This is a genomic window from Bradyrhizobium jicamae (assembly GCF_018130695.1).
GTDB lineage: Bacteria > Pseudomonadota > Alphaproteobacteria > Rhizobiales > Xanthobacteraceae > Bradyrhizobium > Bradyrhizobium jicamae_B.
Window position 1 is genome coordinate 1 of sequence record NZ_JAFCJX010000030.1, and the last position, 109396, is coordinate 109396.

A 109396-nucleotide genomic window follows, 5' to 3' on the forward strand; every position below is an offset into this window, starting at 1 on the left:
TATAAGCCGTAAAGCCATCGCGCAGGGAAGGCCGGCGTGCCTCCGCTGCATTTGTATGCCCGTGTGCGCCACTTTCTACTCATGGCACATGGGACCGCGGGTGCAGCGTGCACCCGGTCTTCCCTGCGCCCTCTAATTCATAGAGAGGGCGGAACGAGATGCAAAACTCGGACAAATCATGTCGCGAGAATGCGAAGCCGTATCCGCCTATTCACTGTCATCGCCCGCCATGTGCGCGATTGCGCACTGGGGCGGGCGACCCAGTACGCCGCGGCCCATCGGTTCAATCGCTGGTGTCTCTGGAATACTGGATCACCCGCGTGCGCGGGTGATGACACCACTTAGGGCTGTTTTACGCCAGGCTGTTTGAAATCTGAATCCGAACCCGCGCGCCTTACGCCCGCAGCGCCTGCAGGCCCTTGAAGGTCAACCGCTTGGGGTCGCGCACGCCGGCGAGATAGAGCTTGCGGATGAAGGCGGTGACCGCGTCGCGGTCGCAATCGGTCAGCGCGACCACGGCGTCGACGGCGATTCTCTGGGCTTCCATGGCAGTTTCCTCTGCTACAGCCTCGAAACCGCAGCCTATCAGCCGCCGGTTAATCCGGCGTTAACCCTTTGCCCACAATCGCCGATTCGAGGCGACCCGCGTATACGCAAAACAACGCATGGGACAATTGGACGCCGATACTGGGAGGAGCCCGAGCCGCTCCCGCGCATGGCCAGACCGCGGCGGTGCGGCCACCGGCCGCGCCCCCCGACCATCAGAACGGCAATTGATCGGGCCGGCAGATCAAACTACCATAGGTAGTTATACTAAATCCATTTCCTGATTGGTTGTTGAGGCTGTCATGAGCGAGACCAGCACTGCGCCGGAGCCCGCCAAACCTGCCCCCGTCCTCGACCCTGCCCCGCCGCGGGTGATCCTGATCATGGGACTGTGGCTGCTGTTCTTCGCGGCGCTGTTCCTCTATCTGCTGATCGCAACCTGGCCGGTCCTCGAATTCAACAACACGGCGTTCAGGCCGGTCAACATCTTCGGCTTCTCCCATAGCTGGGCGCCGGAGCGGCACATGATGTTCACCGTCATGATGGCGGGTGCCATCGGCGGGCTGACGCACACGCTGGCTTCGTTCTCCGACTATGTCGGCAACCGGCGGCTGGGCTTGAGCTGGATCTGGTTCATGGTGTTGCGGATCCCGGTCGGCATTGCGGTCGCGCTGCTGTTCTATTTCGTGATCCGCGGCGGCATCCTGATCCCGACCGTCCAGGTTCATCCCGAGCCGAACGAGATGCAGACGGCGCTGAAGATCAATCCCTACGCCATCGCCGGCTTTTCGGCGCTGGCGGGGATGTTCTCGAAACAGGCGACCGACAAGCTGGCCTCGGTGTTCGACATCGTGTTCGCGATGAAGGAGCCGGTGAAGCGCGCCGACAAGCTCGGCGCCAACAAGCCGCAGCCGGTGATCACCGCAACCGATCCGAAGCAGCTGACGGTCGGAAGCGCAACGCCGCTCACGGTCAACGGCAGCGGCTTTCAGCCCGGCTGCGGCGTAACGGTCAATGGCGGCGAGCGCAAGCCGAGCGGCGTGACGGCCGACAAGCTGGTCGTTCCGATCTTCGCGGGCGACGTCGCCAGCGCGGGCGAGTTGAAGATCGTCGTCAAGAATGCGGACGACAGCGCTTCCCCGGAATTCGTCGTGAAGGTCGCCTGACAAAAAAACACCGGCCTGAGGCCGGTGTTTCGATATCGACGGAATGACCGTTCGCTCAGTAGCGATAGTGGTCCGACTTGTACGGACCTTCCTGCTTGACGCCGATATAGTCGGCCTGGTCCTTGCGCAGCTCGGTCAGCTTGACGCCGATCTTGGCGAGATGCAGGCGGGCGACCTTCTCGTCGAGCGTCTTCGGCAGCACGTAGACTTCCTTCTTGTACTTGCCGTCCTTGTTGTTGGCGAACAGCTCGATCTGCGCCAGCGTCTGGTTGGTGAAGGAGGCCGACATCACGAAGGACGGATGGCCCATCGCATTGCCGAGGTTCACGAGGCGGCCTTCCGACAGCAGGATGATGCGGTGCTTGTCGGGGAATTCGATCTCGTCGACCTGCGGCTTGATGTTGGTCCACTTCAGGTTACGCAGACCCGCGATCTGGATCTCGTTGTCGAAGTGGCCGATGTTGCAGACGATGGCGCGATCCTTCATCGCGCGCATGTGGTCGATGGTGATGATGTCCTTGTTGCCGGTGGCGGTGACGAAGATGTCGGCGCGGGGCGCGGCGTCTTCCATGGTCGTGACCTCGTAGCCTTCCATCGCCGCCTGCAGCGCGCAGATCGGATCGACTTCGGAGACCATCACGCGGCAGCCGGCCTGGCGCAGCGAGGCGGCCGAGCCCTTGCCGACGTCGCCGAAGCCGGCGACCATCGCGGTCTTGCCCGACATCATCACGTCGGTGCCGCGGCGGATGCCGTCGACCAGCGACTCGCGGCAGCCATAGAGGTTGTCGAACTTCGACTTGGTGACGCTGTCGTTGACGTTGATCGCCGGCCACAGCAGCGTGCCGGCCTTCTGCATGTCATAGAGGCGATGCACGCCCGTGGTGGTCTCCTCGGAAACGCCCTTGATGCTCGCTGCAATCCCGGCGAAGTACCCCTTCGGCTTTTCCTTGAGCTGTTTCTTCAACAGCGCGAAGAAGACTTCCTCTTCTTCCGAACCCGGCTTGTCGAGGAAGGCGGCGTCGCCGTTCTCGGCGCGCAGGCCGAGATGGACGTACATGGTGGCATCGCCGCCGTCATCGAGGATCATGTTCGGGTGACCGCCGCCGTGCCAGTCGAACAGTTTCGCGGTGTAGTCCCAATATTCGGTCAGTGTCTCGCCCTTGACCGCGAAGACGGGAATGCCGGCGGCAGCGATCGCGGCGGCGGCGTGGTCCTGCGTCGAATAGATGTTGCAGGAGACCCAGCGGATGTCGGCGCCCAATGCCGCCAGCGTCTCGATCAGCACGCCGGTCTGGATCGTCATGTGCAGGGAGCCTGCGATCCGCGCGCCCTTCAAAGGTTGTTTGGGGCCGTATTCCTCGCGGGTCGCCATCAGGCCGGGCATCTCGGTCTCGGCCAGCGAGAGTTCCTTGCGGCCGAAATCGGCGAGCGAGATGTCCTTGACGATGTAGTCGGTGAAGCCGGGCTTCGTCGGGGCGTTCATGTCTGTTTCCTAATCGGTGGGTCCAGCGTGTCAGTAGCAAAGCGAGCCAAACGCCATGTGACGCGGCCTTCCCCCTCGCCCCGCTCTTGCGGGGAGAGGGTCGGGGTGAGGGGCGCTATCCGCGCACTGAACTCGCGGAGATTCCCCCTCACCCGCCACTTCGTGGCGACCTCTCCCCGCAAGCGGGGCGAGGTGAAAGCATCAGAGCGCGCGCTTCAGCGGCTCGACCAGATCGGTCTTCTCCCAGGAGAAGCCACCTTCATTGTCCGGCGTGCGGCCGAAATGGCCGTAGGCCGAGGTGCGGGCGTAGATCGGACGGTTGAGGTCGAGATGGGTGCGGATGCCGCGCGGGGTCAGGTCCATCGCCTTGGCGACGGCCTTCTCGAGCTGGTCCTCCGGCACCTTACCGGTGCCGTGGGTGTCGATGTAGATCGACAGCGGCCGCGCCACGCCGATCGCGTAGGCGAGCTGCAGCGTGCAGCGGTCGGCAAGACCGGCCGCGACGACGTTCTTGGCGACGTAGCGCGCCGCGTAAGCCGCCGAGCGGTCGACCTTGGTCGGATCCTTGCCGGAGAACGCGCCGCCGCCATGCGGGGCCGCACCGCCATAGGTGTCGACGATGATCTTGCGGCCGGTCAGGCCGGAGTCGCCGTCGGGACCGCCGATGTAGAACTTGCCGGTCGGGTTGATGTGCCAGATGGTCTTGCCGTTGATCCAGTCCTTCGGCAGCGCCTCGCGGACATAGGGCTCGACGATGTCGCGGATCTGCTGGGAGGAGATGTCCTCGACCAGATGCTGGTGCGAGACCACGATCTCGCGGACGCCGACCGGCTTGCCGTTCTCGTACTGCACGGTGACCTGGCTCTTGGAGTCCGGACCCAACACCTTCTCCTTGCCGGAGTGACGGGCCTCCGAGATCAGGCGCAGGATCTTGTGGGCGTAGAAGATCGGCGCCGGCATCAGGTCCGGCGTCTCGTTGGTGGCGTAGCCGAACATGATGCCCTGGTCGCCGGCCCCCTCTTCCTTGACTTCACCCGGCTGCAGCGCATCGACGCCCTGCGCGATGTCGGCCGACTGCGGATGCAGCAGGATCTCGATGTCCGCCTTCTCCCAGTGGAAGCCGTCCTGCTCGTAGCCGATGTCCTTGATCGCACCGCGCACGACGGCTTCGATCTGGTCATTGGTGACCGAGCTCGGACCGCGGGTCTCGCCGGCGATCACGACCTTGTTGGTGGTGGCGAGCGTTTCGCAGGCCGCGCGGATCTGCCAGGGGTCGATGCCGGCCTTCGGCCCTTCCCGGTAGAACAGATCGACGATCTCGTCGGAGATCCGGTCGCACACCTTGTCCGGATGACCTTCCGAGACCGACTCGCTGGTGAAGAGATAGGACGCGCGCATCAAGCAAACCCCTTGTTTCGTCGGACACCGACGTTCGTTCGTGAATGTGACCCCGGGATGTCAGTCTCGACGACGCGAGATGACGTAGGATTCGTCGTAAAACCAAAGCCCGTTGTGCTTGCGCAGCACCTCTCGCGTCGCTTCGAGAGTTCGGGCGTTCTCAGTCATTTCAGTCAGCCGATCGTCTTCAATCTGCGCGACGTACACCGCCGCGTTCCACGCCGCAAAGGCCGTCGAGGTTCCGATCGAGCCGGTAACTTCGTTGGGCAGCGCCTCCATATCATATCGGAAGATCGAGCGGTTGTCCGCATAAGCATTAAAGTTAAGGTCGCGGCCCACCGATCCGAGCTCATATTTCACGGCGCGCAATAGCTCATGGCGGCTGACCGCGAAAGGATTTTCTCCCGGCCAGACCGACTGGATGATTTCGAGGCCCGGATCGTGGCCATGGGAGTGGATTCCAATCAAACGGCCCCCTGCCCGCAGCGCCCGGGCCAGCGGGGCAATGATCCGTTTGGCCCGGAAATTCACCGAGGATTTGGCCCGGTATGGCTGGGATGCGATCACAAGGTCGAAATTGGCCTCGGTTTTGCCGACCCGAGGGATGATCGAATCAAGCAGGAAGCGGTGGTCCTCCCGGTACACGACCAGCGCCACCGGCCGCTCATAGATCGGCATCCCCGTCCGGGGGCTGACCATGGCCCGCCAGTTCTGCTCAAGAAATGGGCCGAGTTCCGCGACCTGGGCCGCGAATTCCCCCGAGGAGCCCCCGCGCAGGGGCACCTCATGCCAGATCATGCTGGCGGCGGCCGCGGTCGCCTGCGGGGTCAGCCAGGGCGCCTCGGCGTAGTACATGTTGGTCAGCACGAACACGGTCGCGGGGTGCTCGAACAGCCGGTCCGCCACCTTGTCGAGGGTCAGGCGGACGTCCTCAAGGCTGAGTTCCTTGCCGGCGATGTAGAACGGCATGTGCGGAAAGCGGCCATGCATCGCCCGCAGCACCCGCGCCAGCACGGTTCCGTCGCCGACGCCGGCGTCGAACACCCGCAGCGCCGGCGGCCGCGGATGGATCGCGGACAGTTCCAGCGCCACCCGGTCGGCGATCACCCGCTTCTCGCTGCAGGTGTGCACGAACAGCAGGTATTTCTGCCGGTTCTCGAAGAAGCGGAAATTGGCCCGGGGATCGCGCTTCTCCGGCGGCACCACGAGGCCGCGCGGCGGCGCGACGCCGCCCGGGGTGGAGGCGGCGATATAGGCGTGGATGCGGTCGAGCGTATCGATGGTGATGCGCTTGCCCTCGCGCAGCCGGTGCACCAGCTTGCCGTCGTTGACCGCGCGGCGGCCAAACGTCGTCTCCGCCATGTCGGAGCGGCGACAGAATGCGGCAATCTGGCTGAGGATCTCGTCGTTCTTCATGGGGCCAGTGGGCGGGCTGCGGGACTTGGGAAAGTGCGGTGGGCAGCGAAACGTCAGATAAATCTCCTAGCACATCCTGCCCACCGATGGAAATGAACCCCAGCCGGGTCGGGAGCCACAAATCGGTGGATGCCGCTCCATGGATGGACCAATGCGCCGCCTGCTCCTGATCCCTGCCGTCTTCGTCGCCGTCCTCTGGTCCGCGCCTTCGCTCGCGCAAGGCAAGCAAACGCTCGCAACGCTCTGCACCACCGACACCTCGCCGGCCGATCAGATGATCGACGCGTGCAGCAAGATCATCGCGCTGAAGGCGTTTTCCGGCGAGAAGCTCGCGACCGTCTATTTCTGGCGCGCGGTCGGCTGGAACAAGAAGGGCAACTATTCGCAGGTGATCGTGGACACGACGGAGTCGATCAAGCTCGTGCCGAACATCCCGTCCTACAACCTGCGCGGCTCCGCCTATTTCGACAAGGGCGAGTACGACATCGCGATCGCCGATTTCAACGACGCGCTGCGGATGGGCCCGACCGGCAGCATCGTGCTGCACAACCGCGGCAACGCCTATCGCCGCAAGGGCGAATACGCCAAGGCCATCGCCGACTACGACGCGTCGATCAAGGCCGGGCCGCCATCGGCGTTCACCTCGCAGAACCGCGGCATCGCCAAGCAGGCGCTCGGCGATCTCGATGGCGCGCTTGACGATATCAACCAGGCGATCCGGATCGAACCGACGCTGGCACAGCCGCTGATCAACCGGGCGGTGATCTGGCGCGCCAAGGGCGATGTCGACCGCGCGATATCGGATACGACCGAGGCGATCCGGCTCGCGAAAGCCAAGCAGCAGCCCACCAACATCATGACGCCGCCCGGCAGCGTGCTGATCTCGGCCTATAGCCAGCGCGGCCTGTCGTATGAGGCCAAGGGCGACGTCGAGCACGCCAAGCAGGATTACGCCACCACGCTGGACATCCAGGGCGCCGACGCCGGCAGCAAGGCGAGCCAGGCCACCGCGAAGGTGCGTCTGGCTCTGCTGCAGGAGGCCGCGACGCAGCCGCAAACCACCAACGACAAGCCCGGAGTAAATTCAGGCGCCGCCGCTGCCCCCGCCGCACCGGCGCCGGCCGCCGCGACCGGCCGCCGTGTCGCGCTGGTGATCGGGAACGGCGCCTATGCCCATGTCAAGGCGCTGCCCAATCCGCCGAACGATGCGCGCGCGATCGCAAAAAGCCTGCGCGACATCGGCTTCACCGTCGCCGAAGGCCTCGATCTCAATCGCGACGCGATGCAGACGACGATCCGCGACTTCCTGCGCGACGCCGCACATGCGCAGGTCGCGATCGTCTACTACGCAGGTCACGGCGTACAGGTCGACGGCCGCAACTATCTCGTGCCCATCGACATCGCGCTCCAGGCCGGCGCCCGCATGACCGACGCGATGGTCGACATGGACACGATCATGGCCGGGCTCGACGACCAGGTGCGCACCAACATCCTGATCCTCGACGCCTGCCGCAACAACCCGATGGCGCCGCAAGTGGCATCGAGCGAACCGAACCGCGGCATCGAGGCCGGCTCGGGCCTCGCAGCACCGACCTCGCTCGGTGCCGGATCGACGCTCGGCGCCGGCACGCTGATCGCGTTCGCGACCGCACCGGGCCAGGTCGCGCTCGACGGCGAAGGCGCCAACAGCCCGTTCTCATCAGCGCTGTCGCGCCATCTCGGCACGCCCGGCCTCGAGGTGCAGCAGATGCTGACGCGGGTCCGCGCCGAGGTCGTCGCCGCCACCAGGAGCAAGCAGGTGCCATGGTCGAACTCGTCGCTGCTCGGCGAGGTCTATCTGGCGGCGAAGTAATCAGGCTGCACTCGCCAGATAGCCCTTTGCGAATTGCGCGATCCGCTCCGCCTCGATCCCGATCTCGCGGAGTTGCCCGGTCGGCGCGGTGATCTGGCCGCAGAAATACAGCCCGGCCGCTGCGGTCGGCCGCCCTGTCACCAGCGGTATGCCGTGGGAGTCGAGCACGCCGCCGACATCGGGCAGCAGGCGCCGAAGGTCCGGCCGGAAACCGGTGGCAAGGATGACCGCATCGAACGCTTCGCTCGCGCCATCAGCGAACACCACGCCCTGCGCGTTGAACGACGCAATGCCGCTGCGGATTTTGATTGATCCATCCCTGATCTTCGCCAGCGTGCCGATATCGATCAGCGGCACCCGGCCGTCCTCCTCGACCATCCGCCGCGGGCCCTTGGCCGAGCGCTTCAGCCCGAGCTTCTCGAAATCCCCGACCGCAAGCCGCAACACGGGCGCGTTGAGTGCGTCCACGAAGCGCGCGGGCAGCCGCTGGTACAGGATCGCCCAGGACAGGATCGGAAGACCGAGCAGGTCCCGCGGGAGAATCTGAACCGGGCCGCGTACCGACAGCGCGGCGTCGACGCCGGCATTGGCGAGATCGAGCGCGATCTCGCCGCCGGAATTGCCGAAGCCGACGACAAGAACACGCTTGCCGGCATAGGGCACAGGATTGCGATATTCGCTGCTGTGGATGATCTCACCGCCAAACGTCGCCATGCCCGGCCAGGACGGACGATACGGAGCATCGGCAATGCCGGTCGCGACCACCACCATCGGCGCGACGATCGCGTCATCGGCGAGTTGCACACGCCACAGCGGGCCCTCGCGTGCGATGCGCGAGACTTCGGTGTTGAAGGAAGGCGCGACCTTGAAGCGCGCGGCGTAGCTTTCGAGATAGTCGACGACCTGCGCGCGCGACGGATAGGCTGGATAGTTCGACGGCATCGCCATCCCGGGCAGTCCGGAATGGCGGCGATCGGTATGCAGATGGAGACGATCATAGTGCAGCCGCCACACGGCGCCGACGCAGTCGGCCTTCTCCAGCACCGTGACGATGAGACCTGCAGCGCGCATCGTCGCCGCACAGGCGAGCCCCGCAGGGCCCGCACCAACAATGATGGCATCAGGGTTTTGTGCCGTCACGACACCCTCCCTGCGCCGGAAAGGGAAGTTACTTCCCCCACACCTCATTGGCGACATCGACGGCGAGCCGCAGCTTGGCCCATTGCTCTTCCTCGGAGAGGATGTTGCCTTCCTCGGTCGAGGCGAAGCCGCATTGCGGCGACACCGCGAGCTGATCGAGCGGAGCGAACTTCGCCGCCTCTTCCAGCCGGCGCTTGATGTCGTCCTTCTTCTCGAGCTCGCCGAACTTCGAGGTGATGACGCCGACCACCACGACCTTGTTGCCCTTCGGCAAATAGCGCAGCGGCTCGAAGCCGCCGGCGCGATCGGAATCATATTCGAGGAAGTAGCCGTCGTAATTGGTGCCGGCGAGCATGGTCTCGGCGACCGGCTCGTAGCCGCCCGAGGAGATCCAGGTCGAACGGAAATTGCCGCGGCAGACATGGGTCGAGATCACCATGTCGGACGGGCGATCGGCAATCGCGTAGTTGATGACGCGGGCGTAGATCTCCTGCAGGCCGTCGGGATTGTCGCCGCGATCGCGCGCCTTCTGCAACTCGTCCTGCGAGCAGAGATAGGCCCAGACCGTGTCGTCGAACTGCAGATAGCGGCAGCCGGCGTCATAGAACGCCTTCACCGCCTTGCGGTAGGTCTTGCCGAGGTCCTGGAAGAATTCTTCCAGATCCGGATAGACCTCCTTGGAGATCAGCTTGCGGCCGCCGCGGAAGTGCAGCACCGCAGGCGACGGGATCGTCATCTTGGCGGTGACATGGGCCTGGTCCGCAACCTTCTTCAGGAAGCGAAAGTGATCCAGCATCGGATGATTGTCGGGGAAGTCGAGCTTGCCGATCACACGCACGGCGTCGTGGCGGGTCTGCACGCCCGCGAACTGGATGCCCATGTCGGGGTGGAACATCTCGCAGCCACCGAGCTTGGCGAGGAAGTCGAAATGCCACCAGGAGCGGCGGAATTCGCCGTCGGTCGCGAGCTTCAGGCCGATCGAGGCCTGCTTGTGCACGACTTTCTCGATCTCGGAATCCTCGATCTTGCGCAGCTCATCGGCCGAAATCTCGCCCTTTTCGAGCCTGGCGCGGGCTTCCTTGATCTTCGGCGGCCGCAACAGGCTGCCGACCTCGTCGGCGCGGAACGGAGGCTTGGTTCGCTGCATGGTCAACTCCCGAGAAAGGTCAGTGCGCTTTGGCCCCGGAGACGCCGAGATGGCGATCGAGGACCGAGGGATCGGCCTTCAGCGCGCTGCTTGCGGCGTCATGGACGATCGTGCCGCGCTCCAATATCACAACCCGGTCGGCCAGCCCCAGAATCTTTTGCGCGTTCTGTTCCACGATGATCGAGCAGATGCCGCCGGACCGGGTGATGGTCCCGATCGCCTTCAAGAGCTCCTCGACGATGATCGGTGCCAGCCCCTCGGTCGGCTCGTCCAAGAGCAGCACCTTCGGGTTCAAGGTCAGCGCCCGGCCGATCGCCAGCATCTGCTGCTCGCCGCCGGAGAGCTGGTTGCCGAAATTGCTGCGCCGCTCTCTCAATCGCGGAAACATTTCATAAACCCTGTCGACGGTCCACGGCCCGGGCTGGGCGACCGCCGTCATGTTCTCCTCGACGGTGAGCGAGCGGAAGATGTTGCGCTCCTGCGGCACCCAGCCGATTCCCGCCCGCGCCCGCTGGTCCGGCCGCATCGTCGTGACGTCATTGCCGCCAAGCGCGACGCTGCCGCCGAAGCGGCGGGTGATGCCGACGACCGAATTGATCAGCGTGGTCTTGCCGGTGCCGTTGCGGCCGAGCAGCGCCAGCACCTGGCCCTCGGCCAGCGACAGCGACATGTTGGGCAGCACCACGGCCTCACCGTAGCCGGCGCGCAGGCCCTGGATGGAGAGAAGATCAGGCATCCGCCGCCTCGCCGAGATAGACCGCCTTCACCTGCGGATCGCGCGCGACCTCGTCGGGCGCACCCTCGGTCAGCAGGCCGCCATTGACCAGCACCGAGATGCGGTCGGCGAAGGAGAACACGAGATCCATGTCATGCTCGATCAGGAGCACCGTGACGTCGCGCGGCAAGGCCGCGACCGCCGCCAGGATGTCATGCCGCTCGCTCTCGGGCACGCCGGCTGCGGGCTCGTCGAGCAGCAGCACGCGCGGCCTGGTTGCGATCGCGACAGCGATCTCGAGCAGACGCTGCTTGCCATAGGGAAGCGTCGAGGTGAGCTCGTTCATGACGTCGAGCAGATGGAAACGGCCGAGGATCTCCGCGATCTCGGTGTTGACGTCCTCACGCGTGCCCATCCGCCGCCACCAGTCGCTGCCGCGGCCCAGCCGTTCCGAGACGGCGAGGCCGATGGTCTCCAGCGGCGTCAGGTCGGGATAGAGCTGGTTGATCTGGAAGGTGCGCGACAACCCGCGCAGCACACGCGTATGCACCGGCAGGTCGGTGATGTCGTTGCCTTCGAGCAGGATGCGGCCGCCATTCGGCTTCAGCACGCCGGTCAGCTGGTTGATGATGGTGGTCTTGCCGGCGCCGTTCGGGCCGATCAGGGCGTGACGGGCGCCCTGCACCACCTTGAGCGAGAGGTCGCGGGTGACGCGGAGCCCGCCGAAGGATTTTTCTAGCCCGCGCGTTTCCAGTGCGATCGTGCTCATGATGCGTCACTCTCTGGAACGGCGACGACGGCCTTGCGTCCGAACAGCTGGCGAATGATCAGGTTCGGCACGAACAGCACCCAGCGATGGATGCGCTCGCGGCCGAGCATCACGATCACGATCAGCACCAGGCCGATCCAGAACAGCCAGTATTGCGGCGTGATGGTCTGGAACAATTCCTGCAGCATCTTGAACACGACGGCGCCGATCAGCCCGCCATAGAGATAGCCGGTGCCGCCGATCACGAGCACAAGCATCAGGTCGGCCGAGCGCTCGAACGCGAATACGTCGAGCGAGGCCAGCGCCGTGGTCTGGGTGAACAGCGCGCCCGCGATACCGGCATAGAAGGCGGCAAGCGTATAGATCGCGATCAGGCGGCGGTTGACGGGGACGCCGATCGCGGCCGCCCGCAGCGGGTTGTTCTTGATCGCGCGCAGTGACAGGCCGAACGGCGAATGCACCACGCGGCGCGCCAGCAGGAACATCAGGAACAGCACGATCAGCGAATAGAAGAAGCCGGTCTTGCCGAACATGTCGAAGGCGAACATGCCGAGGATCGGCTGCATCTCGATGCCCTGAAGACCATCGGTGCCGCCGGTGATGTTGGAGAAACGCTCGGCGAGCGCCTCGAGCAGCAGCGCGATGCCGAGCGTGACCATCAGCCGCGTCAGGTCGACGCCGCGGATCACGAGGAAGCTCGTGAGGAAGCCGAGCACGGTCGCCACCAGGCCGGCGGCGACCAGCGCGATGACCGGCTCGTTGATGATGCCGTGCAGCGCCAGCAAGCCGGCGGAATAGGCGCCGACGCCGAAGAAGGCGGCATGGCCGAGCGAGACGATGCCCGCATAGCCGAGGATCAAATCGAGCGACATCGCAAACAGCGCCAGCCGCAGGATGTCGGTCATGATCAGGTAGCGCGACGGAAACAGGAAGGCGCAGGCCAAAACCAGAATCCAGAACGCGAACTCGCTGGGGCGCCAGCGCGCGCTGGCCATGGCAGAGGTGGAGACGTCGGATGGCGCAGTCATATCGGGCTCAACGCGCGGCGGTGCGGCCGAACAGGCCGTTGGGACGCCAAAGCAGGATCACGATCATGACGGTGTAGATCACGAACGGGCCCATCTTCGGCACGTAATATTTGCCGGCGACGTCGGCGATGCCGAGCAAGAGCGAGGCCAGGAACGGCCCGGTGATGCTCGAGGAGCCGCCGACGGTGACGACGATCAGGAAGTAGATCATGAATTTCAGCGGGAAGTACGGATCGAGCCCGAGGATCTCCGCGCTCAGCGCGCCGCCGAGACCGGCAAGGCCGCAACCAAATGCAAAGGTGAAGGCGAACACCTGCGGCACGTTGATGCCGAGCCCGATCGCGGCGCGGGGATCGTCGACCGCGGCGCGCAGCCGGCTGCCGAACCGGGTCTTGGCCAGGATCAATTGCAGCGCCAGCGTCAGCAGGCCGCAGATCACCACGATCATCAGCCGGTAGCGGCCGATGCCCACGCCGAACAGGTCGATCTGCCCTTCCAGCGCCGCCGGCAGTTTGATGAAGACCCGTGACGATCCCATGATGTAGTCGACGGCTGCGACCGACATGAAGGTCAGGCCGATCGAGAACAGCACCTGGTCGAGATGGCTGCGGGTGTAGAGGTGGCGATAGAGTGTCCGCTCCAGCGCCACGCCGATCACGGCGCTGACCACGAAGGCGAGCGGCAGCGCGGCGAAGAACCCCCAGCCCTGCTGGTTGACCAGCACGGCGCAGATGTAACCGCCGGTCATCGCGAAGGCGCCGTGGGCGAGATTGACGAAGTTCATCAGCCCGAGCGTGACCGCGAGCCCGCAGGCGAGCACGAACAACAGCATGCCGTAGGCGACGCCGTCGAACAGGATGGTGAAGAGCGTGGTCATGGAAGGCGAGATCAGCCAGCGTTAGAGAGTCATATCGATCGGACAATTTCGTCATGGCCGGGCAAAAGCGCGAAGCGCGTCTTCGCGAAGATGTCCCGGCCATCCACGTCTTTCTCGCCGCGGAACGACGTGGATGCCCGGGACAAGCCCGGGCATGACGTGGTGAGAGTGCGGCCTAGGTTACGAGTGACTCGTGGTCACTTCTTGGTCTTGCCGGAGTCCTTGACGGCCTCGAAGGTGGCGAATTCGACGTTGTAGAGCTCGCCGTCGACCTTCTCGACCTTGCGGATGTAGATGTTCTGCACGATGTCGCGGGTATCCGGATCGATCGAGATCGGGCCGCGCGGGCTCTCCCACTTCATGCCCTTCATCGCCTCGATCAGCTTGTCGCCATTCGTATCGCCATTGGTCTTCTTCAAGGCTTCATAGATCAGGTGGATGCCGTCATAGCCGCCGACCGCCATGAAGCCCGGGCGGTTGTTGAAGGCCTTCTTGTAGGCCGTGACGAAATCCTTGTTCATCTGCGAGGGATGCGCCGCCGAATAGAGATGCGCGGTGACGGTGCCGAGCACGGCGTCGCCCATGTTGTTCAGCAGGTCGTCGTCGGTGACGTCGCCCGGCCCGATCACCTTGATGCCGGTCTTGTCGAGACCGCGCTCGGCATACTGCTTCATGAAGTTGCCGCCCTGCCCGGCCGGCACGAACACGAACATTGCGTCCGGCTTGGAGTCCTTCATGCGCTGCAGGAACGGCGCGAAGTCGGGGTTCGCCAGGGGCACCTTGACCTCTTCGACGATCTCGCCGCCGCCGGCAGTGAAGTTCTGCTTGAAGAAGTTCAGCGCGTCATTGCCCGGCGCGTAGTCCGAAGTCAGCGTCGCGACCTTCTTTATGCCGTTCTTGACCGCCCAGTCGGCGATGATGGTGGAGGACTGGGCCAGCGTGAAGCTGGTGCGCACGATATAGGGCGAGCGCTCGGTGATGATCGAGGTGCCCGCGGCCATCACGATCTCGGGGACCTTGCCCTGGGTCGCCAGCGGCGCTGCGGCGAGCGCGGCGGGCGTGACGCCGAAGCCCGCGATGAAGTTGACCTTGTCGTTGACAATCAGTTCCTGCGCGAGGCGCTTGGTGTTATCAGGGACCGCCGCGTCATCCTTCAGGATGACCTCGATCTTCTTGCCGGCGACGGTGTCGCCGTGCTGCTGCATGTAGAGCTTGATCGCGTTGTCGATCTGCTTGCCGGTCGATGCCTGACCGCCGGTCATCGGCACGATCAGGCCGATCTTGACGGTGTCTTCGGCGCGCGCCGGAGCGCCTGCGACGAGCCCCGCCACCACGGCCGTCGATGCGGCCAGCAACATGTTGCGACGATTGAACATGAACGTCCTCTCCCCCTTCCACTCTTCTGAACTTGAGCCGAGTGCCCGGCTCTTGCCCTTCAATTAACCCGCATGTTTGCGGCCGTGCCGCAAGGCGACATGGCGTCTTTCACTGCCCTATTGTCAATCGGACGATGGGCGAGTTTCGCGCGCGATACCGCTTGGCGGTCGACAGTCACCGGTACCAAGATACTAAAGACACATCCCGGGATTCAACCGCTCTTGGTCCTCCATTACTCGCCGTCGAGCCGCCATTTGTACAAATGTACAAATAAACTGGTCTTGTCAACAAAGAAGCCCCTGTTGCGACCGATCGGCGCGCCCTAAATCCATCATCCTTAAAGGTTACGGTCTTAAGCCTCTGCCGATGATGATTCCCGCCCGCCATATCCTCGCCGCCATCTCGCTCGCCCTCACCGCGTGCGGATTGAGCGCCTGCAGCTCGATCAACGGGACGGTCGGCGCCGGGATGGCCGATGTCATGCCGGCCTGGGCCGGCGGCCTGCCCTCGGATGCACCGCCGCGGCCGGGCACGGCCAAATATGACGAGTTCATGCGCGAGCGGGAGCGCAAGCGACTGCTGCCGGCATCCGAACGCGGCGACGACGCGAAGCCGGCGCAAACCACGCAACCTGCACAGGCCCAGAGCACCGCGCATTGACGCGGCGCGCGGTGCCTTAATCCACGAACACCACGGTCTTGCGGCCGTTCAGGATGACGCGGTCGGCGAGATGGTAGCGGATCGCGCGCGCCAGCACGCGACGCTCGATGTCGCGCCCCTTGCGCACCAGATCCTCCGGCGTGTCGCGGTGGCTGATGCGCTCGACGTCCTGGTCGATGATCGGGCCTTCGTCGAGGTCGCGGGTGACGTAATGCGCGGTGGCGCCGATCAGCTTGACGCCGCGCTCATGCGCCTGGTGATAGGGCCTGGCGCCCTTGAAGCCCGGCAGGAACGAGTGATGGATGTTGATGCAGCGGCCGGACAGCCGCGCCGACATCTCGTCCGACAGGATCTGCATGTAGCGCGCCAGCACGACGAGATCGGTCTTGGTGTCCTGGACCAGCTGCCACACCGCGTCTTCCTGCTGGCGCTTGGTCTCCTTGGTGATCGGCATGTAGTGGAACGGGATGTCGCCGAAATCGAGCGCGCCGTAGACCTCGCGCGGATGGTTGGAGACAACAGCGGTCGGGATCATCTCGAGTTCGCCGGTGCGCCAGCGATAGAGCAGATCGACCAGGCAGTGATCCGATTTCGACACCAGCAACATGACACGGCGGCGGTTGGCGCGGTCGCGCATCTGCCACTCCATGCCGAAGCGCTCGGCGATCGCGGCAAAACCGGTCTGCAGCGCCGCCAGTTCGACCGCGAGATCGGCCGCGGTGAACACCACGCGCATGAAGAACTTCTTGGTCTCGATGTCGTCGAACTGCTGGGCGTCGAGGATGTTCTGCCCGTTATGGGCCAGGAAGGTCGACACCGCCGAGACGATGCCCGGGCGATCGGGACAGGACAGGGTCAGGACGAATTGATGGTCGGACATGCAGATTGACCAAGACTTGAGCAGATGCTGTGGAACGATTGACTTTTCGGCCTCCGTCTAACACCGCCGGCGCCCTTGCGCCAATCCCGCCTGCGGGTTCAAATCGAACAAATCGCCACCACCATTGTTAGAGCTTCACCATGGCTGACCGGCTGAACGGCTACCGCATCCTGATCCTGGAAACCCGCGAGGAGGCGCAGTTCTCCCGCCTGCTCACCGAACAGGGCGCCGACGTGCTGCAATGCCCGATGTTCACCATCCACGACGCGCCCGATCCGGCACCGATCGAGGCCTGGATCAGCCGCGCGATCGCGCATCCGTTCGACGATCTTGTGCTGATGACCGGCGAAGGCCTGCGCCGGCTGATGAAGGTGGTGCGGCGACTCGGCGTCGAGACCGAGTTCGTCGCGAGCCTTGCCAAGGCGCGCAAATTCACCCGTGGCCCAAAACCGGGCAAGGCGCTGCGCGAGATCGCCCTGGAGCCGCAGATGACCACGGAGAAGCCGACGTCGGAAGGCGTCGCCGAGATGCTCGGCAAACTCGATCTGAAGGGGCACCGCCTCGGCCTGCAACTCTATCCGGACAAGGATCACGGCGTACTGCTCGGCGCGATCAAGGCGCAGGGGGCCGAGATCGATACCGTGCTGCCTTACGTCTATGACGCGCGGGCCGCCGACGCCAATATCGTCACCGCGATCGACGAGATGGCGCAAGGCCACGTCGATGCGATTGCGCTGACCAATCTCGGCCAGATCCGCCGCCTGATCGAAGTGGCGCGAACGCGCGGCTGCGAGGACAGGCTGCGCCAGGGTCTCGAGCGCACGCCGATTGCCTCGGTCGGGCCGGCGGTCTCGGACGAGCTCAAGTCCCACGGCCTGCGCACCGACATCTATCCGGCCGAGGATGCCTTCTTCATGCGGCCGCTGATCTCGGCGATGGCGGCGGCCCTGGCGAAGAACCCGCCGCGGGCGGCGGCGCGGTAGTCGCCCCACCGTCATTGCAAGGAGCAAAGCGACGACTTGTCCGCCGAAGCCTTGGCGAAGGCGGAACCAATCCATCGCTCCGCAAGCGGTGAGATGGATTGCTTCGCTGCGCTCGCAATGACGATGTGGAGACGTTCGACGCCCTATTCCGCCGCCCGCTTCGTCTCGCTCAGATACGCCTGATAGGCGCGCTTGATGCCGTCTTCGAGCGACGTGCTGGCGCGCCAGCCGAGCTTGGCGAGGCGGCTGACATCGAGCAGCTTGCGCGGCGTGCCGTCGGGCCGCGAGGTGTCGAAACTGATCTCACCACCATAGCCGACCGTCGCCGCGACCACGCGGGCGAATTCGGCGATGGTGATGTCCTCGCCGGTGCCGATGTTGACGAGCTCCGGCGACGAGTAGGTCTTCATCAGATGCACGCAGGCATCGGCGAGATCGTCGACATAGAGAAACTCGCGCCGCGGCGTGCCCGTGCCCCACACCACGACATTCCCAGCGCCCGACACCTTCGCCTCATGGAAACGGCGGATCAGCGCGGCGACGACGTGGCTGTACTCGGGGTGATAGTTGTCGCCGGGACCATAGAGATTGGTCGGCATCACGCTGATGAAATCCGAGCCGTACTGGCTGCGATAGGCCTCGGCCATCTTGATGCCGGCGATCTTGGCGATCGCATACGGCTCGTTGGTCGGCTCCAGCGCGCCGGTCAGCATCGTGTCTTCGCGCAGCGGCTGAGGAGCCAATCGCGGATAGATGCAGGAAGAGCCGAAGAACATCAGCTTCTCGCATCCATTGACATGAGCGGCGTGGATCACATTCGCCGCGATCGCCAGATTGTCGTAGAGGAATTCGGCGCGCAGCGTGTTGTTGGCGACGATGCCGCCGACCTTGGCAGCCGCGAGAAAGACGGCTTGCGGACGCTTGGCGGCAAACCATGCATTCACGGCGGCCTGATCGCGCAGATCGACCTCGTTCCGCGAGATCGTCAGCAGTTGCACATTCTCGCTTGCAAGCCGGCGCACCAGCGCCGCACCGACCATGCCGCGATGGCCGGCGACGAAGACGGTCTTGCCGGCGAGATCAAACGGGGCGCTTGCCATTGGCGACGTCCTGTCGGGCCTCGGCGAGATCGCCGGCGACCATGTCCTTCACCAGTTGCGCGAACGGCGTCTTCGGCTTCCACCCGAGCCTCTCACGCGCCTTGCTGGCATCGCCGACCAGGAGATCGACCTCGGTCGGGCGGAAATAGGCCGGATCGATGCGAACGACGGTCTTGCCGCTCTTCTTGTCGACGCCGGTCTCCTCGACGCCCTGGCCGCGCCATTCGATGCTGCGGCCAACCTCAACAAAGGCAAGCTCGACAAATTCGCGCACCGAACGGGTCTCGCCGGTCGCGAGCACGAAATCATCGGGCGTATCGGCCTGCAGGATCAGGTGCATGCCCTCGACATAGTCGCGCGCATGACCCCAGTCGCGCTTGGCCTCGAGGTTGCCGAGATACAACGTCTCTTCCAGCCCCGCCTCGATCCTCGCGACGCCGCGGGTGATCTTGCGGGTGACAAAGGTTTCGCCGCGGATCGGGCTCTCATGGTTGAACAGGATGCCGTTGCTGGCGAACATCCCGTAGGCCTCGCGATAGTTCACCGTGATCCAGTAGCCATAGAGTTTTGCCACCCCGTAAGGCGAGCGCGGATAGAACGGCGTCGTCTCCTTTTGCGGCACCTCCTGTACGAGGCCGTACAGTTCCGAGGTCGAGGCCTGGTAGAACCGCGTCTCCTTCTCCATGCCGAGGATGCGGATCGCTTCCAGCAGTCGCAGCACACCGATCGCGTCGGCATTCGCCGTATATTCCGGGCTCTCGAACGAGACCTGGACGTGGCTTTGCGCGGCGAGGTTATAGATCTCGGTCGGCCGGATCTGCTGCATCAGGCGGATCAGATTGGTCGAGTCGGTCATATCGCCGTAATGCATCAGGAACGGCACGTTGCCGGCGTGCGGATCCTGGTAGAGATGGTCGACGCGCGCGGTGTTGAACGACGACGAGCGGCGCTTGATGCCGTGCACGGTGTAGCCGAGGCCGAGCAGGTATTCGGCGAGATAGGCGCCGTCCTGCCCGGTGACACCGGTGATCAGCGCAACGCGCCGCTTTGAGTCCTGAGCCGTCATCATGTCTCCAGAGGCGCCACATGCGCCCGCCGGGGTCGGTCTGTAGCACCCACCCTGCGCCAAGTCTAATGTCGGCGTGTCATGCCGAAGCCCCATGAAATCAGGGATTTAGGCCACGACGACGGTCATTCGCCGTAGTTGCGCAGGCGCTCGAGCTCGATGATCGTGACCCCGCCATATTCGAGCCGGAGCAGACCGTCCTTCTCCAGCCGCTTCAGGCACTGGTTGGCATTCTGCCGGGACATGCCCGACAGCGCCCCGATCTCCTCCTGGGTGATCTCCAGATGCGCAGTCGATTCGGGGTAGAGGATCGGGTTGAACAGCGAGGCGATGCTGCGGGCAAGCCGCGAGGTTGCATCCAGCGTGCGGTTGACCTCGAGCATGCCGATGAACTGGCCAAGCCGCTCGTTGAGCTGGCGCACCAGAAAACGATTGAAGCCGACGCTGTTCTCGAACAGCCACATGAAGGCGGAGCGCTCCATCAGGGCGACGCGGCTGTTGCGCAGCGCGACCACGTCATAGCGGCGCGGCTCGTTCTTGAGCACGCTGCCCTCGCCGAACCAGGCCCCCGCCGTCAGCCCGGCAAGGCTTGTCTCCTTGCCATCGCGCGAGACCCCGCCCATGCGGGCAAGGCCGCTCACCACGCCCGCCCAATAGCCGAACGTGTCGCCGCGGATGAAAACGGTCTCGCCGGTGCCGTAGGACCGCTCGGTGATGCCGGCGCGGGCGACCTCGATCTCGCGGTCAGTGAGCTCGCGCGACCACGCGGCAATGCGCTTCAGATGATCCTCTGAAATCATGATCCCGAAGCCAGCCGCACCGTCGTGTCACCCCGTCCATTGCTGCATTGCAGCAAGACCATCGTACCTTCATCCGACCAAAGGTGAAGGCGCTCGCTCGCCCAAAAAACTTTGTCGCCGAATTGTCAGGCACGAGACATTTCAAAATAGCGCTTTCCTCTATTGAGGGCCACCTTGGGCGATGCGGCTTTTGATCCCGTCGGGAACGAGAGCGGCACCAAGCCGGTCGAGACCATTGGCTGCATGGCCTGACCGGCGCGGTCATATTAGGATCGCTTGGGCAAAAGCGGATGAAGAGCGCAGCAAGCGCCATCACCGGGAGGGATTATTTGGTGGCGACCAGTCTTGAAGTGCGCGGCGTGTCGTTGCGATTCGGTGGCGTCCGCGCGCTGACCGAAGTCAGTTTCGGCGTCAACGAGGGCGAGCTGTTCTCGATCATCGGCCCCAACGGCGCCGGCAAGACCTCGATCGTCAACTGCATCTCCGGCCGTTACAAGCCGACCGAAGGCCAGCTGTTCTATCGCGGCAAGGACATCACCGGCCTCAATCCGAACGCGCGGCCGCGGCTCGGCATCGGCCGCACCTTCCAGAATCTGGCGCTGTTCCACCATATGAGCGTGCTCGACAACATCATGGTCGGCCGCCATCACCTCCTGAAGAACAACTTCCTGACCGGATCGCTGTACTGGCTGACCGGCGCGCGGCGCGAGGAGCTCGAGCATCGCCGCAAGGTGGAAGAGATCATCGACTTCCTCGATTTGCAGTCGGTGCGCAAGGCGACCGCCGGCACCCTGCCTTACGGCCTGCGCAAGCGCGTCGAGCTCGCGCGCGCGATGGCGCTGGAGCCGCAGCTGATCCTGCTCGACGAGCCGATGGCCGGCATGAACTTCGAAGAGAAGGAAGACATGGCGCGCTACATCGTCGACCTCAACGAAGAGTTCGGCATGACTGTCATGATGATCGAGCACGACATGGGCGTCGTGATGGACATCTCCCACCGCGTCATGGTGCTGGATTTCGGCCGCAAGATCGCCGAGGGCGATCCGGCCACCGTGCTGGCCGATCCCCACGTCAAGCGCGCCTATCTCGGCGAAGAGGACGAGATCCTCGTCGATCCCGACGACAAGCCGGCGGTGCGGGAGAGCGCGGCATGATGGACTACGCCGCTCGCGTCGCGCAGGCCGACACCTATCCAAAGCTGCTGCGGCTCAACGCCAGGGAACATGGCAGCGAGATCGCGTTGCGCGAGAAGGATTTTGGCCTGTGGCGCGAGTTCACCTGGAACGACTACCAGACCCGCGTCCATGATTTCGCGCTCGGCATGGTCGAGCTCGGGCTCGGCCGCGGCGACGTGATCGGTATCATCGGCGACAACCGGCCGGACTGGGTCGCGGCCGAGATCGCAACGCACGCGATCGGCGCGATGAGCCTCGGACTCTATCGCGACGTGCTGGACGAGGAAGCCGCCTATCTGCTGAGCTACGGCGAGGCGCAGCTCGTGTTCGCCGAGGACGAGGAGCAGGTCGACAAGCTGCTGGCGCTCGCCGATCGCGCGCCGAAGCTGAAGCACATCGTCTATTCCGATCCGCGCGGCATGCGGAAATATGACGATCCGCGGCTGATGGAGGCGAGCAAGCTGGTCGCGATGGGCCGCGACCACGCTACGCGCGAGCCGGGTCTCTATGACAGACTGGTCGATGCGACAAAGGGTGAGGATGTCGCGATCCTCTGCACCACGTCGGGCACCACGGCCAATCCAAAGCTTGCGATGCTCGCCGCCGGCCGCGTGCTGCGGCACTGCGCGACCTATCTCACCTTCGATCCCAAGGGCCCGGACGACGAATACGTCTCGGTGCTGCCGCTGCCCTGGATCATGGAACAGGTCTATGTGCTCGGCAAAGGGCTGCTCTGCCGGATGAAGGTGAACTTCGTCGAAGAGCCCGACACCATGATGAACGACTTCCGCGAGATCGCGCCGACCTTTGTGCTGTTTGCGCCGCGCGTCTGGGAATCGATCGCCGCCGACGTCCGCGCCGGCGTGATGGATGCCTCGCCGTTCAAGCAGAAGCTCTACGACCTCGGCATGAAGACCGGCCTCTCAGCGCTGGCCGACGGCAAGCACTCGCTGTTCGCCGACAAGCTGCTGTTCCGCGCGCTGCGCGACCGGCTTGGCTTCTCCCGGCTGCGCTCGGCCGCGACCGGCGGCGCGGCGCTCGGGCCGGATACCTTCAAGTTCTTCCAGGCGATGGGCGTCCCGCTGCGTACGCTCTACGGCCAGACCGAGTTGCTCGGCGCCTACACGCTGCATCCGCCCGGCAAGGTCGATCCTGACACGACCGGCGTGCCGATGGCCGACGACATCGAGATCAAGGTCGACAACCCCGACGTCAACGGCGTCGGCGAGATCGTGGTGCGGCACCCCAACATGTTCCTCGGCTACTACAAGAACCCCGAGGCGTCGGTGGCCGACATCAAGGACGGCTGGATGCATTCGGGCGATGCCGGTTACTACAACGACAACCAGCAGCTCGTCGTGATCGATCGCATCAAGGATCTCGCCGAAACCTCGCGCGGCGAGCGCTTCTCGCCGCAATATATCGAGAACAAGCTGAAATTCTCGCCCTATGTCGCCGAAGCCGTGGTGCTCGGCGCCGGCCGCGACGCGCTCGCCGCGATGATCTGCATCCGCTACTCCATCATCTCGAAATGGGCGGAGAAGAATCGCATCTCGTTCACGACCTACACCGACCTCTCCTCGCGCCCCGAGGTCTATGCGCTGCTGAAGAAAGAGGTCGAGACCGTCAACGCCACCCTGCCGCCGGCGCAGCGCATCTCGCGCTTCCTGCTGCTCTACAAGGAGCTCGACGCCGACGATGGCGAGCTGACCCGCACGCGAAAAGTGCGCCGCGGCGTCATCAACGAGAAATACGCCGACATCATCGACGGCATCTACGGCGGCAAGCGCGACATCCCCGTCGACACCGTGATCCGCTTCCAGGACGGCACGACGCAGCGCGTGCGGACAACCCTGCAGGTGGTGGACTTGGGCCGCGCCGTCACCGCGGAGGCCGCGGAATGAGGGCGCCAGTCGCCGAGCACACTGCATCCCTTCGCCTCTCCCCGCTTGCGGGGAGAGGCCGGAGCGCGTCAGCGATCCGGGTGAGGGGGAGCCTCCGCAAGCGCGGTGACAATCGTTTCGAGGACACCCGCCAAGTTACCCAAAACGTCATTGTTCCAGAATCGCAAGACACGGTAGTTGTGGTCAGCAAGCCACTTGTCGCGAACGACGTCGCTCTGGCTGTCGGCATGCTGCCCACCGTCCACTTCAATAATGAGGCGGCTTTCGCGACAGATGAAATCGACCGTGTAAGGGCCAACCGGCTCCTGGCGGACGAACTTGTGTCCATTCAGCCGGCGGGCGCGAAGGTTGTACCACAGCGCCCCTTCCGCATCGCTCAGGTTACCTCGCAGGCGTCGCGCTCGATCGGTCTTGGATTCGTTAGCACCGCGCATGCGGAGGCTCCCCCTCACCCGTCGTGCTCCGGACGATGCTTCGCATCGCTCGGCGCACGCCGGCCTCTCCCCGCACGCGGGGAGAGGCGAAAGGTTCAGCATAGCACATGAACACCGCCTTCCTCATCCAGCTGATCGTCAACGGCCTCGTGGTCGGCACGCTCTATGGCGTGGTCGCGATGTCGTTTGTGTTGATCTACAAGGCGACGCAGGTCGTGAACTTTGCGCAGGGCGAGCTGCTGCTGGTCGGCGCCTGGGTGTGCTGGGCGCTGCTGACCAAGTATCAGGTGCCGTTCTGGATCGGCATGCCGATCACCTTAGTCTTCATGTTCATCTTCGGCATTGCGATCCAGGTCGTGATCCTCCGCCCGATGATCGGCGAGCCGATCATCTCCGTGATCATGGTGACGATCGGCCTCTCGACCGTGTTCCAGGCCGCGCTGAAATGGATCTTCGGCGTCAATCCGCAGCCCTTCCCGCGGGTGTTCGAGAGCCAGGCGGTGAACCTGTTCGGCCTGCAGATCCAGACCGTCTATGTCATGAGCCTCGTCGTATCACTCGCGATGATGGTCGGCATGGCCTGGTTCTTCCGCGCCTCGAAATACGGCCTGGCGATGCGCGCCACCGCGTTCAACCAGCAAGTCGCGCAGTCGCTGGGCATCTCCGTGAAGAGCGTGTTCGCGATGGCCTGGGCGATCTCGGCAACGGTCTCGGCGGTGGCCGGTGTCGTCGTCGCCGTGGTCAACGGCGTCTCGTCGGGTCTGTCCGCGTACGGCATCAAGGTCTTTCCGGCGGCGATCCTCGGCGGCCTCGACTCAGTTGGCGGCGCGGTGCTCGGCGGCATCATCATCGGGCTGCTGGAAAACGTCGCCCAATATGTCGACAGCCAGTATCTGCACTGGGGCAATCTCTACGAGATCGCGCCGTTCTACGTGCTGATCATCATCCTGATGATCAAGCCGTACGGCCTGTTCGGCACCAAGGACATTGAACGGGTCTGATCATGGCAACGCGCACGCTCATCCCATCCGGCGACTTCCGCACCACCTACGCGGCCGACACCACGATCTTCCCGACCGTAACCAGCCGCAACTTTGCGATCGCCGGCATCATCATCGCCTGCTTCGCGCCGATGGTGCTCTCCAATTACTGGCTCAGCATCTCCATCCAGATCGGCATCTTCGCGATCGCGGCGCTGGGCCTGAACGTGCTGGTCGGTTTCACCGGCCAGATCTCGATCGGCCATGCCGCCTTCTTCCTGCTCGGCGCCTTCACCTCGGCCTACATCTCCAACAACGCGCCGATCCCGGTGTTCTTCGCAATCCCGCTCGCCGGCGTCGTCACGGCACTGGTCGGGCTGATCTTCGGCGTGCCGGCGGCGCGGCTGAAGGGGCTCTATCTGGTCATCGCGACGCTCGCCGCGCAGTACATCCTGCTCGACTTCTTCTCCCGTGCCGAATGGTTTTCCGGCGGCTCGGTGCCGGCCAGCGCCAATCCGTTCTCGATCTTCGGCTACACCTTCCGCGGCGATAAGCAATATTTCTACGTCGTGCTGGCCTATCTCGTGATCTCCTACCTGCTGGTCACCAATCTGATGCGCACGCGCGACGGTCGCGCATTGATCGCGATCCGCGACCATTATCTCTCTGCCGAGATCATGGGTATCAACCTCACCAAATACCGCACACTGTCGTTCGGCCTCGCCGCGTTCTTTGCCGGCATCGCCGGCGCGCTCTATGCGCACTACCAGCTCGTGATCTCGCAGGAAGGCTTTGGCATCGAGCGCTCGGTGCTGTTCCTCGCCATGGTCATCATCGGCGGCACCGGCTCGGTGATGGGCACGCTGATGGGAACGGCCTTCGTCGTGCTGCTGCCGGAATCGATGGAGTGGCTGAGCCATCAGCTGAAGGGCGGCGCGATCGACAAGGCGCTGCAGCTCAACAACAACATCACGTTCCTGCGCGAGATCGCGATCGGCCTGATCATCATCGGCTTCCTGATGTTCGAGCCCGACGGGCTCGCGCATCGCTGGCGGCAGATCAAGACCTACTGGAAACTCTACCCGTTCTCGCATTGACGCAGGAACGGGACCTGAAAAGACGGCATCAACGAATAACAGGAGGAAACGACCCAATGACGATCAAATCCCTTTTGAGCACGGTCTCCTTGGCGCTGCTGATCGGCGGCGTATCGGCCACGGCGCAGGCGCAGATTCCGATCGGCCATCTGCAGGACCTCTCGGGCGGCACCTCCGACGTCGGCACGCCCTATGGACAGGGCGTGGTGGACACCTTCGCCTGGGTCAACAAGAACGGAGGCGTCGGCGGCAAGCAACTCAGTGTCGACAGCAACGACTATGGCTACCAGGTGCCGCGCGCGATCGCGCTGTACAAGAAGTGGTCGGCGCCGGACGGCAAGGTCGCCGCGATCATGGGCTGGGGCACCGCCGACACCGAGGCGCTGACCGGCTTCCTCGCGCAGGACAAGATCCCCGACATCTCCGGCTCCTACGCCGCCGCGCTCACCGATCCGGAAGGCACCAGCGGCAAGGCCAAGCCCGCGCCGTACAATTTCTTCTACGGTCCGAGCTATTCGGACTCGATGCGCGCGATGCTGACCTGGGCGGCCGAGGACTGGAAGGCCAAGGGCAAGTCGGGCAAGCCGAAGTTCGTCCACATGGGCGCCAACCACCCCTACCCGAACGCGCCGAAGGCCGCCGGTGAAGCGCTCGCCACCGAGCTCGGCTTCGAGGTGCTGCCGCCGCTGGTGTTCGCGCTCGCGCCGGGCGACTACTCCGCGCAGTGCCTGAGCCTGAAGAGCTCCGGCGCCAACTACGCCTATCTCGGCAACACCGCCGCCTCCAACATCTCGGTGCTGAAGGCCTGCAAGACGGCCGGCGTCGACGTCCAGTTCCTCGGCAATGTCTGGGGCATGGACGAGAACGCCGCCAAGACCGCGGGCGATGCCGCCGACGGCGTGATCTTCCCGCTGCGCACCGCGGTGAGCTGGGGCGGCAACGCGCCCGGCATGAAGACTCTGATGGAAATCTCCAAGATGTCGGATCCGTCGGGCAAGGCGTACCGCCCCGTGCACTACATCGCCGCGGTCTGCAGCGCGCTCTATCTGAAGGAAGCCCTCGACTGGGCCGCCAAGAACGGCGGCGCCACCGGCGAGAACGTCGCCAAGGGCTTCTACCAGAAGAAGGACTGGGTGCCCGCGGGCATGGAAGGCGTCTGCAATCCCTCGACCTGGACCGAGAAGGATCATCGCGGCACGCTCAAGGTCGACCTCTATCGCTCCAAGGTATCGGGTGCGACCGATGGCGACATCAACGACCTCATGGGCAAGGGCACCATCAAGCTCGAGAAGGTCAAGACCGTCGAGCTGCCGCGCAAGCCGGAATGGTTTGGGTGGTGAGTGGCGCACCAGTCGCCACCAAACAGGTTGTCATCCCCCGCGCATGCGGGGGATCCAGTACGCCGCGGCCTATCAGATGAGCATCGGCGTCTCTGGAATACTGGGTCACCCGCATGCGCGGGTGACGACAGTGGAGAGTAGTGCGACATGACCCAAACCCTCGAAGCCACCCGCCCCGCGCCGACCGCCGTCCCACCGCCGGCGATCCTCAGCGTCAACAACATCGAGGTCGTCTATGACGACGTCATCCTGGTGTTGCGCGGGCTCAGCCTCGACGTGCCCAAGGGCTCGATCGTCGCCCTGCTCGGCGCCAATGGCGCCGGCAAGTCGACGACGCTGAAGGCGATCTCGGGCCTACTCAAGACCGAGGACGGCGAGGTCACGCGCGGCGAGATCCTGTTCGAGGGTGAGCGCATCAACGGCATCGATCCCGACAAGATCGTCCGCCGCGGCATCTTCCAGGTGATGGAGGGCCGCCGCATCGTCGCCGACATGACGTCGCTGGAGAACCTGCGGCTCGGTGCCTTCACCCGCCGCGACAACGAGGTCTCAGCCGACATCGACATGGTCTTCAAATATTTCCCGCGGCTGAAGGAGCGCACCGGCCTCGCCGGCTATCTCTCCGGCGGCGAGCAGCAGATGCTGGCGATCGGCCGCGCGCTGATGGCGCGCCCGAAGATGATCCTGATGGACGAGCCCTCGATGGGCCTGTCGCCGCTCTTGGTGAAAGAGGTGTTTGCGATCATCAAGGAGATCAACCGCGATCTCGGCGTCACCATCCTGCTGGTCGAGCAGAACGCGCGCGCCGCGCTGTCGGTGGCGAGCCACGGCTACATCATGGAACAGGGCAAGGTCGTGCTCGACGGCTCGGCCGACGAACTGCGCGACAACGAGGACGTCAAGGAATTCTACCTCGGCGGCGCCGGCGACCAGCGCAAGAGCTTCAAGAACCTCAAGAGCTTCAAGCGGCGCAAGCGCTGGCTGTAACTAACTCAAAACCTGTTCAGCTTCGCTGACTGCACAGAGCACATGATAAAACGACGACGCAGGGATGGTCGGGACCAGCGATTTGCCGTCGCGATCGAACTGGTCGTACCAGCCGCCCTTAACCGGATGGTCGAGATAGTGCCGCTCAAGCCGCACCAGCGCGGCGCGGGCTTCGTCCGCGGCACCCGCCTCGCCCGACTCGGCCTGCGCAATCCACGCTTTTGCGATCTCGGTCTGCGGCCACAGCCGCCGCGAGTGGCGGCGGATGTTGCCCTCGGTATCACCCTCGTCGACCAGGCAGCCGGTCGCCGCGTCACGATAGCGCAACGCGGATGCGAGCAGCTCGCCACGCGGCCGCCCCGTCGGGCAGCCGGTGATGCGCTCGAATCCCTTCAGCAGCCAGACCCACTCCGCCTGGTGGCCGGGCTCGACGCTGACCGGATTGATCTTCGACCAGTCCTCCTCGAAATACTCGCCGAGCACGTGCTTCTGCTTGTCGTAGAGATTGGCGAGGAACAGCACGAAGAATTCGCCGGCGCGTTGCTGGAACGACAGGTCCTTGGTCGCATCGAAGCAGGCAATCATCGCCTCGAACAGATGCATCTGCGGGTTCTGCCGGCGCGGCATCGACGGCGGCAGTCCTTCGAGCACGCCGCCATGCGGCGAGCGCAGTTTCGCATCGAGGAACGCCAGCAGCGCATCGATCTCGGCGCGCACCTGCGCGTCCTGGTCGAGGCTGTAGACGGTCGCAAGCGCGAACAGCACGAAGGCGTGGTCGTAGGAGTCGCGCAAGGGATCGAGCACGCCGCCATCAGACGTCAGCCGGTGCACAAAGCCGGGCTTGCCGTCCGGCGCCTTCGCTTTGGCCAGCAGATAGTCGAGCCCCCGCAGCGCAATCGCGCGGCCTTCGGGATACCAGCCCATCTGCGCCGCCTTGGCGTAGCAATAGATCTGACGCGCCTGCACGAAGACGCGGCGCGGCGCATCGCGATCGGCACTGCCGTCCGGATGCAGCCGATCGAAGAAGCCGCCCGCTTCGTCGTCCCAGCCCGCGCTTGCCCACAGCGGCAGCGCCTGCTCGATCATGCGGCCCTTCAATCTTGCCACGACGTCGGCGGCTTCGCCCGCGGCGTTCTCAGCTTCAGCCATTCTTTGTTCCAGACCAATCCCGGTTGCCGCCGTCTGATAGCACGCGCAAGACGCCGCGCAACCCGCGCCAGCCATTGAGGTCCCGCCATGTCCGAGCATTATGACGCCCTGGAAACGCGCGATCCGGCCGAGCGCGAAGCCGCGCTGTTCGCCGGGTTGCCGGAGATCCTGCGCAAGGCCATCCGGGCGCCCGCCTATGCTGAGCGGCTGAACGGGGTCGATCCCGCCTCCATCACCAGCCGGGACGCCTTGGCGCGGCTGCCGGTGCTGCGCAAGTCGGAACTCCCTGCCCTGCATAAGGCTGCCCCGCCATTCGGAGGCCTCGTGGCCGACAAGCCCGGCTCGTTCTCCCGTCTGTTCACTTCGCCAGGCCCGATCTTCGAGCCCGAAGGCACCCACAACGACCCCTGGCGCGGCGCGCGGGCGCTGTTCGCGGCCGGGTTCCGCCCCGGCGACGTCGTGCTGAACACGTTCAGCTATCATCTCACCCCCGGCGGCTTCATCTTCGACGCCTCCGCCCGCGCGCTCGGCTGCGCGGTGATCCCGGCCGGTCCCGGCAATACCGAGCAGCAGTTCGAGCTGATCGAGGCCTATCGCCCGATCGGCTACAGCGGCACACCCGACTTTTTGAAGATCCTGCTCGATGCCGCGGCGACCGCCGGGCGCGACGTCTCCTCGATCAAGCGCGCACTGGTGTCGGGTGCCGCCTTCCCGAAGTCGCTGCAGGAGGAGATGAAGTCGCGCGGCATCGATGCCTATCAGGCGTTCGGCACCGCCGATCTCGGCATGGTCGCGTTCGAGACGCCCTCGCGCGACGGCATGACCGTCAACGAGGACCTGATCATGGAGATCGTCAGGCCCGGCACCGGCGATCCGGTCACGCCTGGCGATGTCGGCGAGATCGTCGTGACCTCGCTCGATCCGCATCACCCCTGGATCCGCCTCGCGCTCGGCGACCTCACCGCCACGCTGCCCGGCAAGAGCCCGTGCGGCCGCACCAACATGCGCATCAAGGGCTGGATGGGCCGCGCCGACCAGACCACCAAGGTCAAGGGCATGTTCGTGCGCCCCGAGCAGATCGCCGAGATCGGCAAGCGCCATCCGTCGCTCGGTCGTCTCCGCCTCGTCGTAAGCCGCGCCGGCGAGACCGACGTGATGACGCTGAAGGCCGAGGCCGCCGCGGCCAGCGAGGCGCTACGCGAAGAGCTCGGCGCAAGTCTTCGCGCGGTGACGAAGCTTGGCGGCAATGTCGAACTGGTCGGCGCCGGTGCGCTGCCCAATGATGGCAAGGTGATCGCGGACGAGCGCTAGAATTTCCGCACGAGCTCGATCACCTCGTCCAGCTGCGCACGGCTGATCTCGGCAAACATCGGCAGCGACAGGATCTGTCCCTGGTCGCGATGCGCATTCGGGAATTTCCCGGTGCGATGGCCGAACCGTTCATAGGCGGCGAGGAACGGCAGCGCGGTCGGATAGTTGATCGCGGTCTGCACGCCGTTGGCGTTGAGATGCGCAGCCAGCGCATCGCGGCGCGGATGCCGGATCGTGTAGAGGTGGTAGACGTGGCTGCGGTCAGGCGCGACCTGCGGCACCGTCACGTCCTCGATCTGGTTGAGGCCGGAATCGTAGACCTCGGCGGCGTCCTGCCGCGCTTTGGTCCAGTCGGCGAGATGCGGCAGCTTGGCCGAGAGGATCGCGGCCTGCATGCCGTCGAGCCGGCTGTTGACGCCTTCGATACGGTGCTGGTGCTTCACCAGGCCACCGTGCCGCGCCAGCATGGTCATGTGCTCCGCGAGTGCGGCATCATTCGTGACGACGGCACCGGCATCACCCATCGCTCCGAGATTCTTGCCCGGATAGAACGAATAGGTCGCGGCCGCGCCGAAGCTGCCGACCATCTTGCCCTTGTAGCGTGCCAGATGCGCCTGCGCGCAATCCTCGATCACCCACAATTTGTGCTTCTTCGCGATCGCCATGATCGCGTCCATGTCGGCGGGCTGGCCGTAGAGATGCACCGGGATGATGCCAACGGTGCGCGGCGTGATCGCCGCCTCGATCGCCGCCGGATCGATCGTGAAGGTCGCGCCGTCGGTGTCGCAAAACACGACGGTGGCGCCCGAATGGGTGATCATCGCAGACGTCGATATCCAGGAATGCGCCGTCGTGATCACCTCGTCGCCCGGCTGCACCTTCAGCGCCTTCAAGGCGAGATAGATGGCGTCGGTGCCGTTGGCGCAGGACACGCAGTGTGCGATCTCGGCAGCAACCGCGAATTCGCGCTCGAAGGCATCAACATAGCTGCCGCGGATGAAGGCGTTGTCGCGGATCACGTTCGCGATCGCCGCGTCGATCTCGCCCTTGATGTTCTGATACTGCAATTGCAGATCGGCAAACGGCACCGCCATCTGTGGTCTCCTAGGGTCCAGTCAACAGCCGGCGCGCCGGATTGCCGGCATAGGTGCCTGATGTGGTGATGTCCTTCGTCACCACCGAACCGGCACCGATCACGACGTCGTCGGCGATCTTGACCGGCATGATGGTGGCGTTGGAGCCGATCGAGACGCGATTGCCGATCTTGGTCTCGCGCCACAGGTCGCGGCGTCCACGCGCCGGGCCGCCGGTCGAGAAGGTGTCGTTGACGAACATCACGCCATGGCCGATGAAGCAATCCTCGCCGATCGTCACCAGTTCGCAGATGAAGGTATGCGACTGCACGCGGGTGCGCGCGCCGACCACCACGCCGGTCTGGATCTCGGTGAAGGGGCCGACGAAGCAGTCGTCGCCGATCTTGCAGCCATAGAGATTGCAGGGCTCGACGATCTTCACGCCGGTGCCGAAGTCGACGTCGCGCACGCCGGCTTGATGAATGTCGGGCTTGTTCACGAGACCATACCCAACCGGCTGAGTCGCGGCGTGAAGCGCAGCGGCACTTCGGCGCCGGTCTCGATCGACTCATACAGCGCCGAGATCAGCTCCAGGCTCTTGCGGCCCTCGAGCCCATCGACCAGCGCCGCGCGCTGATTCTCCAGGCAATCGACTACGTGGTGATAATAGGCCTGATGGCCGAAGCCATAGACATTCGGCGGGTTGACTGAGAACTTCTCGACCACGTCCTTGTCCGACGGCAGTTCGTCGACGAAGCGCCAGTGCCTGATCTGGTTGACCGCGAAGCCGGAGATTTCAACGGTGCCTTTTTCGCCGAGGATCGAGAGCGAGCCCTCGAGATCGGTCGGCCGCGCCGCGGTGGTCGCCTCGATGATGCCGAGCGCGCCGTTGCGGAATTTCAGGGTCGCGACCGCGGTGTCCTCGGTTTCGATCTTCGCCAGCGCCGTCATGCCGCGCGCATGCACGCTGACGACGTCGCCGAAGAACCATTCCAGCATGTCGACGTGGTGGCTCGCCTGGTTGGTCAGCACGCCGCCGTCATAGGCCCAGGTGCCGCGCCAGTCGTCCTGGTCGTAATAGGCCTGATCGCGGCACCAGCGCACGCGCACGGTGCCGAGGATGAGTTTGCCGAAGCGTCCGGCGTCGAGCGCCTCGCGCGCCTTGACCACAGGCACGTTGAAGCGGTTCTGCTTGACGATGAACATCTTGACGCCGGCCTGGTCGCAGGCGCGGATCATGTCGTCGGCATCCTGCAGCCGCAGCGCCATCGGCTTTTCGACCACGACATGTTTGCCCGCCTTGGCGCAGGCGATGACATGCGCCGGATGCAGCCCGCTCGGCGTCAGCACCGCGACCGCGTCGATGTCCTTGCGGGCGAGAAACTCCTCCATGTCGTAGTGGGCGGGAACCGCGAACTTCGCGGCGATCGCGTCGGCGCGCGCGCGAATGGGATCGCAGACCGCAACCAGGCCCGCACCCGCGATGTGATTGCCACCCAACAGATCGGAGTGGCGCTTGGCGATACGCCCGCATCCAAGCAGGCCAAATCTGATCATGCAGAGCCTTTGTCTATCGCTGGTAAGATCGGCTATCGCCGGTGAACGTGGGCAAGGCCGACCGAAGCCAAGGTCGCCCGGCGCCTCGCCGGAATCCCCGCCAAATACTCACAAAGCCCCTCCCAGGGCAAGCAGGCCCCCGTCGCTCCGGCTGGGACTTACGGACTGCACACAACCTTGCGGACCTCAACCGGCGAGGTCAGGACGAAGATGGTCTTCAGACCCCATTTCGCGCCACGGGTGCAGAGGTCGGCGTCCGTCATGTCTCGCGATATCGAGTCAGGGGTATAGGCTGCATACCCGTAGTAGCGTTCCTGGTTGCATTCGGCGCTGACCGGGTTGAGCCCGCGCAGCATCGGCACGCCAAACATGGCGGGAACGAAGAAGGAGATGGCCTTGCAGTTGCGATAGGAGATCCAGTAGGCCGAATTCTCCGGCGGAACGAAAACGGCGGCATCCCGCGTCCGGGTAAGGCCGGCGTCCACCAGGGTCCGCACAGCCTGCGCGCGTTTCAGGCGCCTGACGTCTTTGGCGAAAAGCCTCCGGTTCTCATTGGTCGGGTCGAGCACGGTCAGGACGCGTTGCCAGGGATCCGGATCCGCAATGGTGCCTTCGGCGAGGGCACCGCGGGTGCGCCGCTGCATTTCGGCAAGCTGGTTGCCGAGCACGAAGGGGCTGTTGATCTTCCGATCCGTCTGCAGCACGGCCACCAGGATCGCTGCCAGCACGAACTCGGGCCGGAACAGCCGCGGCGCCCATCGCCAGAGCGGCGCGCCGCCATAGGCGGTGACGAACACGGCAGCCGCGAAGGTCCCGATATTGATGAAGTAATACGCCGACCCGCCGGGAATCGAGAGCAACAGCGCCGGGATCGTTGAAGCCACGGCGATCAACGCGAACATCTCCGCGGATCGCCGCCCCTCAGGCGCACCGAACCACCAGGCGACGGCCGCCGCAACGAGCAGCGTCGCGTTTGCGAGGATGTTCGACCAGGCACCTTCAGGATAGTCGTAGACGAAGCTGAAGGGATCGAAGGTCGAAAACCCGCCGAAATTGCCGTACAGCGTGGCCAGTCCCACGACAGACACCAGAGCCAGGACAGCCGACAGCTTGAGAAATCCGAGCAGCGTCACGGTCCACAGCCGCAACAACACGTAGAAGAAGGCTGCTCCGAACACCGCCCCGACGGAAACCTTGCTGAGCAGCATCAGGACCACCGCGGCGGCGAGCGATACGGTACGAAGATCCAGCGCGCGATGCGGTCTGACGCGCGCCATCTCCGCGAGGACCGGCAACGCCAGCAGGAAAAAGATAAGCGCAAGGGAATAGGATTCGGAGACCAGATACGACGTCCAGCCGTAGATCTCGCTCAGCAGCAGCAACAGCAACGGAAGCAGCAGGATCAACGCACCGTTGCCGAGCCTTCGTGCGGCTGGCCGCACCAGATAGGTCGCAAGCGCAAGGCTGAAGAACAGCAGGGGAATCGCGACGAATTGTCCGCCGACATAGTAGGCGGTGATCGTATCGGTGCCGAGCCACAGGCCGGCGCACCCGAACCAGATGTGCGACAGGACATGATACTCGAGCGGCCCGAAACCATCGAGGCCGATGCTCAGCACGCCGTGCTTGATCAGCATGTTCGCGATGGTCGCGTGGAATAGCGTGTCAAGATTGATAACGCCGATCAGCACCTGTTCCGGCGACAGCACATTGGCCATGCCGAGCGAATTGATCAGCAGGAAATAGCCGACCCCGGCGAGGATCCCGCAGACGATCGCCAGCGCGGTCTGATACAGCGCACGACGCGCCGCCAGGACGACCTGCCGCAGGCCTGCGGCAAACAGAACCAGCAGAATCGGAATCGCGACAAGGTCGGTCGCCCCTCCGAGCAGCCAGGCGAGACACGGCAGGAACAGCGTCAGCATGGTCGCCACCAGCACCTCGGCCAGCGAGCCGCCAAGGCGCTCGACCCGCGCGATCGCCAGGATCGCGGCCGAGACGACGGCGCCGAGCAGCAGAACGGCCTTGAGGAACACCCAGACATGCGGTCCGGGCATCGGCCATCGCACCATGGCTGCCATGAGGGCCATGCTGGCCGACATGACCCAGACGAAAATCGCCGAGAAATGGATCGGCGTGGGCCGGATCGGCGCAGGCAAGAACAACGAGGCCCGCCGGACGGCGGGCACCCAAGGCTCCAGGAACTGTTCAATCGTCTGCAAGCGCGCGAGCCCTGATCCGGGACGTCAACGGTGGTTCCGGCGCAGTCCGCACCCCGCAAGAGCCCCCGTATTCCGGCGCGCTAGCATACAAGGCCACTAAGCGCCACTGCCGTGCAGCTTGCATGATCCTCCCCCCTGCCGTATCTAACGACTCGAAAATGGGGGCGTTTCCGAGCGGCTCGCCACGGGGTTAAGGCATTGTACTCCCTATTATTTTTGGATTCATGACATTGGCAGACACGAGCCACCTCACCATCGCCGAGACCGAGACGATTGAGGAGGCGTTTCGGCGCCTCAATGCCAACAAGCTCGGTATTCTGTTCGCCCGGGACGATGCGGGGCGCATCGTCGGCGCGGTCACCGACGGCGATATCCGCCGGCGGCTCCTGACCGGCATCGCGATCAGCGGCGCGGTTGCCGGCTGCATCAACCGTGACTTTGTCTCAGCGCCCGCCGGCGCGCCGCGCGAACAGATCCTCAAGCTCCTGGACCAACGCGTCCACGTCGTCCCGATCCTCGATCCGGCTGGCCGCCTGGTCGACGTGTTCAGCCGCGACGTGTTCAGCCTCTCCGAGGAGAGTGAAGTGTTCGCACGGGCCCGCTCGCCGGTGCGCATCAGCTTTTCCGGCGGCGGCACCGACCTTACGCATTATTTCGTCGACAATGGCGGTGCGGTGATCAACGCGACGATCGCGATGTACGCGCATGCGACGCTTCGCCGGCGCAACGACAGCCGCATCCGGATCTACTCGCACGATTTCCGCCGCAAGATCGAGGCCGACGATCTTGCTAGCCTTGGCAGTGAGGGCGAACTGGCCTTGATCAAGTCGGTTGTCCGCCTGATCAAGCCGGCCTATGGCTTCGATCTCGACGTGTCGGCGGATTTTCCGGTCGGTTCCGGTCTTGGTGGCTCGGCGGTGGTGTCGTCCGCGATCATTGGCTGCTTCAACGAGTTCCGCAGCGATCAATGGGATCGGCACGAGATGGCCGAGATGGCGTTCCAGGCGGAGCGGTTGATGCTGAACATCCCCGGCGGCTGGCAGGACCAATACGCCACGGTGTTCGGCGGCTTCAATCACATGGAGTTCTCCTCCGAGCAGAACACCATCGTGCCGCTGCGGCTCGATCCCAACATTGTTGCCGAGCTCGAGGAGAGCCTCGTGCTCTGCTATACCGGCTCCAATCACGATTCAGGCTCGGTGCATCGCGACCAGAAGGAACAGCACCAGACCACCGACGCGGTCGCCGCCGCGGCGACCCAGAAGGAACTCACGCGGCAGCTTCGCCATCATCTGCTGCGCGGCCAGTTGCTCGAATGCGGCCATTTGATCGACCAGGCCTGGCACGCCAAGCGTCGCCTGAGCTCGAAGATCAGTTCGACCGAGCTCGACGGCATTTACGATCACGCCAAGGCGCATGGCGCCGTCGGCGGCAAGCTGCTCGGCGCCGGCGGCGGCGGCTACTTCATCTTCTTCGTCCGTCCGTTCGAGCGCTATCCGCTGATCTCGGCGCTGGAGCAGAGGGGCCTGCGCTGCTCCCGTATCGCCTTCGAGGAGAACGGACTGCGCACCTGGAAATCGCGGTTCCCCGCCGCGGTGAGGTCATAGATCGAGCATGTTGATGAATTCGACCACGCAAGCCGCAACGATCACGATCGGCAACCGCACCATCGGCGACGGCCAGCCGTGCTATGTCATCGCGGAGATCGGCAACAATCATAATGGCGACTTTGACCGCGCCATCAAGCTGGTCGACGCCGCGGTCGCGGCCGGTGCCGACTGCGCCAAATTCCAGATGCGCAAGCTCGACGAGGTCTATCGCGCCTCCTCGCTGTCCGGAAAAGACGACGATCTCGCGGTCGAGTACACGCTCGATCTGCTGCGCCGGTTCGAGCTGACAACCGAGCAGCAGCGCCGCATCGCCGACTACTGCGCCTCAAAGAACATCCAGTATCTCTGCACGCCCTGGGACGCTGCGAGCGTCGCGGTGCTCGAGAGCTTCGGCGTCCACGCCTACAAGGTCGCCTCCGCCGACCTGACCAACCTGCCTCTGCTGGCCAAACTTGCCGCGACCGGCAAGACGCTGATCGTCTCGACCGGCATGAGCACCTCCGACGAGATCAAGACTGCCGCAAAATTCCTCGACGATCGCAAGGCGAACTACGTTCTCTTGCATTGTCAGAGCACCTACCCCGCCGCGCTCCATAACATCCATCTGCGCTTCATGGAGACGCTGCGCGAGATCCATCCCTTTGTCGGCTATTCCGGCCACGAGCGCGGCATCGCGGTGTCGACGGCCGCCGTGGCGATGGGCGCGGTGCTGATCGAGCGTCACATCACGCTCGACCGCGAGATGGAAGGCCCCGACCATGCCGCGAGCCTCGAGCCGGAGGAGTTCAAGGCGCTGGTCAGCGGCATCCGTGAAGTCGAAGCCGCGCGCGGCGAGAAACTTGCCGAGCGCGTGCTGAGCCAGGGCGAATTGATCAACCGCGAAAACCTCGCCAAGAGTCTGGTCGCCGCGCGCGACATCGCCGCGGGCACGGTCATCTCGGACGCCGACGTCGCCGTGAAAAGCCCGGGCCAGGGCCTGTCGCCGCTGAAGATGCCGGCACTGATCGGCAAGCGCATCGCGCGCAAGATGTCGGCCGACGACTATTTCTTCCAGAGCGACCTCGACGAGGGCGCGGCGAAGGCGCGGCGCTATCGCTTCGACCGGCCCTGGGGCGTGCCGGTGCGCTATCACGACACCGAGCGTTTCCTGGAAATCTGCCAGCCCGACATCATCGAGTTCCATCTCAGCTATAGCGACATGGAGCGCGATCCTGCCGCCTATCTCTCCGGCACCTACGATCTCGGTTTCGTCGTGCATGCCCCCGAGCTGTTCGCCGGCAGCAAGCTGATGGATCTGGCGACGCCGGACGAGGCGCTGCGGCGCTACTCGCTGGAGCAGACCCAGGCGGTGATCGACATCACCCGCGGGCTCAAGAAGTTCTTTCCGAAGACCAAGCGGCCGCCGATCGTCGCCAATATCGGCGGCTTCACGATGGACGAGCCGCTGCCGCCGGAGGAGAAAGCCGAGCGCTATCGCATCTTCGCGGCGAGCCTGAAGGAGCTCGACATGGATGGCGTCGAGCTGATCCCGCAGACCATGGCGCCCTTCCCCTGGCATTTCGGCGGCCAGCGCCACCAGAACATCTTCATCTTCCCCGAGGAGTCGGCGGCGTTCTGCGCCAGGCACGATTTGCGGATGTGCGTCGATATCTCCCACACCAAACTCGCTGCCAATCATTTCGGATTCGACTTCGCGCAAGGCCTGGCGCAGCTCGGCCCGCACACCGCGCATCTGCATTTCGGCGACGCCAAGGGCCTCGACGGCGAGGGCCTGCAGATCGGCGAAGGCGAGATCGATTTCGACGAGATCGGCGCGGTGCTGCGCAAGCATGCCCCCGGTGCCTCCTTCATCCCCGAGATCTGGCAGGGTCACAAGAACATGGGCGAAGGTTTCTGGACGGCGTTCGAGCGCCTTGAGGGCCGCATATGACCACGCAAGAAGCAAAGCGCACGCTGGCGGTGATCGCGGCGCGCGGCGGCTCCAAGGGCATCCCGAACAAGAATCTGATCGACATCTGCGGCAAGCCGCTGCTCGCCTGGACCGTGATCCAGGCCAAGGCCGCGCGGGGCGTCGATGCGGTTGCGGTCTCCTCCGACAGCGACACGATCCTCGCCGCAGCCGAAGCCGCCGGTGCGATCGGCGTTCGCCGGCCTGAGGATATCTCCGGCGATCTCGCCTCCTCGGAATCGGCCTGGCTGCACGCGCTCGAAGCCGTCGACCGCCCCCACGGCCCGTTCGAGCGCATCGTTGCGCTGCAGGCGACCTCGCCGATCCGCGAATCCAGCGACATCGAAAAGGCGCTCGACACCTTCGAGCGGGAGCAGCTCGACAGCCTGCTCTCGGTCTGCGAGGTCGAGGACTATTTCAACTGGCGCATCGGCACATCAGGTCCGGAGCCGATCAATTACGACTTCCACAACCGCCGCATGCGCCAGCAGATCGAGAAACGCTATCTCGAGAACGGCTCGTTCTACGTTTTCATTCCCTCATTGCTGCGCGAGCAGCAGAACCGCCTCGGCGGCAAGATCGGGATGCAGCTGATGGACCGCCACAAGATGTTCCAGATCGACCGCATCGAGGACATCAAGCTCTGTGCGGCCATCATGCGCAGCTATGGCTATGCCTGACCTCACCGCTTTCTCGCTCCAGGGCAGATGCGCGCTCGTCACCGGCGCCTCGCGCGGCATTGGCGCAGCGATCGCGGCGGGCCTTGCAGCCGCAGGCGCGACCGTGTTCGGCCTCAGCCGCTCCGGCACAGCACCGCAGGCCGTCACGGCGATTGCCTGCGATCTCGCGGATGATGCGGCGATCCGGCGCGCTTTCACTCAGGTTGCCCGGCTCGACATCCTCGTCAACGCCGCCGGCATCAGCCTGCCGGCGGGCCAGGCCGATGAGCTGCAGCGCTTCCGCACCACGGTCGCAACCGACCTCACCGGCGTCTACGCCACGATCCTTGCGGCCTATCCGCTGCTCAAGCAGGCCGGCGGTGGCTCGATCATCAACGTCACCAGCATCAATTCGGTGCGCGGCTTCCCCGGCAATCCCGGTTATGTCGCCGCGAAAGCCGGCCTGGCCGGCCTCACCCGCGCGCTGGCGGCCGACTACGCCCGCGACGGCATCCGCGTCAACGCGTTGGCGCCCGGCTATGTCGCAACCGAGATGACGGCCGGCAGCTACGCCGATCCCGCGATGCATGAAGACCGCCGCCGCCACACCATGCTCGGCCGTTGGGGCCAGCCCGACGACATGGTCGGCGCAGCGATTTTCCTGGCCTCGCCGGCGTCGGCCTATGTCACCGGGCAGGAACTGTTCGTCGACGGCGGCTGGACCGCCAAGGGCCTCGCTATATCAACGGATCGCACATCGTGACCTCACCGCTTCAACGCATCGGCTTCATGCAGGGACGGCTGTCGGCCATGGTCGACGGCAAGATCCAGGCCTTCCCATGGAATGAATGGCGGGAGGAATTTCCGCGCGCCAAGGCGCTCGGCCTGACGCGGATGGAATGGACCATCGACCAGGACCGGTTGCGCGAAAATCCGCTGACCACCGAAGCCGGACAAAAGGACATTATCGGCGTCGCGCAGGCCAACGGCCTGCGGATTCCGAGCCTGACCGGCGACTGCTTCATGCAGGCTCCGTTCTGGAAAGCCAGCGGCAGCGCGCGAGCCGCGCTGGTCGACGATCTCGATCTCGTCGTGGCGTCCTGCAGCAAGCTCGGCGTCGAATTCGTCGTGATCCCGCTGGTCGACAACGGCAAGATCGAGACCGCCGAGCAGGAAGCGACGCTGCTCCACGTTTTGCGCGACCGGGCGGCGTCCCTCGCAAGACAGGGCGTCAAGATCGTCTTCGAATCCGATCTGCCGCCGGCACCGCTGGCGGCATTCATCGCAAAGCTGCCCGTGGAAACCTTCGGCATCAATTACGACGTCGGCAACAGCGCCTCGCTCGGCTATGACAGCACGGAGGAGATCGCAGCCTACGCGCCGCGCATCCTCAACGTCCATGTCAAGGACCGCCTGCGTGGCGGCACCACGGTGCCGCTCGGCACCGGTGCGGCCGACCTCGCCAAGGCGATCCGGTTGATCGAGCAGTCCGGCTACACCGGACAATACATCCTGCAGACTGCGCGCGCCGCCGACGGTGATCACGCCGGCGCGCTCGCCCGCTACCGCGACATGACCATCGGCTGGATCGGGGCGGCCCGGCGATGAAGCTCGAGCTCGACAACCGCGTTGCCCTGGTCGTCGGTGCCAGCCGCGGCATAGGCCGTGCGATCGCGCAGGCGCTCGCTGCCGAAGGCGCGAAAGTTGCGCTCGCCGCGCGCGGGGCCGACACACTGAAGACCGCCGCACAGGAGATTGGCGGCGCGACGTCCTGCCACACCGCCGATGTTACCGATCCCGCCTCGGCGGCAGCGCTGGTGCGCGAGGTCGAGCAGCGGCATGGCGGCATCGACGTCCTCGTCTGCAATGTCGGCAGCGGCGCCTCTGTTCCGCCGGGTCAGGAAACCTCGGCGGAATGGTCGCGCGTGATCTCGCTCAACCTGTTCGCCACCACCAACATGATCGAGGCGGCGCGGCCGGTGATGGCGCGCGGCAGCGGCGAGCGCGCAATCGTCTGCATCTCCTCGATCTGTGGCCTCGCTGCGCTCGGCGCGCCCGTAACCTATTCCGCGGCTAAGGCGGCGCTCAATGCGACGGTGCGCGGTCTCGCGCGTCCGCTCGCGACCGAGGGCATCCGCATCAACGCGGTTGCGCCCGGCAACATTCTTGCGGCTGAGGGCACCTGGGAACGCAAGCTCAGGGAGAACAAGGCCGCGGTCGACGACATGCTGACGCGCGAGGTCGCGCTGCGCCGGCTCGGCAGGCCGGAGGAGATCGCCGACCTCGTCGCCTTTCTCGCCTCGCCGCGCGCGTCCTTCATCACCGGCACCGTCGTCGTCGCCGACGGCGGCCAGCTGCGCGCCTGAACTGGAGTCTTGCCATGACCGCTCCCGCCTCGCGTTATGACCTCACCGGGCGCACCGCGCTCGTCACCGGCGCCGGCGGCCTGCTCGGACGACAGCATGTCGCGGCGCTGGTCGAGATCGGCGCCCGCGTCGTCGTCACCGATATCGGAACCGCGCAGGCGGAAGCTGCGATTGCCGCGATCAAGGACAAGACGCCGTCAGCCGATCTGGTCGCCGCCGCGCTCGACGTGACCTCGGCGGGCTCGGTCGAGGAGGTCAGCGAGCAGCTCGTTTCCCGCGGAATTACCGTCGACGTCCTCGTCAACAATGCCGCGATCGATCCGAAGGTGACGTCGGCGCCCGGCGTGATGCACTCGTCGCGCTTCGAGGCGTTTCCGGTTCCGCAGTGGCAGACCGAGATCGCGGTCGGCCTCACCGGTGCGATGCTGTGTTCGCAGGTGTTCGGCGGTGCGATGGCCGCACGCGGCGGCGGCGTGATCCTCAACATCGCTTCCGATCTCGGCGTCATCGCGCCGGACCAGCGGCTTTACCGCCAGCCGAACGTGACGCGCGAGGAGGAACAGCCGGTCAAGCCCGTGACCTATTCGGTGATCAAGCACGGCCTGATCGGCCTCACCAAGTATCTGGCGACCTACTGGGCCGACAAGGGCGTGCGCGTGAACGCGATCTCGCCCGGCGGCGTGTTCAACAATCAGGATCCCGCATTCGTCGAACGGCTGACGCGGCTGATTCCGATGGGCCGCATGGCCCATGTCGACGAATACCGCTCCGCCATCCAGTTCCTATGCTCGGATGCATCGAGCTACATGACAGGCCAGAACATGGTCGTGGACGGGGGGCGGAGCGTATGGTAACCACCCCCGTATCCCCCAAATACCTCCAATACGAGCCGGCGTAGACTCCAGCATGTTCAATGAAAAGTCTGTTCTGATCACAGGCGGCACCGGATCGTTCGGGCGCAAATTCGTCGGCAGCGTCTTGAAGAACTTCAAGCCGCGCCGCCTCGTCGTCTATTCGCGCGACGAGCTCAAGCAGTACGAGATGCAGCAGGAGTTCGACCAGGCTCCGATGCGCTACTTCATCGGCGACGTGCGCGACGGCGAGCGCCTGCGCACCGCGATGAAGGGCATCGACTATGTCGTGCACGCCGCGGCGCTGAAGCAGGTGCCGGCGGCCGAATACAATCCGATGGAGTGCATCAAGACCAACGTTCACGGCGCGGAGAACGTGATCCAGGCCGCGCTGGAGGCCAATGTCGAGAAGGTGATCGCGCTGTCGACCGACAAGGCGGCGCAACCGATCAACCTCTACGGCGCCACCAAGCTTGCCTCCGACAAGCTGTTCATCGCGGCCAACAACATGGCCGGCGGTCACCGCACCATGTTCGCGGTGGTGCGCTACGGCAACGTGGTGGGCTCGCGCGGCTCGATCGTGCCGCTGTTCAACAAGATGATCGCCGAGGGTGCCGAGCATCTGCCGATCACCGACCCGCGCATGACGCGGTTCTGGATCTCGCTGCAGCAGGGCGTCGATTTCGTGCGCAAGGGCTTTGAGCGGATGTCCGGCGGCGAGATCTTCGTGCCGATGATCCCCTCGGTGCGGATTCCGGACCTTGCGGCTGCGATGGCGCCTGATCTGCCGACCAAGGTGATCGGTATCCGCCCGGGCGAAAAGCTGCACGAAGTGATGTGCCCGACCGACGACTCGCACCTGACGCTGCGCTTCCAGGATCACTTCGTGATCAAGCCGACGATCAAGTTCTTCCGCAAGGACGTCGACTATCTGACCAACCAGATCGGCGAGAAAGGCGCGCCGGTCGAGGACGGTTTCGAGTACAATTCCGGCCGCAACGACCATTTCCTCACCATCGACGAAATCAGGGAATTCAACCGAATCGCGGTCCAATGATCCCGTACGGACGCCAGGACATCTCGCCTGAGGACATCGATGCGGTCACCGAGGTGCTGCGCTCGGACTGGCTGACCCAGGGTCAGGCGGGGCCGACCTTCGAGCGCGCGCTGGCATCCTATTGCGGCGCCAAGAGCGCGATCGCGATGTCCAACGCGACCGCTGCCCTGCACGTCGCCTGTCTCGCGCTCGACCTCGGTCCGGGCGACTGGCTGTGGACCGTGCCGAACACTTTCGTCGCGTCGGCCAACTGTGCCCGCTATTGCGGCGCCAACGTCGACTTCGTCGACATCGATCCGCGCACCTACAATATGAGCGTCGCAGCGCTGACCGAGAAGCTCGCGGCGGCCGACAAGCAGGGCCGGCTGCCGAAGGTCGTCGTGCCCGTGCACTTCGCCGGCCAGTCCTGCGAGATGGTCGCAATCCGCGCGCTTGCCGACCGTTACGGCTTCAAGATCATCGAGGATGCCTCGCACGCCGTCGGCGGCGAGTATCGCGGCCGCAAGGTCGGCAGCGGCGAGTTCGGCGACGTCACGATCTTCAGCTTCCATCCGGTCAAGATCATCACGACCGGCGAAGGCGGCATGGCGCTCACCAATGACGCCAGGCTCGGCGAACGCATCGCCTATCTGCGCACCCACGGCATCATCCGTCCGTCGCAACGCGCGCCGGAGGAGCCGCGTCCGAACGAGGAGCGCGACGGTCCGTGGATGTATGAACAGATCGAGCTCGGCCTGAACTATCGTATGACCGACATCCAGGCAGCGCTCGGCACCAGCCAGATGGCCCGTCTCGATCCCTTCGTCGCGCGCCGCCGCGAGCTCGCCGCGCGCTATGACCGGCTGCTGGCGAAGCTGCCGCTGACCTGCCCCTGGCAGCATCCCGACACCAATTCCGCCTGGCATCTCTACGTCATCCGCCTGCATCGCAACGCGATCAAGCTCAGCCGCCGTCAGGTGTTCGACGCGCTGCGCGCCGCCGGCATCGGCGTCAACGTGCACTACATCCCCGTCCACACCCAGCCCTACTACCGCAACCTCGGCTTCACGCCCGGGATGTTCCCGGAGGCCGAGAGCTATTACGAGGACGCGATCACACTGCCGCTGTTCTCGAAGATGACCGACGCCGAGCAGGACACCGTGGTGGCAGCTTTGGAGAAGATTTTGGCGTGAAGATCGCGGTCATTCCAGCGCGGGGCGGCAGCAAGCGGATTCCGCGCAAGAATATCCGCGACTTCTGCGGCAAGCCGATCATTGCGCATTCGATTCTGGCCGCGCGGCAGGCGGGGCTGTTCAATCAGATCGTGGTGTCGACCGATGACGAGGAGATCGCCGCGGTCGCCCGCCAGTTCGGCGCCTCGATCCCGTTCATGCGGCCGAAGGAAATCGCGGACGACTTCACTGGCACCAACGCGGTTGTCAGGCATGCGGTGCAATGGTTCATCGCGCAGGGGCAGGATGTCACCCACGCCTGCTGCATCTATGCGACCGCGCCGCTGATCCGGCCGCACTATATCCGCGAAGGTCACGACGCCCTGCTCGCTTCCGACGCCGCCTTTGCCTTTTCGGTCACGACGTTCGACTTCCCGATCCAGCGCGGCGTGCGTCTCGACTCGGATGGGCGCGTCGACGCGCTGTATCCGGAACACCGCATGACGCGCTCGCAGGACCTCGAAGTGGCCTATCACGACGCCGGCCAGTTCTACTGGGGCACCGCGCGGGCATTCCTCGATGATGTCCCGCTGTTCTCGCCGCAATCGATCGGCGTGGTGCTGCCGCGCACGCTGGTGCAGGACATCGATACGGTGGAAGACTGGGAGCTCGCGGAGTTCATGTACCGCGTGCAGCAGGGCAAATAGCTAAAGCATGATCCGGAAAAGTGTGAAGCGGTTTTCCGAAAAGATCATGCGCAAACAAAGAGCTAAAGCGCGATGATGATTCAACCCAATCTCATCGCGCTTTAGCGAAGCCGTGGCTCGAGAAAGCTCGCGAGATCGCCGCCTTCGAACAGATGGCCGACGAGGCCGGCCGCGACGGCGGCTTCCAGGTCATGAAGCTTGTCGCCGACGAGCAGGCTTCCCTCGGTGCGGACCGGCCAGCCCTTCAGGCAATCGAGGAGCATTCCGGGCGCCGGCTTGCGCCGGTCGCTAAAGCCCCGGAACGCCTCCACCACGCCGTCCTCGTGGAACGGGCAGTACTGAAATTCCTCGATATGCGCGCCGACCTCGGCGAGTTCGCTACCCATCCAGTCATGCAGGCCGTGAACCGCCTCGATCCCGTAATAGCCGCGGGCAACGCCGGCCTGGTTGGTCACGACGAAGGTCAGATAGCCACGGTCATTACACAGCTTGATCGCCTCGCGCGCGCCGGCGATCCACTCGAAATCCTCGATCTTGTGCACATAGTTCTTGTCGACATTGAGCACGCCGTCGCGGTCGAAGAACACGGCCGGACGGCGCAGCGCCGCCGGCATCTCGGTCTGGGCGCGGTCGAAATCGGCGGGAACGCCGATGTCGATGAAGAAGCCGTCATACAGCGTCGCCCGCAATTGCTGCCGCGCCACCAGCGCCGGGAAGACGCTCTGCTCGAGCGAGCACGGCACCTCGCCGATCAGGTCGAGGATGCTGCGATCGATGCAATAGACGCCCGAATTGATCGGCCCGTTCGGCTGCGCGCCGGCGGGCAGAAAACTCTTCACCACGTCGCGGTCGAGCAGCACACGGCCATAGCGGTCGCCGGCCTGGTCGCGCTTCAGCGCCATCTGCACGACGGCGCCGGATTGGGCGGCCTCCATCGCGAGGTCGAGCAGATTGAAGTCGAAGAAGGAGTCGCCGTTGAGCAGGAAGAAGCGCTCCATCAGCAGCGGCGCGGCATGCTTTAGCGCACCGCCAGTGCCGAGCTGAGCAGGCTCCGTCACGACCGTCACCGACGCATTGCGCCGGCGCTTGCCCTCGTAGCGCTCGACGACCTGCTCCGCACGATGGCCAGCCAGCAGCACGATCTGCTCGATGCCGGGATAGCGCGCCAGCTCTCCCAGGATGTGGTCCAGGAACGGCTTGCCACCGACCTCGAGCAGCGGCTTGGGAACGGCACGCGTCCGCTCGCCCAGCCTGGTTCCGAGCCCGCCAACCAGCACGACCGCCTGCTTCAGCACGATGCCTCCTCGGCCGCTACCGCCGCCCCCGCGAATGACCTCGATCAGACCGGTACCTGTCTGATCCGGCGCGTCGGCGACCGCCATACGGCAAACAAGACACAGGCCAGAAATGTCAGCCCGCCAATCAAGATCGCGGTGCGGAACGGCCTCGGCGCAATCTGCTTTGGCAGGATGAATGCGGCATCGACCGTCGCCGTCTGGTAGGTACGCCAAGATCCGAGACGCGTGGCGAGATCGTGCCGCTGATTCTTGGCCGCATCCAGCCGCTGCTCGTTGCGTGCCAACAAGTCGAACAGCCAGACCGAGCGGAAAGCGGCCGAAGCGGCATCATGCGACTGCACTTCCGCCATTGATTTGCCGAGAGCCGTCAGTGAATCTCTGGCCCGCGTCAGCTCTGCGATCGTTGTATCGAGTCCGACGATCTGCTCATTGATGTCGGCAATCAGCGGTTCAGTCACCCATTTCTGATCTGCATTCAGGAGCTGAACAATGGTATCAAAGACCTGCCGAACCTGCTCGACAGAGGATGCCTGCACGCTGACGGCAATCGTATCCGAGGTTTCCGGCCTCGCCGAGAGGGTCCAGAAGATCAACTGCGCCTGCCGGTTCTCCTCGTAATTGGGCATCTCCATCGCACGCAGCACGCGTTGCTTGAACGACACCGTATTGACCCGCACGCTCGCAGTCTGAAGGCTGATCTGCTCGGCTCCATCGATCCGGCCGATCCGTATGCTCGCCTGTGCCTCAAACACTGGCGGAAGCAGGCGCGAGACGCCATACGCCAGCAGCGTGGCCGTAATGGGCAGCAGGATCAGCAGTAATTTGCGCGGGCGCAGCGCCTGGAGCAGTGTCGTAAGCAATCCGCTTAAATATTGTTCGTTAGACACAAAAACTTGCGGCTCGTTCATGCCTCAGCCTTTTTTTCGTGCAAAAGAAGGGTTTCAGATAAGCCCGAAGATGGAACCAATACCCGGCTCGACCTCCACTTGTCCTCGGTCATGTATACTATCAACGCGACGGCAAGCTTTACGACAAAAGTCGTCTGGATGAACGAATTGGCCATTCCCGAGACGATATTGATCGACAAAGCGTACAGGATCGGGGACAGGAAAAAGCAGGTCGCGAGCCGCTCCTGGATCACGCAGCGAGCGAGCAGGAACATGAACTCGGCAAATATGATCGCCGAAATCGCGACCAGCAGGAACCCGCCGAGCGGGCCGCCCAGCTCGAAGCAGACCTCGGGCCAGCCGCCGGTGTAGGATGACCCCTGAGCAAGGATGAAGTGTGCCCGCTCCTCCGGCAACGCCCGCTCCATCAGGAACTGCATGGTGGAGTTGCGGGTCGGGTCGAAGGGATCGATGAAGAGCTTGTGGAACGCCTGCTCGAAATCCCAGTCGCCCAACCTGAACACATTGTGGTAGGTCGCCCACCACATTTCACCCTGCTGGATCAGCATCCGTTGCTTCAGCTTCTCGGCGAGTTGGGCGCCCTCGAAGCCGCGCACCACGGTGTAGGAATAGACCAACGCTACGATGACCAGCAGCACCAGCGCCGTCGCAGCAATGGCGATGGTACGAAGCGTGCGAGCATTGAACAGATCGCGCAGCCGCCTGCCGCTGGCCCGAAGCCCGAGCAGACCCCCGCCCACCCCGATCAGGAAGAACGAGGAATAGGCGTAGAATGACGAGAAGCGATGCCCAACCAGGAAAAGGTAGATCATCAAGAGCGCGAACAAAACCGCGAAGCGGCGGTCAACCGGATGATCGTGCAACGTCGGAACGACGAAGAACACCCCGAGCTGGAACGTCAGCATGGCGCCCCACTCGATGAGCCGTCGGTGCAGCGGTCCGGCGTACTGCACAGCATAATCGAACCGCTCCATTCCGACGAACAGTGGAATTGGCCCCTGGATCAGGAGTTCGATGAACAGGCCGATCACGAACAGCAGCACCGCCCAGAACGCGAGTTCGGCGATCTGGCGCGAAGCCTCGCGCAGCACCTCGGCCGGCGGCTCATTTGGTATCGCGTACAGAGCTCGCACTCGCTGCGGCCGAAACGCGAGCAGCACGGCCGCCAGCACCATGCCTTGCGAGACCGCAAGCGGGATGACGCCCATGGCGGAACCGATGTTTCGTTCGAGCTGCTCGGAGAACACCGGAGCCGACAAATCGATATAGAGCATCGATCCGAGCCGCCAACTGAACGCGAAAAAGACGAACACGAACATGATGGCGATCACCGGACGACGAACCACGATGAAGCCCATCGCCGCAAAAACCGCGGCTGCGGCAATCGTCTCCAGAATGGCCACAATGAACGCTTCGATTGACAATGATTGAATCCGCTGTTCCAGCTCGCCCCGGGCCGGCGATCACCGGGAACCGGTTCCGAAAGTCGCCGTTCTGGTCCGTCGCCACCCCATGACCTGCTTTCCCTGCATAGAGGAGCTTTGCCGCGATTGAAAGGCGCCGGGCGGGGCCGCCCCGGCGCACCTCAAGCCTCGGAATCAGCGTTCAGCCCATTCGCGTCAGCGCTCCCGACGTCCACAGCCATGGGTAAGTCCAGAGGATCAGCCCCGGTAACACGGCAACTGGCCCAGCCCGGCTCATGGCCCTCGGCTGCCCCTCGGCCTCGCTCGCTAGTGCTGGACAATTCCGGCCAGATTCATGTGGGCCGGTCGGGAATGCTCGATGCCGAGCAAGGTCCGACGGTTGTCGTTGGAACGCTGCAAGTGAAGACTTGCCAGTGTCATGCCCCGGCACGTCGTGACGGTGGTCCCCCTTCCATTGAATGGCTTCAGGAAATCGAACACCTGGGGGCCGAACATGTCAGCAACCGACATCTCGCGCGCGCCGAGCGGGGCAATCTCGCCGAAGTCCCCCTGGAGCTGCTCGCCGTCCTCGCGGATCAAGACCGACGTCGGATGCGCGGGAAAGGCATATTCCGGATCGGAGGAATGATTGATCAGCAGAACACTGCTGACCACATCTTGCGTCGCAATCACCTTCGGATTGATTCCCGTGAACCCGACATGCGACTTGAGCCGCCCCTCATTCAAGGGCCGGGCAAAGGCGCCGGTCCGGTAGATCGCAACGTTGTCCTGGTCGAGATAGGTCATCGAGAAGCTCGCCGGGGACGAGCGAACACCATCCATTCGGCCGCGCGACATCACAGCGACCACAAGATAGTCGTCTTCAGGCAATTTCAACTCGGCGAGGAGCTTCGACAGATCGATATCGAACGACGCTCCCGGCTCGAAGGCCGACGGGATGACGTGGGAGGTCAGGTAGTCTCCCCGGCGAGACAGGATATGAAGCTTGAAGCGCAGCTTTCTGCTGAACCCAGAGCTGGCGAGACTGAATAGCTCCGGCCCCAGATCCTTCACGGATTCAATGAAGTTCTTCTTCAGGCTGCCTGCAACGAGGCTGCGCAGGTAACGCAGATTGAGGGGCCGATACCAGACGGGTATGGAAAGCCCGAGCCGGTTATCGAGCCCCGCAAAAGTCGGCAGAATGAACCGAGGTTCATACGGCTTCCATGGCGTCACCGGAAATCTTGGCACGGTACGATCCTAGAAATGATGCAAACTGAATTTGCCGTTTGCGAACTGATAGTAGCTGAACGGACTTGCCATGTTCTCGCCGCTGACTTCCAGGGCAAAGCTCTCCGCTGATCCAACGAGTTGCTTCGCTTCCGGGAATAATTCCAGCGTGGCGAGGCGGCGGCCTCCCATCGGAGGGATCGCGGGAAGCCGCTGCTCGGCGAGAACGGCGCCATTCAGTGCGACAAGCCTTGCATTTCCCGATGCCACGCCGTCGGCGGCCAGGCAGGAGTTCACGACGATGACTCCCGAATGCTCGATGAACTTCGTCAGATAGGTCTGCGCCCAGGCCGGCAACGGAAAGGTGGTCGCGGTGACCGGCTCCCGCTCGTGCGACAGTGCGACCGCGCCCTGCTGGGAGAAATACTGCGCATAGTAACCTGTCGTGACGCGTTTGCCGGATCGGATCTTTGCGTCTCCTTTGGGGAGCAAGGTCACGGCAACGGTGCCCGAAACGTTCGGGCACACGCGAGAGGTCTTCAGCTGCAACTGCCCGTTCAATCCGAGGTCCTTGCGATAATAGCCGACCTGCACCCCCGCCCCGTCGAACAGCCAGACATGGGCTTCGGCTTCCGGGAAGTCCTTCGAAAAGGTCGAGAAGTAATTGAACGCACAGACCTCGGTCTCGACCACCTCGTCATTGCGAAGGTAGAGCACCGAAGGCGGATAGCCGCGCGCGATGGCGTCGGCAATTCCCAGATCCGCAGTTGCGCCTTGCGCCACCAGCCCATCATTCAGAGACAACGCAGCCTCCTCTTTTCGGAGATCGACCTTATCCATTACTGGACGGGTTCCCACACGTATAGCAGACCGTCGTTGTGAAGGCTCGGTGCGTACTGCATCCGTTCGCGCGCGAGGATGCGAATTCGACCGCTGTTGTCCAGGCTATCGAGCAACTTGAACAGCCGTGTCTGATAGTCCATCGACTTGATGTAGACCCGGCTGGCGAAATCCCTCGGCTGCGACAGCTTGAGCATGTCCACGGCCGGTTCGATGTGGATCACGCGTGCGGGACGAGCCCGCATGATGTTTTCAACAACCGCTTCGACGGCGTAGGGAATCTGTTCGATGCAGAAATAGGTGAAGACCGTCGCGCCCGCCAATTCGCGGAAGTGAGGATCGTCGCCATTGGTGAGATCGAGCTGGTCGAAGCTGATGCGATCACCAAGGCCAAAGCGATTTGCGATCTGCCGCCCGGCCTCGATGCCGTTCGGCGCGATATCGAAGCCCCGCAGCCGCTTCCAGCGCTGATCGAAGCTCAGCATGAACAGGTTCTGGCCAAGGCCGCTGCCGAGTTCCACAAGCTCATCAGCCGTGCCCGCGTGCCGGGCGATCAATTCCGACAGCGCACCGATGCGATAGCGGTAGTAGTCGCGGGTCGAAATGCGAACGATCTCGCCGTCCACCTTGGCGAGACGCGGGGTTTCGTTCTCCCCGATCAGGAATTGCTCCAGACTCGGCGCTTGCATCCAGCCACGAGCCGCAAGTGCCTTGCCCCACTCGCCCACGTTATACTCGTCGTTGACGATGTCGTGGGTACGCCGCACGTTCTTGACCGCCATCCGCCGCAGGCTGCGCGCCAGATCGATCGCATATGCCCGCGACAAATCCAGTCGCGACGCGGGCTTCACCTCAGGCCTAAATCTCACGGCATGTTCCATTCACGATCCGCACATCGAAATCACGGGACAATCAGAGTCCCATGATCAGCTTTTCCAACGGCGTCGTATCCGGTGTCGGTCGGAACGGGCGGATCTTGGCGCCCGGATACATGCGCGGGAATGTAAAATAGGTTGCGGTGTAGAGCAGCCGGCCGTGCCCCGGCCCCATTCGGCTCCCCATATGAAGACATTTGGCGGTATCGACCATGAACGAGGTGAGCCGCGGCGCCTTCATCACCTTGACGTCGCCGCGCGGCACCTTCTGGAAGACCCGCTCGTCCGGAAAATGGCTCCCCATCAGCGGATAGCCGAACTTCTCGGTCGACTGACGGGGCAGGAATGTGAAAGGACCGTCGCCGTCTTCCTCGACATCGGTGAGATAGCTGAACAACTTGATCACACGCACGTCGTCATGATCGCGGTGCCATAGCTGCGACGACACGAGTTCTTCGCCGGTGTGGCGCGAATAGGACAACAACACATAATCGAGCCACGGAATCTCGCCGAGCGCCGCCGAAAGCACTTTGATGGCCGCAGGCTGCAAAGCATAGCGGACGAAGATATTGTCGGCGGAAAGCTTCCCGTCCGTCATTTCGGCATCCAGCAGGCGCACCCAGAATTTCTTGTGGGTCTGCGTCTGCTTGCCTTTCGCGCTGTCAATGTCCTTGAGCCTCGCCACACCCGCCTCGGCAAACTCCTGCTGGATCGCGGGCTGCATCAAGTCGGTGACGACGGCATAGCCATCTCGATTGAGGCTCTCGGCTTTCGCCCGCTCTGCCGGCGACACGTCGAGAAGTTGCGCTTGCCGGCGTCGCTCGCGCTTTTCCTGCAGATTCAGGGCGCTCACGCCGGTCTTCACCGCATAGCGCAGCGGCGAACGATTCACGTGCCAAAGCGCCCTCGACATCAATCCCATGATATCAATCCCCTGACGTCGACCCGACGCGTCAAACTTGTCGGTCAAAACCCGATGATGCGAGCCGAATCGCCCGCTCAATCCACCCTGCCGCCCTGCGACATCCTAGGCCTGCCTTAGCAAAATCACCCCTTGCGGGCAAGAAAAGCAGCCTGCGGTTCAGCCACGGGAACCGCACCGCTCGCAGGCAAAAAACGCTGATTCTACCGATAATTACCGGCGTCGCGTGATGGCGCGGGCAAAGCGGCCAAACATCGCACGATCACCGGCTGAGAGAATCAGTGTGGCGCTCAACCCCCAAGCGAGCAAGCACCCGACGCCGCCGACGATGACAAGGCCCAGAAGCCCCTCCGCTCCGGCATACATCCGGTAAGCCGCAGCGACCAGCGTCAGGATGGCAGCGACCAGCGCCTGTCTGCCGACCTGCTCCCAGAACAGCGAAGCGGGCAGGTCCATCTGCGTGAGCATCCGGCGGGCAATGAACGGCGCGGACACCACGAAAGAGACGACCCATCCCAGGATGAAGGCACGTTCGCGAAACCAGACCAGCGCGATGGCGGTGACCGCATACTGGATCAGAACCTGGAGATAGAGATAGCGTGTGTTGAGGCGCAGGAAATCCGCCCGCACCATCAGCGCGGTCTGGCCGGCGCCGAGCAGGACCGTCACGGCCGGGATCAACAGCGACAGCGCGAACCACGGCCACTGATCGGCATGCTCCGGTCCAACCCATATCTTGAGGATTTCGTCCGAGAACAACGCCATCACGGTCAGGACCGGAATCACGATGGCGGACGGCAGCACCAGCCCATTGCGTCCAAGAATCTGCAGGCGCCGCGTGTCGGTGGCTTCCTCGATCTGGGTCGATAGCGGCAAAATGGCCGAATAGAGCGGGCTCATCACCGTTTTCAGGAACCGCGTCAGGCGTGTGAGCACGTCATAGGTACCGACTTCAACCGGACTGAACAGCGCACCGATTGCGAGCGGCACGACCGGCTGTTGCAGGATGCCGGCGATCCGCGAGTTGAACATCAGCCAGCAGCGATGCAGAACATCCTTACGGCTCTCGTGTCCCCACATCGCGAAGCGCAGCGGCGTCTCGCGCGCCATGCGCTCAACGACGACGGCCAGCACGACATATTTCGCGACGGTCATGGCAAGGTAGGCATAGGCCACCGTCTCGAACGGCTCGCCCTTCCAGACCATGACATACACGGCGGCGACATAGAGCGCGTTGCCGATCACCTCGGTCAGGCGCAGCCAGCCATATTCCTCGAGCCCCTTCAGGATCCCCTCGGCGATCAGGCCAAGAAAGGCAATCGGCAGCATCAGTGCCGTCACGGCGAGGATCGCGACAAAGGCGTCGACATGATCAGCCGAGACCTTGAAGAGCGCGGTGAGCGGAGCGGAGGCGAGATAGAGCGCAACGGCAGACAAGATGCCGATCAGCGCGGCGATCAGCGTCAGCAGGGTCACCTTCTCGCTCGCCGCGCGCCAATCGCCAACCCGGCCGCGCGCAACCGCCTGCGTTGCGAGCTCGGAGACGCCGAAATCGAACAACACCAGAAAACCGGACGGCAGGAACGAGCGCGTCAGTACGATCAGCCCGAGCACTGCCACCCCATAGAACCTGGCGATCGCCCCGACCGCCATCAGGCCGAGCACGCCCGCAAGACCGTAAGCGACGGCTGAGATCGCGGTATTGTGGAGGAATCGCCGGAGCACCGGTCAGTTCGCTTCCGTCAGCTGCAGGCTCATGCCGCTCATCGCGCGCGCCGAGTGGCCGGCCGCGCGCGCGGCGGCGAAACGGCGGCCGTCGGCCGACGCCGCGTCGACGCGCCGCAGCACCGAATTCACGGCCTCGACCGCAAAGGCCTTGCCGGCACGGCGCCGCTCGTTCTCCGCCGAGCCATAGCTGCGGCGCAGCGCCGAACTCGCCTGATAGCCGAGGGTGCGACGGACCGCACCGGCGACGGCGCCGCGCAGCGACGGCCGGCCGGTCGCCGCCGTGACCCGCTCACCGCGCCGCGCCGCCTCGATGGCCGCGAGAACGACATCGGCCACGCGGGACGCGCTCGCGCCGTCGGCGGCGGTATAGAGATCACCGATGATCTGCCTGCGCGCCGCCGCAACTTGCGGCGCGGGCGGCGGCAATTGACCGTCAAGCCCGAGCCTGACCAGTTCGAACAGTTCGGCCTCGGAGGTCGTGCTGCGGCTGACCGAGGTCGGTGCCTCCAGACGCAGCGACGGCGTGTTGAACCACTCCATGCTCAACGGCTCGACCTGCAGCATCGCGGCTTCGAGCGCAGTGGAGCAATTCTGGTGGATCAAGAGCCGCGCACCGTTGATCCATTCCAGCGAGGTGCCGTGCTGGATGACGTGGGCATTCGGCAGCTCGGCCAGCCGGTCATAGGAATGGATATTCTCGAACGGATGCGGACGCAGCACGAACTGCGTATCGGCGAAATGCTGCGCCAGGCGGATCGAGGTGTCGAGCACCGCGCGATAGGCCTGCGCCGATTCGGTGACGAACTGGCGGGCGAACTCCGGCGTGTAGCCGACGTCGATCATCGCCTGTTCCTCGTGCGCCGGGCCGCTGGAGAAGCGCGGATTGGCGACGGGAAAGTTGGTATTGATCAGGACATAGCCGGAACCGATCGACGGCCTCGGCAGCGCCTCACGCCACGGCGCCGCGCAGAAATCGAACCGCGGACACCCGGTGGCGTGCAGCAATTTCTCCGGCACGGTGCCGTGATCGCGGAATGCGACGTACTGGGCCTGCCCCCAGACGCAGTAGAAGTCGACGAGATCCGGGCAGCCGGTGGTCTTGACGATCTCGGCAAACTGATCGGCATTCTTGCCGCCGGTGCCCTCGGTATCGAGCACGCCGACCAGGATGCCGGCACGCTTGTAGGACTTGATCAGATCGGCGTTGTTCGGGCGCGTGTAATTGACCACGACGAGATCGGGCCGAAGCGCCGGGACATCGAACCCCTGCTCGTACATCGGCACCAGCGTCACCCTGGCGCCGCGGGTCGCGAGTTGCCGACCGAGCAGCACCAGGCCTTCGAGATCGCGCAGCGGATTATCGACGATCAGGCAAATATGCGGCTGGTCAGGCACGTGCGTTCCTCGCCTGCCGTTCCGCAGGTGCCGCATCCTCGGTCGAGGTCAGCAGGTCCCAGCTCATCGGCGTTCCCTTGCGCACCGCGCGGCCGACGCGCTTGCCGAGCAGCGTCTCGAAATATTTCGGGGGCAGCCCAAGGCCCGGGCGGATGATCCGCAGGTTCTGTTCCGTCAAGGCATCGCCCGGCGCGAGATCCTCGGCGACGTAAAGCGAGCGGCGGAACACCTGCGATTTCTTTTCCTTCTCGGTCAGCCCGTAGTGGACCTGGCCGAGTGCCATCCAGGCACGCTCGGTCTCGACGACCAGCGCCGCCATTTCGGCAGGTTCCATCGAGAAGGTCGAATCGACCCCGCCGTCGGCGCGTGCCAGGGTAAAATGCTTCTCGATCACGGTCGCACCGAGCGCGACGCTGGCGACGCCGGCGCCGATGCCGAACGTGTGGTCGGACAGACCGACTTCGCAGCCAAACAGCGCGCGCATGTGCGGGATGGTCAGCAGATTGGTGTCCGAGGGCGCCGCCGGATAGGTGCTGGTGCACTTCAAGAGGATCAGATCCCTGCAGCCGGCCTCATGGGCGGCGCGCACCGCTTCGTCGATATCGGCCACCGTCGCCATGCCGGTCGAGATGATCATCGGCTTGCCGGTCGCTGCGACCTTCCGGATCAGCGGCAGATCGGTGTTCTCGAACGAGGCGATCTTGTAGCAGGGGACCTCGAGCTCTTCGAGAAAGTCGACTGCGGTCGCATCGAACGGTGTTGAGAACGGAATCATGCCGTGGTCGCGGGCGCGCGCGAAGATCGGCTTGTGCCACTCCCAGGGCGTATAGGCCTCCTGATAGAGCTTATGCAGCGAGGTCCCGCGCCACAGGCTATTGGGATCGTCGATGAAGAATTCGCCTTCGCCGAGATCGAGGGTCATGGTGTCGGCGGTGTAAGTCTGCAGCTTCAGCGCATGCGCCCCGGACGCGGCTGCGGCGTCGACGATCGCGAGCGCGCGCTCCAGCGATTGATTGTGATTGCCGGACATCTCCGCGATGATGAAGGGGCGATGCGCCCGGCCGATCGAACGACCGGCAATCGAAATGCTCTCCGTCATCACTTGCTCCTGACACGTCCACGGGCTGCGGGCGCGACCAGCCGATTCATCGGCTCAGACATCGATTATCACCACTTCGAATCCCGCGGTCTGGGCAACTTTGATCGACGGCACATTGTCGGCATAGACCTGTGCGCGAAGACGCCCGAACCGCGACCTGACTTCATTCAGCATCAGCTTCGCGATGCCGCGATTGCGTTGCTCGGGCGCGACCGTATAGGACACGTCTTCCCCGTCGATCCTGAATGTGGCGACCGGCTTTTCATCGAGTTCGAAAATGAAAAGATTCGGATCGGCCAGCGCGAGCCGACGATCGAGCCACCCCACATGGTCATTCCAGTCGACCGTGTCCTTGTTCTTGGACATCATCCGGGTCGACTCCTCATTGCGCCACCCGAACAACAGTCGCGCATCGTCCTTCGTGGCCGGTCGTATCCGAAAATGGCCCATTGCACCAACCCCGTCCACCGCTCCAAATAGGCTGGCGCCCCGGACTAGTCAACCGACGGCGACCACCTCCGGCGGGTTCTTCCCATTGAAAAGTCGAAACAAATTCAAGAACCCGGATCGCCCGGCAAGATCCGTGATCAGAACGGCAGGGAACTCATCGCTGCGCGGACGCGGTCCGCGCCCTGCCCGTCGACCAGGGACAGCGCCGCCGCGCCCATCGCGCGCACCCGCCCCGCATCCCGCCTCAGCGCGGCGATCGCGTCCGCCAACTGCGCGCTGTCGACTGTCCCGGCGTGGCCGAGATAGTCGACCGCCCCTGCCCGCGCGAGGGCCGTCAGCCCTCCGACCTGGTTGTCGGCAATAGCGGTCGCGATTGTCGGCAACCCGAGGCAGCAGCGCTCCCAGTTCATGATACCGCCGGCTCCGATCGCGAGATCGGCCCGTGCCATCAACCCGGCCATGTCGTCGGCGCCGCGATGCAGTTCGACGTCCGGCAGGGCCTGGCATAGTGCGGCGACCTCGCTGCCGTGCGGATTGCTTGGGCCGATCACGACATCGACGGCAAGACCGTTGGCTGCGAGATGCCTGATGGCGGTGAGTGCCTTGGCTGTCTCGTTGGTCGGATCGGATCCGCCATGGCAGATCAGGATCCGCCGCAACTCGTCGCTGCGCGGGGGAAGCTGCCGCCGCGCCTCGGCGAATTGCGGACGCAGCAGCGCATAGCGCGGGCCGAGCAGTGGCATGCATGTCGCACCCACGAGCTTGGCGTAACGGGTTTCCATCGCCGCAACCAGATTCTGGTCGAGCAGGAGATCGCAATCGTGCGGGCGATCGGCGACGTCATCGATCACAAGAATGCGCGGCACCTGCGTGCGCTGCAGCCGCTCCCAGCGCGCATCCAACCCATAGTGATCGACGACAAGCCAGTCCGCCGCACCGGCCTCGCTGATCGCTTGCCCCGTCTGCTCGGCATCATGCTGCCAACTCGTCGGCAACCAGGACGTGGCGGCGCCGGCCTGTTCCGGATCGGGCAATGGCCTGACCGCGTGCCCGTTGGCCTCGATCAGCGTCGCAAGCTTCGCGGCATGACTGCGGATCAGGAACAGCGCCCGGGTTCCCCCCTCCGCCAGCGCATTGGCGAGACACAGGCAGCGCATCAGGTGCCCCATGCCCATTTCGATGGAGGCATCGACGCGAAATACCACCCGCTTGGCAGCGCTCATGTCATTCAAATTGAGAACGTCCCGAAACGAACGGATTTCAGGCCGAATCGGCCCGTCGTGATGGTTGTGATCGCCGCCAACTTGCGATATTGGCCGCTGACTTCTGGCTGAACAACAGCGTTTCTGCGCGTCGTTGCCGAAGCCGCCGCTACTTTAGCTTTCACCCCATTGTCACGCAACGTCCGCCCCCCGATGTCCGCCGCCGAGACCATCCTGATCACCACGCTCGCCGAATACCAGACAAGGTTCTGGATTCCGGTGGCGCAGCGGCTGCAGCGCGCCGGCCGCGACGTGCAGTTGCTGGCCTTCGACGACCGCAGCGCGGAGATGGCGGAGGCGCAGGGCGTCTCTGTCGTCAACATGTACCGCAGCGGGCTCGACGGCGGATCGGAGGTCGACGACCGCAAGGCGTTCGAGGCGCGGCTTGCCGACTACGGGCTTGATGGCACCAACTTCCTGTTCAGCCATGAGCGCGTCACCTTCGGCATCCGCGACAGCGCCGCGCTGCGCCGCCGCTTCATGATCTACGCCAATGCCATGGAGCGCGCGCTCGACGCACTGTCGGCGCAGGGCAAGAAAGCCGTCGTCGTGCAGGAGCTCGGCGGCTTCCTCTCCGTCATCGCCGCGTTCTACGCCGCGAAAAAGCGTGGCATCCGCAACTGGTTCATCGAACCATCCTTCTTCCGCGGCCGTCTCTATTACACGCCGGACAGCTTTGCCGCACCCGACACCATGGCACAGCCGGCCGACAGCGTATCGGCGGATGTGCGGGCCTATCTCGACGAAACGCTGAACCAGCGCGCCATCGTGATTCCGCAGAAGGACAAGCATCACTACTCCGCCGCGTTCAAGAAGGTCGCGAACTTGAGGAATTCACGGCGGCTCGCCGAGAAGCTGTGGGACCAGTACGCACTCGGCAAGCACCAGGAGTTCGGCCACAACCTCCGTCACGCCCGCGTCCATGCCGAGATGGCCCTGAACGCGACACGGTTGAAGAATCTCTACCAGCCGATGCCGGACGCGCGGTTCGTCTATTATCCGCTGCACGTGCCGGCCGACATGGCGTTGACCTTGCGCTCGCCCGAATATCTCGACCAGGTCGCGACCATCGACTTTCTGCTGCGCACGATTCCGGACACCCACGTCCTCGTCGTCAAGGAGCATCCCGCGCAGATCGGCGCGATCTCGTCGCGCCGCTTCTTCGAGCTGGCGCGGCGCTTTGACAATTTCGTGCTGCTGCCGCCGCAGACCAACAATTACGCGGTGCTGGGCCGCGCCGATGCCGTGGTCTCCGTCAACAGCAAGTCCGGCGCCGAGGCCGTGCTGCTCGGCAAGCCGGTCGTCGTGATGGGTGACGCCTTCTACCGCACCTGTCCGCTGGTGTTCACCGCTGACAGGCTGAAGGACGTGCCGCAACGGTTGCGCGATGCGCTCGCCGCGCCCGGCTTCGATCCGTCGCAGGCCGCACCCTATTTCGAGACTGCCTGGCGCAAATCCGTGCCGGGCGAGCTCTATATCGATAATCCCGCGCAGCTCGACACCTTCGCCGCGACGCTGGCGTCGGCGATCTCTGCGCCAGCGAAAGCCTGAAGGCGACACGATGCCGCTCGTCTCCATCATCACGCCGTCCTGGAACGTCGAGCGCTTCATCGGCGAGACCCTCGCCTCGGTGCAGGCGCAGACCTTTACCGATTGGGAATTCCTGATCGCCGACGATTGCTCGACCGACCGCACGCCAGCGCTGATCGAGGAGGCCGCGGCGCGCGATCCCCGCATCAAGCTGATCCGGCAGGCGAAGAACGGCGGCCCGGCGCTGGCGCGGCAGGCCTCGATCGATCAGGCCAGCGGCCGTTTCCTGGCCTTCCTCGACAGCGACGATCTCTGGCTGCCGACCAAGCTCGAGCGACAGATCGCGTTCGCCAAGGAGAAGCGCGCCGCGATCAGCTACACCGCCTTCCGCCGCATCGACGAAGCCGGCACGGTGACGGGACGGCTGATCACGGTTCCGGAGCAGCTGAACTACGAGCAATTGTTGAAGAACACTTCGATTGCGACCCTGACCGCGATGGTCGACCGCGAGGTCTCGGGCCCGGTCGCGATGAAGAACGAGCCCTATGACGACTTCTGTCTCTGGCTCAGCATCCTCAAACACGGCCCTGTCGCCCATGGCCTGAACGAGGACCTGGCGCGCTACCGCGTCCGCGGCGTCTCGGTTTCCAGCCGCCGCGCCCGTTCCGCCGGCTGGGTCTGGCACATCTACCGCAATGTCGAGCGCCTCTCCCTCGTCAAATCCGGCTGGTGCTTTGCCCATTGGGCGACGCGGGCCTGGCTGAAGCGGCGCGAGTTTTGACGCCTCGACCACCCTGTCGGCTGGATGAAATTCCGGACCGGTCTCACCTTGCGGAAGCGACCATTTGCGGGAGCAGGTCCGGCTTCCATAAACGGCGAAAAGTGCTAATAGCTTCCTTGGCTTGGCATGCAACGGACCTCTCGACCTATGGCATCAGACAATGTGGCCGAGATACCCTACCGGCAGGAACTGCTGGGCGCGTTGCGCGCGGTCATTCCCCCGCAGCCCGGCCTCCTCGTGATCCACTCCTCGATCTCCGGTCTGGTGCCGCCCAAGGATCTCAGCCGCTGGGACGTCGTGGCGGCACTGAACACGCTGGTGCAAGCCGGCTGGACCATCGCGCTGCCGGCCTTCACCTTCAGTTTCTGCGGCGGCAAGCCGTTCGATCTTCAGTCCAGCCCCTCCGAAGTCGGCGTCCTCGCCGACTGGGCGCTGACCGGCCTCACCCAGGCGCGCCGCACCTCGCATCCGATCTATTCGTTCGTAGTCGCGGGTCCCCTCGCCGACCAGATCCTGGCGCTGCAAGCCAAGACCACATTTGGCGAAGGCAGTCCCTTCGAGTTCTTCGAGCGTCACGATTCGACGCTCGTGATGTTCGGATGCGACTGGAAGTTCTGCACCCAGTTTCATCGCTACGAAGAACTCGCTGACGTCCCCTACCGCTACTTCAAGGACTTCTCCGGACAGCGCCGCATCGGCCGCACCGAGGAGACGGCCACCGCACGCATGTTCGTGCGCGATCTCGAGATCAATGCCGCGAATGATTTCTCCCCCGCCGTCGCCGCGTTGCGGGCGCAGGGCGCGGTCGCAACGCGCGAGCTGTGGCGCGGCCGCATCGAGGCGACGCCGGTCAAGGCGCTTGCCGGCGCCTGCAACGAGCAGCTCGGCAAGGACGTGCTCGCGCATGTGAAGCACGCGCCGGAAATCGCGTTCAAGCTGGCCAAGCGCAAGGAAGCGGCTACGGCGCAACCGCTGCGCGTCGCACTGCTCGGCCATTCCAACGTCGAGCGCCTGCGTTCGGCGCTGGAAGGCAAGCTCGGCAGCCTGCTGGTCGGGCGCCGCGTCACCTATCACACCGTTCCCTTCGGCCAGTTGCCGCAGGAGATCCTGAACCCAAACTCCGATCTCGCGCAATTTGCGCCTGAGGTGTCGATCTTCGTCGACCGCCTCGAGGATCTGGCGGCATCGACGACCATCGAGGCGATCAGCGCCGATGCGCTGCGCGAACGCGTCGTCGCCTACGGCGATCTGATCCAGCAGCATGCCGCACGCCACAAGGGGTGGACCATCGCGTTCCGCTTCGCGCATGCAAGCCACGCGCTCGGTGCCAACGGTCGCGAGCTTGCCGCGCTGGTCGATCGGCTCAACGCCGAACTCGGCGCAGCGCTGGCCGGCGTCGACCAACTGGTCTGGCTCGATGTCGCCGGCGAGACCGCGCGCGCCGCGGGCCCGATCACCGACAGCCGGCTGTGGTTGATGGGCCGCTTCCCCTATTCCGAGCCGTTCTCCCGGCAACTCGCGCGGCGCTGCGCCGGCTTGATCCTCGCTGCGATCGGCAAGAGCACGCGGCTGATCGCGCTCGATCTCGACAACACGATGTGGGGCGGCGTGCTCGGTGAGGACGGCATCGAGGGCGTGCAGCTCGGCGGCGACTATCCTGGCAACGCCTTTACCGAGTTCCAGCGCGCGCTGAAGCGATTAACGGCGCGCGGCATCGCAATTGCCATCGTCAGCAAGAACGACACCGATCTCGCACTGAAGATGATCGACGAGCATCCGGCGATGGAGCTCCGAAGTAGCGACGTCGCCAGCCATCGCATCAACTGGCAGCCGAAATGGCAGAACCTGCAGGAGATCTGTGAGGAGCTGAGCCTTGGCCTGGAGTCGGTGCTGCTGATCGACGACAACAGAGTCGAGCGCGAGCAGATGCAGCGCAACCTCCCCGCGGTCAAGATTCTCGACTTGCCTGACGATCCTGCAGGCTATGTCGCGGCGCTGGAAGAATGCCCGTGGCTCGACGTGGTGTCGGTCACGGCGGAGGACCTCAAGCGCGCCGACAGCTATCGCGCACGCAGCGCGATCGAGCAGCAGCGCCGCAAGGCCGTCAACATCGAGGATTTTTACGCCAGCCTCGGCATGACGCTGCATCTGAAGCCGCTCGACAGCGGCAATATCGCACGCGCCGCGCAGCTCAGCCAGAAGACCAACCAGTTCAACACCACGACGCGCCGCTACGACAAATCTCAGCTCACGGCGATCGGCGCGGCCGGCGGTGACGTGGTCGTGGTCGGACTGGAAGACAAATACACCGGCGCCGAAAACATTGGCCTGCTGATCCTCAAGCCGCATCCGGAGCGACGCGGCTGGGGTGTGGTCGACAACTTCCTGCTGTCCTGCCGCGTGCTCGGCCGCGGCCTGGAGCCCGCCATCCTCAACTGGGCGCTGGCGCGCGCGCTGCAGCGCGGCTGGAACGGCCTCGGCGGCTTCATCGTCGAGACCGAACGCAACACGCCGGTGCGCGGCGTGTTCCGCGATGCCGGCTTCCTGCAGGAAGCCTCATCCGGCGAATGGATCAGGGCCAGCGATCAGGCACCGGCCGCGCCCGCCTGGCTCACCATCAACGACGGACAGGCCGTGGAGCGGGTGGCCGACGCGCCGTCGTCCCGGGCGACGCGATGACATCCATGATGACGTTCGACCAGTTCCGCGTCGGCGACTACGCCGTTTTCGAGCGCAGCTTCTCGCAGGACGATTTTGTGGCCTTCGCAAGGCTCAGCGGCGATACCAACCCGCTGCATTGCGATCAGGCCTATGCGACCGCGCATGCCGCCGACGGCGCGCTGATCGTGCCGCTGCATCTCACGCTGGCACCATTATCGGCGATCGCCGGCATGATCTTCCCCGGCGAGCCCTCGCTTTATCTCGGGCACGAGGTGAAGGCGGTCAAGACCGTCCGCTACGGCGAACGCCTGCGCTATTCCGCGCGCATCGTCGCGATCAATGAGAGCCATCGGATCCTGACCCTGCGGGTCCTGGCGCTGCGCGGCAGCGATGTCGTGCTCGATGCCGCGATGCGGGTTCAGGCCCGCAGCCAGGCGTGGACGTCAGGACCGTCAGATCTGATCCGCCACGCGGACAAGGCAACCGCGCTCGTCACCGGCGCCAGCGGCGAAATCGGCAGCGCTCTCGCGCTGGCGCTGGCGCGCGCCGGCTGGCGACTGTTGCTCGGGGATCGCGGCCCGGATGCGCGGCGCGACAAGCTCACCAAAATGCTCGCGCCGACCGGCGCCGACGCGCGATTCATCGGCTGCGATCTCGGCAAGCCTGATGGCCTGAAGTCATTGACATCTGCGCTCGCGGAGACCGACGACCTCGATCTCGTCGTTCATGCCGCCTCGCCCGCCGTGATGGCGCCCGTCGACCAGTTGGTCACCGTCAATTTCTCGGCGCTGCGCGAGATTGCCGACACCGTCGTGCCGGGGATGCTCGCCCGCCAGCGCGGCGCGATCGTGCTGCTCGGCTCAACCGCCGTCCGCGCCGCCATCCCGGGATGGGAAGCCTATTCCGGTGCAAAAGCCATGGCGATGAACCTCATCGACGCCGTCGAACGTCGTTTCGCCTCCTATGGCGTGCGCGGCTACACGCTGGCGCCCGGCTATGTCGCGACGCGTTTCTCCGAGGCCTATCGGTCGGAGGCCGACACAGCGCTGCTGCCCGCCGAGGTCGCCGATGCGCTGGTCGAGCTCGTGGCCGCGCACGAGGCGCCGGGAAATACCGTGTTCCTGGAGCCGCGATCGCAGTCGCGCGGCAAGTTCAGTTTTCATTCGGGGCCGGTTGCCGCTCCCGAACATCACGCGGCCGCAGCACAGCCTGCTCCAGCGGCCGCGCCACAGACCTCGGCTTCCCTCCCCGACCCGATCGCGCCAACGGTCCGCTCCGCGCTCCGGCTGCCCGCCAATCATGAATTGCGCGGCGGCGGGCTTGATCTCACGCCGGGCTGGGATTCGCTGAAGCACATCGAGCTCATCCTCGCGATCGAGTCCCAGCTTGGGTTGCATTTCAAATCGACCGAGATCGAATCCTCGCACCGCTACGACGATCTCGTTGCGCTCTGTGCCCAGAAGTTGAAGGCGAAGGCTCATGGCTGAACCCACCGCAGCTTTCGCCGCACCTGACATGGCGGCCGGCGAAGCGATGCACGCCTTCGCGCGCGAGCTGTTTCCGATCTGCCGCAGCATCACCGGCGAGGGAACGCGCGAGACGCTCCGGCGCATCAAGCAGCATCTGCCGGGCCTTGCGATCAGCGAGATTGCCTCCGGCACGCAGGTGCTGGACTGGATCATTCCCGACGAATGGAACATCCGTTCGGCCCGCCTGATCGATCCGAACGGGCGCACCGTCGTCGACTTCGCCGACCACAATCTGCATGTCGTCGGCTATTCGATTCCGGTCGACACGACGCTCAGCCTCGAAGATCTCCAGCCCCATCTCTATTCGCTGCCGGAGCAGCCGGACGCGATCCCCTACGTCACCTCCTATTACCGCAAGCATTGGGGCTTTTGCCTGCCGCACCGGCTCCGCGAGCAACTCCAGCCCGGTCAGTACCGCGCCGTGATCGACACGACACTCGCGCCGGGACATCTGAGCTACGGCGAGCTCTTCGTGCCCGGTGCGGAGGCGACCGAGATCTTTGTCTCGACCTATGTCTGCCACCCCTCGATGGCCAACAACGAATTGTCCGGCCCGATGGTCGCGACCTGGCTCGCCAAATGGATCAGCTCGGCGCCGCGCCGCTACAGCTACCGTTTTGTCTTCATCCCCGAAACCATCGGTTCGATCGCCTATCTCAGCCGCAATGCCGCGCATCTGAGAGAAAACGTCAAAGCCGGGTTCAACCTCTCCTGCGTCGGCGACGAGCGCGCCTATTCCTACCTGCCCTCGCGCCGCGGCAACACCATTGCCGACCGCGTCGCGCTGCACGTGCTGCGTCACGTCGCGCCGGATTTCCGCAGCTACTCGTTCCTTGATCGCGGCAGCGATGAGCGACAATACTGCGCGCCGGGCATCGACCTGCCGCTCTGCTCGGTGATGCGCTCGAAATACGGCACCTATCCCGAGTATCATTCGTCGCTCGATGATCTCAGCCTGGTGACGCCGGCAGGCCTGCACGGCGCGCTCTCGGCGATGGTGCGATGCGTCACCTGTCTCGAGGCCAACCGAACCTATCAGGCCACCGTGCTTGGCGAGCCGCAACTCGGCAAACGCGGCCTCTATCCGACAATCTCGATGAAAGGCAGTGCGGATCATGTCAGGAACATGATGCATGTGCTTGCCTATGCCGACGGCACGAACGATCTCCTGCAGATTGCGGAGATCATCCGGGTCCCGATGTGGGACCTGTTCGATATCGTCGAAAAGCTCGTCGCCAATGATCTGCTGGCGGTGGTCGACGACGCGGGGTCGCAAGCCCCCGCGCCGGAACGCCTCCGCGCGCGGATCTGACGGGATCCTGGAGGAAATCATGAAGTTCGCCAAGGAAGACGCCACCTACCTCTCAGAGCGCAAGGCGCTGTCACAGGAATTGGGCCCGCGGGAATTGTGGTCGGTGATCGATCACTGGCCGCTCTATTGCGGCGTGGCCAACCTCTCGCGCTTCATCGCGATCTCGGACCTGCTGCGCAGCGTCCTCAACGTTCCCGGCCACATTGCCGAGTTCGGCTCGTGGCGCGGCGGCAACCTGATGTTCATGACGAAGCTGCTCCAGATCTTCGATCCGATGGGCCAGAAGGTCGTGCACTCCTTCGACAGCTTTGAGGGACTGACGCAGTTCAGCGCGCAGGATGCGGACGCGACCGCGCAGCGCGGCCGCTATGCCGGCAATCTCGCCGAGCTCGAAGCCTTCATCGCGCTGTACCGCCTGCAGGACACCATCACGATCCACAAGGGCTATATCGAGAACACGCTGCCCGAGCTGTTGAATCGGGACCAGGGCCTGTCGTTCTCGATGGTTTACTGCGACACCGACCTCTACGAATCCACCAAGGCGATCCTGGACGGCCTGCATGACCGGCTCTGCTCGGGCGGCATCTTCGTGTTCGACGAGTGGAATTACCAGAGCTATCCCGGCGAGACGGTGGCGGTGCGCGAGTTTCTCAATGCCCATCCGCAAGCCTACACGATGGAGCATGTCGCCCGCGCCCGGCAGCCGTCGCTGGTGTTGCGGAAGCGATAGGCTCCCGCGTCAAGATTCTGGTAGATTACTCGCCCGCTCTCCGCGCAGCCCGCGCGCCCACACCTGAAACCGACGACTGGAATTCCGATGGCGTTCAAGGACTACAAGACCAGCCGAATCCTCGTCACCGGCGGCGCGGGCTTCATTGGGTCGCATCTGTGCGAAAAGCTGCTGGCCGAGGGCGCCGAGGTGGTCTCGGTCGACAACTACTTCACCGGCAGCCGCCGCAATATCGCGCACCTGCTGCAGAACCCGCTGTTCGAGGCGGTCCGCCACGACGTCACCTTCCCGCTCTATGTCGAGGTCGACGCGATCTTCAACCTCGCCTGCCCGGCCTCGCCGATCCACTATCAGCGCGACCCCGTGCAGACCACCAAGACCAGCGTGCACGGCGCGATCAACATGCTCGGCCTCGCCAAGCGGCTGAAGGCGCGCATCTTCCAGGCCTCGACCAGCGAGGTCTATGGCGATCCGCTGATTCATCCGCAGACCGAGGACTACTGGGGCAACGTCAACCCGATCGGCATCCGCTCCTGCTACGACGAAGGCAAGCGCTGCGCCGAGACGCTGTTCTTCGACTATTTGCGCCAGCACGGCCTGCCGATCAAGGTCGCGCGCATCTTCAACACCTACGGCCCGCGCATGCAGCCGGACGACGGCCGCGTGGTGTCGTCCTTCATCGTTCAGGCCCTGAAGGGCGACGACATCACCGTGTTCGGCGACGGCGGCCAGACCCGTTCGTTCTGCTATGTCGACGATCTCGTCGAGGCGATCACCCGGCTGATGGCGACGGCGGTGGACGTCACCGGCCCGATCAACATCGGCAACAATTCCGAGTTCACGATCCGCGAGCTCGCCGAAAAGGTCATCCAGCTCACCGGCTCGCGCTCCAAGCTGGTGTTCAAGCCGCTGCCGCAGGACGATCCGCGGCAGCGCCAGCCCGATCTGACCAAGGCCAAGGCAGAACTCGACTGGCAGCCCAGGGTCGCGCTCGAAGACGGGCTGAAGGAAACCATCGCCTATTTCAAGCGCACGCTGGAACTGGCGTGATCGCCGCGCGCGATGCTCAAGTCGGACCATAGCGCGCGCGATACGGCCGGCACCGGGCTCGCGCCGGCCGCGAGCAGGTTCGATGCGCGGCTGCTCGCTCTGCTCCTGTTCCACGTCGCCGTTGGCTGCGTGTCGCTCATCATCGTGTCACAGCACCAATCCTACATGCTGTTCGACCGGGAATATCTCGTCTCTGCCATCGGCGTGAGCGCGGCATTCGGCGCGCTTGCGATCCTGTTCGCGATCGCGCCGTTCAGCTTCGGCTACTTCTCCGGCTTCTATCTGTTCACGGTCGTCTCGGGCTTCCTCTGGTTGAACTGCTTCAGCCAGTACAAGTACGATCACACGCTGGCGGGGCTGTCGGCCGCCCTCTCCGCCCTCCTGTTCCTGCTGCCGGCCCTGCTGATCGACGCACCGCTGAAACAGCTATTCGTGCTGTCGCGCCGCAATTTCGAGCATCTGCTGACCGCGATCCTGGTGCTGGCGCTCGCGACTGTGGCTGCCGCGTCGAGCCTGCATTTCAAGTTGGCGTCGCTGTCGCAGATGTACGATTTCCGCAACGAGCTGAACTATCCGATGATCCTGCGCTATTTGATCGGCATCGTTCCCAATGCGTTGCTGCCGCTGGCTTTCGCCGGTTGCCTGGCGCTGCGGTCCTACTGGAAGGCCGCCATTGCGCTGGCGATCTTCCCGCTGTTCTATCCGATCACGCTGAGCAAGCTGGCGTTCTTTGCGCCGTTCTGGGTGCTCTCAGTCTGGATCGGCTCCCGATTACTCGCGGCAAGGGCCATCGTCATCCTGTCCTTGCTGGTGCCAATGTCGATCGGTGTCGGACTCATGCTGCTGGTCGGCACCGACACCGCGCTGGCCTTTTTCAACCTCGTCAACATCCGCATGATCGCCACGCAGGCATCGGCGATCGACATCTACAACCACTTCTTCGCCAACCACCCGCACACCTATTTTTGCCAGGTCGGCGTGATCAACGCGCTGTTCGGCTGCCCGTATCAGGATCCGCTGGCCGTCGTGATGCAGAACACCTACGGGTTCGGCAACCTCAACGCCTCGCTGTTCGCAACCGAGGGCGTCGCGTCAGTGGGCCACTATCTTGCCCCGTTCACCGCGCTCGCCTGCGGCCTGATCGTCGCGATCGGCAACCGCGTCGCAGCCGGACTGCCGCCGGCCTTCGTGCTGGTCTCGTCGTCGATGATCCCGCAGATCATCATGAACGTGCCGCTGACGGTCACCATGGTGACCCACGGCACGATCCTGCTGTTCGCGATCTGGCACATCACCCCGCGCACGATCTTCGCTCAAACGTGATGCCAGGTTGCTCCTGCTTGCCATGTCAGGAACTCAGAAAATTCCGGCGGGCGTCAAGCTAGCTTCAGTCAATTTCAGGGTGTAGAGTGACCATCCTCGACAGGATTGGCTTTCGTGACGAAAAAAAGTCTCAGCGAACAGGCGCTTGAGTTTGCCGAAGGTGCACGTCCCGATGCGCGACGGGCGATCGAAACGCTGGCCGCCGAGCTACCGACCGGCCCCGCTGAAAAGCCGAAGAGCGGCCTGACCCTTTTGCTGGCTTGCACGACGATATTTCTCCTCTACCTTCCCATCGCGTTGTGGGTTCATAAAGACTACGCCCACGTCCGCGAGCCTAATGGTGCCCAGATTGAACGGCTTCTGAAATTCGAATCAATTGGAGGATTTGGTTATCGAAGCCAGATCTTTACGATGTCGCAACACGTTGATGACGACGACAACAGCCAAACGACGCCTGTCATTGTCTACGAGGGCGATAAACCCCTCGGGCCCAATCACTCCTCCTACACTGAGTTGAAAACTGTTGGCCGTGGTAGATCCATGTTCGTTAACGACCGTCGGAACTCGGAATGGAAGGTTTCCAAGTACATTTTCTTTTCGACCAGTGACAACTCGGATCCAAGGACCAACGGCCGGCTGTATTGGGCTGTTGTCCCGCGCCAGTAGATTCACGTTGGCGCAGACCGGAACCTACCCCGCAATCCTCAATTATACGAGCGAATTTGCGATTGATTTCACGCCCCGGTTGAAGCTAGATGACATTGGTGGGGGCATCTCGTTCATGTTGACATTTCGTGGCGACGCTCGCGCCATGCCCAGAGGCTTCGAGCCTGACGGTTGGGTTGGTGCTCGCGGTCAACTGATTGTTCGCATCATCCTCCTTGGTGCTTCCTCCTCGTTTTCAACATGAGAAGCAATCTGAGGCAGCATTCCTGACGGCTTGTCAGCCGAACTGTATCGCTTGCGTGCTGTGGCAAGGTCCGGAAACAAAAATGCGGGATATCTCAAAGACCAATTACAGGGGCAACACCGAGGATCGGGCTGAGCATGAACCGGCCGCCACCGCATTCAGCTACAAGATATTCATCGCAGTTCTGCTTCACGTCGCCATCGGTTGCGTGTCGCTCATCATCGTGGCCGATTATCAATCTTACGTTCTGTTCGACCGAGGGCATCTCGCCTATGCCATCGGCGTGAGCGCGACATTCTCCGCAGTTGGGATGCTGTTCGCGATCGCCCCCTTCACCTTCGGCTATTTCACCGGCTTCTATTTGTTCACAGTCGCCGCGGGTTTCCTCTGGCTGAACTGCTTCAGCCGGTACGATTACGACCACCGGGTCGCAGGGCTCTCGGCTGCCGTCTCGGCCCTGCTGTTCCTGCTGCCGGCCCTGCTGGTCCATGCGCCGCTGAAGCAGACCCTGGTGCTGTCGCGCCGCAATTTCGAGCATCTGCTGACTGCGATCCTGGTGCTGGCGCTCGCGACCGTCGCGATCGCCTCGAGCCTGCATTTCAGGCTGGTGTCACTGTCGCAGATGTACGATTTCCGCAGCGAGTTGAATTATCCAGCGGTCCTGCGCTATCTGATCGGCATCGTTCCCAATGCGTTGCTGCCGCTGGCCTTCGCCGGCTATTTGGTGCTGCGGTCCTACTGGAAGGCGGCGATTACGCTCCTGATCTTCCCGCTGTTCTATCCGATCACGCTGAGCAAGCTGGCGTTCTTTGCACCCTTCTGGGTGCTCGCGGTCTGGATCGGCTCCAGATTTTTTGCCGCCCGGACCGTAGTCATCCTGTCGCTGCTGGTGCCTATGTCGATCGGCGTCGGTCTGATGCTGCTGCGCGAGCATCAGACGATTATGGCGTACTTTTATCTTGTCAACATCAGAATGATTGCGGTGCAATCTTCCGCGATCGACGTCTACAACGACTTCTTCGCCAGCCACCCCCACACCTATTTTTGCCAGATCGGCGTGATCAAGGCGCTGGCCGGGTGCCCGTATCAGTATCCGCTGGCCATCGTGATGCAGAACACCTACGGGTTCGGCAACCTCAACGCCTCGCTGTTCGCGACCGAAGGCGTCGCGTCAGTCGGCCATTATCTCGCGCCGCTCGCCGCGCTCGTCTGCGGCCTGATCGTTGCGATCGGCAACCGCGCCGCGGCCGGCCTGCCGCCGGGCTTCGTTCTGGTCTCGGCGTCGATGATCCCGCAGATCATCATGAATGTGCCGCTGACCGTCACCATGGTGAGCCACGGCACGATCCTGCTGTTTGCGATCTGGTATGTCACCCCGCGCACGATCTTCGCGCCGGAGTGAAAACCATATTGTGCAGCGTCAGGAGGCCTCGAGATTTCCACCGGGGTGCCGGCTGTCTTCCGGCAGATCCATCTTCTTTCGGCCGGTGACGGCCCAGATCCACGGACGAATGGAAGGCAGTCCAGGGCCGCGATCCCGAAGCCGTGAACGTCAATCACGGCGAACGTGTTGCGCTACGTGCATTGGTAGCATTGTGCTCCATTTTGCATTGTGCTTGACTCGAAGTGTTCTGGCTTCGGTCAGCTTGGTTTCTTTTTAAGATACAGCAGTTTTGAATGTCGGATGCGGTCACCTCTCGCAAGCCAGCGGGTCTGCTAGCAACGATTGCCGCATGGCCTCCTTGGCTCCTGGCCGCCGACCTGTATCCCGCCGCCATCGCAGCCGCGCTTCCCTGGTCGACGTCGCTCGTGAGCATGATCGTCGGACTTTGGCTGCTCATCATTGCTCCGATGATCGACCCGAAATCTTTCTATGCCTCACTCATGCGGCCCGCGAGCCTCGTGCCTTTGGCCTTGGTTGCGTTGGCCGCGATCGGCACGATGTGGACGGATGATAGCTGGGTGGTACGGCTGCAAGGCATGTCCCCCCTCTTCAAATTCGTCGTGCTCCCCCTCTTGCTCTACCATTTTGCGCAATCCAAGCGGGGACATTGGGTTCTCATTGCCTTCCTGGCGTCCTGCTCGCTCCTGATGGCGTTGTCCTGGATCGTGAGCTTTGCACCGGCATGGAAAATCAGCGCAACCGACACGAACGGAGTTCCAGTTCGAAACTATATCGACCAGACCCACGAGTTCACGCTTTGCGTTTCGCTTTGGCTCCGCTGCTGCTGACGTTCCTGGAGAAGCAAAGGCGATATCTCGTCGCGGCATTTGCGGCACTATCTCTCGCCTTTCTGTGCAACATGACCTTCGTCGTGGTGGCTCGCATCGCGTTTGTGTACTGGCCTGTCATGGCAGTGGTTTTTGCGGTCAGGTATTGGGATCGGAAATATTGCCTGCCGGTCCTTGCCGTAGGGACCGGCATAGTCATGCTCTCCCTCGTTGCATCACCATACATGCGCGATCGGATCGCACGGACCATTGCCGATTACCGGCTCGATCAGCAAACCGATATTGCCACGTCGAGCGGAGAGCGGCTCTTCTACTGGCGCACGGCGTCGCAGGCGATCGCCGAAGCTCCGATATTCGGCCATGGAACGGGTTCAACCGGTCACATCCTCGCAAAAGCAGCGGAGCACAAGACCGGTGAATGGGCCAATATCGTCCGAAGCCCTCACAGCCAGACGCTCTACGTTGCGGTGCAATGGGGCCTGCTGGGCTGCTTCGTGCTGTTTGCGCTTTGGTACGTCCACTTCATGCTGTTCTTCAATCGGAGCAGCTATGTTGCCTGGATCGGTCTCATTGTCGTTGTGCAGAACCTTGTCAGTTCGCTGGTGAACTCCCATTTGTTCGATTTCCATGAAGGCTGGCTCTATGTCATCGGCGTGGGTGTTGCCGGAGGGATGTTGACGTCGCACGCCGGTATCAGCAGCAGTGAACCTGCATAGCCAAATTCGCGGGCGGCTCGAACCACCTACAGAAACCTGAACGCCTATCGCGTCCCTGCGCGTTGCATCACGGCATCCGCCAAGTGGACGAAATCGGCCACGAAGGCCTTCACGCGGTCATCCAGATCAGGCCGCAACTCGCGCGCAGCGATAGGTCCGGCATCTGCCGAGAGCGCCGCCAGATGCTCCGCCAGTGCGTTCGCGTCATCGACGCCGAAGTAGCGCGCGGCACCGCCGGTCTGCTCGCGATGGACATCGATCTCGGACAGGATCATCGGCACGCCGAACGATTTTGCCTCCTCGACCGTCGTGCTCCAGCCCTCGCAACGCGACGGGTTGATCAGTGCCAGTGATGTCCGCAGCAGCGCGTAGACATGTTCGATCGGAATCATGCCGAGGTGCCGGAAACTCGCATCCAGCCCGCGCGTCTTGACCTCCGACATCAATGCCGCGAAGTAGTCCGGCTCGCGCGGATCATACGTGCTGCCCGACGCGGCCACCACGACGTCCAGCCCGCGTCGTTTCAACAGGTCGAGCGCGTCGATCACCAGCTGATGGTTCTTGTGCCGCCAGAACTGGTTCGGCAGATAGAAATAGCGCTGCGGCAAGCCGTGATGCGCGATCACCTCGGCCGGATCGGCCGTCAGCAAGCCGGACGGCGGCTCTGTCGCAAAGCGCACCACCGACACGCCGTTGGATCGCCCCGGATAGAACCGCCTGAAGTCGCCGAGCGCGCTTTCGCTGCTCAGCATGATGTGCCGTGCTGAAGCGATCTGCATCCGGAAGCCGGCCTCGCGCCGCCAAAAGGCGCGCTTCGAAAACAGCTGCGGCAGCAGGCGGTGCTGAAAATCCGGGAACCAGGCGATCGCCGGAAACGGCAGCCGCCAGCCGAAGAAGCGCGCGGATTCGAACACCATGTCGATCCTGCGCGCCTTGAACTCGGCAACGGCAGGTCCATCCAGGCCAAAAGCAACTGCACGAGCGACGCCGCCCACGCGCGCAAGCCCCGCAGCCGCGTGGTCGAACACCGGCGAGCGCACCACCTCCACGGCGGGAATGCCTGCGAGCGCCGCGATCTCCGCGGGATCGTCGTCGGTCCCGGCGAACAGCACCGGCGTGATCGCACCGGGACGATAGCGGCTCAGCACCACGAACAGATTGCGCTGATAATTGTGCCCGCCGGCCCACAGCCGGCGCGGAATGTTGGTAAAGGCGATCCGCAGCGGCGCAGGCTCAGCCACGGAGCTGGCCCTTGAACCAGTCGACGTAATCGGCAAGGCCGCGCTCGAGCGGGATCCGCCAGTCGAACGTCATCTCGCGCAGCCGGCGATCGTCCGCGAGCAGGCTGACGGGATCGCCCGGCCGCGCGACGCCGGAGTAGCGCGCGACCGCAGACGATCCAAAATGCCGGATCAGGCTGTCCGCGATCGTCGCGACGCTCGCGCCCTGCCCCGAACCGCCATTGATGACGCGAAAGCCGTCCTGCGGTGCAACTTCACCGACCTGCGCCAGCAGGCGGGCGACATCGCGAACGTCGGTCCAGTCGCGGATCTCCGCGCCGGTGCCGCCAAGCGCGAGCACTTGCGGCTCGGCGGCGAGCCGCGAGCAGATGTCCCAGAGCAGTTGCTTGCGCAGGTTCGGCCCATAGACAGAGAACAGCCGCACCACGGTTGCGCAAACGCCAAAGCTGTGGCCGTAGCTGCGGCAGAGCTGCTCCATCATCTGCTTGTGCTGGCCGTAGGGCGACATCGGCATCAGCATCGCGTCTTCGGTGATCGGGCCTGGATGATCGGCGCCATAGACTGCCGCACTCGACACGACGATCAGTCGGCTGTCCGGCGCAGAGCCGCGCAGCCATTCGAGCAGGCGCGCGGTGCTGGTCACCGTGCGCGAAAAATCCTCGAACGGACGCTCGATCGACAGCCCGACCGACGATCCGCCGGCGAGATGAAAGACCTGCGACGGCAAGCCGTGCGCCGCCGCCAGCGCGTTCAGATTGGCCGCATCGACCTCGCCATTGATCCAGGACTGCAGGCCCAGACGGTGCGCTTCGGCGGCATCGAGCGCGCCGTGGCCGACGCCATGCACCACGCGCCCGGCCTCCGCCAGCTCGCGGACGAGATGGCGGCCGATGAACCCGTTCGCACCGGTGATCCAGATGGTCATCGCTCAGGCCTTGTGACAGACGAACGAATAGAGCCGGCCGGGCCGATGGTCAAAGCGCTCCGCTAGCGACAGCACTGACATAAAGACGTATTGCGATGCGAACGCCGTCCGCCACAGCGGTGCGATCGGAACCATCCGCGTCAGTCGGTCGACGACCGCCGATCGCAGCGTGTCCATCGTATAGGGAAACAGGTTGATCGGGCTCTGCAGCGGCGCCAGCGTCTCGATCGCGGCAAAACCGGCGCCCCTCAGCGCGCCGAGATAGCAGTCGAGCAGATAGGCGTGCTCGCCGCCATAGAGATGATGCAGCGGATGCTGGTCGAGGAACGCCTGCAGGTCGCTCTCCTTGCTGAGCACATGCTCACGCGCCGCGATCAGCAGGCCCCCCGGCTTGAGCACGCGATGCATCTCGCGGCACGCGCCGTCGAGATCGCGCATGTGATGCAGCACCGCGCGCGCGAACACGACGTCGAAGCTCGCATCCGCGAACGGCAGCCGTTCGGAAAACTCCTCGACCACATCGATCGGCAGCTGTGCGCGCATCGCAAGGTCGCGGATCGCCGCCGCACCGACGATCGCGCTGCCGTCGGGCTCGAGCGCCGTCACCTCGAAGCCGCTGCGCGCGAGCGCGTAGCTCGCGATCCCGCGTCCGGCGCCCACGTCGAGCGCGGCGCCGGTATGCCCATTGATGAGCACCTTGACCGCCTGCCACTCGCTGCTCTGAAAGTAACGCTCGGCGGCGTCCATCAGCGGGTCGTCATAGAAGGCGTCGCGCACGAGCTGGCGCCGGTCCGGCTGGTTGCGCAGCCAGACCACCGCCTCCTCCCATGTCGTGAACTTGCCCTCAGCGCTCATCGGACCTGAGCTCCCGCACCGGCACTGCCGGATTGCCGGCGACAATCGTGAACGGGGCAACGTCCTTGGTCACCACCGCGCCCGCCGCCACCACCGCCCCCTCACCGACGGTGACGCCTCGCAGCACCATTGCGCCGGCACCGACCCAGGCATCATCGCAAATCTTCACCGGACTTTCGTCGAGCGACAGCTTGCGCGGATGGCCCTGGTTGAAGATCTGCCGCACCTGCGCGTGCCGATCCCGCGCGCCGATCGGATGGGTCAGATTGTCGAAGATGTTTGCCGAATGCGAGATCAGCACGCGGTTGCCGATCTCGATCGAGGCCGCCGACCAGATCCGCGTCCCCTCGCCGACGAAGCACCATTCGCCGAGCCGGATCTCGCCGGCATGGCCGAAGGTCATGAGCTCGCCGAACATGCGACTCTCGGCGCCAACCACGATCTTGTCGGCGTCGCCGCGGATGTTCCTGATCCGCGCATTCGGACCGAGCACGGCCCCCGGCTGCAGCCGGCAGGTCGCGCGGCCGAGCAGACGCTGGATCAAATAGTCCGAATTGCGACCGGTCAGTCGCTGGATCAGGAAGTCGAGGTTCATGCGATCGATCGAGGGCCCATCGTGGCGGATGCTCTAGCACGGCTAGAGCCGGGCGACGAGGTCACCAAACAGCTGCCACTGCGCGGCCTTGCTGTAGGTCTCCTCGACCAGCGAACGCCCACGCGCGGCGATTTCCGCCGATTTCGGCCAATCCTGCAGGCAACGCGCCATCATCCCTGCAACGCCCGCAGGGTTATCGTATGTCTCCATCGTGACGCCGGCCTGCATCCCCGGAGGGTATTTCCCGGCATCTGACACCAGCAGCGCGCCGCACCCCATCGCCTCGAAGCAACGCATGTTGCCGCGATCGTGGCCTGCCATATCGATCGCGCCGTTGAGGACGATCTTCGACGAACCAATCAGTTGGTAAAGATCGCGCCCGAATACCGGCGGCTTTGCGATCGCCGCAATGGCATCCGGACGGCGATGTCGCGCAAGCGGCAGCAGCCGGCCGATCGCGCTCTCCGCCAGCCGGGTCAGCCGTGACGCGTCAAGGCAGAAAACGATGTTCCAGGCGTCTGCGAGCTTCGCCACGCGCTCCAGCGTCCGCGCCCGCTCGCGATGGTGCCGCGAATAGCCACCGACGAATACTATGTCGATCGGCCGCTCGCCGTGACCGTATTCATCCATCACCGGATCGTGCGCCGGGAAGAAAAGTTCGGCCCGGCATCCCTTCGCGCGCCAGGATTCGAGGATCGACGGAAAGTTTCCGAGCACCGCGCCATAGGCGGTGAGATCCGCGTTGCCTGACGGCGCGGCGCGCCAGCCCAGCGTCGCCTTCACACTGGCCGGCAGCTTGGCGACGAACGCGCTCGGATAGCGCACCGGATCGAGATTATAAAACACCTCGGTGCGGTGATGCTCGATCTGGGCAAGCAGGATCGCCTCCAGCGCGGGCTCCCCGGCCATGCCCTGCTCGCGCGCCCAGCGGCGCTGCAGGATTTCATCGTCGCCGTTGGTGAAGAAGGCGTCGGGTGATCCGTCGAGCACCGGCTGCAGGAAATGCGCCGCGCCGAAGCGGTCGTCGAGAAACACGTCGCGCCGCTCGGCAAAGCGCGAGGTCTTCGCCGCGAGCTGGTTCAGCCGCGCGACATAGGATGGGTAGAGGCCGCTATTCTGGAACAGGCGCATTGTTCAGGCGTACCTCGCCAGCATCCATTTCATGTTCAGATACGGCCAGATCCGGCCGACCGTCTCCCAATCCCACGCCTTTGACACGGTCAGGCGGTCGACCGCCGCGCGTAGCGGCGTCTCGTCGACCAGCTCGGTGAAGACAGGCACGTCTCGAGCTAGCAGCGCGGAGGTCCAGCCGGACAGAGGTCCATTCAGCCATTCAGGCATCGGCGAGTTGAAACCGACCTTGCGCCGCGCGGTACGGATCGAGTCGGGCATCAGACCGGCCATCGCGCGCCGCGCGACGGCCTTGGTCTGGCCGTCGGACATCTTGCTGCTCTCCGGCAGCGCCATCGTATAGGTCACCAGCCGCCAGTCCATGAACGGCATGCGGACCTCGATGCCATGCGCCATCGAGACACGGTCGAAATTGCGCAGGATGGTGGGCAGCACCGTCGAATGAAACATGCGGTACAGCCGCCGGTTCAGGTCGCCCCATTCGCGCGGCAGCACGTCATCGTCACCAATCAGCGCCAGCGGCGCGGGAATGCCGGCAACGCCGCCGCGCAGGAAGTAGTGTCCCCGCGCGCTGAGGGTCAGCGCGCGCAACAGATCGACGCCGCGCCGCGCCAGCGAGGAACGGGAGGCGAGGCCGGCGGCCGCGTTGCGCAGCCGGAACGCGCGCGCCTGCCCATCCTGCAGATAGGCGCCCATCAGCTCGTCAGCGCCGTGGCCGTCCAGCGACACCGTCACGTCATGGCGCCTGAGCTCGCGATAGATCAGCCAGGGAGCGCTCGGAAGCCCGATATAGACATCGTCATTGTCGTCGAGGATTTGATCGATGTCGGTCAGCGCATCCGCCCGGCCGATTTCGAGGAAGGTCGGCGCGACCTCGGCCCAGGCCGCCGCCTGCTCCGCCATCGGCCGCTCGTCATTTGCAGCACCTGGAAATGTCGCGACGAAGGCGTGGCGCCAGGCCGTCGAGTCGCGCGGCCCCATGCCGGCCTTCTCGTGATCCGCCATCGCGCAGATCACGGCGGAGGAATCGAAGCCGCCGGAAAGACACGTGCCGATCGGCACGTCGCTGCGCATCCGTAAGCCGACCGCGTCCTGGAACAGCTCGCGGAAGCGCGCCACGCGATCGGCTTCGCTTCCGGGCACCTCGGGCAGATGATCCACGGTCCGCCACCAGCGGCGGATCTCGATCTTGCCCCCGCGCAGCCACAGGCAATGACCGCCCTGCAGGCGGCGGATTTGCGCGAACAGCGTGCGCGCGCTGCCCTCGACGCCGAAGGCGTCGAGCAGCAGCCGCCGCGCCACGTCGGTGTCGACAGCCGCATCGATCAGCCCGCTGCGTGCCAGCGCCCGCTGCTCGGAGGCGAATACGAAGCGCTCTGATGTCAGCGCGTACAGCAGCGGCTTGATGCCGAAGCGATCGCGCGCCAGGAACAGCTCGCCGCTGTCCGTGTCGAAGATCGCCAGCGCCCACATGCCGTTGAAACGCGGCAGCATGTCCTCGCCCCACGCCTGCCAGGCGGCGAGGATCACCTCGGTGTCCGACTGGCTGCGGAACACCGCCCCCTTGGCCTCGAGCTCGCGGCGCAGCTCGAGGAAATTGTAGACCTCGCCGTTATACACGATGACGTGGCGACCATCGGCCGAGACCATGGGCTGACGCCCGCCCTCGCCGGGATCGATGATCGCCAGGCGCCGGTGGCCGAACGCGAGACTCCGGTCGGCGCTGAACCAGGTGCCCTCGCCGAACGGACCGCGGTGCGCGATCAGGCTGGTGAGCCGGGAAATCTCGGCCGGCTCGACGGCGTTGCCGCGCAGATTGACGATGCCTGCGATTCCGCACATGCCTAGACCGCCCTCAACGGCAGGAAGCGGCCGGCGATGGCGCGCAGATCGCGCCGGCAGACGGCGCGGTAGGGTCCGAGCTGCGACGCCGCAACGGCCACGACGAAGATCGTCGCAGCCGAGAGCGCGGCAACTGTCACGACGGACCACCAGGACGGCGCAAGTTCGAATGCGGCGCGCGCCAACGCGCCACGCAGCACCAGCGCGGTGACGATGCCGACGCCGAGCGGCATCAGCACGAAATGCAGCACCCGCGACCACAGGCCGGCGAGGTCAAAACTCCGGCGCAGCAACAGCACGGTCGTGGTCATCTGCGCAATCATGCCGATGCAGGCGCTCCAGCCGGCCGCCTGCCATCCGAACAGCGGCAAGGCGATCGCGCTGGTGGCGAGCGTGACGGCGCCGGTGACGAGCGCGATTTGCGCATTCGAGCGCGAGCGCGCCTCGGCCAGCAGATAGAACGCGAACACGTTGGCGCTCGATCCCAGAATGCCCGCGATCGACAGCACCACCAGCACCCGCTGCGCCTCGGCGGCCACTTCCGCACCGGTCCACAAATGCAGCAGCGGTCCCGCGACGGGAACGAGACCGCCAAGCGTGCTGGCGGCGAGCACGTTGAGGATCCAGGACGCGCGCAGCAGGAGATCGGCCTTGCGCGCTTCGGCCTCGTGCTGCAGCGAGCTGAAGAACGGAAACAGGATTTCGCCGACCTTCAGCACGCCGACATAGACGGCCTCCTCGAGCCGCTGTGCGACGCCGTAGAAGCCGACATATTGCGGCTGCAGCAGCGCGCCGAGCAGATAGCGATCCGCCTGCGCCGCGAGCAAGGCGCCGCCCTGCGCCGCCATCTGCCAGCTGCCGAGCTTGAACAGGCGGTGCAGCGCGTCGCGATGCAGCGCGGGCCGGGCCTGCCACGCGCCAACCGCGCGATGCGACCAGAAGGCGGTGGCGAGCAGGCTGGTGGCAAGGCCGAGCGCCTGGCATCCGAGGAACGTCGAGGCACGCGGCGCGAGCGGAATCAACAGCAGCATCGCAGCTGTCGCGACCACCGTGCTGGCGATGCTGATCGCGGCGATGCGACGGTAGTCCTGCCGCGCCGTGAACAGCGCGAGGAAGACCGCGCCGACGCACTGGCACAGCCAGCCGGCCGCAGCCAGCACGAAGGCCAGTCCGAGATCGTCGGCGGCCGGTCCATTGAGGTGAAATCCAAGGCGCGCGAACGGTGCGCCGACGGTCACCAGCACGAGCGCGATCAGCCCGCCGCCGGCGATCGCCAGCATCGCCGCGGTCGCGAACAGCCGCCTTGCGTCGTCGCGGTCGGATGGCGACAGCCGCTGCGCCAGCTCGCGCGCGGTCGACATCGCCAGCGTGTTGCTGAACACCAGCGCCGGCGCGACGCAAGCCGTGACCAGGCCGGCGACGCCGAACGCGGCGAGGCCGAGCCGCAGCACCACGAACGGCAGGATCGCCAGGTTGAGCAGCACCGCCACCGCAAATGCGATCGCATTCCATGCGGAGTTGCCGAGCAGGTCGGGGGGATCTTTCCTCAATGCCATCCAGCTGTCAGGCCGTTGCTTGCCGGGCCCTGATCACCCCGCTTCGAGATGACACGCCGCCAGCATCCGGACCGGGCTAGCAGGGCGAACCGGCGATGTCGAGAGCCTCGGCGGAGTGGCGCACCGCCTCCATTACCTCCCGATTTGGCCGTTGATTTGCCCTCGCAAAACCGCCTATCTGGACTGATCCGCGCCCGACCTGGCGCTCTCCAACCCGCCCGCAAGGCACCGCCGTGGCCCCCGATCTCGTTCCGTTTAACCTGCCCTACTCGACCGGCAAGGAACTAGCCTACGTCGCCGAGGCACACCGACTTCGCCACCTGTCGGGCGATGGCGCGTTCACCCGACGCTGCCACCGATGGATCGAGCAGCACACCGGGTGCGCCAAGGCACTGTTGACGCATTCATGCTCGTCGGCGCTCGACATGGCGGCGCTGCTGCTCGACATAAGCGACGGCGATGAAATCATCATGCCGTCCTTCACATTCGTCTCGACCGCCAACGCCTTCGTGCTGCGCGGCGGCGTGCCTGTCTTCGTCGACATCCGCGAGGACACGCTCAATCTCGACGAAAAGCTGATCGAGGCGGCGATCACGCCGCGCACGCGCGCCATCGTGCCGGTGCATTATGCCGGCGTGTCCTGCGAGATGGATACGATCATGGCGATCGCCAAGCGCCACCACCTCGCCGTGGTCGAGGACGCGGCGCAGGGTGTCACGGCGAGCTACAAGGGCCGCGCGCTGGGCGCGATCGGCGATCTCGGCAGCTTCAGCTTCCACGAGACCAAGAACGTGATCTCGGGCGAAGGCGGCGCGCTGCTGGTGAACGATCCCGCGCTGGCGCAGCGCGCCGAGATCATCCGCGAGAAGGGCACCGACCGCGCCCGCTTCTTCCGCGGCGAGGTCGACAAATATACCTGGCAGGACATCGGCTCCTCGTTCCTGCCGAGCGACATCAACGCCGCCTTCCTGTGGGCGCAGCTGGAGGAAGCCGAACGCATCAAGCGCGAACGGATCGTGCTCTGGCAACGCTATCACGACAGGCTCGAAGCACTGGAGCGGCGCGAACGCCTGCGGCGCCCGGTCGTGCCTGATGGCTGCGACCACAATGGCCATCTCTATTATGTGCTGCTGCGAAACGGAACCGACCGCGCAATGGTGCTGCGGAAACTGAAGGAGCGCGCCATCAACGCGGTGTTCCACTACGTGCCGCTGCATTCGTCGCCGGCAGGCCGGCGTTTTGCGCGCACGCAGGGCGAGCTGCCGCTGACGGTGTCGCTGTCCGAACAGCTGATCAGGCTGCCGATGTGGATCGGGCTCAGCGAAGACCAGCAGCAGCGCGTCTGCGATGCGCTTGGCGCGATCCTCGAGGCCTAAGCGCTCCCGCGCTCACAACCCGTCCGACTCGCCGTTCTTCGGCGTCGAACGCGGCGTGAACGGCGCGTAGGATCCGTCGAACGCGCCCGCGACCGGTTGCGGCGCCGGAACGGCCGGCCCGGTGGCAGCCACGGCTGGCGGAGCATCGGCAGTCCCTTCCTGACGCTGCAGTGCCAACACCTCGCTGCGGTCGGCTTTCTTGAACGTGACCTCGCGGGCCTGCACGGCGCTCAACTGCCAGCCGGCATGGCTGTCGCCCTGCCGCAGACGGACCGTCTTCTGCGTCGCGCGGTCGAGGAAGACGGCGATCGCATCGCTGTCGCCGACCACCGCCCCGATCAGCGCCAGCGCCGGCCGGTCCGGCTCGGACGGAGCCGGCGGTGGCGGCGCAATTGCGGCCGCCGGCGCGACAACCGCCTGTTGCGGCGGTCGCCGCGAGGCCGAGAAGATCGGCCGCGCCTGCGTCGCGCCGAGCACCGACAATGGCACCGACCACAGCGGATTGCCGCTGGATGGCGCCTTGACCGGCTCGCGATTCGGACGGGCCAGCGGTTTCATGCTGCCGACATCGACCGTCTCGGCGCCGTCGCCGGGCCGGTCGTTGGACAGGATATCGATGGTCGATGAGGTCGCGGCCCGTGGCTGCGAGGCAGCGCACAGGGCGGTGCCCGCGAATAGCGCGAGACCAGCGAGTTTGGACCAGCTGACCATGATTCTCCCGGCACCGGCCGCAAGGAATTCTTGCGGTGCACGCCCAACCTATCCGCAGCGGTCCGTTTCATCAACCTGATGACGAATCGTGCCGGCAGGCCGCGGCGATTTGCTACCGTGACAGCCTGGACAAGAACGGAACTTGCGGGGTCGGTTTCGCCCTCGATGTTGCCAAACAGTCACGCTGTCCGAAATACGAAACGATCGCGCTAAAGCTGCAGTCAAAAACCGCCGCGTTGCGTTGCGTGCGGGTGCAACGCCGTGGGATTATGGCGAAAATCGGTGCAGTTGGTGTCGCCGGTTTGTGTTGCTCGGCCGCAGTAGCACAAGATTTCCGGACGTAAACATTTTGAGACCGACGCCATGGCCGATCTGAAACTGCCCGTTCCCTTCCTTCGCCAAGGATTGAATGCCACTGTCCGTCAATCGGTCGCGGTGCTGCTTGCCACGACGGCGCTTGGCGTGGTGTCGGCGCATGCGGTCGATGGGACCTGGACCGGGGCAACGAGCACGGAGTGGACGGACGGCACCAACTGGACGTCCACCCCGACGGTGCCGGACGGCACTGCAACATTCACCAACACGGGATCGACCACGGTCGACAGCAACGCTCTGGTGAACATCGGCAGCATCCTGTTCACGGCTGCGCCGAATGCCCAGGCCTATACCATCAACACCAACGACATCTTCGTCGTGAATGGTGCCGGGGTCTCCAACAATTCGACCAACGCGCAGACCTTCAACGTCAGCTCGTCGATGGTGTTCACGAATTCAAGCACCGCGAGCGGCGGCAGCACGCCAGTGACGTACAACGTCACCGGCGGCACGATGGCCTTTAACGACACCAGCTCGGCCGGCACAGCTGTTATCGTCAATTTCGGCAACGTGCAGTTCTTCAACAGCAGCACCGCCGGCAGCGCCAACATCACCAACAATATCGGGATGGATTTCTTCGACAACGCGTCGGCCGGCAGCGCGACGATCTCCAACGGTGTTGTTGGCGTGCTGACCTTCAACGGCTCGACGACCGCCGCCACCGCATCGATCACCAATGACGGCACGCTGCAGTTCAACAACTCCTCGACGGCAGGCAGCTCCACGATCACCAACACCAGCTCGCTCACGTTCAGCGGCTCGGCGAGCGCCGGCAGCTCCACCATCACCAACAACAGCTCGCTGACGTTCAGCGGTTCGGCGACCGCGGGCAGCTCCACCATCACGACGAACAACGGCGCGACCACGAGCTTCACCGGCTCGAGCACCGGCGGCGGCGCGCGCTTCATCACCGCCTCGGGCGGCACCTTCGACATGTCGGGCCTGACCTCGGGCGGCATGACCGCAGGCTCGATCGAGGGCGCGGGCAACTATGTGCTCGGCGCCAAGACGCTGACGACCGGCAGCAACAATCTCAGCACGCAAGTCGACGGCGTAATCTCCGGCACCGGCGGCGGCCTGACCAAGGTCGGCACCGGCACGATGACGCTGACCGCGGCCAACACCTATACTGGCCCGACGACGATCTCGGCGGGCACGCTGGCGCTCTCCGGCGCCGGCAGCATTTCGAACTCCAGCGTCGTTACGGTGAACGGGACCTTTGACGTATCCGCGGTGAACGGGCCGACGATCCAGACGCTTGCCGGCGGTAGCAGCGGCGTCGTGATCGGTGGTAACACGCTCAACATCGCAAACGCGTCAACCGAATTCGCGGGTTCGATCCAGGGCGGCACTGGCGTGGTCGTCCAGGCCGGCACGCAAACCCTCTCTGGCGTCAACACTTACCTGGGTACGAGCGGGATCTCGAACGGAGCCACCCTCGCCCTCAAAGGCAATGGCTCGATCGCGAACTCGATTGTCACCCTCGGCGGCACCGGCACGCTGGATATTTCCCAAACAACCACCGGTACATCGGTCGGCGGACTGTTTGCTTTCTTCGGCGGCGTCGTCGCATTGGGTTCGAAAACTCTCACCCTCACCGGGGCCACCCCGATCTACGACGGCGTCATCCAGGATGGCGGCATCGGCTTCGGTACCGGCGGCAGCCTGACGATCGCCAGTGGCGCCAGCCAGATTCTCGGCGGCACCAACACTTACACAGGCACCACGACGATCGCCGCTGGCGGCAGTCTCTATCTTCAGCCCGGCGTGATTACCGGACAGGGCAGTATCGCGGCCTCCAGCCAGGTGATCGTCAACGGCTTGCTCGAGTTTGACGTGAGCGCCCCGTCGATCAAGTCGCTCTCGGGAGCCAGCACGGGTATCGTCAATATCCCGTTCATTGCCGGCGGCGACCTGACGATTACCGACGCTAACGGAACGTTCTCCGGCAGCATCCAGGGCGCCAAGGGAATCGTGCTGGCCGCTGGCACGGAGGTGCTCGCCGGCGCCAACACCTACACCGGCAACACCACGGTCAATGGCGGCACGCTGGTGGTCGACGGCTCAATCGCCACCTCGGCGCTGACCACCGTGAACGCCGGCGGCACGCTCGCCGGCTCCGGCACGGTCGGCAACACCGCAGTCGCAGGCGGCACGCTGGTTGCCGGCTCGACCGGCGGCAGCGTGTTCGGACCGCTCACCGTACAGGGCAACCTCTCCTTTACGGCCGCCTCGACCTACATGATCCAGGTGTCGCCGACCAATGCCGGCCTTACCAACGTCAGCGGCACCGCCGATCTCGGCGGCGCCAAGGTCAATGCGGTGTTTCAGGCCGGCAGCTATGTCAACCGGCAGTACACCATCCTGAGCGCGACCGGCGGCCTCAACAACACGACCTTCGACCCGACGGTCATCTCCAACAATTCCAATCTCCAGTCGACGCTGAGCTACGACGCCAACAACGCCTATCTCAACATCCAGCTGAAATTCATCTCGCCGACCGGGTTGAACCTCAATCAGCAGAATGTCGCCAACACGCTGACGAACTTCTTCAACACGACAGGTTCGATCCCGGCGGCCTTCGCCATGCTCAATGCCGCCGGGCTGACGGTCGCCTCCGGCGAGCTCGGCACCGGCGTGATCCAGTCCTCGATCAACGCCGACAGCCAGTTCCTCAATCTGCTGCTCGATCCGACCATCGCCGGCCGTGGCGCCGGGTTCACCGCGCCGAACAGCGCCTCGCGCTTTGCCGCCGAGGATGACGCGCTGGACTATGCCGAGCGGCGTCCGGCGACCGCGAGCGAGCGCGCCGCCTATGCGATGGCGACGAAGGCGCCGCTGCTGATGGCAGCCCCGGCCAACCGCTGGAGCGTCTGGGGGGCCGGCTATGGCGGCTCGGCGACGACGAGCGGCAATGCCGTGATCGGCTCGCAGGACACCACCGCGCGGATCTGGGGCGTTGCGGCGGGCGCCGACTACAAGATCAATCCGGACACGCTGGTCGGCTTCGCGCTCGGCGGCGGCGGTACCAACTATTCGCTCGCCAACGCGATGGGCAGCGGCTCCGCCGATCTGTTCCAGGCCGGCGTGTTCGGCCGCCACAATATCGGCCCGGCCTATCTCGCCGCCGCGCTCGGCTATGGCTGGCACGATGTCACCACCAACCGCACCGTGACCTTGGCCGGCTTCGATCAGTTGCAGGGCCGCTTCCGCGCCGAAAGCTTCTCCGCGCGGTTCGAGGGCGGCTATCGCTTCGCGACGCCGTTCGTCGGCATCACGCCCTATGCCGCGGCGCAGGCAATCAGCTTCCATCTGCCCGGCTATGGCGAGACCGCGATCGTCGGCACGCCGCAATTCGCGCTGAACTACAATTCGCAGACCACGACCGCGACCCGCACCGAGCTCGGCCTGCGCACCGACAAGTCGTATGCGCTGCAGGACGCAATGCTGACACTGCGCGGCCGCCTCGCCTGGGCGCACGACTACAACAACGATCGCGCGGTCACCGCGATCTTCCAGACGCTGCCCGGCGCGAGCTTCGTGGTCAACGGCGCCAAGGGCAATCCGGACTCGGCCCTCGTCAGCGGCGGCGCCGAGGTCAAGTGGCTGAACGGCTTCTCGCTCGCCGCCACCTTCGAGGGCGAGTTCTCCGGCAATGTCACGAGCTACGCCGGCAAGGGCGTCGCGAAGTACAGCTGGTGAACTTGGCTTGCAGGGGGAGCCATCCCTGCCGCGCACCAATCCAAAACTTGTGGCCACAGCGGGGAATTGGTGTACCCTGAGGCCATTCCAACCGACGGTGCCAAGACGATGAACCGTTGCAATCTTTATTCGCGTCGCACTATTTCAGGACTGAGTACAGTTTTTCTGGTTTGGGCGGCAGGAGCACACGCGCTTCCCACTGGGGATCAGCTCGACCGGGACCTTGAGCTGCCGCCGATCAGCCTGGGCAGGGATTCGGCGCGGCCGATAGAAACATTCAGCTATGGTGCCCGTGCTCCGTCAGCTCCGGCCGCGAAGCGAGACGACGTCGAGCGGCATGGGAATCCGCTTTGGGCGATTCCTCTTTCGACGTTGTCGGTCACGCGCGAACGTCCCATTTTCAGCGCCTCGCGCCGCGCCCCCGCCCGCGCCGTGGCAATCGCGCCACCGCCAGAGCCTGTCAGGCCGCCACCACCGCCTTCGCCGGAGACCCCGCAGCTGACCCTCGTCGGTTCGGTTGTGAACGACCAGCAGGGCATCGCGATATTCATGGACCAGTCGACAGGGAAAACGATTCGCCTGAAGGTCGGTGATGGCCATGTCGGATGGATCTTGCGCCTGGTTCGGGGACGAGAAACCACGCTCGAGAAAGATCACCAGACAGTTGTCGTCAAACTTCCATTGCCGGGAGAGGCGCCGCTCAACCTGCCGGTGCAGCCCGCAACCTACAGCGGTGGCGTCCCCGGGGTTTTACCGGGGTTGCAAGATTTGGCAGCGCACTCCCGCGGCCAATTACCGCCGCCGACGATCTCGCTCGCGCCCACCTATGACCCCGGGCGCGTCCCGAGCGCGACCGGAAGAGTCCCCGGCCTCTGATCACAACCAAATCGGTCGCGACAGCTTGACGCGCATGTTCGGCTGCCGCTATCGTCAATGTGTTTAAAGCTTGTTTCAATTGCGGCAGCATTTCAGCCGCGTATTTCTCCCACAGCGATGCAGAAAGGATATTGCACATGCGCAAGGGGCTCTGTCTGTCGTTTGGAATTTTGTTAGCATCGACTTTTATCGGTACCGGAGGCGCGTTAGCGCAAAATGTCACCAGCTTTGTCTCATCGACAGGGAACGATGGCAACGCCTGTACTTTCGCAGCGCCTTGCAGGAATTTCCAGAGAGCGCACGATCAGACCAACGCTGGAGGCTTTATCCAGGCGCTCGACGCCGTTGCCGACTTTGGTGCGGTGGTGATCACCAAGGCAATTCGAATTTCAGGAAGTTCGACGAACGATCCGGGTTCGCGCGCTCTCATTTCCGTGACCTCCGGCAATGCCATTACGATCAATGCGCCTGCCAACGCTAACATAAGTCTTGTGAACCTCGAACTGAGAGGGAACGGCACGTCGGACAATGGCGTCCTGTTCAACTCCGGTTATCTGCTGCAAATCTATGGCGGCGCGTTTTACGGCTTTGGCGGCGCCTCGCCCAACGGCTTCGGCGTCAAGTTTGCGCCGCAGGCATTCAGCAGATTGTTCATCAACGGATTGAACGCCAGCGGCAACGGGACGGCCTCGACGGGTGCGGCTGTTCAGGTCAATCCGGCATCCGGCGGCGGCGCATTCGTCGATTTGACCAACATCACGGCCTACAACAACGCGTTCGGGCTGGCGATCGATACGTCGGGCAGCACGACGGGCGTCAATGCGGTGATCCACGGCGGCATCTTGCAGTACAACCGGCAGGACGGCATCGTATTTGTGGCAGGCGCACCGATCGGCGTGACCGTCGACAACAATGCGCTCATCCTCGGCAACGCCGGAAACGGGGTCCGTGCGATCAACTCGGGCGCGTTTGCACGACTCAACAACGTTACCATTACCGGCAACACGACTGGCGTAGCCGCACTCTCCGGCGGGCTGGTCAATTCCTATGGCAACAACAGCATCGACGGTAATGGAACCAACGGAACTCCGACGTCCATTCCGTTGAAGTAATCCCTCGGAAGCAGATACGGTTTTCGATCCAGGAAAAGATGGCCCGCCAAAAGACTTGGCGGGCCATCACCTTTTGCGAAAGCATGATCCGGACCCGAAGGCTGCATCGGTGCCAGCGCGAACCGGCGACATGCGCGGAGCGTTTGCGCCGAGATCATGCGCAAACAAGAACCGAGACGCGGTGACGATTCACCCCAACTTGATCGCGGCGCCTACTTGCTGCCCTGCCACTGTCCGGAAACGCCGATCACGACGCGGATCCGGCCCGCAACGCCCTCGTTGACTGCAGTATTCTGCGGCACCTGGACGTCGAGCTGGTCGACGAACAGGAAGGGCATCCCGACCTCGATGTCGTAGAGCAGCTTCTGCAGCGCCGGCTGCTCCATCTCACAGCTGACGACGAGGCCGACGAAGCCATCCTTGGCCTGGGTCCCGAGCACATCGACCTGCGAGGACTGGATGGTGCCGCCGACCGCGCCGACCGCAGCGGCGACGCGTTGCAGCAGCGCGGCGCCGGCGACCGTGACCGTCGGCCCCTCCAGGAATGGCGTGCCGGGATGCTCCGCCGAGAGCGCCCCGGCGTTGCGCGGCTTGCGGCCGCGCAGCTGGTCAAGCAGGTCGGAGGATTGCACCAGCGCGCGCTGGTGATCGAAGACGTCGGTGATCGCAAGCGCGCTCGTCGTCACGAGGCCGACGAGCACCGCGAGATACAGCACCACGGCGATCAACGGCGAATGCGTCAGCGTACGCGTGACGATGTTGCCGACACTCATGGCGTCACCGTGTTCTTCGGCTCGACCCGCGCCTCGATATGGAAGCGCTCGCCGGGATCGGACGGCGCACGCGTGGTCGGCGCATAGAAGGTGGCGCGGGTGAAATGCCCGGACTGCTCGATCAGCGGAATCAGCGACGGTGCATCGGCCGTGATACCCGAGATCTGCAGCTTGTTGCCGGCGAGATGCATCTCCGTGACATAGGTGTGGTCGGGCAGCAGCCGGCTCAAACTCTCCAGCACGATCACGCTCGCCGGCGTCTCGTATTTGCGCCGCTCGAGGGCTGCGACCGGCGAGCGGTCGCCACCGTCGGAGCCGGCGCGGATCGCGGCCCGGCGCGCCGAGATCTGCCGCGCCACCTCATCCTCCTGCGCGCCGAGGCTGCTGGCGACATAGGCCGACACCGACGCCGAGAGCAGCGCCGCGACGGCAGCGACCGCCAGCACGAGCTGCAGCGCGCGGCTGAGCCTGTTGACATCGAGCGCGCCGCGCGCGCTCTGCTCGAACACCTTCACGCGGCTCCCATGGCCCTCGACATCGGTGCATACAGCCACCGCCGCCGGATGGAACGCGGCCACCGCCTGCGCATAGGATGTCGCGACCTTGCGGGTGGTCGCCGCGATCATGGTGGTGATGCCGTCTGCGCCTTGTGCGACCGGCGCGGTGCAGCCGAACACGGCTTCGCCCGCGCTCCACGGCGTCAGGCGGTCGATCTGCGCGCGCACGATGCCTTCGAGGAAATCCGCCGCGCGGGCCGGCAGTTCCAGCGGACGGAACAGAAACCGTTTCGGCTGCAGCACGATCTCGACCCGGCTGCCGCGGAACAGATTCGCGAGATTCGGTGCCGACAGCGCGCTGTCGGCCCAGGCGATCCGTGTTGGCGCGTTGTCCGCCTTGCCGGCCGCTTCCACCGCAAAGCCGCCATCGTCGCCCTCAACGAGCCGGACGATGCGCGGCGACACGACGCGGTTGATTCCTGCGATCACCGCCGCCGCGACGCTGCCGGTCCAGGCCGCCAGCATGGCCTTGAGGCTCGAAACCAGTTTCATCTCAAAGAAGCCCTTTGCGGCGCCGTGCTGCCGTCGGACGAGTTACGCCACGACAATACACGATACGGCTCGTCGCCGCTTTCGAGAAGCAGGATCACCACCTCGCTTCCGCTCCGCCGGCCGTCCGGCAATTCCGCCTCGACGGTGACGCGATAGGCCCTCGCGCCGGCCAGGGTCGCGCCCTCGCCGCCGGTGATGCCGATCAGCGTCCGCGGGTCGAGCGCGGGGTCGGCGCGCTGGGTCAGCACCGCCTGCAGGCTCTCCGGCGTGATGTTCGGCAGCGCCGCCAGCACCTGCGGCGCGGCGTCACGCACGTTGATGGAGGCAAGATTGCTGAACACGGTGACGAAGGGCAGCATCCGCTCGACCACCGCCGGGGGAATGCCGTAGACCAGCCACAGCTCCTCCGTGGTCGGGAACGGCGCGTGGCGCGGCGCGTAGGCGAGCCCCGAGGTCTTGTAGAACGAGGTTTCAGGATCGCTGGCGCCGAGCTCGGTCGGCGCCCGCCAGGCCAGGATGCGGTCGGCATAGACCGCGGCATCCGACGGGTTGACGCCGAGCCCGATCATCAGCCCCGACAGCAAGCCCTTCGGCGCCAGGTTGAGATCGATCCGCGCCGCCTCCGAGCGGAAGGTCACGAACACCCGGCCCCGCCCGACGCGGGCGTTGAACGTGCCGCTGGTCGGGCGCGCGGCCTCGCTGTAGCCGGCAAGCTTCAATGCGGTCAGCTCCAGGCCCGCGGTCACCATCGCCTCGGTCTGGATCCGGTCGGTGGTGCCGGCAACGATCACGGCGGTGTTGGTGACGTAGGTGAGATAGACCAGGACCAGCGCCGACAGCGCCGCGAGGATCCACAACACCGCAATGACGATGAAGCCGCGCTGCGATTCCCTTGCGTATCGAGGCGCGGCCGTCACAGCTGCTCCTCCTTCTTGTCGGCGGTGGGATTGAGCCGCGCCGTCAGACATGCCGCGACATTCTTGGCCCGCGCGCATTCCGCCGGCGCGTTGACGTGCACGATCGCGGCGCTGGAAACGGCGAGCACCTGCCCGGTATTGCCGTCGCGCACGGCGACGCGCACCTGGCTCGGCAATTGCGTCTGGTCGCGCCAGCGCGGCTGCCAGACCTGGTCGGGCCCGGCATAGGAGAACGTCACGCGGAATGGCGCGCGGATGAGCACCACCTGATCGGTGAAGCGGATCTGCGCATCCTGCGGCATCGGGCGGAACCGCGCGCGCTCGCGCACCAGCGCCAGCCCCTGTGCGTCGGCCTTCTCGATCAGGCGGATGATCTCCAGCCCCGGCCGCGTGTTCGGGCCGACCGCGGTGCGCACGAAGGTGACCGAGAGCTCGTTGCCCTCGAACAGCGGCTTCTTGCCGTCTGCAGTCATCGGCGTCATCTCGGCGACCGAGAGATCGGCGAGCACGCGCTCGAGCCCGATTGCCAGCCGCTCGGCACGCTGGACGCGGGCGATGCCGCGATTCCAGTTCGGCAGCCATTGCGAGGTGACGGTGGCGAGCGCCGCCAGGATCACCGTCATCAACAGCGTCGCCAGCATCACCTCGAGCAGGGTGAAGCCGGACGCATCGCGCCATGATCGCCGCCGTCTCATTCGCCCGCCTTTTGTTCGGAGGGCATCGGCACCAGCCGCACCGTCGTGACCTGGATGGCGGCGCCGCCCGGCCCCTGCATCCGCATGTTGACGGCCATGGGCATGAAGCGGCTCGGCGGCGCATCCGGCGCCGCATTGGCGATCGGGGCGACGTCGATGCGCCAGCGATGGCCAGCGAGCTCACCGGTCTGTCGCCCGGGAACCAGCGCATTGCGCGGGGGAAGCGAGGCCAGCACGGTGTCGGCAGCGCCGCTCAGCGAGAGCTTTGCATCGATCGAGCGGGTGCCGCGCACGGAGGTGCCGATCACCATGCCGATCGACGACAGCACGGCCGCGATGATCGCGAGCGCGACCAGCGCCTCGATCAACGTGAAACCCCGTTCAGATCGGCTTCTGCGTGACAATCTCGACGCCTCCGGTCAGCCAGTTGACGCGGACTTCATACCCCATGCCCGGCCGCGCCAGTGCGATGGTGCCGCCGCAGGACATCCCGGACGGAAAGAAATCGATCGAGCTCCCGGCACTGCGGTCGGCGCATCGCGCGGCAAGCGTGGCGTCCATCGTGACGTCGGCCGGAAGGCGCAGCACGCGCCCGCTGGCGCCGGAGCGGATCGCGCGCGACGGCGCGTCCACCAGCGTCGCGACCTGGATACGCCGGCGCAACGCAGCACTACGATCGGCCTTGAGCAGCGCCGCGGTCTCGACCGCAAGGCTCTCCAGCCGCGCCCGCGTGGTGGTGCGCGGGATCGACGGCAGGATGATCGCCGCCAGCATGCCGATGATCGCGAGCACGCAGAGGATCTCGATCAGCGCGAAACCCGCCTCGCCCCGCGACCGCTCAGCGCGTGCCGCTTGCAATGTCGGCTGCCGTGCCACTGCCGCCTTCCTGTCCGTCGGAACCAAGGGAAATGATGTCATAGGGCGCGCGCTCGCCCGGCGCGCGATAGATGTAGCCGTGGCCCCAGGGGTCGTTCGGCACCACACCGCCGCGCAAATATGGCCCGTTCCAACCCTGCGCATTGTTGCTGCGGGTCAGCGCCGCCAATCCCTCATTGGTGCTCGGATAGCGGCCGAGGTCGAGATAATAGAGGTCGAGGGCACTCGAAAAACTCTCGATCTGGATCTTTGCGGCCTTCGCCTTGGACTCGCCGAGATAATTCAGCACGCGCGGCCCGACCAGTGCCATGATCAACCCGATGATCGTGATGACGACGAGGATTTCGACCAGCGTGAAACCGGCCTCGCCGCTGCGCCGCCGTCGTGCCGTTCTCGTCTTCATTTGCAATCGCTTCATTTCAAAGGACCTCAACCCACAATCTGGCTCACCGACATCAACGCTGTCATGACAGACACGATCAAACCGCCGACCACGATGCTGATCACGATGATCGCGGCGGGACCGGCAATGCCGACCACGCGGTCGAGCGTGCGCTGCAGCTTGGCCTCGTAGAACTCGGCGACCCGCCCCGACAGCATCGGCAACTGCCCGGTCTCGTCGCCGAGCCGGAGCATGCGCACCGCCATCGCCGGCAGCGCCTGGGTCTCGGCGAGCGCATCCGATAGTTTCGCGCCGTGGCGGACCCGGTCCGCGGCGTCGGTCCACACGGCCGACGCGCCAATTGAGGCCATCATGTCGACGAGGATGCGCAAGGTCGTGGTCAGATTGACGCCGCTGCCGAGCAGCAGGCCGAGGTTCCGGCAGAACAGCGCGGTGCGATAATATTTCATCACCTCGCGGACCATCGGCATCCGCGTCAGCCCGCCCATCAGGCCGCGCCGCACGCCTTCCTGCCGCAGCGACAGCCAGGCAATCGCGATTGTCCCGGCGAGGATCGCCAGCACCGCATCCGAATTGGCGCGCAGGAAGGTCGACAGATTGAGGAAGCCGAGGATGAACGGATCGACCTTGGCGCCGAAGTCCTGCAGGACGCTGGCGAACTGCGGCAGCACGAAGGTGAGGAAGAACAGCAGCACGCAACCGGCCGCGCCGAGCACGAACAAGGGATAGCGCACCGCCTCCATCAGCCGGCGCTTCAGCGCCTCGGTGCGGGTGCGCTCATCGGCGAGCACCTCCAGCACCTGATCGAGCGAGCCGGATGCTTCGCCGACCCGGATCAGTGCCACATACATCGGCGGGAACAAGCCCTGATGCCGCGCCAAGGCCTCTGCAAAGCTTTCGCCGGCGACGACGCGCGAGCGGATGTCGGCCACCACGGGCCGCAAGCGGCCGAAGTCGCGATCGGCGGCGAGCAGCTCGAGCCCGTCATTGATCCGCGCGCCGGCGCGGAGCAGCAGCGCGAGGTCGCGGGTGAAGATGGTGACGTCCTCGGGCTTCGGCTTGTTGAACAGGCTGAAGGCGCGCGCTGCGGAGCCGCCCTCCTCTAGCGTGACATTGTCGACCAGCACGAGGCCGAGCCGCTCGATGCGCACTGCGACGTCGCCCGGTGCGGGCGCAGCGATCGCGCCCGAGACCAGCTCGCCATTGGCATTCATCGCGCGATAGCGATAGTTCGGCATCACCTCACCGCACCGTCGTGACGCGGAACACCTCGGGCACGGTGGTCACGCCGGCCCGGCATTTGGCCACGGCATCCGCCAGCATCGTGGTCATGCCGCCGGCCATCGCCGCCTGGTCGATGCTGTGCGAATCGGTCTGCGGCCCGATCAGCTTGCGCACCTCGTCCGACATGTCGAGGATCTCGAACACGCCGTTGCGGCCGCGATAGCCGGTGCCGCCGCAGCGCTCGCAGCCGCCGGCCTCGTGCACGACCTCCCCCGCCTTGAAGCCGATCACCGCAAAGCGGGGATCATTGTCGATGTCATCCTTGCTCAGCGCGTGCGGCACCTTGCAGCGGTCGCAGAGCACGCGCACCAGCCGCTGCGCCACCACCGCGCGCAAGGTCGACTTCAACAGAAAGCCCTCGATGCCGAGATCGATCAGCCGCGGCACCGCGGCGGCGGCCGTGTCGGTATGCAGCGTGGTCAGCACGAGATGGCCCGTCAACGCCGCATGAACGGCGATATGCGCGGTCTCGGCGTCGCGGATTTCGCCGACCATGATCACATCGGGGTCCTGACGCACGAAGGAGCGCATCGCCGAGGCAAATGTCAGCCCGATCGACGGCTTGACCTGCGACTGGTTGATGCCGGGGATCTCGTATTCGACGGGATCCTCGATGGTCAGGATCTTGCGCGTCGGCTCGTTGAGGATCGACAGCATGGTCGCCAGCGTCGTGGTCTTGCCGCTGCCGGTCGGCCCTGTCACCACGATCATGCCGTGCGGCAAGGTCAAGAGATGCGACATGGTCTTCTCGTCGCGCGCGGCGAGCCCGAGCTTGCTCATCTCGAGCAGGCCGCGGTCGCGCGGCAACAGGCGGATCACGGCGCTCTCGCCGGCCTGCGTCGGCATGGTCGCGACGCGGACATCGAGTTCGGCGCGGCTGACGCGGACGCGCGCCGCGCCGTCCTGCGGCAGGCGACGTTCCGCGATGTTCAACCCTGCGAGAATCTTCACGCGCGAGATCAGCGCCTGCGGCGGAATCCCCGAGGGCGGCGGCAGCGCGCGCAACAATCCGTCGACGCGCATGCGCACCACGAGGCCGGTGCGGAACGGCTCGATATGAATGTCGCTGGCGCGCAGCTCGACCGCGCGCTCCAGGAGATCGTTGAGCGCGCGCACCACCGGCGCACCGCTGGCGAGATCGCGCAGGCTCTCGATGTCGTCGTCGGACTGCGCGCTCGCACCCTTCACTGTCTCATCGGCGGCGCCATCGGCTGCGATGCGCTGATCGAGCACCGTCGTGATGTCTTCGAACGAGGCGACCGCGACCTCAACGGGCTCGCCGAACACGATCTCGGCGGCGCGGATCGCGGCGGTATCGGAGGGATCGGCGACCGCGATGCGATAGCCGCCATTGGCCGCGCGCAGCGGGAAGATCGTGGACTCCCGCAGGAAGCGGCGCGAGAAGCCGTCGAGGCACGCTGTCGCAGCGAGCAGCTGCGGCAGGCCGAGCCGTACCGCGCCGAAATAATCCGAGACCTCGTCGGCGAACTCGGCGGCCGACAGGTCGGTCGCCTCCCACAGCTCGCGCAGCGGTCGCGTCAGGGTTGAATTGGCTGAAGTTTCGACGCGGGCCCGCGCGCGTGCCGGAAGCGAATATTTTTCCAGAAGGTGCTGCCGGAAGGTCTCTGCGGACAGGTCGCGCATCGAATTCCCACCGCTAACCTTGTTACCGGAATACAACAGCCTTCGCGTGCCGCAACAGGGCCTTTGCGCTTGACTCTTTTAGTAGCAAAAACATAATCGTGGCGCAAATTGATGAGCGTCCGAACCATGGGGGATCGGACATGCTTTTCCAATATCTCAGTAGCGTCTGGCAGGCGTATTTTGGTTAGAGTGGCCCACCCGCTTGCGCGCCTGCGTTCAGGATTGGCTGGAACGCTCGTTCTATTTTTGTCCGCGTTCGCGCTCACCGCGTGCATCGTCACGGCCGATCAGTCGATCGAAACCAACCCGAAAGACCAGCGCGCGCAGGATATTGCCGAGAAGGTCAACTCGATCGACCTGTTGCCGCGGCAACCCACCGATACCGGCGCTGGCGGCCTCAGGCAGCAAAGCCCGTCACGGCCCGCGATCTATCTCAGCGACGGCACCACGCCCGCCGGCGGGGCGCTGGCCGAACGCGACGGCGGCGGTGGCGGCTATGACCTGAATTTCGAGAACGCCCCGGTCGCGACCGTCGCCAAGGTCATTCTTGGTGACGTCTTGAACGTCGGCTACACGATTGATCCGCGCGTTCAAGGAACTGTCACATTGGCGTCCGTTCGCCCGGTGCCGAAGGCGGATGCGATCTACGTGCTGGAGAACGCGCTGAAGATGTCCGGTGTCGCGCTGGTGCGCGACCGTGGCGGCAGCTATCGCCTGATTCCCTCGGCCGAGGCCGGCGCCGGCAGCATCGATCGCAGCGACACCGCGGAGGCCGGCCAGGGCATCAGCGTGATCCCGCTGCGCTACGTCTCGGCGCAGAACATGTTCAAGCTGCTCGACGGCTTCGGCGTCAAGGCCCAGACCCTGCGGCCCGACAATGGCCGCAACACGCTGATCGTTACCGGCAGCGGCTCCGAGCGGGCCTCCGCAATCGACACCATCATGAGCTTCGATGCCGACTGGATGAAGGGCCAATCGGTCGGCATCTTCCCGGTGCGAAACTCGTCGCCGGAGCCGCTGATCTCGGAACTCGAGAAGATCATGGATTCCGGCGACGGCGGGCTGAGCCAGAACGTCGTCAAGTTCCAGGCGATCAACCGCCTCAACGCCATTCTCGTGGTCAGCCAGAAGCCGGAATATCTCAAGCGCGCCGGCACCTGGATCACGCGGCTCGACAAATCCGACGTCGAGGCCGCCAATATGAAATCCTATCCGCTGCGTTACGGCAACGCGAAGCAGGTCGTGGCGCTGCTGACGGAGATGCTGGTGGCGCCATCGGGCGGTGGCGCCTCGCTCGACAGCGCGTCGAGCCAGGTCTCGCCAGGCTCCGGCGTCGCGGTGTCGTCGTCCGGCACCAACGCAGTCGCCTCGCTGAGCGCGCTGCCGACCGCGGGCGCCGGCGCCGCCACGCCGGTCACCGGCACCGGCCCTGCGCTCAACACGCGTGCGGCCGCGCCGGCTCAGGCGCAGGACTCGCCATCCCCGACCGGCAGCGCGATGCGCTCTTCCGGCAATGGCAGCTTCCTGCCGAACGTGCGCCTCACCGCCGATGTCAACAACAATGCGGTGCTGGTCTATGCCAACGCCGACGCGCAGCGCATCGTCGAGCAGACCATCCGCCAGATCGACCGGCCGCAGCGCCAGATCGCGATCGAGGCGACGATCGCCGAGGTCACGCTGAACAACCAGCTGAACTACGGCGTGCAGTTCTTCCTTGCGAGCAAGAAGGGCTCGATCTCGAACGTCATCTCCGGCACCTCGCCGAGCAGCAACTCGATCGAGCCCCAGACCAACGCAGTCAACGCCGCCGCCGGCGCGCTGATGGGCCGCGTGCTGCCTGGCTTCAACATACTGGTGGGGGCGGAAAACTCGCCGCGCGTCATCATCGATGCGCTGCACGGCATCACCGACGTCAAGGTGCTGTCGAATCCGTCGCTGGTCGTGCTCGACAACCAGCCGGCGACCCTGCAGGTCGGCGACCAGGTGCCGTTCTCGACCGGCACCGCCACCGTGCTGACCTCCAACAACACGGTCGTCAACACCATCGACTACAAGAACACCGGCATCATCCTGCGCGTGCTGCCGCGCGCCAACGCCAGCGGCAATATCGTGCTCGACATCGAGCAGGAGATTTCCAGCGTCGCCAATGCCGGCGCCAACGGCCTGACGCCGACCATCACCCAGCGCCGCGTCAAGAGCTCGATCGCGGTGACATCGGGCCAGACCGTGCTGCTCGCCGGCCTGATCAGCGAGAGCGAGAACAAGGGCCGCCAGGGCATCCCGCTGCTGGATTCGATCCCGGGCGTCGGCGACGCCTTCGCTCATCAGACCACGGCGCGGGCCCGCACCGAGTTGATCCTGTTCATCCGCCCGACCCTGATCCGCGACCCCGTCGATGCCCATGTCATCGCCGAGGAGATGCGCACCAAGATGAACAGCCGCATCGTCGGCACCAGCAATCCCGTGGTCGTGACCACCCCGCCCGGCGTCCCGCCGCGCTAGCTCGCGTGATGAATTTACATGCCAGCCGCATCGGCGGTTCACCTCGCCCCGTCGGGGAGAGGTGAACCAATCCAGCCGGTTTGACCGTGATCCCCGCCCCCCAACTCCGCCAGGCCGGCCTCTCCTTCGCCCTCCTGGCCATGGTGGCAGTGAGCCTGATCGCGGCTCCCGGCCCGGACGGCCTGCTGGGCGCGTTGCTGGGCGCGCTGATGCTGGCGATCGCGGTGACCGATGCGGAGCGCTTCATCATCCCGAACGAACTGACGGCGGCCGCAGCCGGCCTGGCGCTGCTCCGCGCCGCGACCGTCGGTCCCGAGGCCGGCTGGCCTGCCATGCTCTGGTCGGCCGGCCGGGCGCTGGCGATCGCCCTGCCCTTCCTCGGCCTGATGGCAGCCTACCGGGCCTGGCGCGGCCGCGACGGGCTCGGGCTCGGCGACATCAAGCTCGCAGCCGTCGCAGGGGCCTGGCTCGGGCTGGTGACGGTGTTCGCCGTGGTCGAGGTTGCGACCCTCGCCGCGCTCGGCGCCTACCTCGCCAATGCCTGGCTGCGCCGCCGCCCCTTACGTGCGGCCGCCTTCCTGCCGTTCGGGCTGTTCCTGGCACCGGCGATCTGGCTCGGCTGGCTGGCCGAAGCGATCCTGGGCTGAAGCAGCGTCAGTGCTCGCGCGTGGGCGCCCACTCCAGCGCCTTCAGCCGCGCTTGCGCGATCTCGTCGCGGGACATTTTCCGCGTGACGGCGTCACGGATCCGCTGCCGCGCTTCGCGTGCCTTCGGTGGGGCGGCGGCGGTCGACAGATTGAGCCATTTGCTGGCCTCGACGATGTCGCGCGGTACGCCCTGCCCACGATCATAGAGCAGGCCGAGCGAATATTGCGCGAGGCTGTCGCCCTGCTCGGCCGCGCGGCGATACCACATCGCCGCCTCCGTGTAGTTCTGCGGCACGCCGCGACCGGTCTCGAACAGGAAGCCGAGATAGGCCTGCGCGGAGGCGTTGCCGCGCTCGGCCAGCGGAATGAAGATCTGCGAGGCGCGCTGGTAGTCCTGCCGGCTGAGCGCGGCGACACCTTGGGCGAGCGGTTGGGCGGATACGGGCGTGACGACCGCCATCGCCCAGATCAGCGCGGCGACCCCGACCACGACACGTCGCCGGGCTCGCTCCGGTTTGCCCCGAATCTCGTTACGTCCGCCGTCGCGGTCACCTGCAACCATCTGTCCTGCCCACTTTGCCGGGAACAACACTATTCCGCCGAAGCCGCGGAATCCATAGCGGGCATGCGGTCATTCAAGCAGGAACGCGTGCGCCGGTGCGTCGTTGACGGACATTCACGTCAAGTTGGAGAAGCAGCATGAAACCACGAATCATCTGGATGAGTTGTGCCGCGCTGATGCTCAGCGCCGGCATCGCACAGGCCGGTCCCTGCAACATGGCGAACAACAAGGACGCGGGCTCCGGCCCGACGCCCGGACACACCGGCCAAACCGTCGGCAGCGCAACGTCGCGGAGTTCCGAACACCCGCCGACCAGCACGATGAACCAATCCACCGGCAATACGGCTGCCTCATCGCAGGATGCGCAGAAGCAGATGCAGGGACAGCCGACGGCGGCCCAGCAAGCGCAAGGTGCGCAACCAGGCGCGCCCACCGGCAACGATTGCTGACGCATTCGTCGGCGCGACTTGCCGCGTGGGTTCCGTCATCCGGTGTTCTCCGCCCCAGAACGAAGTTCCTGGCATCGCCGCGTCTGCAGCGACGAAAGTAGAACACGCCATTGCAGGCGGACCGCGCGCAAGAAAAAGAGCCGCTGAGATCATCAGCGGCTCCTCGCTTTTATCGTCACGGAATGAAATGGCCCTTGGTAATAACGGAAGGAAGCTTACGCCAATGCACGCCATCATGTGGATTCCGTATGACCACGGTGTTCCCTGGCAGGAAATGAGGTGTCGCGGCCGCGGATCGCGCCGACATCACGCAAATCCGAAAGACTGATTCGCGTTAGCAGGATCCGCCATCTTCGTCGTGCACACGGCGGCGGATCACGCCTCGCTGATCAGCCCTATTCCGCCAGTTGAAACCGCTCGAATCGGTCGAGCTCGTCCTCGATGCGGCGCTTCAGCTCCTTGCGGGCTGCGGTCTTCTTGCCGTTGCCGACCCAGCTCCATTTCTGCATCAGAAGCTTCTTGTTCTGGCGGTCGGTCTTCAGGTCGACGGCAGCGACGATGTCGTCACCGACCAGCACCGGCAGCGCGAAATAGCCGAGCTTGCGCTTGGCTCTTGGGACATAGGCCTCGAACAGATGGCTGTAGCCGAAGAACAGCTCGGTGCGCTTGCGCTGGATCACAAGCGGATCGAACGGCGAGAGGATGTGGACGAGATTCGGATCGCCCTCGCCTTGTTCTTCCAGCACCTCCGGCCGCGCCCAGTGCTCCTGCTTGCCGGCGCCGTCGAGCGCAACGGGCACCAGCTCCTTGCGGCGCACGCGGGCGTCGATCAGGCGGCGGATCGGCTTCTTGCTGGGCGCGTCGAGATGGCAGATCGAATCGAGGCTGACGATGCCCTGCGAGCGCAGCGCGCGATCCAGCAGATAGGTCGTCGTCTCCGCTGACGTCGCGGGCTTCGGCGGCTTGTCCCAGCCGAAATGGCGCGTCATCAGCTCGTAGGTCTTGAGCATGCCGTTGCGCTCGCTGACGGTGAGCACGCCGGTGTAGAAACCGAGCTGCAGCGCGCGCTTGGAGGGCTTGCGGCTCTGCCAGAGATGCTCCTTCTCGGTCAGCACGTCGTCTTCGATATCGCGGATGGTCAGCGGCCCGGCCTTGATCAGCCGCATCACCTTGCGGGTGTCCGCCGGCGTGACCGAGGCGTACCATCTGTGGCCCTCGCGCTGATGCTCGCGCATCAGCGGACGAAAGAAACGAAAGTCCTTGGCGGGCACGTAGGACAGCGCGTGCGTCCAGTATTCGAACACGCTCTTGTCGGCGCTCTGCGCCTGCCGGAGGTCAGCGCGGCGGTAGTTCGGGATGCGCGTGAACAGGATATGGTGGTGACAGCGCTCGATCACGTTGATGGTGTCGATCTGGACATAGCCGAGATGGCCGACGGCATCGGCCACGGCTCGCGCGCCCTCGCCGAACGGCGCCACCGTATCCAGCCGCTGCGCGCGCAGCCAGATGTGGCGGGCCTGAGCAGTGCTGACGGGAACGGGTGCGGTCGCGCGGGGCATGGCGCGGCACTGTAGCGGGATTCGTAAGGATGTGGGGAGAGGCGATCAGCGCTTCGGCCGGTCGCCAAGGCTGCCGGTGGCAATCTCGGCCGTGCAGGATGCCTTGCCGCGATCCGGCGCCTGGCATTTGTAAACGCTGCCGGTGAGGCGGTCGACCAGCCAGGCGGTGTCGTCGTTCGGGCTTTCGAAGCCGACATAGCGATTGCCGAGCGCCGAGACGAATGTCGACAACAGGATCGCGGCCGCGATCATCGCAGCCCCGATCAGGATCGGCATCGCTGCCGTTCCCTCGTCGCGCCCGCGATCGTCCCTGCGATGTTCCCTGTAGCCACGCTGCCGCCTGATCGTCTCGAACACTGTCGCCTGTCTTCGCTTCTCACTCACGTCGATCAGGGTCTTGGCTAGGCCGCCATCGTGCCGATTATTTGTCGCGAGATCGGCAGCGCGGCGACCGGAATGCGACCGGCAATCCACTGCAACGAAGAACGCCTTCTGCGCGGCCCCATCCGGTTCAAAAACGGGGAACCCGGATTAGCCTGGTGCGCAACGGCCCTCCGTGATCCAGGTCACGTTCCCGGCTTTGAACCTGTCCTAGGGTCCCTGCATCCAAAGGTCAGCAAGCCAGATTGGCTGGCCCACAATTTCAAGGAATACGACCATGACCCGCATTTCGACCCTTTCCCTTCTGACGATCGGCGCCGCCCTGTCGATGACCGCGGGCGTGGCGCTGGCCGGCGACGTCGTTACCGCCGACAAGATCGTGAACGCGCTGAAGCCGACCTCGGCGACCCGCAGCCTGTCGACCACGCCCCCGGCCGACCCGTCCGTGTCAGCCAAGGAAACCAGCTTCCTCAACAGCGTGCGCAACCGCCAGACCCGTTCGCTCTCGATGGGCGAGCGCCAGGAGATCGCCGAGCTCGCCGCGAGCAAGCCGAAGATCGATCTGGAAATCCACTTCGACTACAACTCGGCCGACATCGCCAAGAGCTCGACCCAGGCGGTCGCGGAACTCGGCAAGGCGCTGTCCGACCCCAGCCTGAAGGGCTCCACCTTCGTGGTCGCCGGCCATACCGATGCGATCGGCGGCGAGGAATACAATCAGGGCCTCTCGGAGCGCCGCGCCGACACCATCAAGCGCGTGCTGGTTGAGAAATACGGCCTCACCGGCTCGAATCTCGTGACCGTCGGCTATGGCAAGACCAAGCCGAAGGATCCGAACGCGCCGATGGACCCGACCAACCGCCGCGTCCAGGTCGTCAACATGGACACCAAGACCGCCGCGCAGTAAGGCCGATGCAATCAAGCCGCCTGCCGACAACGGCAGGCGGCTTTCGTATGTCTGGAGCATGATGAAATTCGGCCGAGTTGAAGCGGCAGCGCGACTTTCACCTCTCCCTTGGGAGAGGTCGGCGCGCAGCGCCGGGTGAGGGGTTACGGTCTCTCGATAGAGCGGCGCCCTCACCCGGACCGCATCTTACGATGCGATCCGACCTCTCCCGTTCGGGAGAGGTGAAGACGCCGCAAGCCAGCCAGTTCGACCAAACCTCATCACGGTCTAGATCCAGTTCTGGAAGAGCATGAGGCGATTGAACGTCGCCATCGAGGTCTCGACGAAGGCTGCGGTGATCGGCAGCATGGCGACGAAGCCTATGCCGCCGACCGCGACGAACGCCCAGAGTCCCCAGCGCGGCACCCTGCTGCGGGTCAGCGCATAGACGAGGACAAAACTCGCCGTCGTCGCGGCCGGCAGATAGTAATAGATGAAGCCGAGCGTGCGCGGCAGCAGCGCCCAGGCAAGATACGGCCCGAGATAGAACGCCAGCACCAGGAACGCGGTCTCCTTGCGCGCCACGATCCAGTCGCGCAGCGCGATCACGAGCGCGATCAGCGCCGGCCACAGGATCAGGGGATTGCCGAGAAACACCACGGCGGCGATCCGGTCGTCGCCGAGCTTGTCGAAGAGATACCAGACCGGCCGCACCAGGAACGGCCAGGACGGCCACGAGCTCATATAGGTGTGGCCGGCGATCGCCGTCGTCGTGTTGTCGGCGAAGATGCGGCGCTGCGCCTCGATGATGGCCGACGGCGACAGGCCGTGCAGCGGGACGAAGGTCACGAGATACGCAACGGCCGGGATCAGCACGAAGCAGCCGAGGAAATGGCCGAGGTGAAAGTCCGGCCAGAGATCAGGCCGGTACCAGTCCTCGGCATCGCCATCGGCGAACCGCGTCTGCCAGCTCTGCATCAACCTGACCGCGGCGACGATCGCGATCGCGGTCGCGAGCACGAACAGCCCGCTCCATTTGCAGGCGATCGAGAAGCCGACGGCAAGCCCCATCAGCGCGAACCAGCGCTGCGGCTGCTTTTGCCGGAAGCCATGGACGAACGCCGCGATCGCAAACAGGCTGAACGTCAGCGCGAAGATGTCGAGCATCGCAATGCGCGATTGCACGAACAGCATCTGGTTGAAGAAGGCGATCAGCACCGCCGCGAGCGCGGACCCTTCCGCCGCGAACAAGGCTATCCCGCAGAGATAGACGCCGACCAGCGCCAGCGCGCCGAACAGCGTCGCGGGAATACGCCAGCCGAGCGGGCCGTCGCCAAACATCTTGATCGAGAGCGCGATGATCTCCTTGGCGAGCGGCGGATGCATCGGGTTGAGCAAGGGCTCCTGCATCACCGGTTGCAGCATCTGCCGTGCCGCCGGCACGTAATGCACCTCGTCGAAATAGAATTTGTCGGGAGTGGTGATACCGGGCAACAGCAGGAACTGCGCGACGACGAAGATGAGCGCCGCCGAAATCACGATGCGTCGGCGCGATGGATACGGAACAGAGGGTGATTCGGGCGCGATGCTGACGGGGCGCTTGCGTGACTTCGACATCAAGTGCTCACGTGTCCAATTTTTGTGTGAGGTCTATTTGAACGCATTTCGAATCCGTCGCCACTAACCATCGGGCCAGCTCAGCGCCGCTTGTGGCATTATTGTAACATCCTCAGCGCGCGCGATCCGGTACGATGATGGGATAAATCGATCGGTTTGGAAATGCATTCGCGCCACTGCTTTCTTTCCCTTTTCGCATTCGGCATCGTCATGGCGCTCGCGGCAAGTCCGGCGCGCGCGCAGACCCGCGTCGGCGAAGCTGCCGTGGTCAAGAACGAGGTGGTCCGCGTCGCGGCCACGACCACGCCGATCAATGTCGGCGATGCGCTGCTGCGCGACGAGGTCGTGCGCACCGGCACCGACAGCGCCGCGCGGCTGGTGATGGCCGACAGCACCAATCTCTCGCTCGGACCGAGCGCGACGCTCAAGCTCGACAAGACCGTGTTCGACGACGAGCATCATTATCGCGACGTCGCGATCCGCCTGACCAACGGCGCATTCCGCTTCGTCACCGGCCATTCGGAGAAGGCGGCCTACAAGATCACGACGCCGCTCGCGACCATCGGCGTGCGCGGCACCATCCTCGATATCCTGTCGCAGCGCGGTCAGACCATCGTCGTGCTGCAGGAGGGCGGATCCACCGTCTGCACCACCACGCTCCAGTGCATCGACCTGACGCAGCCCGGCGACACCGCGATCATTAATTCGACCGGTGGCCGCAGCACGATCAAGAAGACCAACAACTCGCCGTGGACTTTCGCCTCGACCTGCACCAAGGCGGCCGGCCTGTGCACGGTGACGCAATATGCCGACGCAACGCCGACGGTGACGCCGCCGGTGCAGGATGATCCCACCGGCATGCTGTGCGGGCAGTGACCATGGCACAGCGCACATGCAACCTGATCCTGTCTGCGATGCTGGTCGCGACGCTGTCGCTGGTGTTGCAGACGAAGGCGTCGGACGCGCAGACGACCAACGGCGCGACCACCATTGTGAACCCCACCGAATGCGACGGACCGTGCCCTTCCCCCTCGCCAAGTTCGTCGCCTTCGCCGACCTCGTCGCCCTCTCCTTCGCCGAGCCCTAGTGCAAGCCCAACGCCGACACCGACCCCGTCTCCTTCTCCGAGCCCGAGCCCAACGCCGACACCGAGCCCGTCGCCGACGACCGGCGCCACCCCTCCGCCGGTCACGGGCGCAGGCTCGAGCGGCAATTCGATCAACGGCCTCGCCGACCAGCGCTTCAACCAGATGATCACCAACCGGGTGCTGGGATCGGTGCTGCTCGGCGTCAACGAACAGGTCAATTGCAACGACTGTGTCAGTGCGTTCGGCTCGGCCGGCTCGTTCTCGGCCGGCATCCACGGCCGCAAGACTCTGACGCCGAATCTGTCGCTGCTCGCCGGCATCGCCTACACCCAGTACAGCGAGGGCGGCTACAACGTCACCAGCGCGCCGATCGGCGCCTTCGCGCTGCGCTACGACTTCGTCGATTGGGGGCCGTCGCGGCCGTTCTTCGATATCGGCACGATCCTGTCGCCGTTCGAGAAGGTGCGCTACACGCGCAGCTATTCGACAAGCCTCGGGCCGGTGTCGGTGACCGGCGACACCACGAGCTCGAATTACGGCGTCTACGGCCGCGCCGGCTGGATCAGCCGCATCTCACCGCGCGACGAAGTCGCGGCTTCGATCGAGGTCTGGCAGCTCTGGCAGCGCGTGAAAGGCTATAGCGATCCCGCGAGCGTCGCCTTCAACCCGTTCAACGCCACGATCGCAGACGGCACCGACCGCACCAATCTGGTGAAAATCGGCGGCCAGTGGACGCATCTGTTCGGCAGCAGCATCGAGGCCAACGTCAATGGCGGCTGGGTGCAGTCCTTTGCCAACCATTCCGGCATCGTCGCCACCGTGACCGGCAACGGCACCATCGTTCCGACGATCGGCAACCAGGGCTGGTTCGAGTATGGCGGCCGCATCGGCTACCGCATCACCAAGGGCTGGGTCGCCGATCTCTTCCTCAACGGCACCGTGGGTCCGCAGCCGGTGGGCAATACGATCCACGGCGGGTTGGGGCTGAGGATCAATTACTAAAGCGCGATGAGATTGGGTTGAATCGTCATCGCGCTTTAGGTCTTTGTTTGAGCATGATCTCCGCGCAAACGCCTTCGGCGTTTGTCGCGAGGGAAAACCGCTTCACACTTTCCCGGATCATGCTCTAGCTCGAAGATCGTAGATCTTTCGCCACGACCCGGGTCGGCGGATTACGCCGGAGCCTGTCATCGGCCTGCGCTTTGCGCGGACCCGTTGGGCTCGCCCACCCTACAGCGCTCCCGCTGACATTAGACCGCTGATTTGCCCGACGGCGCAAGGTCGCGCGGCAAAAATAATATGCTTTACACGAACTTCCGATTATGCTAACAATATCGCGTCTCACCCGACACGAGGGGCGCTCGCGAACGCCACGAACGTGGGTGACGATGCGGTGGCCGCTGAGCGTGCGACAGGCGTGTGTGCGCAAGGCGGACGGTGAAGTCGTGTGGGCCTGCCGCCCCGATGCAGGTGGCAAGCACGCGAACAGGCTAACGCCTGTCGCTGACGATGGTGGCACAAAAGCAGAGTCTCACCAGGGCGAGCACGTATAAGCCGTAAAGCCATCGCGCAGGGAAGGCCGGATGCCTCCGCCGAACCTGT

General features: G+C 64.6%; 98 protein-coding genes. 44 read left to right on the forward strand and 54 right to left on the reverse strand.

Going from position 1 to position 109396, the window contains the following annotated elements:
• Positions 1–394: 394 nt before the first annotated feature.
• Positions 395–547, reverse strand: coding sequence for a hypothetical protein (locus JQ604_RS32810; protein WP_212364861.1), 153 nt, complete (start codon positions 545–547; stop codon positions 395–397).
• A gap of 301 nt (positions 548–848) precedes the next feature.
• On the opposite strand from JQ604_RS32810, the gene JQ604_RS32815 reads away from it, so the two are divergent.
• Entirely contained in the window at positions 849–1712 is an 864-nt protein-coding gene (locus JQ604_RS32815; RefSeq protein ID WP_212364862.1) for an IPT/TIG domain-containing protein, read from the forward strand.
• Between the two features lie 55 nt (positions 1713–1767).
• Here JQ604_RS32815 and ahcY read toward each other — a convergent pair whose 3' ends face one another.
• From ahcY to JQ604_RS32830, 3 genes are all read right to left on the reverse strand, one after another.
• Entirely contained in the window at positions 1768–3195 is a 1428-nt protein-coding gene (ahcY, locus tag JQ604_RS32820) for an adenosylhomocysteinase (protein WP_212364863.1), read from the reverse strand.
• Positions 3196–3396: 201 nt separating this feature from the next.
• Entirely contained in the window at positions 3397–4593 is a 1197-nt protein-coding gene (gene metK / locus JQ604_RS32825) for a methionine adenosyltransferase (protein WP_212364864.1), read from the reverse strand.
• 60 nt (positions 4594–4653) lie between these two features.
• Entirely contained in the window at positions 4654–6009 is a 1356-nt protein-coding gene (locus JQ604_RS32830; RefSeq protein ID WP_212364865.1) for a hypothetical protein, read from the reverse strand.
• Positions 6010–6160: 151 nt separating this feature from the next.
• Here JQ604_RS32830 and JQ604_RS32835 point away from each other — a divergent pair, with 151 nt between their 5' ends.
• Positions 6161–7861, forward strand: a complete 1701-nt coding sequence (locus tag JQ604_RS32835) for a caspase family protein (protein ID WP_212364866.1) — start codon at positions 6161–6163, stop codon at positions 7859–7861.
• On the opposite strand, the gene JQ604_RS32840 is transcribed toward JQ604_RS32835, so the two are convergent.
• The 7 genes from JQ604_RS32840 to JQ604_RS32870 form a co-directional block, all read right to left on the reverse strand.
• A complete protein-coding gene (locus JQ604_RS32840) occupies positions 7862–9001 on the reverse strand; it encodes a flavin-containing monooxygenase (RefSeq protein WP_349631169.1) in 1140 nt (379 codons plus the stop codon). It lies immediately after the preceding gene.
• Positions 9002–9029: 28 nt separating this feature from the next.
• A complete protein-coding gene (locus tag JQ604_RS32845; protein WP_212364868.1) occupies positions 9030–10148 on the reverse strand; it encodes a cobalamin-independent methionine synthase II family protein in 1119 nt (372 codons plus the stop codon).
• Positions 10149–10167: 19 nt separating this feature from the next.
• Entirely contained in the window at positions 10168–10884 is a 717-nt protein-coding gene (locus tag JQ604_RS32850; RefSeq protein WP_212364869.1) for an ABC transporter ATP-binding protein, read from the reverse strand.
• Positions 10877–11632, reverse strand: a complete 756-nt coding sequence (locus tag JQ604_RS32855; RefSeq protein ID WP_212364870.1) for an ABC transporter ATP-binding protein — start codon at positions 11630–11632, stop codon at positions 10877–10879. The genes JQ604_RS32850 and JQ604_RS32855 overlap by 8 nt, the downstream gene beginning before the upstream one ends.
• The gene (locus JQ604_RS32860; protein WP_212364871.1) at positions 11629–12660 is read right to left on the reverse strand and encodes a branched-chain amino acid ABC transporter permease; all 1032 of its coding nucleotides are present in this window, start codon (positions 12658–12660) and stop codon (positions 11629–11631) included. Before JQ604_RS32860 ends, JQ604_RS32855 begins: the two co-directional genes overlap by 4 nt.
• A gap of 7 nt (positions 12661–12667) precedes the next feature.
• Positions 12668–13537 carry a branched-chain amino acid ABC transporter permease gene (locus tag JQ604_RS32865; RefSeq protein WP_212364872.1) on the reverse strand — a complete coding sequence of 290 codons (870 nt, stop codon included), beginning with the start codon at positions 13535–13537 and terminating at the stop codon, positions 12668–12670.
• Positions 13538–13734: 197 nt separating this feature from the next.
• Complete coding sequence (locus JQ604_RS32870; protein ID WP_212364873.1) at positions 13735–14913, reverse strand: ABC transporter substrate-binding protein; 1179 nt, start codon at positions 14911–14913, stop codon at positions 13735–13737.
• A gap of 367 nt (positions 14914–15280) precedes the next feature.
• Here JQ604_RS32870 and JQ604_RS32875 point away from each other — a divergent pair, with 367 nt between their 5' ends.
• Positions 15281–15574, forward strand: coding sequence for a hypothetical protein (locus JQ604_RS32875; RefSeq protein ID WP_212364874.1), 294 nt, complete (start codon positions 15281–15283; stop codon positions 15572–15574).
• 16 nt (positions 15575–15590) lie between these two features.
• Here JQ604_RS32875 and purU read toward each other — a convergent pair whose 3' ends face one another.
• Positions 15591–16454, reverse strand: coding sequence for a formyltetrahydrofolate deformylase (gene purU, locus JQ604_RS32880; protein WP_212364875.1), 864 nt, complete (start codon positions 16452–16454; stop codon positions 15591–15593).
• 140 nt (positions 16455–16594) lie between these two features.
• Here purU and JQ604_RS32885 point away from each other — a divergent pair, with 140 nt between their 5' ends.
• On the forward strand, positions 16595–17437 hold the full coding sequence (locus JQ604_RS32885) for a uroporphyrinogen-III synthase (RefSeq protein ID WP_212364876.1): 843 nt from the start codon (positions 16595–16597) through the stop codon (positions 17435–17437).
• Between the two features lie 143 nt (positions 17438–17580).
• Here the strand turns inward: JQ604_RS32885 and fcl are convergent, their stop codons facing one another.
• The 3 genes from fcl to JQ604_RS32900 all read right to left on the reverse strand — a co-directional run bounded on the left by fcl (position 17581) and on the right by JQ604_RS32900 (position 20403).
• Positions 17581–18537 (reverse strand): GDP-L-fucose synthase, encoded by a 957-nt coding sequence (fcl, locus tag JQ604_RS32890; protein ID WP_212364877.1) that lies wholly within the window; start codon positions 18535–18537, stop codon positions 17581–17583.
• Entirely contained in the window at positions 18518–19603 is a 1086-nt protein-coding gene (gene gmd, locus JQ604_RS32895; RefSeq protein ID WP_212364878.1) for a GDP-mannose 4,6-dehydratase, read from the reverse strand. The genes fcl and gmd overlap by 20 nt, the downstream gene beginning before the upstream one ends.
• A gap of 125 nt (positions 19604–19728) precedes the next feature.
• Positions 19729–20403, reverse strand: coding sequence for a Crp/Fnr family transcriptional regulator (locus JQ604_RS32900; protein ID WP_212364879.1), 675 nt, complete (start codon positions 20401–20403; stop codon positions 19729–19731).
• A 290-nt stretch (positions 20404–20693) separates the two neighbouring features.
• Here JQ604_RS32900 and JQ604_RS32905 point away from each other — a divergent pair, with 290 nt between their 5' ends.
• Both JQ604_RS32905 and JQ604_RS32910 read left to right on the forward strand, forming a co-directional pair.
• Entirely contained in the window at positions 20694–21557 is an 864-nt protein-coding gene (locus JQ604_RS32905) for an ABC transporter ATP-binding protein (protein ID WP_212364880.1), read from the forward strand.
• Complete coding sequence (locus tag JQ604_RS32910) at positions 21554–23482, forward strand: long-chain fatty acid--CoA ligase (RefSeq protein ID WP_212364881.1); 1929 nt, start codon at positions 21554–21556, stop codon at positions 23480–23482. The genes JQ604_RS32905 and JQ604_RS32910 overlap by 4 nt, the downstream gene beginning before the upstream one ends.
• Positions 23483–23550: 68 nt before the next feature.
• On the opposite strand, the gene JQ604_RS32915 is transcribed toward JQ604_RS32910, so the two are convergent.
• Positions 23551–23916, reverse strand: a complete 366-nt coding sequence (locus tag JQ604_RS32915) for an endonuclease domain-containing protein (RefSeq protein WP_212364882.1) — start codon at positions 23914–23916, stop codon at positions 23551–23553.
• A gap of 107 nt (positions 23917–24023) precedes the next feature.
• Between JQ604_RS32915 and JQ604_RS32920 the strand changes: the two genes are divergently transcribed.
• The 4 genes from JQ604_RS32920 (at position 24024) to JQ604_RS32935 (ending at position 28320) form a co-directional block, all read left to right on the forward strand.
• The gene (locus JQ604_RS32920; protein WP_212364883.1) at positions 24024–24917 is read left to right on the forward strand and encodes a branched-chain amino acid ABC transporter permease; all 894 of its coding nucleotides are present in this window, start codon (positions 24024–24026) and stop codon (positions 24915–24917) included.
• 2 nt (positions 24918–24919) lie between these two features.
• Complete coding sequence (locus tag JQ604_RS32925) at positions 24920–25993, forward strand: branched-chain amino acid ABC transporter permease (protein WP_212364884.1); 1074 nt, start codon at positions 24920–24922, stop codon at positions 25991–25993.
• Between the two features lie 56 nt (positions 25994–26049).
• Positions 26050–27333: an ABC transporter substrate-binding protein gene (locus JQ604_RS32930; protein WP_212364885.1), complete on the forward strand. Its 1284-nt coding sequence runs from the start codon at positions 26050–26052 to the stop codon at positions 27331–27333.
• 147 nt (positions 27334–27480) lie between these two features.
• Positions 27481–28320, forward strand: coding sequence for an ABC transporter ATP-binding protein (locus tag JQ604_RS32935; RefSeq protein ID WP_212364886.1), 840 nt, complete (start codon positions 27481–27483; stop codon positions 28318–28320).
• On the opposite strand, the gene JQ604_RS32940 is transcribed toward JQ604_RS32935, so the two are convergent.
• Entirely contained in the window at positions 28321–29469 is a 1149-nt protein-coding gene (locus JQ604_RS32940; protein ID WP_212364887.1) for an AGE family epimerase/isomerase, read from the reverse strand.
• Between the two features lie 87 nt (positions 29470–29556).
• On the opposite strand from JQ604_RS32940, the gene JQ604_RS32945 reads away from it, so the two are divergent.
• Positions 29557–30780, forward strand: coding sequence for a phenylacetate--CoA ligase family protein (locus JQ604_RS32945; RefSeq protein WP_212364888.1), 1224 nt, complete (start codon positions 29557–29559; stop codon positions 30778–30780).
• On the opposite strand, the gene JQ604_RS32950 is transcribed toward JQ604_RS32945, so the two are convergent.
• The 4 genes from JQ604_RS32950 to JQ604_RS32965 form a co-directional block, all read right to left on the reverse strand.
• Positions 30777–31874, reverse strand: coding sequence for a DegT/DnrJ/EryC1/StrS family aminotransferase (locus JQ604_RS32950; RefSeq protein WP_212364889.1), 1098 nt, complete (start codon positions 31872–31874; stop codon positions 30777–30779). The genes JQ604_RS32945 and JQ604_RS32950 overlap by 4 nt on opposite strands.
• A 10-nt stretch (positions 31875–31884) precedes the next feature.
• On the reverse strand, positions 31885–32352 hold the full coding sequence (locus JQ604_RS32955; RefSeq protein ID WP_212364890.1) for an acyltransferase: 468 nt from the start codon (positions 32350–32352) through the stop codon (positions 31885–31887).
• On the reverse strand, positions 32349–33410 hold the full coding sequence (locus JQ604_RS32960) for a Gfo/Idh/MocA family protein (RefSeq protein WP_212364891.1): 1062 nt from the start codon (positions 33408–33410) through the stop codon (positions 32349–32351). The genes JQ604_RS32955 and JQ604_RS32960 overlap by 4 nt, the downstream gene beginning before the upstream one ends.
• 158 nt (positions 33411–33568) lie before the next feature.
• Entirely contained in the window at positions 33569–35599 is a 2031-nt protein-coding gene (locus JQ604_RS32965; RefSeq protein ID WP_212364892.1) for a hypothetical protein, read from the reverse strand.
• A 257-nt stretch (positions 35600–35856) separates the two neighbouring features.
• Between JQ604_RS32965 and JQ604_RS32970 the strand changes: the two genes are divergently transcribed.
• The 10 genes from JQ604_RS32970 to pseF are packed head-to-tail and all read left to right on the forward strand — an operon-like array spanning position 35857 to position 45981.
• Positions 35857–37239 (forward strand): CBS domain-containing protein, encoded by a 1383-nt coding sequence (locus JQ604_RS32970; RefSeq protein ID WP_212364893.1) that lies wholly within the window; start codon positions 35857–35859, stop codon positions 37237–37239.
• Between the two features lie 13 nt (positions 37240–37252).
• Positions 37253–39172, forward strand: coding sequence for an N-acetylneuraminate synthase family protein (locus JQ604_RS32975; protein ID WP_249159007.1), 1920 nt, complete (start codon positions 37253–37255; stop codon positions 39170–39172).
• On the forward strand, positions 39169–39870 hold the full coding sequence (locus JQ604_RS32980) for an acylneuraminate cytidylyltransferase family protein (protein WP_212364895.1): 702 nt from the start codon (positions 39169–39171) through the stop codon (positions 39868–39870). Before JQ604_RS32975 ends, JQ604_RS32980 begins: the two co-directional genes overlap by 4 nt.
• Positions 39863–40612, forward strand: a complete 750-nt coding sequence (locus JQ604_RS32985) for an SDR family oxidoreductase (RefSeq protein ID WP_212364896.1) — start codon at positions 39863–39865, stop codon at positions 40610–40612. Before JQ604_RS32980 ends, JQ604_RS32985 begins: the two co-directional genes overlap by 8 nt.
• Positions 40609–41457 carry a sugar phosphate isomerase/epimerase family protein gene (locus JQ604_RS32990; RefSeq protein WP_349631170.1) on the forward strand — a complete coding sequence of 283 codons (849 nt, stop codon included), beginning with the start codon at positions 40609–40611 and terminating at the stop codon, positions 41455–41457. Before JQ604_RS32985 ends, JQ604_RS32990 begins: the two co-directional genes overlap by 4 nt.
• The gene (locus JQ604_RS32995) at positions 41454–42215 is read left to right on the forward strand and encodes an SDR family NAD(P)-dependent oxidoreductase (protein ID WP_212364897.1); all 762 of its coding nucleotides are present in this window, start codon (positions 41454–41456) and stop codon (positions 42213–42215) included. Before JQ604_RS32990 ends, JQ604_RS32995 begins: the two co-directional genes overlap by 4 nt.
• Before the next feature lie 14 nt (positions 42216–42229).
• Positions 42230–43069: an SDR family oxidoreductase gene (locus JQ604_RS33000; protein ID WP_212364898.1), complete on the forward strand. Its 840-nt coding sequence runs from the start codon at positions 42230–42232 to the stop codon at positions 43067–43069.
• A 52-nt stretch (positions 43070–43121) separates the two neighbouring features.
• Positions 43122–44123 carry a UDP-N-acetylglucosamine 4,6-dehydratase (inverting) gene (gene pseB / locus JQ604_RS33005; protein ID WP_212364899.1) on the forward strand — a complete coding sequence of 334 codons (1002 nt, stop codon included), beginning with the start codon at positions 43122–43124 and terminating at the stop codon, positions 44121–44123.
• On the forward strand, positions 44120–45295 hold the full coding sequence (gene pseC, locus JQ604_RS33010; protein WP_212364900.1) for a UDP-4-amino-4,6-dideoxy-N-acetyl-beta-L-altrosamine transaminase: 1176 nt from the start codon (positions 44120–44122) through the stop codon (positions 45293–45295). The genes pseB and pseC overlap by 4 nt, the downstream gene beginning before the upstream one ends.
• A complete protein-coding gene (gene pseF / locus JQ604_RS33015; RefSeq protein WP_212364901.1) occupies positions 45292–45981 on the forward strand; it encodes a pseudaminic acid cytidylyltransferase in 690 nt (229 codons plus the stop codon). Before pseC ends, pseF begins: the two co-directional genes overlap by 4 nt.
• A gap of 101 nt (positions 45982–46082) precedes the next feature.
• Here the strand turns inward: pseF and JQ604_RS33020 are convergent, their stop codons facing one another.
• The 12 genes from JQ604_RS33020 to pseG all read right to left on the reverse strand — a co-directional run bounded on the left by JQ604_RS33020 (position 46083) and on the right by pseG (position 59352).
• Entirely contained in the window at positions 46083–47276 is a 1194-nt protein-coding gene (locus JQ604_RS33020) for an HAD-IIIA family hydrolase (protein ID WP_349631171.1), read from the reverse strand.
• A 44-nt stretch (positions 47277–47320) separates the two neighbouring features.
• Complete coding sequence (locus JQ604_RS33025; RefSeq protein WP_212364903.1) at positions 47321–48187, reverse strand: Wzz/FepE/Etk N-terminal domain-containing protein; 867 nt, start codon at positions 48185–48187, stop codon at positions 47321–47323.
• Entirely contained in the window at positions 48184–49611 is a 1428-nt protein-coding gene (locus tag JQ604_RS33030; protein ID WP_212364904.1) for a DUF6418 domain-containing protein, read from the reverse strand. The genes JQ604_RS33025 and JQ604_RS33030 overlap by 4 nt, the downstream gene beginning before the upstream one ends.
• A 306-nt stretch (positions 49612–49917) precedes the next feature.
• Entirely contained in the window at positions 49918–50841 is a 924-nt protein-coding gene (locus tag JQ604_RS33035) for a hypothetical protein (RefSeq protein ID WP_212364905.1), read from the reverse strand.
• 9 nt (positions 50842–50850) lie between these two features.
• On the reverse strand, positions 50851–51660 hold the full coding sequence (locus tag JQ604_RS33040) for a hypothetical protein (protein WP_249159009.1): 810 nt from the start codon (positions 51658–51660) through the stop codon (positions 50851–50853).
• Positions 51660–52541, reverse strand: a complete 882-nt coding sequence (locus JQ604_RS33045) for a class I SAM-dependent methyltransferase (protein ID WP_249159011.1) — start codon at positions 52539–52541, stop codon at positions 51660–51662. Before JQ604_RS33045 ends, JQ604_RS33040 begins: the two co-directional genes overlap by 1 nt.
• 31 nt (positions 52542–52572) lie before the next feature.
• A complete protein-coding gene (locus tag JQ604_RS33050) occupies positions 52573–53457 on the reverse strand; it encodes a hypothetical protein (RefSeq protein WP_212364906.1) in 885 nt (294 codons plus the stop codon).
• A 213-nt stretch (positions 53458–53670) separates the two neighbouring features.
• Positions 53671–55182 (reverse strand): lipopolysaccharide biosynthesis protein, encoded by a 1512-nt coding sequence (locus tag JQ604_RS33055; protein ID WP_212364907.1) that lies wholly within the window; start codon positions 55180–55182, stop codon positions 53671–53673.
• Positions 55183–55185: 3 nt separating this feature from the next.
• The gene (locus JQ604_RS33060; protein ID WP_212364908.1) at positions 55186–56580 is read right to left on the reverse strand and encodes a surface carbohydrate biosynthesis protein; all 1395 of its coding nucleotides are present in this window, start codon (positions 56578–56580) and stop codon (positions 55186–55188) included.
• Entirely contained in the window at positions 56573–57679 is a 1107-nt protein-coding gene (pseI, locus tag JQ604_RS33065) for a pseudaminic acid synthase (RefSeq protein ID WP_212364909.1), read from the reverse strand. The genes JQ604_RS33060 and pseI overlap by 8 nt, the downstream gene beginning before the upstream one ends.
• 54 nt (positions 57680–57733) lie before the next feature.
• The gene (locus JQ604_RS33070) at positions 57734–58129 is read right to left on the reverse strand and encodes a GNAT family N-acetyltransferase (RefSeq protein WP_212364910.1); all 396 of its coding nucleotides are present in this window, start codon (positions 58127–58129) and stop codon (positions 57734–57736) included.
• Between the two features lie 137 nt (positions 58130–58266).
• Positions 58267–59352 carry a UDP-2,4-diacetamido-2,4,6-trideoxy-beta-L-altropyranose hydrolase gene (gene pseG, locus JQ604_RS33075; RefSeq protein ID WP_212364911.1) on the reverse strand — a complete coding sequence of 362 codons (1086 nt, stop codon included), beginning with the start codon at positions 59350–59352 and terminating at the stop codon, positions 58267–58269.
• 192 nt (positions 59353–59544) lie between these two features.
• Between pseG and JQ604_RS33080 the strand changes: the two genes are divergently transcribed.
• From JQ604_RS33080 to JQ604_RS33135, 12 genes are all read left to right on the forward strand, one after another.
• Positions 59545–60942 carry a capsule biosynthesis protein gene (locus JQ604_RS33080; protein ID WP_212364912.1) on the forward strand — a complete coding sequence of 466 codons (1398 nt, stop codon included), beginning with the start codon at positions 59545–59547 and terminating at the stop codon, positions 60940–60942.
• Between the two features lie 10 nt (positions 60943–60952).
• Positions 60953–61702 (forward strand): glycosyltransferase family 2 protein, encoded by a 750-nt coding sequence (locus JQ604_RS33085; protein WP_212364913.1) that lies wholly within the window; start codon positions 60953–60955, stop codon positions 61700–61702.
• A 147-nt stretch (positions 61703–61849) separates the two neighbouring features.
• A complete protein-coding gene (locus JQ604_RS33090) occupies positions 61850–64381 on the forward strand; it encodes an HAD-IIIC family phosphatase (RefSeq protein WP_212364914.1) in 2532 nt (843 codons plus the stop codon).
• A 5-nt stretch (positions 64382–64386) separates the two neighbouring features.
• Positions 64387–65850, forward strand: a complete 1464-nt coding sequence (locus tag JQ604_RS33095; protein WP_212364915.1) for an SDR family NAD(P)-dependent oxidoreductase — start codon at positions 64387–64389, stop codon at positions 65848–65850.
• On the forward strand, positions 65843–67204 hold the full coding sequence (locus JQ604_RS33100) for a DUF4910 domain-containing protein (RefSeq protein ID WP_249159015.1): 1362 nt from the start codon (positions 65843–65845) through the stop codon (positions 67202–67204). Before JQ604_RS33095 ends, JQ604_RS33100 begins: the two co-directional genes overlap by 8 nt.
• A gap of 19 nt (positions 67205–67223) precedes the next feature.
• Complete coding sequence (locus JQ604_RS33105) at positions 67224–67934, forward strand: TylF/MycF/NovP-related O-methyltransferase (protein WP_212364916.1); 711 nt, start codon at positions 67224–67226, stop codon at positions 67932–67934.
• Positions 67935–68021: 87 nt separating this feature from the next.
• Entirely contained in the window at positions 68022–68984 is a 963-nt protein-coding gene (locus tag JQ604_RS33110) for a UDP-glucuronic acid decarboxylase family protein (protein WP_212364917.1), read from the forward strand.
• Positions 68985–68996: 12 nt separating this feature from the next.
• Positions 68997–70307, forward strand: a complete 1311-nt coding sequence (locus tag JQ604_RS33115) for a hypothetical protein (protein WP_212364918.1) — start codon at positions 68997–68999, stop codon at positions 70305–70307.
• A gap of 114 nt (positions 70308–70421) precedes the next feature.
• Positions 70422–70973 (forward strand): hypothetical protein, encoded by a 552-nt coding sequence (locus tag JQ604_RS33120; RefSeq protein ID WP_212364919.1) that lies wholly within the window; start codon positions 70422–70424, stop codon positions 70971–70973.
• Between the two features lie 326 nt (positions 70974–71299).
• The gene (locus JQ604_RS33125) at positions 71300–72619 is read left to right on the forward strand and encodes a hypothetical protein (RefSeq protein ID WP_212364920.1); all 1320 of its coding nucleotides are present in this window, start codon (positions 71300–71302) and stop codon (positions 72617–72619) included.
• 275 nt (positions 72620–72894) lie between these two features.
• Positions 72895–73449 carry a hypothetical protein gene (locus JQ604_RS33130; RefSeq protein WP_212364921.1) on the forward strand — a complete coding sequence of 185 codons (555 nt, stop codon included), beginning with the start codon at positions 72895–72897 and terminating at the stop codon, positions 73447–73449.
• Positions 73419–74165: an O-antigen ligase family protein gene (locus tag JQ604_RS33135; protein ID WP_212364922.1), complete on the forward strand. Its 747-nt coding sequence runs from the start codon at positions 73419–73421 to the stop codon at positions 74163–74165. The genes JQ604_RS33130 and JQ604_RS33135 overlap by 31 nt, the downstream gene beginning before the upstream one ends.
• Positions 74166–74209: 44 nt before the next feature.
• Here JQ604_RS33135 and JQ604_RS33140 read toward each other — a convergent pair whose 3' ends face one another.
• From JQ604_RS33140 to JQ604_RS33170, 7 genes are read right to left on the reverse strand one after another with little or no spacing between them, the layout of a single operon-like run.
• Positions 74210–75406 (reverse strand): glycosyltransferase family 4 protein, encoded by a 1197-nt coding sequence (locus JQ604_RS33140; RefSeq protein ID WP_212364923.1) that lies wholly within the window; start codon positions 75404–75406, stop codon positions 74210–74212.
• Entirely contained in the window at positions 75399–76331 is a 933-nt protein-coding gene (locus tag JQ604_RS33145; RefSeq protein ID WP_212364924.1) for an NAD-dependent epimerase/dehydratase family protein, read from the reverse strand. Before JQ604_RS33145 ends, JQ604_RS33140 begins: the two co-directional genes overlap by 8 nt.
• Positions 76332–76334: 3 nt before the next feature.
• A complete protein-coding gene (locus JQ604_RS33150; RefSeq protein ID WP_212364925.1) occupies positions 76335–77186 on the reverse strand; it encodes a class I SAM-dependent methyltransferase in 852 nt (283 codons plus the stop codon).
• Positions 77176–77781 (reverse strand): acyltransferase, encoded by a 606-nt coding sequence (locus tag JQ604_RS33155; RefSeq protein WP_212364926.1) that lies wholly within the window; start codon positions 77779–77781, stop codon positions 77176–77178. Before JQ604_RS33155 ends, JQ604_RS33150 begins: the two co-directional genes overlap by 11 nt.
• 42 nt (positions 77782–77823) lie before the next feature.
• Positions 77824–78912, reverse strand: coding sequence for a glycosyltransferase (locus JQ604_RS33160; protein WP_212364927.1), 1089 nt, complete (start codon positions 78910–78912; stop codon positions 77824–77826).
• A 3-nt stretch (positions 78913–78915) separates the two neighbouring features.
• The gene (gene asnB, locus JQ604_RS33165) at positions 78916–80754 is read right to left on the reverse strand and encodes an asparagine synthase (glutamine-hydrolyzing) (protein WP_212364928.1); all 1839 of its coding nucleotides are present in this window, start codon (positions 80752–80754) and stop codon (positions 78916–78918) included.
• Positions 80755–80756: 2 nt separating this feature from the next.
• A complete protein-coding gene (locus JQ604_RS33170) occupies positions 80757–82310 on the reverse strand; it encodes a lipopolysaccharide biosynthesis protein (protein WP_212364929.1) in 1554 nt (517 codons plus the stop codon).
• Between the two features lie 233 nt (positions 82311–82543).
• Between JQ604_RS33170 and rffA the strand changes: the two genes are divergently transcribed.
• Positions 82544–83686 (forward strand): dTDP-4-amino-4,6-dideoxygalactose transaminase, encoded by a 1143-nt coding sequence (rffA, locus tag JQ604_RS33175; protein WP_212364930.1) that lies wholly within the window; start codon positions 82544–82546, stop codon positions 83684–83686.
• Positions 83687–83698: 12 nt separating this feature from the next.
• On the opposite strand, the gene JQ604_RS33180 is transcribed toward rffA, so the two are convergent.
• Positions 83699–84397: a hypothetical protein gene (locus JQ604_RS33180; RefSeq protein WP_212364931.1), complete on the reverse strand. Its 699-nt coding sequence runs from the start codon at positions 84395–84397 to the stop codon at positions 83699–83701.
• Between the two features lie 35 nt (positions 84398–84432).
• Between JQ604_RS33180 and JQ604_RS33185 the strand changes: the two genes are divergently transcribed.
• The 4 genes from JQ604_RS33185 (at position 84433) to JQ604_RS33200 (ending at position 90462) form a co-directional block, all read left to right on the forward strand.
• A complete protein-coding gene (locus JQ604_RS33185) occupies positions 84433–84741 on the forward strand; it encodes a hypothetical protein (protein ID WP_212364932.1) in 309 nt (102 codons plus the stop codon).
• A gap of 19 nt (positions 84742–84760) precedes the next feature.
• A complete protein-coding gene (locus tag JQ604_RS33190) occupies positions 84761–88474 on the forward strand; it encodes an autotransporter outer membrane beta-barrel domain-containing protein (protein ID WP_212364933.1) in 3714 nt (1237 codons plus the stop codon).
• A gap of 69 nt (positions 88475–88543) precedes the next feature.
• The gene (locus tag JQ604_RS33195; RefSeq protein ID WP_212364934.1) at positions 88544–89350 is read left to right on the forward strand and encodes a hypothetical protein; all 807 of its coding nucleotides are present in this window, start codon (positions 88544–88546) and stop codon (positions 89348–89350) included.
• 137 nt (positions 89351–89487) lie between these two features.
• Positions 89488–90462, forward strand: a complete 975-nt coding sequence (locus JQ604_RS33200) for a hypothetical protein (protein WP_212364935.1) — start codon at positions 89488–89490, stop codon at positions 90460–90462.
• A gap of 212 nt (positions 90463–90674) precedes the next feature.
• Here JQ604_RS33200 and gspM read toward each other — a convergent pair whose 3' ends face one another.
• The 9 genes from gspM to JQ604_RS33245 are packed head-to-tail and all read right to left on the reverse strand — an operon-like array spanning position 90675 to position 98103.
• The gene (gene gspM, locus JQ604_RS33205; RefSeq protein WP_212364936.1) at positions 90675–91235 is read right to left on the reverse strand and encodes a type II secretion system protein GspM; all 561 of its coding nucleotides are present in this window, start codon (positions 91233–91235) and stop codon (positions 90675–90677) included.
• A complete protein-coding gene (locus JQ604_RS33210; RefSeq protein WP_212364937.1) occupies positions 91232–92284 on the reverse strand; it encodes a PilN domain-containing protein in 1053 nt (350 codons plus the stop codon). The genes gspM and JQ604_RS33210 overlap by 4 nt, the downstream gene beginning before the upstream one ends.
• Complete coding sequence (locus tag JQ604_RS33215; protein WP_349631172.1) at positions 92281–93201, reverse strand: general secretion pathway protein GspK; 921 nt, start codon at positions 93199–93201, stop codon at positions 92281–92283. Before JQ604_RS33215 ends, JQ604_RS33210 begins: the two co-directional genes overlap by 4 nt.
• Positions 93198–93896 (reverse strand): PulJ/GspJ family protein, encoded by a 699-nt coding sequence (locus JQ604_RS33220; protein WP_212364939.1) that lies wholly within the window; start codon positions 93894–93896, stop codon positions 93198–93200. Before JQ604_RS33220 ends, JQ604_RS33215 begins: the two co-directional genes overlap by 4 nt.
• Positions 93893–94300 carry a prepilin-type N-terminal cleavage/methylation domain-containing protein gene (locus JQ604_RS33225; RefSeq protein WP_212364940.1) on the reverse strand — a complete coding sequence of 136 codons (408 nt, stop codon included), beginning with the start codon at positions 94298–94300 and terminating at the stop codon, positions 93893–93895. Before JQ604_RS33225 ends, JQ604_RS33220 begins: the two co-directional genes overlap by 4 nt.
• Positions 94278–94772 carry a prepilin-type N-terminal cleavage/methylation domain-containing protein gene (locus JQ604_RS33230; RefSeq protein ID WP_212364941.1) on the reverse strand — a complete coding sequence of 165 codons (495 nt, stop codon included), beginning with the start codon at positions 94770–94772 and terminating at the stop codon, positions 94278–94280. Before JQ604_RS33230 ends, JQ604_RS33225 begins: the two co-directional genes overlap by 23 nt.
• Positions 94735–95175 carry a type II secretion system major pseudopilin GspG gene (gene gspG / locus JQ604_RS33235; RefSeq protein ID WP_249159020.1) on the reverse strand — a complete coding sequence of 147 codons (441 nt, stop codon included), beginning with the start codon at positions 95173–95175 and terminating at the stop codon, positions 94735–94737. Before gspG ends, JQ604_RS33230 begins: the two co-directional genes overlap by 38 nt.
• 26 nt (positions 95176–95201) lie before the next feature.
• Entirely contained in the window at positions 95202–96413 is a 1212-nt protein-coding gene (locus JQ604_RS33240; protein WP_212364943.1) for a type II secretion system F family protein, read from the reverse strand.
• Between the two features lie 4 nt (positions 96414–96417).
• Positions 96418–98103 carry a GspE/PulE family protein gene (locus JQ604_RS33245; protein WP_212364944.1) on the reverse strand — a complete coding sequence of 562 codons (1686 nt, stop codon included), beginning with the start codon at positions 98101–98103 and terminating at the stop codon, positions 96418–96420.
• Between the two features lie 126 nt (positions 98104–98229).
• Here JQ604_RS33245 and gspD point away from each other — a divergent pair, with 126 nt between their 5' ends.
• Positions 98230–100605 (forward strand): type II secretion system secretin GspD, encoded by a 2376-nt coding sequence (gene gspD / locus JQ604_RS33250; RefSeq protein WP_212364955.1) that lies wholly within the window; start codon positions 98230–98232, stop codon positions 100603–100605.
• Positions 100606–100691: 86 nt separating this feature from the next.
• On the forward strand, positions 100692–101252 hold the full coding sequence (locus JQ604_RS33255) for an A24 family peptidase (protein WP_349631173.1): 561 nt from the start codon (positions 100692–100694) through the stop codon (positions 101250–101252).
• Positions 101253–101259: 7 nt separating this feature from the next.
• On the opposite strand, the gene JQ604_RS33260 is transcribed toward JQ604_RS33255, so the two are convergent.
• The gene (locus tag JQ604_RS33260) at positions 101260–101742 is read right to left on the reverse strand and encodes a tetratricopeptide repeat protein (protein ID WP_433996308.1); all 483 of its coding nucleotides are present in this window, start codon (positions 101740–101742) and stop codon (positions 101260–101262) included.
• A gap of 209 nt (positions 101743–101951) precedes the next feature.
• Here JQ604_RS33260 and JQ604_RS33265 point away from each other — a divergent pair, with 209 nt between their 5' ends.
• Positions 101952–102263 (forward strand): hypothetical protein, encoded by a 312-nt coding sequence (locus JQ604_RS33265; RefSeq protein WP_212364946.1) that lies wholly within the window; start codon positions 101952–101954, stop codon positions 102261–102263.
• A 395-nt stretch (positions 102264–102658) separates the two neighbouring features.
• Here JQ604_RS33265 and JQ604_RS33270 read toward each other — a convergent pair whose 3' ends face one another.
• Positions 102659–103822, reverse strand: a complete 1164-nt coding sequence (locus JQ604_RS33270; protein WP_212364947.1) for a winged helix-turn-helix domain-containing protein — start codon at positions 103820–103822, stop codon at positions 102659–102661.
• A 45-nt stretch (positions 103823–103867) separates the two neighbouring features.
• The gene (locus tag JQ604_RS33275; RefSeq protein WP_212364957.1) at positions 103868–104098 is read right to left on the reverse strand and encodes a hypothetical protein; all 231 of its coding nucleotides are present in this window, start codon (positions 104096–104098) and stop codon (positions 103868–103870) included.
• 382 nt (positions 104099–104480) lie between these two features.
• Between JQ604_RS33275 and JQ604_RS33280 the strand changes: the two genes are divergently transcribed.
• Positions 104481–105110: an OmpA family protein gene (locus JQ604_RS33280; RefSeq protein ID WP_212364948.1), complete on the forward strand. Its 630-nt coding sequence runs from the start codon at positions 104481–104483 to the stop codon at positions 105108–105110.
• Positions 105111–105377: 267 nt separating this feature from the next.
• Here the strand turns inward: JQ604_RS33280 and JQ604_RS33285 are convergent, their stop codons facing one another.
• Positions 105378–106706 (reverse strand): phospholipid carrier-dependent glycosyltransferase, encoded by a 1329-nt coding sequence (locus JQ604_RS33285; protein ID WP_212364949.1) that lies wholly within the window; start codon positions 106704–106706, stop codon positions 105378–105380.
• A gap of 210 nt (positions 106707–106916) precedes the next feature.
• On the opposite strand from JQ604_RS33285, the gene JQ604_RS33290 reads away from it, so the two are divergent.
• Positions 106917–107582, forward strand: a complete 666-nt coding sequence (locus tag JQ604_RS33290) for a FecR family protein (protein WP_249159029.1) — start codon at positions 106917–106919, stop codon at positions 107580–107582.
• Between the two features lie 2 nt (positions 107583–107584).
• Positions 107585–108796: a hypothetical protein gene (locus JQ604_RS33295; RefSeq protein WP_249159030.1), complete on the forward strand. Its 1212-nt coding sequence runs from the start codon at positions 107585–107587 to the stop codon at positions 108794–108796.
• The last annotated feature ends 600 nt before the right edge of the window (positions 108797–109396 follow it).

Coding starts and splice junctions, on each gene's coding strand:
- JQ604_RS32810 (WP_212364861.1), bottom strand. CDS start 547: ATGGAAGCCCAGAGAATCGCCGTCGACGCCGTGGTCGCGCTGACCGAT.
- JQ604_RS32815 (WP_212364862.1), top strand. CDS start 849: ATGAGCGAGACCAGCACTGCGCCGGAGCCCGCCAAACCTGCCCCCGTC.
- ahcY (WP_212364863.1), bottom strand. CDS start 3,195: ATGAACGCCCCGACGAAGCCCGGCTTCACCGACTACATCGTCAAGGAC.
- metK (WP_212364864.1), bottom strand. CDS start 4,593: ATGCGCGCGTCCTATCTCTTCACCAGCGAGTCGGTCTCGGAAGGTCAT.
- JQ604_RS32830 (WP_212364865.1), bottom strand. CDS start 6,009: ATGAAGAACGACGAGATCCTCAGCCAGATTGCCGCATTCTGTCGCCGC.
- JQ604_RS32835 (WP_212364866.1), top strand. CDS start 6,161: ATGCGCCGCCTGCTCCTGATCCCTGCCGTCTTCGTCGCCGTCCTCTGG.
- JQ604_RS32845 (WP_212364868.1), bottom strand. CDS start 10,148: ATGCAGCGAACCAAGCCTCCGTTCCGCGCCGACGAGGTCGGCAGCCTG.
- JQ604_RS32850 (WP_212364869.1), bottom strand. CDS start 10,884: ATGCCTGATCTTCTCTCCATCCAGGGCCTGCGCGCCGGCTACGGTGAG.
- JQ604_RS32855 (WP_212364870.1), bottom strand. CDS start 11,632: ATGAGCACGATCGCACTGGAAACGCGCGGGCTAGAAAAATCCTTCGGC.
- JQ604_RS32860 (WP_212364871.1), bottom strand. CDS start 12,660: ATGACTGCGCCATCCGACGTCTCCACCTCTGCCATGGCCAGCGCGCGC.
- JQ604_RS32865 (WP_212364872.1), bottom strand. CDS start 13,537: ATGACCACGCTCTTCACCATCCTGTTCGACGGCGTCGCCTACGGCATG.
- JQ604_RS32870 (WP_212364873.1), bottom strand. CDS start 14,913: ATGTTCAATCGTCGCAACATGTTGCTGGCCGCATCGACGGCCGTGGTG.
- JQ604_RS32875 (WP_212364874.1), top strand. CDS start 15,281: ATGATGATTCCCGCCCGCCATATCCTCGCCGCCATCTCGCTCGCCCTC.
- purU (WP_212364875.1), bottom strand. CDS start 16,454: ATGTCCGACCATCAATTCGTCCTGACCCTGTCCTGTCCCGATCGCCCG.
- JQ604_RS32885 (WP_212364876.1), top strand. CDS start 16,595: ATGGCTGACCGGCTGAACGGCTACCGCATCCTGATCCTGGAAACCCGC.
- fcl (WP_212364877.1), bottom strand. CDS start 18,537: ATGGCAAGCGCCCCGTTTGATCTCGCCGGCAAGACCGTCTTCGTCGCC.
- gmd (WP_212364878.1), bottom strand. CDS start 19,603: ATGACGGCTCAGGACTCAAAGCGGCGCGTTGCGCTGATCACCGGTGTC.
- JQ604_RS32900 (WP_212364879.1), bottom strand. CDS start 20,403: ATGATTTCAGAGGATCATCTGAAGCGCATTGCCGCGTGGTCGCGCGAG.
- JQ604_RS32905 (WP_212364880.1), top strand. CDS start 20,694: ATGAAGAGCGCAGCAAGCGCCATCACCGGGAGGGATTATTTGGTGGCG.
- JQ604_RS32910 (WP_212364881.1), top strand. CDS start 21,554: ATGATGGACTACGCCGCTCGCGTCGCGCAGGCCGACACCTATCCAAAG.
- JQ604_RS32915 (WP_212364882.1), bottom strand. CDS start 23,916: ATGCGCGGTGCTAACGAATCCAAGACCGATCGAGCGCGACGCCTGCGA.
- JQ604_RS32920 (WP_212364883.1), top strand. CDS start 24,024: ATGAACACCGCCTTCCTCATCCAGCTGATCGTCAACGGCCTCGTGGTC.
- JQ604_RS32925 (WP_212364884.1), top strand. CDS start 24,920: ATGGCAACGCGCACGCTCATCCCATCCGGCGACTTCCGCACCACCTAC.
- JQ604_RS32930 (WP_212364885.1), top strand. CDS start 26,050: ATGACGATCAAATCCCTTTTGAGCACGGTCTCCTTGGCGCTGCTGATC.
- JQ604_RS32935 (WP_212364886.1), top strand. CDS start 27,481: ATGACCCAAACCCTCGAAGCCACCCGCCCCGCGCCGACCGCCGTCCCA.
- JQ604_RS32940 (WP_212364887.1), bottom strand. CDS start 29,469: ATGGCTGAAGCTGAGAACGCCGCGGGCGAAGCCGCCGACGTCGTGGCA.
- JQ604_RS32945 (WP_212364888.1), top strand. CDS start 29,557: ATGTCCGAGCATTATGACGCCCTGGAAACGCGCGATCCGGCCGAGCGC.
- JQ604_RS32950 (WP_212364889.1), bottom strand. CDS start 31,874: ATGGCGGTGCCGTTTGCCGATCTGCAATTGCAGTATCAGAACATCAAG.
- JQ604_RS32960 (WP_212364891.1), bottom strand. CDS start 33,410: ATGATCAGATTTGGCCTGCTTGGATGCGGGCGTATCGCCAAGCGCCAC.
- JQ604_RS32970 (WP_212364893.1), top strand. CDS start 35,857: ATGACATTGGCAGACACGAGCCACCTCACCATCGCCGAGACCGAGACG.
- JQ604_RS32975 (WP_249159007.1), top strand. CDS start 37,253: ATGAATTCGACCACGCAAGCCGCAACGATCACGATCGGCAACCGCACC.
- JQ604_RS32980 (WP_212364895.1), top strand. CDS start 39,169: ATGACCACGCAAGAAGCAAAGCGCACGCTGGCGGTGATCGCGGCGCGC.
- JQ604_RS32985 (WP_212364896.1), top strand. CDS start 39,863: ATGCCTGACCTCACCGCTTTCTCGCTCCAGGGCAGATGCGCGCTCGTC.
- JQ604_RS32995 (WP_212364897.1), top strand. CDS start 41,454: ATGAAGCTCGAGCTCGACAACCGCGTTGCCCTGGTCGTCGGTGCCAGC.
- JQ604_RS33000 (WP_212364898.1), top strand. CDS start 42,230: ATGACCGCTCCCGCCTCGCGTTATGACCTCACCGGGCGCACCGCGCTC.
- pseB (WP_212364899.1), top strand. CDS start 43,122: ATGTTCAATGAAAAGTCTGTTCTGATCACAGGCGGCACCGGATCGTTC.
- pseC (WP_212364900.1), top strand. CDS start 44,120: ATGATCCCGTACGGACGCCAGGACATCTCGCCTGAGGACATCGATGCG.
- JQ604_RS33025 (WP_212364903.1), bottom strand. CDS start 48,187: ATGAACGAGCCGCAAGTTTTTGTGTCTAACGAACAATATTTAAGCGGA.
- JQ604_RS33040 (WP_249159009.1), bottom strand. CDS start 51,660: ATGGATAAGGTCGATCTCCGAAAAGAGGAGGCTGCGTTGTCTCTGAAT.
- JQ604_RS33045 (WP_249159011.1), bottom strand. CDS start 52,541: ATGGAACATGCCGTGAGATTTAGGCCTGAGGTGAAGCCCGCGTCGCGA.
- JQ604_RS33050 (WP_212364906.1), bottom strand. CDS start 53,457: ATGGGATTGATGTCGAGGGCGCTTTGGCACGTGAATCGTTCGCCGCTG.
- pseI (WP_212364909.1), bottom strand. CDS start 57,679: ATGACGGAGAGCATTTCGATTGCCGGTCGTTCGATCGGCCGGGCGCAT.
- JQ604_RS33070 (WP_212364910.1), bottom strand. CDS start 58,129: ATGGGCCATTTTCGGATACGACCGGCCACGAAGGACGATGCGCGACTG.
- pseG (WP_212364911.1), bottom strand. CDS start 59,352: ATGAGCGCTGCCAAGCGGGTGGTATTTCGCGTCGATGCCTCCATCGAA.
- JQ604_RS33080 (WP_212364912.1), top strand. CDS start 59,545: ATGTCCGCCGCCGAGACCATCCTGATCACCACGCTCGCCGAATACCAG.
- JQ604_RS33085 (WP_212364913.1), top strand. CDS start 60,953: ATGCCGCTCGTCTCCATCATCACGCCGTCCTGGAACGTCGAGCGCTTC.
- JQ604_RS33090 (WP_212364914.1), top strand. CDS start 61,850: ATGGCATCAGACAATGTGGCCGAGATACCCTACCGGCAGGAACTGCTG.
- JQ604_RS33095 (WP_212364915.1), top strand. CDS start 64,387: ATGATGACGTTCGACCAGTTCCGCGTCGGCGACTACGCCGTTTTCGAG.
- JQ604_RS33100 (WP_249159015.1), top strand. CDS start 65,843: ATGGCTGAACCCACCGCAGCTTTCGCCGCACCTGACATGGCGGCCGGC.
- JQ604_RS33105 (WP_212364916.1), top strand. CDS start 67,224: ATGAAGTTCGCCAAGGAAGACGCCACCTACCTCTCAGAGCGCAAGGCG.
- JQ604_RS33110 (WP_212364917.1), top strand. CDS start 68,022: ATGGCGTTCAAGGACTACAAGACCAGCCGAATCCTCGTCACCGGCGGC.
- JQ604_RS33115 (WP_212364918.1), top strand. CDS start 68,997: ATGCTCAAGTCGGACCATAGCGCGCGCGATACGGCCGGCACCGGGCTC.
- JQ604_RS33125 (WP_212364920.1), top strand. CDS start 71,300: ATGCGGGATATCTCAAAGACCAATTACAGGGGCAACACCGAGGATCGG.
- JQ604_RS33130 (WP_212364921.1), top strand. CDS start 72,895: ATGTCGGATGCGGTCACCTCTCGCAAGCCAGCGGGTCTGCTAGCAACG.
- JQ604_RS33145 (WP_212364924.1), bottom strand. CDS start 76,331: ATGACCATCTGGATCACCGGTGCGAACGGGTTCATCGGCCGCCATCTC.
- JQ604_RS33150 (WP_212364925.1), bottom strand. CDS start 77,186: ATGAGCGCTGAGGGCAAGTTCACGACATGGGAGGAGGCGGTGGTCTGG.
- JQ604_RS33155 (WP_212364926.1), bottom strand. CDS start 77,781: ATGAACCTCGACTTCCTGATCCAGCGACTGACCGGTCGCAATTCGGAC.
- JQ604_RS33160 (WP_212364927.1), bottom strand. CDS start 78,912: ATGCGCCTGTTCCAGAATAGCGGCCTCTACCCATCCTATGTCGCGCGG.
- asnB (WP_212364928.1), bottom strand. CDS start 80,754: ATGTGCGGAATCGCAGGCATCGTCAATCTGCGCGGCAACGCCGTCGAG.
- JQ604_RS33170 (WP_212364929.1), bottom strand. CDS start 82,310: ATGGCATTGAGGAAAGATCCCCCCGACCTGCTCGGCAACTCCGCATGG.
- JQ604_RS33180 (WP_212364931.1), bottom strand. CDS start 84,397: ATGGTCAGCTGGTCCAAACTCGCTGGTCTCGCGCTATTCGCGGGCACC.
- JQ604_RS33190 (WP_212364933.1), top strand. CDS start 84,761: ATGGCCGATCTGAAACTGCCCGTTCCCTTCCTTCGCCAAGGATTGAAT.
- JQ604_RS33200 (WP_212364935.1), top strand. CDS start 89,488: ATGCGCAAGGGGCTCTGTCTGTCGTTTGGAATTTTGTTAGCATCGACT.
- gspM (WP_212364936.1), bottom strand. CDS start 91,235: ATGAGTGTCGGCAACATCGTCACGCGTACGCTGACGCATTCGCCGTTG.
- JQ604_RS33210 (WP_212364937.1), bottom strand. CDS start 92,284: ATGAAACTGGTTTCGAGCCTCAAGGCCATGCTGGCGGCCTGGACCGGC.
- JQ604_RS33220 (WP_212364939.1), bottom strand. CDS start 93,896: ATGAGACGGCGGCGATCATGGCGCGATGCGTCCGGCTTCACCCTGCTC.
- gspG (WP_249159020.1), bottom strand. CDS start 95,175: ATGAAGACGAGAACGGCACGACGGCGGCGCAGCGGCGAGGCCGGTTTC.
- JQ604_RS33240 (WP_212364943.1), bottom strand. CDS start 96,413: ATGCCGAACTATCGCTATCGCGCGATGAATGCCAATGGCGAGCTGGTC.
- JQ604_RS33245 (WP_212364944.1), bottom strand. CDS start 98,103: ATGCGCGACCTGTCCGCAGAGACCTTCCGGCAGCACCTTCTGGAAAAA.
- gspD (WP_212364955.1), top strand. CDS start 98,230: ATGGGGGATCGGACATGCTTTTCCAATATCTCAGTAGCGTCTGGCAGG.
- JQ604_RS33265 (WP_212364946.1), top strand. CDS start 101,952: ATGAAACCACGAATCATCTGGATGAGTTGTGCCGCGCTGATGCTCAGC.
- JQ604_RS33270 (WP_212364947.1), bottom strand. CDS start 103,822: ATGCCCCGCGCGACCGCACCCGTTCCCGTCAGCACTGCTCAGGCCCGC.
- JQ604_RS33275 (WP_212364957.1), bottom strand. CDS start 104,098: ATGCCGATCCTGATCGGGGCTGCGATGATCGCGGCCGCGATCCTGTTG.
- JQ604_RS33280 (WP_212364948.1), top strand. CDS start 104,481: ATGACCCGCATTTCGACCCTTTCCCTTCTGACGATCGGCGCCGCCCTG.
- JQ604_RS33285 (WP_212364949.1), bottom strand. CDS start 106,706: ATGTCGAAGTCACGCAAGCGCCCCGTCAGCATCGCGCCCGAATCACCC.
- JQ604_RS33290 (WP_249159029.1), top strand. CDS start 106,917: ATGGCGCTCGCGGCAAGTCCGGCGCGCGCGCAGACCCGCGTCGGCGAA.
- JQ604_RS33295 (WP_249159030.1), top strand. CDS start 107,585: ATGGCACAGCGCACATGCAACCTGATCCTGTCTGCGATGCTGGTCGCG.